We start from the raw sequence: 115,343 nt of genomic DNA, 5'->3' as shown, positions 1-115,343 counted from the left end.
CAGATTGCAGGGCACGGCGACCAGGCCCACCCGGGCCGCCAGCACGGCGACGACGGGTGCACAGACCGCCTGGGCGGCGGCCGCGGCGGCGATCACCTCGGCGAGGCGGGGCGGCACCCGGCGCCGTTGAAGTGCGGCGCTCCAACGCGGTGCGAGCAGCAGCAGCGCGCCGGTCGCCAGGACAGACAGCAGAAAGCCGTAGCTGCGGGCGAGCCAGGGATCGTAGAGAACCAGCAGCAGGACGGCGGCGGCGAGCGCGGGGAGCAGCGAGCGGCGTCGGCCGGTGCCGATCGCGAGCAACGTGATCAGACCGCAGGCGGCGGCCCGCAGCACACTCGGGTCCGGGCGGCACACCACGACGAAGGCGAGGGCGAGCGCGCCGCCGATGACCGCCGTGCCGCGCAGCGACAGCCCGAGGCGCGGCGCCAGCCCACGGCGCTCGGCACGGGACGCAAGATGCGGCGGACCGATCAGCAGCGCGAGCACAATCGTCAGATTGCTGCCGGAGACGGCGAGCAGATGCGTCAGATCGGTGGCACGAAAGGCATCATCCAAATCCGGCGGTACACGCGAGGTGTCCCCCACCACGAGCCCCGGCAACAGCGCTCGGGCATCGGGACGCAGCCCGCTGCTGGCCTCACGCAGCCCGGCACGCAGACTCCCCGCCAGCCGCTGCAGCACGTCCGGCGCACCCACCTTGACCGGCGGCGCCTCGGCGGTGACCCGCAGCACGGCAGCCACCTGATCGCCAGACGCCAGCGGCGGCGCAGCACGCGCCACCACCCGAATCCGAGTAGACGGCAGCAGCCCCCGCCACGCCGACGCGATGCCCCCACGGGCGTCGGCGCGGCCCTCTGCTCCCGACGGGGGCGGGTCGGCGACTGAGCTTTGCGGGATGGTGGTGGCGGCGATCTGCGGGACGGTGGACGAGCCGTACGGGCCGGTCACCGCGTGCGGCGGGGCGGCGGACGAGCCATACGTGCTGGTCACCGCGGTCTGCAGGACAGCGGGCGAACTGTGCGCGGCAGACACCGAAGCCACTGGAGCAGCGCCCGGAGCGGGCGGAACGCCGGTCGACCCCCGTGGAGCGGCGGCCGGAGGCGGCGGGACGCCAGGCGGCCCCGGCGGGGCTGCGGCCGGGCCCTGTGCTGGGGCGCCCGGGTTTCGAGGGAGGGCAGCCGAGATACGCGAGGCGGCGTCCACGTTCGACGGGCCGCCACGGCCCTCGGCTCGATCGTTCCCGCCCCCCGCGCCGCGCCCTCCTCCGGGCTGCTGGACAACCACCAGGCTCGGCGTGCGGACAGCGGTGACCTCGCCGTCCGGGGCCGTGACGCGTACGGCATCAGCCGTGAACACCAGGACCGGGGGCGTCCGTTGGGAGCCCCGCACCTTGGGGCGGGTCAGCCGTGGATCGCCGGTCACCTCCAGTTCCACCGTGACCCGCGCATACTGCTCCGCCAAGACCGGAAGCGGCCCACGCCGCAGGTCAGAGGCGTGCAGCACCGCGGACGCAGCCCCCGCCGCGGCACACAGCAACACTGCGGTCAGGGCCACGAACGCGCCGGCCGACCGGAGGCGGGGAGAGCGGCAGCGGGGCGACTCCGCTCCTCGCCGCCCGGTGTCGGCCCGAGGAGCGACACCGGGCTGCTCCTCCGCCCCTGGTTCACGCTCGGCCCTGCGCCGGACTACGGCCACCCGTAACGCGACGGCCCCGAGCGCCACGGCCACGCCGCAGGCCACCGCCACTCCCGCACCGGGGGCGTCCAGACCGATCGCCGCGGCCGCCCAGGCCGCCAACGCGGGTGCGACAAGGCGCAGATCGGCCGGGCCCTCCTGATGCGGGTCCGAGGCACCGTGCGGCGACGCCGCCGTGGCGTGCACGGTGGCGCGAGGGGTGGTCATGGCACCACCAGGGGGCGCAGATCGGCGAAACGGCGGTCACCGATACCGGTCACCTGGCGGAGCTGGTCCACCGAGGTGAACCCACCGTGCTGGGTACGGAATTCGACGATGTGCCGGGCCAGGACAGGGCCCACTCCGGGGAGGGAGTCGAGCTGCTGCTCGGTCGCCGTGCTGAGGCTGACCGGGCCACCCGGACCACCCCCGCCACTCGGCGCCCCACTCCCCGGCCCGCCGGCCTCCACGTCAGCAGGACCGCCACCGCCCCCGGCCCCGCCCCCGCCACCAGCCGCACCAGCCGCACCAGCCGCTCCGACCACGATCTGCTCACCGTCGGTCAGCAGCCGCGCCCGGTTGAGCCCTTGGACGTTCGCCCCGCGCAGCACGCCGCCCGCGGCCCGCAGGGCATCCACCACCCGCGCCCCCCGTGGCATCCGCTGAATTCCGGGGTGCCGGACCTTGCCCGTGACATCGACGACCAGCTGCCGCGCCGCAGTACCCGGCGGGCCATTCGCCACCGCGGTGGCGGCCGATGACGCGGACGGCAGTGACGGTGCTCGCGGGTCGGGGCCATGTGCCCCTCCGGCCCGTTCGACCGCCGGTGCCCGTACCGGCTCGGGACGGCCGGCCCAGAAGTGCTGCACGGCGAATCCCACAGCCACCACGAGCACCAGGACCAGGGCGGCGAGCGCTTTCGGGTCGGTGCCACACCGTAACTGCACCCATAGCGGGAGCCGTTCGCGCAGGGCACACCACATCCGCTCCCTACGGCGTGAGCCCGGCGGATCATGCCCAGGAGGAGGCGGACCGGCCTCGGCAGCGACCCTCGCGTCGCCGAAGATCGCCGCGACCCGGGCCCGCACCCTCTCGCGCTCCCACTCCCGCCGCTCCGCCCCGCCGGACGGAACAGCGGCCCCAGTGGGAACGGAGAAAGCCGAAGCGGACGAGGAGGCGACGGACGGATCCGATGCCGCCGAAGAGCCGGAGGAAAGCGATGGGGGGACCGCAGGGCCGGAGGATGCCGAGGGGACCGTAGGAGCCGCAGAAGCCAAAGGGTCCGACCGGGCCGAAGCGCCCCCAGGGGGCGGCGGAGACGGAGAAGCCGACTCAACCGGCCCCGATAACGACTCCGCCCCGGCCAACACCGCCGACGGCTCCACCCCTCCTAGCGGCGCCGAAGCCGAAGCCGGGACCGGCACCGAAGCCGACCCCACCCCCGCCCCCAAAGCCCCCGCCGAGCCCGGAAATCCCCATGATGCCGATCGAGACAAGTTCATACCGACCGACGCTAAGCACCCCGCGCAGATCTCGCCGAGCAGCCTCAAATCCGGTGGATGCAGCCCCAGTTGTGGACAACTCCGTCACCCACAGGGCACGCCCCCGCCCCTCTCACCGCGGGGAAACCACAACCCCCAACAGCCCGGGGCCCGTATGCGCGCCGATCACCGCGCCCACCTCGCTCACATGCAGCTCGTTGAGCCCGGGCACCCGCTCCCGGAGCCGCTGGGCCAGGGCCTCCGCGCGCTCCGCCGCGGCAAGATGGTGGACCGCGATATCGACCTGCCCCTCACCCGCCCGCTCCGCGGCGATCTCCTCGAGCCGCCCGATGGCCTTGGACGCCGTACGGACCTTCTCCAGCAGCTCGATCCGCCCGTCGGCCAGTTGAAGGAGCGGTTTGACGGCGAGCGCGGAGCCGAGCAGCGCCTGGGCCGCGCCGATCCGGCCACCGCGGCGCAGATAGTCGAGGGTGTCGACGTAGAAGTAGGCGGAGGTACCCGCTGCGCGCTTCTCCGCGGCGGCGACCGCTTCGTCCACGTCCCCGCCGGCTTCCGCCGTCTCCGCGGCCGCGAGGGCGCAGAACCCGAGAGCCATCGCCACCATCCCGGTGTCCACGACGCGTACGGGCACCGGAGCTTCCTTGGCGGCCAGCACCGCCGCGTCGTAGGTGCCGGAGAACTCCGAGGAGAGGTGGAGCGAGACGATGCCGCTCGCGCCGGCCGCCGCGACCTTCCGGTAGGTCTCCGCGAACGTCGAGGGGCTGGGCCGGGAGGTCGTCACGGAACGGCGCTTCTGCAGCGCCTGGGCCAGGGATCTCGCGGAGATTTCGGTGCCCTCTTCCAGGGCCTGGTCCCCCAGGACGACGGTCAGTGGCACGGCCGTGATGTGGTGACGCTCGATAGCCGCCCGCGGCAAGTAGGCCGTGGAATCGGTGACGATCGCGACATGGCGGGACATGAAAAGGAGGTTATCCGGGGATCCGGATGCCGCACAGTGCGGGCCCCTCCCCAAGATCTTCCAGGTTTACCCAAGGCTCTGCCAAGAGCCCGCCGAAGGGCAGAGCCCACGCCCTCGGTCCGCCGCTCCGGGCGACCGCGACAACGCCTCACGAGCGTCCCACGCGTCCTCGATGTTCCCCGGGTGGCAGGAGCACGGTCCTTCACCGCCGACTTCCCCTGGGGCCCCGCCCCGCCCCCACCCCACCCCCTCGCCCCGTCTGCTGCTCCTACGGCCTCACGTGGTGGTGTCCTCCGTCCGCGGTGCCTTCTGCCACGGGTAGGACGGCTGGGTGCGCGGGTCCCGGGCGGTGATCGCCGGCGGGTCCTCGGGCGTCGGGCCCCAGGAGCGGGCGGCAGCGTCCGAAGGACCGCCGGTGGCACCGGCCCGTACATGCCCCTCCGTCGGCCCGGCTCCCGTGGGGGTCTTCGTCTCTCCCGGTCCCGCGCTCTCCGGGCGGCCCGGTACGGGATCCCGCAGCGGGTCCGCGGCGTCCTCGACCCGGGTCCAGTGCCGCAGCGCCCCCGTCTCCACGTCGATCTGGTCGCTCAGCGAGGCCAGATCGTCGTCCGCGAACTTGCGTGCGCGGTCGCGCGCGGCCCAGCGCAGCGACTCCGCGGAGTGCGTGATCCGCTCCAGGCGTTCCCGGAGATCCGGGAGGCGGGCGCCGATGGTGGCGCGGTCCGGTTCGCGTTCGAGCCGCTTGAGCTCGTCGTCGAGTTCATGGCCATGGGCGCTCAGGCGCTCGAAGAGGCCGATCGCCTCGCTGAGGGAGGCATCGTCCGCCGAGCCCGCATAGAGCACCTCCTGGGTGGCGCGCATGGAGGTCCGCAGGGAGAGCCTGAGCTGCGCGAGTTCGCCGACCACGCCGGGCTGGGCGAGCTGCCGGGCGCGAAGGGTGGTGTCCTCGACGGTCCTGCGGGCGTGGGCGACCGTGCGGTCCACTCCGCGCTTGGCCGCCTTGACCGCCTTGACCGTCACGAAGACCCCGGCCAGTACGAACAGCACGAAGAGCAGTCCGATGATGGCGACGGCGGCTTCCATGGGCTCTCCCCAGATGTGTCGGCGGCGCCGGTTTCCGGCCCGCGCCCTGTACCTCCACGGTAAACGGCTCGGGCAGGCTGCGGGTTCCGGAAGAACCCCCAACCTGCCCGTAGGGGAAGTCACCCATGGCGCTCACGGAGCACCGGCAGGGCGGGCCGGCCTCGCGACCGGCCGGTGGGGCACCGGCGGCGTCCGTCCCCGAAGGCCCGCTGCCGGGCGCCCGGGACCGGCCCGGGCGCCCGCCGACGGTCTACGCCGGAACGATGTTCACCAGCTTCGGCGCCCGGACGATGACCTTCCGGATGCCCGCGCCGTTCAGCGCCGCGACCACGGCCGGCTCGGCCAGGGCCGCCGCCTCCAGGTCCGCGTCGGAGATCGACGGGGCGACCTCCAGGCGCGCCTTGACCTTGCCCTTGATCTGCACGACGCAGGTCACGGTCTCGTCCACGACGTACGCCGGGTCGGCCACCGGGAAGTCCGCGTGCACGACGGAGCCGGTGTGGCCCAGCTTGCGCCACAGCTCCTCGGCGATGTGCGGCGCCAGCGGGGCGATCAGCAGCACCAGCCGCTCCGCGACCGTGCGCGGGACGGGGGTGCCCGCCTTGGTCAGGTGGTTGTTCAGCTCGGTCACCTTGGCGATGGCGGTGTTGAAGCGCAGGTTCGCCATGTCCTGGGTGACACCGTCGATCGCCTTGTGCAGGGCACGCAGGGTGGCCTCGTCCGGCTCGGTGTCGACGACGGTGACCTCGCCGGTCGCCTCGTCGACGACGTTACGCCACAGGCGCTGCAGCAGCCGGTACTGGCCGACGACGGCCCGGGTGTCCCACGGGCGCGACACGTCCAGCGGGCCCATCGCCATCTCGTACAGGCGCAGGGTGTCCGCACCGTACTCGGCGCAGATCTCGTCGGGAGTGACGGCGTTCTTCAGGGACTTGCCCATCTTGCCCAGGACGCGGCTGACCTTCTCGCCCTGGTAGTAGTAGCCGCCGTCGCGCTCCTCGACCTCGGCGGCCGGGACGGCGATACCGCGGCTGTCCCGGTAGACGAAGGCCTGGATCATGCCCTGGTTGTACAGCTTGTGGAACGGCTCGGAGGACGAGACATGTCCCAGGTCGTGCAGCACCTTGGACCAGAAGCGGGCGTACAGCAGGTGCAGTACGGCGTGCTCCGCGCCGCCCACATACAGGTCGACGCCGCCGGCCGGCTGCCCCTCGCGCGGGCCCATCCAGTACTGCTCGATCTCCGGGTCGACCAGTGCCTCGCCGTTGTGGGGGTCCAGGTAGCGCATCTCGTACCAGCACGAACCCGCCCAGTTGGGCATGGTGTTGGTCTCGCGGCGGTAGCGCTTGATGCCGTCGCCCAGGTCCAGGTCGACATGGACCCAGTCCTCGTTGCGGGACAGCGGGGTCTCCGGCTGGGTGTCGGCGTCGTCCGGGTCGAAGGTCCGCGGGGAGTAGTCCTCCACCTCGGGCAGCTCCAGCGGCAGCATCGACTCGGGCAGGGCGTGCGCCACACCGTCCTCGTCGTAGACGATCGGGAACGGCTCGCCCCAGTAGCGCTGCCGGCTGAACAGCCAGTCGCGCAGCCGGAAGTTGACGGTGCCCTCGCCGATGCCCTGGTCGGCCAGCCACTCGGTGATCTTCACCTTGGCTTCCGTGACGCCCAGGCCGTCCAGCGAGACCGTCTCACCGGACGAGTTCACGATCTTGGCGTCGTACGAGGCGAAGGCGTCGTCCCAGGCCGAGGGGTCGGTGCCGCGGCCGTCCGACGGCTCGACGACGCAGCGCATCGGCAGCTCGAAGGCGCGGGCGAAGGCGAAGTCGCGGCTGTCGTGGGCGGGGACGGCCATGATCGCGCCGGTGCCGTAGCCCATCAGGACGTAGTCGGCGATGAAGACCGGGACCTGGTCGCCGCTGATCGGGTTGGTCGCGAAGGCGCCGGTGAAGACGCCGGTCTTGTCCTTGGCCTCGGCCTGCCGCTCGACGTCCGACTTGGAGGCGGCCTGCTTGCGGTAGGCGGCGACGGCGTCGCCGGGGGTGGCGTGGCCGCCGGTCCACACGTCGCGGGTGCCCTCGGGCCAGGCGTCCGGGACGATGGAACCCGTGCCGTTGCCGTTGTCGGAGCCGGCGACCAGCGGGTGCTCGGGCGCCAGCACCATGTACGTCGCGCCGAACAGGGTGTCCTGGCGGGTGGTGAAGACGGTGATCTTGTCAGCGCCCACCGGGAAGTCGACCCGGGCGCCCTCGGAGCGGCCGATCCAGTTGCGCTGCTGCAGCTTGATGGCCTCCGGCCAGTCCAGCGCGTCCAGGTCGTTCAGCAGCCGGTCGGCGTAGGCGGTGATGCGCATGTTCCACTGGCGCAGCTTGGCCTTGAAGACCGGGTAGTTGCCGCGCTCGGAGCGGCCGTCGGCGGTGACCTCCTCGTTGGCCAGCACCGTGCCCAGGCCGGGACACCAGTTGACCGGTGCGTCCGAGGCGTACGCCAGGCGGTACTCGCCCAGGATGTTGGCCCGCTCGATGGGGCTCAGCACGCTCCAGGCCCGGCCGTCGGGGGTCGGGCGGATGCCGGCCTCGAACTGGGCGGCCAGGGTGTCGATCGGCCGGGCGGCGTCCGCCTCGGGGTCGTACCAGGAGTTGAAGATCTGCAGGAAGATCCACTGGGTCCACTTGTAGTACGCCGGGTCGATCGTCTCGACCGAGCGGCGCTGGTCGTGGCCCAGGCCCAGGCGGCGCAGCTGGCGCCGCATGTTCACGATGTTGGCCTCGGTGGAGACCCGCGGGTGGGTGCCGGTCTGCACCGCGTACTGCTCGGCGGGCAGGCCGAAGGCGTCGAAGCCCAGGGTGTGCAGGACGTTGTGGCCCGTCATGCGCTGGTGGCGGGCGTAGACGTCGGTGGCGATGAAGCCCAGCGGGTGTCCGACGTGCAGGCCGGCACCCGACGGGTAGGGGAACATGTCCATGATGAACTTCTTGGGGCGGGCCACCGGCTCGGCGTCGCCGGCCAGGTCCCCCTTCGGGTTCGGGGCCTCGTAGGTCCCGTTCGCCTCCCAGAAGTCCTGCCAGCGTGCCTCGATGTCGGCGGCCAGCGCGGCCGTATAGCGGTGCGGCGCCGCCGTCTCGGCGGAGGCGCCTCCCGCGCTCTCGACAACGGGGGAGTTGGTCGTCTCGCTCATGCTCAAAGCTCCATCGATCGTCTCTGCCAGCGGAAACGCGCCAGATCCCCGGCACGCCGGAAACAAAAAGACCCCTCGCACAGGAGGGGAAGCCGCGCCGATTCCGACGGGGTCTGTCATCCGTCGGTACTGATCAGCGCGGCCCGCTAAGCAGAAGGCGTACGGCACGCATGGCGTCAGGGTACCGCAGGGCGTACGGGGCCCGCGCTGAGGATTACCCCAACGCGGGCCCCGTCCTCTGTCACCCCGCCCTCCTCCCGCCGCGTCGCCGGGGCACGGCCGGTACGGGGAGGCGGTGCCGCGCCCTGGCGTCAGGGGCGGTAGGAGCTCACATAGCCGGTGCCCGGCGTGCCCACGCCCGTGACGTCGTCATAGCCGACGACCGCGCGCAGGGAGCTGTCCTGGCCGAGGCTGCGCAGCGAGGTCGTGGTGCCCTTGCTCGCGTCGGTGCCGTTGACGTAGTCGACGCGGACGACCGCCAGGTCACGGCCGGCACCCAGCGGGTGATCGGTGACGTCGTGGTAGGCGGCGGTGCCGTAGCGCTGGTAGATGCCGGGGTTGGCGAAGCCGAGGGCGACGCCGTGCCGGGCCTGCTGGGCGAGCGCCTGGACGCCCGCGATCACCGGCGCGGCCAGTGAGGTGCCGCCGATGCGGTACTCGTCATAGCCGAGCGATCCGTCCGGCAGGGTCTGGGTCTGGCCGACCAGGAAGCCGGTATTGGGGTCGGCGACCGCGGCGATGTCCGGGACGGTGCGCATCGCACCGCCGCCGTTCGCCTTCGCGAGCCCGTCCGGAACGACTCCGCGCTGGTAGAAGGGCTGCGCGACGGTCTTGCTGGTGCCGCCGCCGGCGCCGCCGCTGAAGGTGCCGGGGAAGCCGGTCCAGTCGTGGCCGTCCTTGGAGAGCACCGCCTTCCGGGTGCCCCAGCCGGTCTCCCACTGGTACGCGTCGTGTTTGCCGACGGCCAGAGAGGTGCCGCCGACCGCGGTCACCCAGGCGGAGTTCGCCGGGGTGTCGACCTGCTTGGTGCCCGTGTTGGCGGCCTCGTCACCGTTGTCGCCGGAGGAGAAGTAGAAGCCGATGCCCTGCACCGCGCCCTGCTGGAAGAGCTGGTCGTAGGCGGCGGCCACGTCCGGGGTCTCGTTCGCCTCGATGTCGCCCCAGGAGTTGGAGACGAGGTCGGCGAGGTGACCGTCGACGATCTTGCCGAGCGAGTCGAGCAGATCGTCGTCCATGCAGGAGGCGCCGCCGACGTAGACGAGGTCGGCGTCGGGGGCGACGGCGTGGACGGCCTCGACGTCGAGGGTCTTCTCGCCGTACCAGCCGGCCGCACCGCACTCCTCGATGTGCGTGTAGTCCTCCGGAAGGACCTGGGAGAGCTGGCCCCGGCGGTATCGGGGGTCGCCGTGGCGGGCGGCGTACGTGTCCGCGTCCCGGGCGATGGTCGGCGAGGCGTAGGCCTCGGTGATCGCGACGGTGACGTTCTTGCCGGTCCACTTCTTCGCCCGTAGGCGGCGCGGAGCTGCTTGCCGGTGTAGCCCTTGATCGCGTACGGCGCCTTGCTCCCGTAGGCGGACGGCAGCATCTCGTCGGCCCTGGAGCCGTAGTACGAGGAGAACGGGCCGGAGTTACGGAAGACGCCTTCGGCGGCGGCAGTTCGCCGGAGTGGCGCTTGGCCGGCCGCGGCGCGTCGTTCAGGCCGGTGACCGTCAGCACCTCGGCGGCCAGGGAGGCGGGCGCGGAGGCGGTGGCCGACGGGGCATGGTAAATATGCCCGCTTTTGCGGTAGTTGTGGAGGTTAGCGGCGAAAGCGCGCTCAGCGGCGGCCACGTCGCCCTTGACCGTCAGATAGCGGTTGGTGACGCGGAGGCGGAGGTGGCGCCCTGGTCGGCCTGCCGGGTGGCCCACAGGGGCTTGGTGCCCCGCAGCGCATGGCGACCGTCGTCGTGGCCCGCGGCGTCGGCGGCGGGCGCGCCGAGCGCGAGCGCACCGGCGACCAGCGGCAGCGTCGCCACCCAGGCCAGACCGGCGCGGGCGCGCAGTGATCTGGTGCGGCTTGATCTCATGGAACCCCCTGTGTGGCGCTGCGGGGTGCCGCACTGCGCCGGTGTGCCGGTGTGCGGCACCGCACGAGCGGTGAAGGCGTGAGGGGTGACGCTCACGCGATGCGCCACTCTTTCGGTGAACCGTTCATGTCAGGGACATGCGATCGCCAAGATGAGCCCAAGGAACGACAAGGGCCGGTCAGGAAGGAACAGGGAGCGAACGGTCAACTCGCCCTGGCGGACACGTCACTGACCGGACAGCGGCGCAACCACGGAGGAACTCCTGCCGGTTACGGCCGCGGGGCGGCGCCCGGTCCGCATACGCACGAAGAAGCAGGCCGTCCATATCGGACGACCTGCTTCGTACATTGTGGAGCTAAGGAGAATTGAACTCCTGACCTCCTGCATGCCATGCAGGCGCTCTACCAACTGAGCTATAGCCCCGTATTCTGTTTCCGCCCGGTTCCCCGCTGCGGCATCGCCTACATTACACGGACCTCCCCGGCTTCTGCCAAATCGTTCTGCCAGGGGTCCTTCGGTGCGACGCGCGGTACTGTCGGCGATCTGTGCCCGATACGTCCTGGGGAGCCGTACGCCGTGACCGCGCTGGAGCTGGAGCAGTCCACCGACGCCGGCGGCACCCACCCCGGAAGCGGCCTCGTCCGCCGGCACCCGATCCTCGCGGCGGCCCTCGGCTGCCTGGTCTCCTTCGCCGTCTTCTGGACCGTGCAGCGCCTGCTGCACGTGACGATGATCGACCTGATGGTCTACCGGGCCGAGGGCTTCACCGTCCGCAACGGCGAGTCCCTCTACGACATGGTGGCGACCTCGGCGCACCTGCCCAACACCTACCCGCCCTTCGCGGCCCTGCTGTTCACCCCGCTCACCCTGCTCGGCGTTCCGGAGATGCGCGCCTGCGCCACCGCCGGGAACCTGCTGCTGCTCGTCGGCGTCGTCCACCTCTCGCTACGGCTGGCCGGCCTGCCCCGGCGGCTCCCCCGGCCCGCCGCGGCGTTCGCCGTCTCCGCGCTGCTGGTGTGGTGCGAGCCGGTCTGGACGACGCTGCGCTACGGCCAGATCAATCTGCTGATCGCCGTGCTGGTGCTGTGGGACCTGACCCGCAGGGACAACCAGCGGCTCGCGGGCATCGGCATCGGCATCGCGGCCGGCCTCAAACTGACCCCGGCGCTGTTCGCGGTCTTCCTCGCGCTGGCCGGCGCCGTCCGTGCCGGGCAGCTGCTCCGCTCCGGTGCGGGGGCCCGCGCCGCCTGGAACCCCTGGCTGCGGCAGGCCGTCGTCGCCACCGCCACCTTCCTGGCCACGGCACTCCTGTCCGCGCTCGCGCTGCCACGCGACTCGTACCGCTTCTGGACGGAGATCGTCTACGCCACCGACCGGGTCGGTGAGGTGGAGATCACCGCGAACCAGTCGCTGCGCGGCGCTCTCGCCCGGCTGCTGCACACCCACGACCCGGGCGCCGCCTGGCTCGTGGTCGCGGGTCTGACCGCGGCCCTCGGTCTGGCACTGGCGGTCGGGTCGCTGCTGCGCGGGCAGCGCGCCTGGGCGGCCGCCGCCTGCGCGGCGACCGCACTCCTGGTCAGCCCGATCTCCTGGTCCCACCACTGGGTGTGGTGCGTACCGATGCTGATCCTGCTCGGCTCCGAGGCGCTGCGCCGGACGGGCACCGCGGCCCGCCGCTGGTGGGCGATGACCGGCGCACTGGGGCTGCTCTTCTGCTCGTTCGCCCTGTGGTGGGTGCCGCACCGCTGGCACCACCACGAGGAACTGCACCAGAACGGCGTGCAGATGCTGCTCTCCGGCAGCTATCCGCTCGCCGGTCTCGCCCTGTTGGCACTGGCCGGGGCCCGGCTGTGGCGGCTCAGGGGGCGGGCGGGGCAAGGCGACGCACGCCCGTCCGCCGAGGCCGGCAGCAGCTGAACCGTGCGCCCGCACTGCGGAATTGCGCGGTGACCGTCTCATATCCGCCACAACGCCCCCGCCCCCGGCGGCATTTCCGCCTGACCGGAACCGTCCGGAACTGCCCGGAAGTGCCTGAGACGGCGTCAAGGAGGGGGCGCACTCGCTCAGCGGCCCCTTGGGGCCGGCGGCCCGCTCAGGCCGTGGCGAACGAGTAGAAACGCTTCAGCGTGCAGTGCTCGTCCAGCAGCCGTCCGTAGATCGGCTCCCCGTCGAGCTCCCGGTAGGTCTCGATGGGGTCGCCTTTTATGACCAGGGCGCGGGCGCATTCCTCGCACCAGTACTGGTAGTCCGCGTTGACGGGTTCCATGTCCCGGACGATCGGCGTACCGCTGCCGCACCAGTCACATTTCCTGCTGTGGGCGCCCATCCATCAGCTCCAACTGTGGCCGCAGGCCGTACAAACGAAGGAAATGCCCCCGTTGTCGCCCAGCACCTGTGCGACATGGGAGGAGCCGCACGACGGGCACTGCAGGGCAGTGTCGTCGCTGCTGCACACGGAGGCGGGGCCGTCAACGGGGCAGGTGAAACGGAGCGCGTATTCCGGCAGCCAGTCATAGCCCTGCGCCTCGGCCACTTCGAGCAGGTCATTGACCTCCTCGAGGATGCTCGTGGGCATCGCGATCTCTCCTCCCCTGCCGGCGCCGTCCGATTCTGCCACGGACCGCGGACCGGGTCAGGCCCGCCTTCGCGCCACCCTGGCCGGCGGCACCGCCGGTCACCTGGACTGGCCACGCCCCAAACGGCGAGCCGGAGGCGGGTGGCGGCACCGCGCACGGGACACGTCCCGACCGCACAGTGCCCCGCACAACGCAGAGATCCCGCCTCCGTGAGGAGACGGGATCATCCGGGTTGTGGAGCTAAGGAGAATTGAACTCCTGACCTCCTGCATGCCATGCAGGCGCTCTACCAACTGAGCTATAGCCCCGGGTCTTGTTCCGCTCCCCCGGGTTTCCCCCGGCGGCGCCGCGAACAAGAAGAACTTTAGCCTGCGACCTGCCCGGATGTGAAATCCGGTCGGCCGGGGCCGCCCTGCGGGCTCAGTCGTCGTCGCCGAGCACCGGCTCCGGCAGGGTGCCGGCGTTGTGTTCCATCAGGCGCCAGCCGCGCGCGCCCTCGCCCAGCACGGACCAGCAGCAGTTCGACAGACCGCCCAGGCCCTCCCAGTGGTGGGCCTCCAGGCCGAGCAGCCGCCCGATGGTGGTGCGGATCGTGCCGCCGTGGCTGACCACGACCAGGGTGCCGTTCCCGGGGAGCTTGTCGGCGTGGTTGAGGACGATGGGGGCGGCCCGGTCGGCCACCTCGGTCTCCAGCTCGCCGCCGCCGCGGCGCACCGGCTCACCGCGCTTCCAGGCGGTGTACTGCTCGCCGTACTGCGCGAGGATCTCGTCGTGCGTCAGCCCCTGCCAGGAGCCCGCGTAGGTCTCCCGCAGAGCCGCGTCATGCGTCACGTCGAGCCGGGTCAGCTCGGCCAGCTCGCGCGCCGTCGCTGAGGCCCGCTGCAGGTCGGAGGCGATGATGGCGTCCGGCCCGAGGGCGGCGAGCAGCCGGGCGGCGCGCCGCGCCTGGCCGACGCCCGCCTCGGTCAGCTCGATGTCCGTCGACCCCTGGAAGCGGCGCTCCAGATTCCAGGCGGTCTGGCCGTGGCGCCAGAGGACGATGCGGCGGCCCTGGCCGCTCTTGGTGCCGTTCAGAGCAGCTCACCGTCCTGTTCGCCCGCCGTGGCGTCGGCGTGCGCCGCGGCCTTGCCGCGGGTGGCCCTGGCCTCCTCGGGGAGGTCGATCTCGGGGCAGTCCTTCCACAGGCGCTCGAGCGCGTAGAAGACACGCTCCTCGCTGTGCTGGATGTGCACCACGATGTCGACGTAGTCGAGCAGCACCCAGCGGGCCTCGCGGTCGCCCTCGCGGCGGACCGGCTTGGCACCGAGGTCCTTGTTGAGCCGTTCCTCGATCTCGTCGACGATCGACTTGACCTGGCGGTCGCTGGGCGCCGAGGCCAGCAGGAAGGCGTCGGTGATCGAGAGGACGTCACTGACGTCGTACGCGATGATGTCGTGCGCGAGCTTGTCGGCCGCGGCCTGGGCGGCGGCGTTGATGAGCTCGATGGAGCGGTCCGTGGCGGTCACAAGCGGCTTTCCGGTTCGAGGGCAGCCTCTCCGGCCGGGCAGGGGCGCTGGCTCGCCGCGGAGCCGCGGCGCGCGCCGCAGTCCCCATGGGCAACCGGATCGGCGGTCAGGTACCCCTCAAGGGTCTCACGGACCACCGACACTCCCGGCTGTGTTTTCGAACCCACCAGTCGGTTCCGGCGTCCGGGCTGGTCAGCGCCGGGTCCGGGGCTGCCGGGCCCCGCCGGTCACCACCGGAGGGGCCGGGCGCGTCCGGCCCGTCAGCCCTTGTAGTCCCGCCCCAGCACCACGGTGATGTCGGCGTTCGAGGCGCCCTTGCCCTGCCTGACCGCTCCCGCCGGCAGCCCCAGTGTCTTGGCGACCTCCGCGGCCTTGGCCTTCTGGGCGGCGTCCACGTAGGTGATCCGGGACGCGGATGCGGCCGCGCCCGCGGTGCCGTCGTCGACGAAGCTGTAGCCGCCGTTGAGCAGCGCGACCTTCGCCTTGTTGGTGGCGGCCGCGGTTCCGGTGGCATTACGGACCGCGACCCGGGCGGCCGCGTCGGGGGCGGTCTTCTTGACCGTGCCGCCGAGCACGTCCTTGACCACGCTCGCCGAGGTGGTCTGGCTGAGCGTCCCGTTGGCCTGCACGGGCAGCAGGGTGGTGCGGTACGCGCCGGTCTTCGCCAGCTCGGCCCGCTGCGCCAGCGAGCTGCCCAGCTGCGCCTCGGTGAGCGGCGGGTCGAGGACCTGGAGCAGTGTCTTCACGGTGGTGGTGGCGCCGTCGGCGTCGCTGGAGACCTTCTTCAGGGTCGCCTGCATGACCTGGCCGAACCGCTGCAGCTGCTTGGTCTGGGGCTCGCCCGGCGCCAGGTGGGTGGCGTAGGCGACGGCGGCCTGGCCATTGAGGTCCTGGGCGCTGCCCCGCTTGACGACCGGGGAGGCGCCCTTCTTGGCGCCGGGGACGGTGGCGTCGGTGTCGAGAGTGATCCCGCCGACCGTCTCGACGAGGTTCTCCAGGTAGGGGGTGTCCAGCCGCCAGCTGGCCTTGAGGTCGGCGCCCAGGAGGCTGTTGAGGGAGTCCCGGGTCGGCTCGGTGCCCTCGTCCTTGACGGACTTGCCGAGCGTCGTGGTGGTGCCGTCGTCCTTGGAGACGAGGAGGCTGTTGGGCAGGAGGACGGTGGTGCCCTTGTGGGTGGTCTCGTTGTCCACCAGCAGCGCCGTCGAGCTGTCGCCCGTCTTGGTGTCCCGCAGATGCACGACGAGGACATCGCGCTTCTGCCCGGCGCCCGCGGCCGCCGCCCCGGCGTCCGGCCCGGCCACTCCCGGCAGCTTGCCCGCCCACCACAGATAGCCGACACCGCCGGCGACCAGCAGGGCCAGCACGACGGACAGCGCGACGATCCGGCTGCGGCCGCGCCGCTTGGCCTCCTCGCGCCGCTCGGTGCGGCTCTCGGTGAACTTCAGCCAGTCGATGACGTCTTCGGAGTCCTCGTCCGGCTCCTCGATGAAGGAGAACTGCTCGGTGCGGTACTCGGGGTCGTCGGCAAAGGGCCCGGCGGGGCCGCTCGCGGTGTCCGGCCCGGCGGTGTCGTCCGCCGGGGCGCGGCGCTGCGCCGGCGGACGGGGCGGGCCGTCCTGGCCCTGCGGGGCGGGCTCGTCGTAGCGGGGCTGCTCCCCGTAGGGGACCTGCTCGTACGGGGACTGCTGGGCCTGCTGCGGGATCCATTCCTGCTGCTGGTGCGATGGCTGCTCGGGGCTGCCGTACGGGTCGTACTGCTGCGGATAGCCGGGCTGAGCCTGCACCTGCTGACGGCCGTAGGCGTCGTAGCCGTACTCCGGCTGCGCCTGGTACGGCTGGTGGCCGCCCTGGTAGCCCTGTGCGGCCTGGCCGCCGCCCTGTTGGCCGCCGTACGGGTCATAGCCCTCGTAGGCGGACGGGGCGGTCTGCTGCCCGTATGCGTCGTAGTGCTGCTCGTACGGCGGCTGTGCGGCGTCGTGGTACACCGGCTGCCCGTAGGCGTCATAGGTGTAGCCCGGCTGCCCCGGCTGCTCCTGGGCATACGGGTCGTGGGCATACGGGTCCTGCGGCCCGTACGGATCCTGTCGGTCGCTCACCGGTGCCCCTTTCCGTCAGCCCCGTCAGCGGTCGTTGCGGTACAGCTCTTTTTTGTCGATGTAGCGCACCACACCGTCCGGCACCAGGTACCAGACCGGATCCCCCTGGGCGACACGCGCCCGGCAGTCGGACGAGGAGATGGCCAGCGCCGGCACCTCGACCAAGGACACCGCCCCCTCGGGCAGCCCGGGGTCCGCGAGGACATGTCCGGGCCTGGTCACCCCGATGAAGTGGGCGAGCGAAACCAGCTCCGCGGCATCGTGCCAGGTCAGAATCTGGCTGAGCGCGTCGGCGCCGGTGATGAAGAACAGATCCGCGTCACGGTGCTCCTCGCGCAGATCACGCAGCGTGTCTATCGTGTACGTCTTGCCGCCGCGGTCGATGTCGATACGGCTGACGGAGAACTGCGGGTTCGACGCGGTCGCGATGACCGTCATCAGATACCGGTCCTCGGCCGGGGACACCTTCTTGTGGCTCTTCTGCCACGGCTGTCCCGTCGGCACGAAGATGACCTCGTCGAGGTGGAACTGGCTGGCCACCTCGCTGGCGGCGACCAGGTGTCCGTGGTGGATCGGGTCGAACGTCCCGCCCATCACTCCGAGTCGCCGCTTCACGGGCCCTGTGTGCTCTCCCATGCGTGCAGACCCTACTGGGCGGCGCGCGATGCCGGGGGCCGGGTGCCGGGGCTCAGCGGTCCCGGTTGAAACGGGTGGTGATCCAGAGCAGGAGGAGCAGGATAAAAAGGGCGCCGCCGCCGGTCACGTAGGGGCTGAGGCTGGCGTGACCGCCCTCGTGCCCGGGTTCGGCGGCGAGGGTGGCCAGGGACTGTGCGGTGGTGTGCAGGCTCATCGTCGGCAGGACCAATCCGGGCTGGGGTCGGGCAGAGACTTCCACCACATCGTAAGCGTCGGCTCACGGCGGGCCCACGGCGACTCCGCCCGGACGCGCCCCGGGACGCCGGCGGAGGTCAGTCCTGGCCGTAGCCGCGCAGCAGGAACCAGGCGAGCAGGACGGCGCCCACGACGCCGCCGATGATCACGGTGCGCAGGATCCAACCGGGCCCGGCGTCCCTGGCGGTCTCCTGGGCTGCGGCGAGCAGCACGCTCTGATACGGCACGACGGTGCACTCCCTCAGGTACGGGCGGCCCGTGCGGTCATGTGTACGAGCCTGTGCGGGTATTGGTGCGATCGCCAGCGTACGCCCGAGCATCCATTCGTCTGTCGGTGGCGTCCTCTAGTCTGAGACACACGCAGTCGAACAGGGGGAGGCCCCAATGACGGAGAGCCCAGACGGCAGCGCGAACGTACCGAGCCGGGACCGGCGGCGATTCCCCGGAATCTCGTCGCGGTCGTACGAGCACCCGGCGGACCGCTCGGCGCTGGTGGCGTTGCGCAAGCTGAGCGGGTTCGACACCGTCTTCAAGACGCTCAGCGGCTTGTTGCCGGAGCGCAGCCTGCGGCTGCTGTTCCTGTCGGACTCGGTGCGGGTGAGCGACCAGCAGTTCGCGCACCTCAACGCCATGCTGCGCGATGCCTGCTACATCCTGGACCTGGAGAAGGTCCCGCCGATGTATGTGAACCAGGACCCGCAGCCCAATGCCATGTGTATCGGTCTCGACGAGCCGATCATCGTGGTGACGACCGGTCTGGTCGAGCTGCTGGACGAGGAGGAGATGCGGGCGGTCGTCGGCCACGAGGTCGGGCATGCGCTGTCCGGGCACGCCGTTTACCGCACGATTCTGCTGTTCCTGACGAATCTGGCGATGAAGGTCGCCTGGATCCCGCTGGGCAATGTCGCAATCATGGCGATCGTGACGGCACTGCGCGAGTGGTTCCGCAAGTCGGAGCTGTCGGCCGACCGTGCCGGGCTGCTGGTCGGACAGGATCTGCAGGCCTCGATGCGCGGTCTGATGAAGCTGGCCGGCGGCAATCACCTGCACGAGATGAATGTCGACGCCTTCCTCAAGCAGGCGGACGAGTACGAGTCCGGCGGCGATCTGCGCGACTCCGTGCTGAAGATCCTCAACCTGCTGCCGCGCAGCCACCCGTTCACCACCGTGCGGGCGGCCGAGCTCAAGAAGTGGGCGGCCAGCCGCGACTACCAGCGGATCATGGACGGCCACTACCCGCGCCGTGACGAGGACAAGGACACCTCGGTCTCCGACTCGTTCCGGGACTCCGCCGCCCACTACGCCGACTCGATGCGCAACAGCAAGGACCCGCTGATGGGTCTGGTGCGCGATATCGCGGGCGGTGCGGGCGACTTGGGCGGCAAGCTGCGCGACACGGTCTTCCGTGGCGGGCCGCGCCCCGACGGCCCGGGCGGTGCCAACGGAAGTGGTGGAGCCGGCGGCTCGGACGACAGGTCCTAGCGCATCGGATGGCTCGGCTTCGGCTGGGCGGAGGGCGCCAGCTCACCACAGAGGGAGGGGTTGGCGCGGTCCCTGGCGTAGGGGTCGGTGCCCGTGGGCCGGTCGTTGCCGGCGTGCTGTCCCGCGAACAGCGGGCGCAGCGCGTCGGCCGGCTTCGAGGAGCAGGACAGCGGCCCTGCCTGCAGACTGCTCTGCAGCACCTCCAGGCGGTGGTCGCTGAGGTTGTCGCGGGTCAGCCGGAAGTGCACCTCACGGCGGACGGTGACCAGCGAGGCGGCGCCCGGCGTGGGCTTGCCGGTGTCCTGGGCCGATGCTCCGCCCGCGGCGCCGGGGGCGGGCCGGACGGCGTAGACGAAGGTGTAGTCGGCGGTCACATCGAGCGCGTCCGGGCTCAACTCCGAGGCGGACAGCGTGCCGTTCACCCGTACGTCCCGGTCGGCGAGGCGGGTCTGCCGCGGGTCGAAGCGGACCAGCCAGCCGGTCGCGGCGTCGTGGCCGTTGTCGTCGGGGTGCGCCAGGCTCCGGTCGAACTGGTCGAGTTGGCGGGTGTCGAGCAGCAGCCGCACCGGCCGTACGGATCCGCCGGTGAGGGTGTCCGGGTCCAGCGAGGAGCGGACGATGTAGTCCTTCGCCACGGTCAGCGCGGAGACGATCTGGCCGTCGGAGAAGTGCTCGGTGCGGGCGACGGCGGGCAGATTGACGCCCGCGGCGCCGATCCGGTAATGCGCCGCGGGGCTGTGCGCGAAGAGGTCCTCAGGGGTCGCGCCGGGCACCGTCCCGGTCGGCGCCAGCGGCACCACCGCGGAGCGCAGCGGCTGCGCACGGACCGTCTCCGGGGACTTGTAGGGGTGCCGTACGCCCATGTAGACGGCGGTGCCGAAGGCGATCACGATCAGCAGCACCAGCAGGATGGCCTGCCGGGAGCCGCCCATCCGCATCCACGCGTGCCGGGTCTTGACGGCCGGCGAGTGGTGCTCGCCGAGCCGCTCGTCCGCGGAGAATTCCTGCAGCCGCGCAGCCCGAACGAACGATTCGTCGAAGACGACGGATCGGTATTCGTCCTCACCGCCTCCCGGGGCGCCGTTGGGCGTCCCTTCCGGAGGGTCACCAGGCCCGGTCATACAACAAGAGTAGGTCGGCCGGGGCGATCGTAAACGCGGGGACGCCGAGCAACTTCGCCGGACGATGCGGTTTCGGGCGCCCGATTTGCGGGAAGTGTGCCACGCCGTCAGTGCGGCCTGGGCACCGCCGAGAACGACGGGCGCAGGGGTTCGGCCGAGGGCGGCGACGGCAGGCCGGGGCGGGCCGTGCGGACGCTGTCCGTACCGCCCGTGACCGGGGAATCCACCCCGCTGGAGGTGGGCGCCGGAGCCGGGGTCTGGGTCCGCCCGGCGGAGCCCCGGTAGACGGCGCTGAAGGCCAGCGCGACCAGCCCGATCCCCATCACCACGGCCAGCACCCAGGCGACCGGCCGGTGCCAGCGGGTGCTGCCGCGGTAGGGACGCAGCGCACCGCCGTAGGGGCCGTACGGGTCATGTGGCGGATAGTCGCCGTACTCCCCGTCGTCGTACTCTCCGTAATCGGCGTAGCCGTCGTAGTCGTCGGTTTCCCGGCCGCGCCGGCGTCTGCGGGGGCCGGTCTCGTCCGGGTCGTCGCCGTCGGGTCCGAAACCGGGCCCGGAGCGGGCCGCCTCGGCCTCGGCGCGCGCCTCGGCGGCGGCCAGCATCCGCTCGACCGCCGAGGGTTCATGAATCCGGGCCGACCGGACGAATTCCTCGTCGAAGACCACGGAGGCGAATTCTTCGTCCGCTTTTCCGTGGCTCCCGTGGTGGTGCTCGTCGGGCTCTTCACCGTCCGGGAACGGCTTGCCCCCCACGTCGTCCGGCACCCGTCCAGGTTAGCCCCGGCCGGTCATTTTGGGCAGGGAGAACGGGGAATCCGGGGGACGTTCAGCGGGTGTGGCCGTCGCCCGTGACGATGTACTTCGTGGAGGTCAGTTCCGGCAGTCCCATGGGGCCGCGGGCGTGCAGCTTCTGCGTCGAGATGCCGATCTCCGCACCGAAGCCGAACTCCCCGCCGTCGGTGAAACGGGTGGAGGCGTTGACCGCGACGGTGGTGGAGTCCACCAACTGGGTGAAGCGGCGGGCGGCGGCCTGCGAGGTGGTGACGATGGCCTCGGTGTGACCGGAGGTCCAGCGCCGGATGTGCGCCACCGCCGCGTCCAGGTCGGGCACCACGGCGGCCGCGATGTCGTACGAGAGGTACTCCGTCGCCCAGTCCTCGTCGGTGGCGGGGGCCACCAGTCCGGGGCCCGCCTGCTGCCAGGCGGCGTCACCGTGCACGATGACCCCGGCCTGGGTCAGTGCCTCCAGGGCGCGCGGCAGGAACTTCTCGGCGATCCCGGCGTGCACCAGCACCGTCTCCGCGGCGTTGCAGACACTGGGCCGCTGGGCCTTGGAATTGATCAGGATGTCGACGGCCATGTCGAGGTCGGCGGCCTCGTCGACGTAGACGTGGCAGTTGCCGGTGCCGGTCTCGATCACCGGGACGGTGGACTCCTCGACGACCGTGCGGATCAGGGACGCGCCGCCGCGCGGGATCAGCACATCGACCAGGCCGCGGGCGCGCATCAGCTCCCGCACCGAGTCACGGCTCTCGCCGGGCACCAGCTGCACCGCGTCGGCGGGCAGTCCGGCGCTCTGGACGGCGTCGCGCAGCACCTCCACCAGGGCGCTGTTGGAGGCGTACGCGGAGGACGAGCCACGCAGCAGCACGGCGTTGCCGGACTTCAGGCACAGGGCCGCGGCGTCCACCGTCACATTGGGCCGGGCCTCGTAGATGATCCCGATCACGCCGAGCGGGACCCGGACCTGCCGCAGGTCGAGACCGTTGGGCAGGGTCGAGCCGCGCACCACCTCGCCCACCGGGTCGGGCAGCGCCACGACCTGGCGGACATCGGCGGCGATGGCCGCGATCCGCTCGGGGGTGAGGGTGAGCCGGTCCACGATCGACTCGGCGGTGCCCGCCGCCCGCGCCTTGGCGATGTCCTGGGCGTTGGCGGTGACGATCGCGTCGGTCCGCTCCACCAGGGCGTCGGCGATGGCGAGCAGCGCTGCGTCACGGGCCGTACGCGGCAGTGGCGCCAGGACGGCGGCTGCCTCCCGCGCGCGGCGGGCGGTCTCGAGGACGGGCGAGGAGTGCGATGCGCTGCTGGTCATGGCCGCAGCCTAGCGGGGCGGCAGGCCGCGGCCACGCCGTATCTCACAGCGCGGGACGCGGACGGCCGAGGATCAGAACGGGTGGACGCCGACCGGGGAGGCCGGCGGCGGGCCGTACCCCTCCGCGAGGCGCTGGTGGTAGGTCTCGCGGTCGATGACTTCCAGGCCGACGATCTCCCACGGCGGCAGCTTGGCCGTCGAGCGGTGCTCGCCCCACAGCCGCAGGGCGACCGCCGCGGCGTCGTGCAGGTCCCGCGCCTCCTCCCAGTAGCGGATCTCGGCGTGATCGTTGGCGTAGCGGCTGGTCAGCAGGAACGGATGGTCGTGGGCGAGCTGCTCCAGCGCCCGCCGGACCTCCTTCAGCGGGGCCTCGGCGCCCGAGACGCTGAGCGTGATGTGCCACAGCCGGGACGCCTCCCGGCGCCCGCCCTCCGGTGCGTGCTGCGCCGCCGCGTCACGCTCCGTACCGGGGTCGTCCGGGCGGGCGGCGTCCTCGCCGGTCCCGACGCTGGTCAGGGTGCGCTCCGCCGTCCCTCGGGGCGGTGCCCCTGGGCGCCCTCGTCTCACCGGCGGCCTCCTGTGATGCGAATCGCTCCGCCCTCGGGGGTGCGGAGCCGTCGTACGTCGGCGGGTGCGCGTGCGCGCTGCGGGCGCCGCTCCCCTACGGCGCCCCCGCAACAAAGTTGACCAGCCCGCGGCCCGTCGCGGAGGCGTTTTCCCCAAGGTCTCCATGGAAAGGCCGGTCTTCACACCAGGCCGGAGGGGCGGTTTTCGGCCGCCCAGGGACGTCGGCCCCCCGGGACGGCCCTCAGTGGTGCAGCAGCACCAGATCGTCGCGGTGCACGACCTCCCGCTCATAGGCGGGGCCCAGCTCGCGGGCGAGATCGCGGGTCGAACGGCCAATCAAACGGGGGATTTCCCGGGCATCGAAATTGACGACGCCGCGGGCGACCGCGCGGCCCTCGCCGTCCCTCAGCTCGACCGGGTCGCCGGCGGAGAATTCGCCCTCCACGGAGGCGATGCCGGCCGGCAGCAGCGAGGAGCGGCGCTCGACGACGGCCCGCACCGCCCCGTCGTCCAGGACGAGCGCCCCGCACGGGGTGGAGGCGTGCGCGAGCCACAGCAGCCGGTTGGCGGAGCGGCGGCCGGTGCGCAGGAAGTGGGTGCCGGTCGAGCCGCCGGCCAGGGCCTCCGCGGCGTGCACGGCGGAGGTCAGGACGACCGGGATACCGGCCGCGGCCGCGATCCGGGCCGCCTCGACCTTGGTGACCATGCCGCCGGTGCCGACGCCGGCCTTGCCCGCGCTGCCGATGGAGATGCCCTCCAGGTCCTTGGGCCCGTGGACCTCGGCTATCCGGGAGGTGCCGGGGGTGGCCGGATCGCCGTCGTAGAGGCCGTCCACGTCCGAGAGCAGGATCAGCAGGTCGGCGCGGACGAGATGGGCGACCAGGGCCGCCAGCCGGTCGTTGTCGCCGAACCGGATCTCGTCGGTGGCGACGGTGTCGTTCTCGTTGACGATCGGGACGGCGCCCATGGCCAGCAGCTGGTCGAGGGTCCGGTAGGCGTTGCGGTAGTGGGCCCGGCGGCTGGTGTCGTCGGAGGTCAGCAGGACCTGGCCGACGCGGCGGCCGTAGCGGGCGAAGGAGGCGGTGTAGCGGGCGACCAGCAGGCCCTGGCCGACGCTGGCGGCGGCCTGCTGCCGGGCCAGGTCACGGGGCCGCTTGGCGAGCCCCAGGGGCGCCAGACCGGCCGCGATGGCGCCGGAGGAGACCAGCACGATCTCCTTGTCCTGGTGCTTGGCCAGCACATCCACCAGCGCGTCGACGCGGTCCGCGTCCAGTCCCCCCGCGGCCGTGGTCAGCGACGACGAGCCGACCTTCACCACGATCCGGCGGGCGTCCTTCACGTCCTGCCTTGCGCCTGCCACCTGCGTACCCCTGTGCTCGCCGATCCCACCGCCGTACGGGGATCACTGCTCGACCCGCACCACGGCCCTACGGGCGCAATCTACGGCAGGGCGGGCCACGGGCGCTTCGTGATATCGCCTGGCGGACGCCGTGTGAGATACGTCCGGCCGGTCACGGCGCGCGGAGGAAACGCGCAGAATAGGGGCCGCACATCCCGTTGGCCCCATACGCCACGAGGTTTTCCTTAAGAGGGAAACCGAGGCCAACGGGTTGCGTTCGATTGGTCCGCTTTCGCGGTGATGAGAGCCACAGCAGATTGTCACCAAGGCCAACAAGGTCATACGGTCGGGTGTCCATCGGTCCCGTTTCGCCGCTCCGGCGGCGTCGCAGCGCGGGACCCGGCCGCCCCCCTCGGCCTCCCCCTGACCTTTCGTGCTGCCAGGAGCCCTCCCCCGTGCCTTCCGCCGGAATCGTCCCCCGCCGAGCCGTACAGCTCGCGGCCCTCTTCGCGATGATGGTCGCCTTCACCGCGCAGCTCCTCGGAGCGCTGCTGCCCGTCATCCCGCTGTTCATCGCCGCATCCGTGGTCAACCTGGGTCTCGACCTGGTCCTCCAGCACAAGCAGCCCGGCCTGCTCGCGGTGCTCGGCCGGATCCGGTTCGATGTCACGGTGCGCCAGTTGCTGCGCGACATGCTGATACTGGTCGGCCTGCTGCACATCGACGGCATCAACCCGCTTGAGGAGCAGGCGCCGCTCACCATCACGCTGCTCCTCTTCTACGGCACCCACTTCGTGTGCCAGGCGGTCGCGGTGCTGGTCCGCCGGACCCGCAGCATGCCGTTCGTCACCCGCAACATCGACGCGAGCGCGCTGCGGCTGTGCGACGCCCCGCCGCGCATCCTCTCCCGCCAGACGGGCCGGCGCCTGCTGCGCTTCTCGGTGCCCACCACGACCGGCATGATGCTCACCGCAATCACCACCGACGCGTACTGGGGCGGCATCGGCCTGGCCGTCTCCCTGGCCCTGTCCGCCGGCGGCACGCTGTACCTGGGCACCTGGCTGCTGCCCAAGCACCGGGTGGCCAGCGAGAAGCAGGCGCTGGAGTGGCTGGACAACTGGCTGGCGGAGTACCGGCCGACGGTCGGTATGTACTTCTCCGGCGGCTCCTCCTCCGCCTACCAGGCCAACATGTGGCTGAGCACCCTCGCCGCCCTGGACGGCAACCCGATCATCGTGCTCCGTGAGCGCTTCATGGTGCAGAAGATCGAGGCCACGGACGTGCCGATCGTCTGCATCCCCAAGGTCGCCAACCTGATGCGGCTGGAGCACTCCACGCTCAAGGTGCTGCTGCACCCGGCGAACTCCGGCAAGACCTCGCAGATCCTGCGCATCCCGTCCATCAAGCACGCCTTCACCAACCACGGCGAGAGCGACAAGCTGTCCTCCTGCAACCCGTACGCGAAGGCGTACGACGAGGTCTGGGTGGCGGGCCCGGCGGCCCGTGACCGCTACCAGCTCGCCGACATCGGCGTCGAGGACAAGGACGTCATCGAGGTCGGCCGCCCCCAGCTGGCGCCGATCCAGCCGTACGCGGGCGCCCCGGCCGGCCGTCTGACGACCGTGCTCTACGCCCCGACCTGGGAGGGCTGGGACGGCAACCCGGGCAACACCTCGGTGATCCTGGCGGGCGAGAACATCGTCCGCGAGCTGCTCGCCGACGAGAACGTGCGGCTGCTGTACAAGCCGCACCCGATGACCGGTTCCGTGGACCCGCGTGCGGGCGCCGCCAACACCCGCATCCAGGCGATGATCACGGAGGCGAACGCCCGGCGCAGCGGGGCGCAGCCCGGTCCGGAGGCCGCCGCCGAGCTGGCCCGGTGCACCGACGCGCTCAACGCGCTGACCACCTCCGCGTTCCGCAAGAGCGCGGACGAGCTGGAGCGGATGCGGCTGCAGGGCACCCCGGAGGAGGGCCGCGCCGCCGCCGTCGCGGCGGCCGTCACCGCCTGGGAGGAGGCGTACTGGAACTCCTTCCCCGAGTGGGAGCACCGCATCATCACCACCGCCCGCCCCGGCATCTTCAGCTGCTTCAACCAGGCCGACGTGCTGATCAGCGATGTTTCCAGCGTCGTCTCCGACTACCTGACCAGCGAGAAGCCGTACGCCGTCGCCAACACCTCGGGCATGAGCGAGGACGACTTCCGGGTGAACTTCCCGACCGTGCGGGCGGCGACGATCCTCACGCCGGAGGCGGAGGGTGTGACCGGTCTCCTCGACGCGGTCCGCAACCCGGAGAAGGACACCCTGGCCGGGGAGCGGGCCGAGCTCAAGGAGCATCTGCTGGGCCCGTCGGACCCGCCGTCCTCGGTCCGCTTCAACCAGGCCGCGCTGGCACTGGCCGCCAAGGCAGACGAGCGGCGCGTCCGGATGGAGAACCGGCTGTCCGGTATCCCCGGCCAGCGCTCGCAGGAGGACGTGGACGCCTCCGAGACGGCCGAGGACAAGGCCAACGGCGCCTCGGACGCCACGGCCGCCGTCTAGCCCGCAGCGGGCCGTTCACGGCCTTGGTGCAGAAGAACGGGGAAGGCCCCCGGGAGGAGAACTCCCGGGGGCCTTCCCCGTCTTCGGTGCCGCGGTCCGCCGGGCGGACCGTCAGAAGGGCTTGAAGCCCTCGTACTCCTGGTCGGCCTCGTCCCGCGCCACGTCCCGGTCCCTGCGGCGCTGCGCAGCCGGACGGGGCGCCTCCATGCGGTGGTCCTCGCCACGCCGGCCCAGCATCTCCGCGCCGGCCGCCATCATCGGCTCCCAGTCGAAGACGACGGCGTTGTCCTCGGGGCCGATGGCGATGCCGTCGCCCGCGTGCGCGCCCGCCTTGCGCAGCGCGTCCTCGACACCGAGACGGTTGAGGCGGTCGGCGAGGTAGCCGACAGCCTCGTCGTTGTTGAAGTCGGTCTGACGGACCCAGCGCTCGGGCTTCTCGCCGCGCACACGGAAGAAGTTCTCGCCCTCCTCCGTGATCGTGAAGCCGGTATCGTCCACGGCCTTGGGCCGGATGACGATACGGGTGGCTTCCTGCACGGGCTTGGCGGCGCGGGCCTTGGAGACGACGTCGGCGAGCGCGAAGGACAGCTCCTTCAGGCCCATGTGGGCGACCGCGGAGACCTCGAACACCCGGTAGCCGCGCTCTTCCAGGTCGGGGCGGATGATGTCGGCGAGGTCCTTGCCGTCCGGGACGTCGATCTTGTTGAGGACGACCATCCGGGGCCGGTTGTCCAGGCCGCCGTACTGCTTGAGCTCCTCCTCGATCATGTCGAGGTCGGAGACCGGGTCACGGTCGGCCTCCAGGGTCGCGGTGTCCAGGACGTGGACGAGCACCTCGCAGCGCTCGACATGCCGCAGGAACTCCAGGCCCAGGCCCTTGCCCTGGCTCGCGCCGGGGATCAGACCGGGGACGTCCGCGATCGTGTAGACCGTCGAACCGGCCGTCACCACACCGAGGTTGGGCACCAGGGTGGTGAAGGGGTAGTCGGCGATCTTGGGCTTGGCGGCGGAGAGCACCGAGATCAGCGAGGACTTGCCGGCGCTCGGGTAGCCGACCAGCGCGACGTCCGCGACGGTCTTGAGCTCCAGCACGATGTCGCGGGCCTCGCCGGGCTCGCCGAGCAGCGCGAAGCCGGGGGCCTTGCGGCGGGCGGAGGCCAGCGCGGCGTTGCCGAGGCCGCCGCGGCCGCCCTGGCCGGCGACGAAGGTGGTGCCCTGGCCGACGAGGTCGGCGAGCACATTGCCCTCGCTGTCCAGGATGACGGTGCCGTCGGGGACCGGCAGGACCAGGTCCTGGCCGTTCTTGCCGGAGCGGTTGTCGCCCGCGCCCGGCTGGCCGTTGGTGGCCTTGCGGTGCGGGTGGTGGTGGTATTCGAGGAGCGTGGTGACGTCCTGGTCGACGACCAGGATCACATCGCCGCCGCGGCCGCCGTTGCCGCCGTCCGGGCCGCCCAGCGGCTTGAACTTCTCCCGCATCACGGAGGCCACGCCGTGGCCTCCGTTACCCGCGGCGACGTGCAGCTCGACGCGGTCCACGAAGGTGGTCATGGTGGGGGTGCCTCCAGATAACTACGGGTATGTCGCTGTACTGCGAATGTCTCTGTACTAACACGCAAGGGCGGACCGGCCTTCCCGCTCTCGCGGGAAAAGGCGGTCCGCCCCTGAGTGATGCTGATGCTGAGCTATCGCTCGGTCAGGCCGTGATTACTCGGCGACCGGAACGATGTTCACGACCTTGCGGCCACGGTGGGTGCCGAACTGCACCGCACCGGCAGCAAGGGCGAACAGGGTGTCGTCGCCGCCGCGGCCGACGCCCGTGCCCGGGTGGAAGTGGGTGCCACGCTGGCGGACCAGGATCTCACCGGCGAGGACGGCCTGACCGCCGAAGCGCTTCACGCCGAGCCGCTGAGCATTGGAATCGCGACCGTTCCGAGTGGACGATGCGCCCTTCTTGTGTGCCATGTCTCCTCAGTCCCTTACTTCGCCGGAGCGTCGATGCCGGTGATCTTCAGCGCCGTGTGGAGCTGGCGGTGGCCGATCCGCTTCTTGTAACCGGTCTTGTTCTTGTACTTCTGGATCCGGATCTTGTCGCCCTTGTGGTGGTCGACGACCTCGCCCTGGACCTTCACGCCGGCCAGGACCCACGGGTCGCTGGTGACCGAGTCGCCGTCGACAACCAGCAGCGTCGAGAGCTCGACGGTGTCGCCGACCTTGCTGGTGGAAATGCGGTCAACCTCGATGACGTCGCCAACAGCAACCTTCTGCTGGCGTCCGCCGGTGCGCACGATCGCGTACACGCGGAACTCTCTTTCGCTAGGAACGGATCCTCTGATGCCAGCCGCTCACACGGGCTCGGGATAGGGCCCGTGGAATCCGAGTGGACGAGCGGCCTCCCTCGGCGGACCGAGAGGTGTTTGCTCAGGGGTTTGGTGTCACAGACACCGACGGTCAAGATTACGGGGCCTTGACCAGGGGGTCAAACCGGCCCCGGACCACCTGCGGTCCGGGGCGCGGCCGTACCGTGCTCAGTCCTCCGCGGAGGAGGACACCGACGCCACCGAGGGCTGCTCGGCGGCAGCGGTCTTCTTGGCCGCCGCCTTCTTCGTCGTCGTCTTCTTCGCGGTGGTCTTCTTCGCCGTGGCCTTCTTGGCGGTGGTGGTCTTCTTCGCCGCCGTCTTCTTGGCCGTGGTCTTCTTCGCGGTGGTCTTCTTGGCCGCCGCCTTCTTCGCCGTCGCCTTCTTCGCGGTCTTCTTGGCCGCGGGCTCCGCCTCCGCCTCGGCGCCCTCGACGGGCTCCGCGGACTCGGCCGGCGCCGGCTCGCTGACCGTCTCCGCCGGGGCGGCGATCACAACGGTCGCCGCGGAGTCGTCGGAGACCTGCGGGGCGGTCACCTTACGGGTGACCCGACGGCGCGGACGGCTCGGCGCGGGCTCGGCGGCCGGCGCGTCGGCGACCGGCTCCGGAGCGGGCTCCGGCTCGGGCGCCGCGACCGGCTCGGCCGGCACGACGATCTCGGTGGCCTCCGTGGCCGCCTTGGGGGCGCCCGCCGGAGCGGACACCTTCCGGCTCACCCGGCGGCGGCCACGGCCACGCCCGGCGGCCGCCTCGGCCTCGGCCGGGCTGCTGAACCACTCGTCGGCCTCGGCAACCGCGGGCTGCAGCTCGGCCTCCGTCACGGGGACGGGCTCCAGCTCCGGCTCGGCACCGTCCGGGGTCGGCTCGACGACCTCGGCCTCGTGGACATGCGGCTCGGGCTGGGCGCCCTTGCCCTTCTTCTTGCGCTTGCCACCGCCGCCGACCGCCGCCGGCTGGTCCATGTGGACGATGACGCCACGGCCGTTGCAGTGCACACACGACTCGGAGAAGGACTCCAGCAGGCCCTGGCCGACCCGCTTACGGGTCATCTGGACCAGGCCGAGCGAGGTGACCTCGGCGACCTGGTGCTTGGTCCGGTCCCGGCCCAGGCACTCCAGCAGGCGCCGCAGCACCAGGTCCCGGTTGGACTCCAGCACCATGTCGATGAAGTCGATCACGATGATGCCGCCGAGGTCGCGCAGCCGCAGCTGGCGCACGATCTCCTCGGCCGCCTCCAGGTTGTTCCTGGTGACCGTCTCCTCCAGGTTGCCGCCCTGGCCGGTGAACTTTCCGGTGTTGACGTCGACCACGACCATCGCCTCGGTCCGGTCGATCACCAGCGAACCGCCGCTGGGCAGCCAGACCTTGCGGTCCAGCGCCTTCATCAGCTGCTCGTCGATGCGGTACGTCGCGAAGACGTCGACGTCCGAGGTCCACTTCTGGAGCCGGTCGACGAGGTCCGGGGCGACATGCGCGACATAGCCGTGGATGGTCTCCCAGGCGTCGTCACCGCTGACGATGACCTTGGAGAAGTCCTCGTTGAAGATGTCGCGGACGACCCGGACGGTCATGTCCGGCTCGCCGTAGAGCAGGGTCGGCGCGCTGGAGCTGCTGCTCTTGGCCTTCTTCTGGATCTCTTCCCACTGGGCCTGCAGCCGCTGGACGTCGCGCGCCAGCTCCTCCTCGCTCGCGCCCTCCGCCGCGGTACGCACGATGACGCCCGCGTCCTCGGGAACGATCTTCTTGAGGATCTGCTTCAGCCGCGCCCGCTCGGTGTCGGGGAGCTTGCGGCTGATACCGGTCATCGAGCCCTCGGGCACGTACACCAGGTAGCGGCCGGGGAGCGAGACCTGGCTGGTGAGCCGGGCGCCCTTGTGACCGATCGGGTCCTTGGTGACCTGCACCAGCACGGACTGGCCGGACTTCAGCGCGGTCTCGATCCGGCGCGGGCCGTTGGCCATGCCCAGCGCCTCGAAGTTGACCTCACCGGCGTACAGCACGGCGTTACGGCCCTTGCCGATGTCGACGAACGCGGCCTCCATCGACGGCAGGACGTTCTGCACCTTGCCGAGGTAGACATTGCCGACGTACGAGGTCGCCTGCTCCTTGTTGACGAAGTGCTCGACGAGCACGTCGTCCTCAAGGACGCCGATCTGGGTGCGCTCGCCGCTCTGGCGGACGACCATCACCCGCTCGACGGCCTCGCGGCGGGCCAGGAACTCCGCCTCGGTGATGATCGGCACCCGGCGGCGGCCCTGCTCGCGGCCCTCACGGCGGCGCTGCTTCTTGGCCTCCAGACGCGTCGACCCCTTGATCGACTGCACCTCGTCGGCGCTGGTGCCCTCGTCCTTCTTGCGGGGCTCACGGACCTTGACGACCGTGCGCTCCGGGTCGTCGGCGCTGCCGGCCTCGACCTCGGCGGCCTCACCGGTACGACGGCGGCGGCGACGGCGACGGCGGCTGCTGCTGGACCCGCCGCCCGACGGCTCCTCGTCCTCCTGCTCCTCCGGCTGCCCCTGCTCCTCGGTCTCCTCGGCCTCCGCCTCCGGGGCCTCCCGCTCGTCGGCGGCCTGCTCGTCGGCACCCTCGGCGGACTCACCGCGACGACGGCGGCGGCCACCACGGCGGCGGCGGCGCGAGGGGCGGTCGGCCGACTCGTCCTCACCGTTGCCGCTCTCGGCCTGCTCGGCCTCCGGCTCGGCCGCCGCGGCGGCTTCTTCGGCCGCCGGCTCCTCGGCCGGGGCGGCGGTGACCTGCTCGGGCTCGGCCGGGGCGCCACGGCGGCGACGGCGGCGCGAACCCGCGGCGGGCTGCTCCTCCGCGACCGGCTCGGCGGTGGTCTCCTCCTGGCGGGCCGCGGCAGCGGCGGCGGCCGCGGTCTCCGGCGTCTGGAACATCGGCTCGGTGAAGACCGGCGCCTGGAAGACGGCGGTCGGGGGCCGCTGCGCACGGCGACGGCCGCGCTGCGGCGCCTCCGTGGCGGGCTCCTCCTCGGTGCGGGGCGCCTCGGCGGCCGGCTCCGCGGCACGCTCACCGCGGCGGCGCGCCCGGCGGCGGGGCGCCTCGGCGGTCTGGGCCTCGGCGGCCGGTGCCTGCTGGGGCTCCGCTGCCGCGGGCTCCTCGGCCTCCTGGGCGGCCTGCGGCGCGTCCGAGGGGGCGGTGGTCTTACGGGTGGCGCGGCGACGCGTCCGGGCGGGCTTGGCGTCCTCGGCGGGCGCGGGGGCCGCTTCCTCGGCGACGGGGGCGGCCGGGGCGCTCTCGGCCGGGGCGGCCTCGTCGGCGGCGCTCGCCTGCGGGGCGCCGGCCGGAGCGGTGACCTTACGGGTGGCCCGGCGGCGGGTGCGGCGCGGTGCCGCCTCCTCGCTCTCCTCGGCGGCGGCCGGAGCGACGTCCGCGGCGGCCTCGACGGGCTGCGCAACAGGCGCAGGCGCCTCGGCGACCACCGGCTCCGGGGCGGCCTCGGTCTGCGGGGTGCCGGCGGGGGCGGTCACCTTGCGGGTCGCCCGGCGGCGGGTGCGGCGCGGTGCCGCCTCCTCGTCCTGCGACGCCTCGGCGGGCGTCTCAACGGCGGCGGCCGGGGCCTGCTCGGTCTCGGCCTCGGCGGTCTCGGCCTCGGCGGTCTCGGCCTCGGCGGCCGGTGCCGCGTCCGGCTCGTCGGCAGCCGACTGCGGGGCGCCCGCCGGGGAGGTGACCTTGCGGGTCGCACGGCGGCGGGTACGGGCCGGCTTGGCCTCGTCACCGGTGGTCACCGCGGATGCGGTGGTCTCCTCGTCGAGGGCCGGATCGGCCGCGGAAGAGGCGGTGGCCTCGGTGCTCACCACCGCGGCTTCGGCGGCGGCACCGGCCGCCGGCGGACCGGCCGGCCGGGATGCCGCGCGGCGCCGTCGGCGCGGCGGCAGCGTGTCACTGGGTGAGTGGTTGTCGTCAGCACCGCGATCCTGGGAATTCGTGGATCGGGTGGGCTCAATGGGCTCGAGCATGCGGGCGGTTCTCCCGTCACGCTCCCGGGCGCCGCGCCTGATTCCGGTCGCGGTCCGCGTGATGAGCGCGGTCCCGCTGTCCGGGGCGTGGGCGCCGCACGGGAGCTGTCGTCTCGCTCGTCGGCCCCCGTAGGGCGGGACCGGCGAAAGTCTCCTGGTCAGTGCGTCTGCCGGACCGGGGTGGCTCCCTGGTTGATCGGCGACGCGACGACGGCGCTCCTACGCAGTACCTTCCCCGGCTGCCGGGGAGGCCCCACTCGTCGCCTTCGCGGCACTCAGCCCGGCGGCCGTGGGTGGGGCGGCCGTGGCAGCGTCGCGGTCGGGCGCTAGCGGGTCAGTCACCGCGCCGGTCTCCTCATCGAGCAGCCCCTGCGCCAGCCTGGTCACCGCAGCGGGGACCGGCGGCGCCAGGTCGGCCGTAGCTCGGAGGCCGGACAGGACGTCGTCGGGTCGAACGGCAGGTGTCAGATGCCGAACAACCAGCCGCAGTATCGCACAGGCATTGCCGTCGGGCCTATCGCCCTCGCGACCGGCGGCCTCCAGACGCGCCACCGCGGCCCGTGCGTCAAAGGCCCGCATGCCGTTTTTCGTCCGGCGCTCGACCTGCACCTCTTCCGCGGCGAGGAACGCCTCGACGGCGCGCCCGGCCGCCTCCGGCTCGACACCGTCGAGCCGCATCTCCCACACCGAGGCCTGGAGACGGTCGGCCAGGCCGCTGGTGCGCGCCTCGACGGCGTCGATCACATCGAGCCCGTCCGGCAGCGACTCGTCGAGGAGTTCGCGAAGCTTGTCCGGATCGCGGTGCTCGGCGAGCTGGATCTCCAGATACTCGGCCTCACTGCCCGTACCGGTCGGGGCGGCGTTGGCGTACGACACCTTGGGGTGCGGGGTGAAGCCCGCCGAATAGGCCATGGGGACCTCGGCGCGGCGCAGCGCCCGCTCGAAAGCGCGCTGGAAGTCGCGGTGGCTGGTGAACCGGAGGCGGCCGCGCTTGGTGTAGCGCAGTCGGATGCGCTGCACCGCCGGTGCGGGCGGCGGGCCTTCGGGCTGTCGCTTGCCCAGTGTCGTTCAGTCCTTCGTGAGTGCGGTCGTACTGCTACCAAGAGTACGTGTCCCGGGGGCTCCCGGTTCCCGTCGGGGCGGAACGGCGGCCGCACGCCGGGGCTCCCTGGGGGCACCGAACAGGGCACGCCGGAGCTCCTGGCGGGTCTGCCGCACGGTCGCGCGGGCGGTGCGCAGCGCCTGCCGGACCGGCTTCCAGATGCCGTCGCGGATGCCGTGGCCGAGCGGGGTGAGCACGGTGCGGTACACCCAGCGCACCGGCTCGACGAAGAGCCACCGCAGCACTGTGCCGAGGAACCGGCCGATGGCCCGGGAGATGATCCCGGCGACCCGCCAGCAGTGCCCGAAGGCCGCCCCGACCTCGCGGACGACCACCGTCACCACGGCGGCCAGCGCCCGTCCGGCCGGCAGCAGCACATACCGCCACAGGGCGACCAGCGGCACGACCACGATCCACCGGACGAGGGTGGCGAGAACGGCGCCGAGGCCGCGCACCAGCCAGGCGGTACCGCGCCCGAGGGGCGTCAGTACGGACGCGTACAGCCACCGGGCAGGCACCACCACCAGATACCGCACCCACCACGCCACCACCACGGCGATCCCCCGACCCACCGGCGCCAGCACATACCGCCACAACGCCACCCACGGCCACACGAACAACGCCTTGCCCAACCACAGCAACCCCACGCCCAGTCCCCGCACCAGCCAGGCGATCCCCCGCCCGAGGGGCGTCAGTACGGACGCGTACAGCCACCGGGCAGGCACCACCACCAGATACCGCACCCACCACGCCACCACCACGGCGATCCCCCGACCCACCGGCACCAGCACATACCGCCACAACGCCACCCACGGCCACACGAACAACGCCTTGCCCAACCACAGCAACCCCACGCCCAGTCCACGCACCAGCCAGGCGATCCCCCGCCCAAGGGGGGTGAGCGCGTACCGCCACAGCCAGACCGCCGGAGCGACGGCCAGCGTGCGCCAGAGCCACCCCAGCGGGGCCACCACGAGGGTGCGCCAGGTCCATGTCACGGGTATCACGACGAGGGTGCGCCACAGCCAGGCGAGACCGCGGCCGAAGGGGCGCAGTGCGGTCCGGTGGACGGCCCGGCCGAGGGCGGCCAGCGCGTCCCACACCAGGCGCACCGGCACCACGAGCACCAGCACCACGATCCGTACCGGAAGGCGGACCGCGGTGGTTAGACAGCCCTCGCCCGGTTCGTAACGGGCGGGCACCCGCCGGTCGTTGTCGGTGGGCTCCATGCGGCCCTCCCCCTTGTGCTTCGGTACGTCAGATGCGCCGCTACGGCTGCCTGCCGGCGGTGGCCGCGGCCGCGGGGATCCAGTAGCGCAGCTTGTCGTCCCGCTGGTCCTCGAAGATCCCGCCGCAGGCCTCGATGACCTTACGCGAGGCGGTGTTGGTGTCGTCGCAGGTGACCAGCACCGGGTCGATGCCCAGTTCGTGATGGGCGACCGGCAGTGCGGCGCGCAGCATGGCGGTGGCGTGGCCGCGGCGGCGGGCACCGGGGCGCACGCCGTAACCGATGTGGCCGCCCCAGGTGAGGAGGGACGGGGTGAGACGGTGGCGGAAGGCGACGCGCCCCAGGTAGGTGTCGCCGTCCACCCACCAGCGGGTGCTCAGGGGGACCACGCCGTCGGGGCGTTCGTGGTCCATGAGCCCGCCGACCGTGCCGACGTACTCCGCGAAGCCGTCCACCGTCCCCCAGCGGCCGCGCCAGGTCCGCAGCTCGTGGGCCATGCTGGAGCCCTGGACGGAGTCCGCGCCCTCGGCCAGGAACTCGTCCATCGCGGCGAGGAAGGAAGCGTGGACGGCGACGGTGGGAGCGATGAGTTGTGCTGACATCGCCTCATTGTGCGGGAGTACGCCACGGCCCGGCCCCCCGCACCGTGCGGGGGGCCGGGCCGAAGAGGCGTACGGAGGGCGCTACTTGACGACGGTCCGCAGAAGCAGCGGATCACCCCCGCGTCCGCGGGGAACGACCGTCCCGCTCAGCTAGGTCACTTCACCATCAGCGGAAGCAGCTTCTTGCCCGTCGGGCCGATCTGGATCTCGGTGTCCATCTGGGGGCAGACGCCGCAGTCGAAGCACGGGGTCCAGCGGCAGTCCTCGACCTCGGTCTCGTCGAGCGCGTCCTGCCAGTCCTCCCAGAGCCAGTCCTTGTCGAGGCCGGAGTCCAGGTGGTCCCAGGGCAGGACCTCCTCGTACTCCCGCTCACGGGTGGTGTACCAGGCGACGTCGACGCCGAAGTCGGGCAGCGTCTCCTCGGCGGCCTTCATCCAGCGGTCGTAGGAGAAGTGCTCACGCCAGCCGTCGAAGCGGCCGCCGCCCTCGTAGACGGCGCGGATGACCGAGCCGACGCGGCGGTCGCCGCGCGAGAGCAGGCCCTCGACGATGCCGGGCTTGCCGTCGTGGTAGCGGAAGCCGATGGAGCGGCCGTACTTCTTGTCACCGCGGATCTTGTCCCGGAGCTTTTCGAGACGGGCGTCCGTCTCCTCCGCCGACAGCTGCGGCGCCCACTGGAAGGGCGTGTGCGGCTTGGGGACGAAGCCGCCGATAGAGACCGTGCAGCGGATGTCGTTCTGCCCGGAGACCTTGCGGCCCTCGGCGATGACCCTGACGGCCATGTCGCCGATCTGGAGCACGTCCTCGTCGGTCTCGGTCGGCAGGCCGCACATGAAGTAGAGCTTCACCTGCCGCCAGCCGTTGCCGTAGGCCGTGGAGACGGTCCTGATCAGGTCTTCTTCGGAGACCATCTTGTTGATGACCTTGCGCATCCGCTCCGAGCCGCCCTCGGGCGCGAAGGTCAGACCCGAGCGACGGCCGTTGCGCGTCAGCTCGTTGGCAAGATCGACGTTGAACGCGTCGACCCGGGTCGACGGGAGCGACAGGCCGATCTTGTCTTCCTCGTACCGGTCGGCGAGCCCCTTCGCGATATCGCCGATCTCGGTGTGGTCCGCGGAGGACAGCGACAGCAGGCCGACCTCCTCGAATCCCGTGGCCTTCAGGCCCTTGTCCACCATGTCGCCGATGCCGGTGATGCTTCGCTCCCGTACGGGGCGCGTGATCATGCCGGCCTGGCAGAAACGGCAGCCGCGGGTGCAGCCACGGAAGATCTCGACCGACATCCGCTCATGGACGGTCTCGGCCAGGGGGACGAGCGGCTGCTTGGGGTAGGGCCACTCGTCGAGGTCCATGACGGTGTGCTTGGACACCCGCCACGGGACGCCGGAGCGGTTCGGCACGACGCGCGAGATCCGCCCGTCGGCCAGGTACTCCACGTCGTAGAACTTGGGGACGTAGACGCTGCCGGTCTTCGCGAGGCGGAACAGCAGCTCGTCGCGGCCGCCGGGCCGGTCCTCGGCCTTCCAGGCGCGGATGATCTCGGTGATCTCCAGCACCGCCTGCTCACCGTCACCCACGACCGCGCAGTCCAGGAAGTCCGCGATCGGCTCGGGGTTGAACGCCGCATGGCCGCCGGCCAGGACGATCGGGTGGTCCTCCGTACGGTCCTTGGCCTCCATGGGGATACCGGCCAGGTCCAGGGCCGTGAGGAGGTTGGTGTACCCCAGCTCGGTCGAGAAGGAGACACCGAGCACGTCGAAGGCGCCGACGGGGCGGTGCGCGTCGACCGTGAACTGCGGGACGCGGTGCTCACGCATCAGCGCTTCGAGGTCCGGCCACACGCTGTACGTGCGCTCGGCCAGCACGCCCTCGCGCTCGTTGAGGACCTCGTAGAGGATCATGACGCCCTGGTTGGGCAGACCGACCTCGTAGGCATCGGGGTACATGAGCGCCCACCGCACATCACAGGAGTCCCAGTCCTTGACGGTGGAGTTCAGCTCACCGCCGACGTACTGAATGGGCTTCTGCACATGCGGGAGCAGGGCCTCGAGCTGCGGGAAGACCGACTCGGCAGACATCTCGAACCTTCGTGAGCTGGCGGGGGGCGACTCTCAAGCGTAACTGCTCGCAGCCACCCCCTCGCACGGCGGCCGGAGACCCCCCGGTGGCGGGCAGCACAGGGGCCGGCGCGCTCGTACGCGCCCCACGGCCGGTCGTCTTCGCGCCGTGGGGCTGTCGTGCACCGATCAACCCCCGTGGCGGGCAGGTCACGGCCGGAGCGCGGCCCGGTGCTTGCGGCGGGAGACCTTCCGCCACAGGCCCGGCAGCGCCCGCTCCCGGTCCGCGGCCAGGGCCTCCTCGCGCCCGTACATCAGGCCGAAGGTGAAACCGCCCTCACCGGCCTGCTGCGCCTGGGTCGCCAGCTCGCGCAGGGTGGCACGCGCCACCACGCTGTCCTGGTGGTCCCCCAGCAGCTGCTGCACCCGCTTGGTCCGCTTGGCGAACTTCTTCGCCGGCCGGCCGAGCGCCGGGCGGGCCGCCTCCGCCGCGTACCGGGTGCGCTTGGCCGCCTTACGGGCGCCGTGCAGCGCCTCGTCCCGCTCCCGCCCGGCCGGTGCCGCCAGCGCGGCCTCCGTACGGCGGGCCAGCCGCCGGTAGTCCTTCAGCACCGCCCCGGCCACCACCTCGGACGCCGGGCGGCCGGCGGCCTTGCGCAGCGGCGGCTCCTCCAGGAAGGCGTGCAGGCTCTCCAGCAGCGACAGATGGCGCGGTCCGTCCAGGACGGCGAGCAGCTGGTCGCGTGCGCCGGCCCGGCGCCGTTCGGACCAGATGCGCAGCCGGGCGTCGACCGGGCCGAGCCGTAGCGTCCCGGGCACCCCGGCCAGCGCCTCCTGGAGCCGCTCGGTCAGTACCTCACGATCCCGCTCCACCCCCAACTCCGCTGCCAGCCACTTGAGTTCGACGCCGATGGGCCGGGTGGCGGCGCGGTCGAGCACCTTGGTGTACGAGCGGAAGGCGCTGCGCAGCCGGCGGGTGGCGACCCGCATCTGGTGCACCGCGTCGGGCAGGTCCCGCCGCACCGCGGGTTCCAGCTCGATGATCGCCCGCACCTGCTCATGGGCATAGCGCAGCACGACGTCTCCGGCGGTCTGCCCCTTCTTCCCGGCGCCCGCGCCCTTGCCCTTGGCCGCGGCTTTGCCCTTGTTGCCCTGGGACTTCGCCTGGGGCTTCGCCTTGGCCGCGGCCTTGCCGGAGCCGTCGGTGGGCCGCCCGTCCGGCCCGGCGGTGTGCGGTGCGGCGGCCCCGTCGCGGCCCTGGCCCGTCTCGGCCAGCGCCCGCTCCAGCTTCGACGCCGCGGAGGCGGGACGCACCCCGGCCGCGGCCAGCGCCCGGCCGATCTCGTCCAGCAGCCCGGTATCGCCCTCACCGAGCAGCTCCACCTCGATCTCGCGCCAGCGGGCCCCGGCCCGCCCCGCTCCGGCCTCCCCGGCGCCGACGGCCCCGGCCGCCGGCCAGGCGCGGACCGCGTCCTCCGCCACCTCCGCGAGCGGAGTGCCCGCGGCGTCCCGCAGCACCCGGACCGTGCGCCGCGTCCGCAGCCGTACGACGGGGACCAGCTCCTGGTCCAGCGCCCGCGACCGGACGAGCGCGGTCAGCTCCGGGGGCGGCACATCGGACAGCGGCGCCCGCACCTCGTCCCGCACCCCCGGCGCGACCGGCAGTTTCAGATGCCAGCCGGCGTCCCGGCCGCCGGTGCGCCGGCGCAGCGTGATGCCGTCGGCGACGAGGCGCAGGCCGGTGGTGTCGTAGTAGAGGGCGTCAAGATCCTCGGTGCCCGCCTCCGCCACGGCGGCGACCGGACCGATCCCGGCCAGGTCGGGCAGCTGGGTGTCGTTGTCGGCTTCGTACTTCCGCTCGATTTCCCGCACGGTGTCCGCCATGCATCGAATCTAGTCACCCACTCCGGCCGGGACCACCCACCGGAGCGGGGAGCGGCCACGGGGCCGGAATCCGCCGGAGCGGGTGGCACTCGCCGCACAGCGTGACTTACGGTACGTAACGAGCCCGCCACGCAGAGTGGCAATGGGCGCACACTCGACCCCTTCGGGGAGGGAGACACCCGTGCACCCCCAGACCGCACCCGTCACCCGGCCGTCCATCCGCGTCCCGGCAGGCGCCCGCCCGCACCTCCTGACCGCACCGAGCACCCCCCACGCCCCGAAGACCGCCCGCGACTTCGTCCGCGCGGTACTGCGCCGCGGCCCCCTCGCCCCGCTTCTCGACACCGCGGTGCTGCTCACCTCGGAGGCGGTGACCAGCTCCCATCTGCGCACACCGCGGTCCGCGGACATCCTGCTGCGGATGCTGACCACCGGGCACGGACTGCGGATCAGCGTGCACGACGAGGCGCCGGTGCGGATTCCGCGGCCGGCCGCGGTGGCCGGTGAGCAGGAGGCCGATCACGGGCTGCTGCTGACCGGCCATCTCGCCGACGACTGGGGCACGACCCCGTTCGCGGGGCTGCCGCGGTCCACCTCGTTCTGGTTCGAGCTGCACCTCAAGCGCTGACCCGGCGTCAGCGGGACGCCGACAGCGGGCGTTGCACCCGGATCGACTGGAGCAGCCCGATCGCGATCCAGACCGCGAACATGGAGGTGCCGCCGTAGGAGACGAACGGCAGCGGGAGGCCGGTGACGGGCATGATCCCGAGGGTCATCCCGATGTTCTCGAAGGACTGGAAGGCGAACCACGCGATGATGCCGGCGGCCACGACCGTGCCGTAGAGCTCGGTGGACTCGCGGGCGATCCGGCAGGCGCGCCACAGGACCACACCGAGCAGGACGATGATCAGGCCCGCGCCCAGGAAGCCGAGCTCCTCACCGGCGACGGTGAAGATGAAGTCCGTCTGCTGTTCGGGGACGAACTGGCCGGTGGTCTGGCTGCCGTGGAAGAGACCGGATCCGGTCAGTCCGCCGCCGCCGATCGCGATCCGGGCCTGGTTGGTGTTGTAGCCGACACCGGCCGGGTCGAGGCTCGGGTTGGCGAAGGCGGCGAAGCGGGCGATCTGGTAGTCGTCGAGCAGTCCGAGCTGCCAGACCGCGACACAGCCGACGACACCGGTGCCGACCAGTCCGAGGATCCAGCGGTTGGAGGCGCCGGAGGCGAGCAGTACGCCGAGGATGACGGCGCCGAGCACCATCACCGAGCCGAGGTCGGGCATCAGCATGATGACGACCACGGGGACGGCGGCCAGCCCGAGGGCCTGGACGACGGTGCGGTGGTCGGGGTGCGGGCGGTCCCCCGCGTCGACCCGGGACGCCAGGAGCATCGCCATGCCCAGCGTGATGGTGATCTTTGCGAACTCGGCGGGCTGGAGGGAGAAGCCGCCGGGGATCGCCAGCCAGGAACGTGAGCCGTTGATGGTGGCACCCAGCGGGGTCAGCACCAGCAGCGCCAGCACGACCGAGAGGGCGTAGAGGACCGGGACGGCGCCGCGCAGCGTGCGGTGGCCGAGCCAGATCGTGCCGCCGGCCAGCGCCAGGCCGATACCGAGGTTCAGCAGATGGTGCAGGAAGTAGTAGTACTCGTCGCCGTGGTTGAGCTCGGTGCGGTTGCGGGTGGCGGAGAAGACCAGCAGCGAGCCCACCAGCGACAGCACCAGACAGGACGACAGCAGTATCCAGTCCAGCTTGCGCAGCACCGAATCACGCGCCGTCAGCTTGCCCCAGGTGCCGAGCTCGGGAGTGTAACGCCGGACCGAGAACGCCCGGGAGGTGTGGCTGGTCGTCACTGTGGGCTCTCCGATGCGGACGGCGACGGCGACGGCGGGACATACGGCTTGATGGGCTGGGACCGGATGCTGCCATCAGTTTCGATCTTGGGCAGCTTGGCCTCCGGCTTGGGGAGCAGCGCGGCCTTCGGGTCGATGCCGCCCTTTTCGTCGACTCCGTACAGGGCGTTGTAGATGTTGCGCACGGCGGGGCCGGAGGCGCCGGAGCCCGTACCACCCTGGGAGATGGTCATGACGATCGTGTAGTCCTTGGTGTACGTCGCGAACCACGAGGTCGTCTGCTTGCCGTAGACCTCGGCCGTACCGGTCTTGGCGTGCATCGGGATCTTGTCCTGCGGCCAGCCGCCGAACCGCCAGGCGGCGGTACCGCGGGTGGCGACACCGGCGAGGGCGCCGTCCATCTGCCCGAGGGTCTTCCGGGACACCGGCAGCCTGCCGTGCGACCGGGGCTTGATCCGCTGGATGTGCTTGCCGTCGGGGCTGACGACGGCCTTGCCCACGGTCGGGTTGTAGAGCGTGCCGCCGTTGCTGATCGCGCCGTAGATGGTCGCCATCTGCATCGGGGTGACGAGGGTGTCGCCCTGCCCGATGGCGTAGTTGATCGAGTCGTAGGCGTGCAGCTTCATGCCCTCCAGGCAGCCTTCCCGGGCGAGCTTGGTGCCGAAGTCCTTCTTCTTCGGCCAGGCCTTGGCCTGTTCGCACCAGCCGGCCTTGTTGGCCTTCCAGAAGTCGTTCTTCCACTTGCGGTCGGGGACCCGGCCGGTGACCTCGTTGGGGAGGTCGATACCGGTCTCCTTGCCGAGGCCGAACTGGTGGGCCGTCTTGTAGAACCAGTTCTTGGCGCCCTTCTTCGGCTTGTCCCCGCCGTCCCTCCTCCACTCGTCGTGCGAGAGCTTGTAGAAGACGGTGTCGCAGGAGACCTCCAGCGCCCGGCCGAGGCTGATCGCGCCATGGCTCTGCGACTCGAAGTTCTTGAAGACCTGGCCGCCGATGCTGTACGAGCTGGTGCAGGGGTAGTGGCCGTTGAAGTCATAGCCCGCGTTGACCGCGGCCGCGGTCGAGATGACCTTGAAGATCGAGCCGGGGGCGGCCTGTCCCTGGATGGCGCGGTTCAGCAGCGGGTAGTTGGAGTCCTTGCCGGTGAGGCGGGCGTAGTCCTTGCCCGAGATTCCGCCGACCCAGGAGTTGGGGTCGTAGGTGGGGTTGGAGGCCATCGCCACCACCCGGCCGGTCTTCGCCTCCATGACGACGACGGCGCCCGAGTCGGCCTTGTAGTTGGTGCCCGTGTTCTTGTCGTGCTGCTTACGGGCATCCTTCATGGCCTGGTCCAGCTGCTTCTCCGCCAGACCCTGCACCCGGGCGTCGATGCTGGTGACGACGCTGGCACCGGCCTTGCCCTTCTCGCTCTTCGCCTGGCCGATGACCCGGCCGAGGTTGTCGACCTCGTAGCGGGTGACGGCGGCCTTGCCGCGCAGCGCGTCGTTGTACGTCCGCTCCAGACCGGACCGGCCGATCTGGTCGGAGCGCAGCAGCGGCGAACGGCTGTGCTCGGCCTTCTTGATCTCCTCGTCGGTGACCGGCGAGAGATAGCCGAGGACCTGGGCGGTGTTGGCGTTGCCCGGGGCGGCGTAGCGGCGGACGGCGGTCGGTTCGGCGCTGATACCGGGGAAGTCCTCGGAGCGCTCGCGGATCTGGAGGGCCTGCTGGGTGGTGGCCTCGTCGGTGATCGGGATCGGCTGGTAGGGCGAGCCGTTCCAGCAGGGCTGCGGCGTCTTGGAGTCGCAGAGCCGGACCTTGTTGCGGATCTCCTTCTCGGACATGCCGAGCACCTTGGCCAGCCGGCCGAGCACGCCCTTGCCGTCGTCCTTCATCTTCAGCAGCTCGGTGCGGCTGGCCGACACCACCAGACGGGTCTGGTTGTCGGCCAGCGGCACCCCGCGCGCGTCGAGGATGGAGCCGCGGGTGGCGGGCTCGATGACCTGCTGGACGTGGTTGTTTCTCGCCTCGGTGGCGTACTCCGTGCCGTTGCGGATCTGCAGATACCAGAGCCGGCCGCCGAGAGTGAGCAGCAGCGAGAAGACCAGGATCTGGATCGCGATGAGCCGGACGCTGACCCGGGAGGTCCGGGTTTCCGGGAGATTACTCATGGCGCGCCGCGCCTCCATGAGGGGTCGTGGTCGAAGAACGGGAGAGCGTCACAGCCGCTTGACCCCCTTGATACGGCCCACCTTGTCGCGGGCCGACTTGCCGAGCAGACCGCCGCGCTGGCTGCCGATCCGGGCGCCCGAGCGCACGGACTTCATGGCGCCGCGGCTGGCCTTGAGACCGGTGCCGGTGGTGAGCCAGCCGTACCCGGAGGTGCCGGCGGAGCCGCTCGGGCTGCCGGAGCCGTCGCCGGTCAGTGGATCACCCTCGGTTCTGCGCGCCGCCGCCATCACCAGCGGGACCACGAACGGGGCCAGCAGCAGGTCGTAGAGGGTGGCGCTGAGCAGCAGTCCGACGATGCCGACGTGCCGGGCGGCGGTGTCGCCGACCAGCGCGCCGACGCCCGCGTACATCAGCGTCGAGCCGATCGCGGCGCCGATGACGACGATCAGCGGCACGGTCGCCGAGCGGTGCCGGCCGGACTCCGGCTTGGTCAGGCCCGCGGCGTAGCCGATGACGCAGAGCACCAGCGCATAGCGGCCGATGGCGTGGTCGGACGGCGGGGCGAGGTCGGCCAGCAGCCCGGCGAAGAAGCCGAGGAGGGCGCCGCCGACATGGCCGTAGACCAGCGCCAGGCCGACCACCACGAGCAGCAGCAGGTCCGGTACGGCGCCGGGCAGTTGGAGTCTGGCGAGGATGGTGACCTGGATGACGAGGGCGACGACCACCAGCGGGGCCGAGAGCAGAATCCGGTTGATGCGCATCGGTCAGCTCCTGGGAGGAACGCTCGCGGAGGGGGTGGCCGTGACGGTGACCGTCGGCGTCGGCTTGGGCTTGGCCGGCTGGGGCGGCAGCACGGTGTCGCGCGGGTCCTCACGGGGCGGCTGGACGACGACGCCGACGATGTCGAGCTGGGAGAAGGAGACGAAGGGCCGGACCTGGAGGTTGCGGGTCAGATCGCCGTTGAACGGCTCGACCCTGACGACCTTGCCGACGGGCACCCCGGGCACGAACGGCTTGTCCTTGCTGGAGCCGAAGGTGACCAGGCGGTCGCCCTTCTTGATGTTGGCCCGGCCGTTGAGGAGCTGGACGCGCAGCGAGCGGACGCCCTGCCCGTTGGCGAAGCCGATCTCGTTGGTCTTCTCCATGCGGGTGCCGACGGTGAAGTCGGGGTCGGCGGCCAGCAGGACGGTGGCGGTGCCGGTGCCGACGGTGGTGACCCGGCCGACCAGCCCGTCGCCGTTGAGCACGGTCATGTCGCGGCGGATGCCGTCGCGGCTGCCGGCGTCGATGGTGACGGTCCAGGAGAAGCCCTGGGCCGAGCCGATGGCGATGACCTGGGCGCCCTTGATGGCGTACTGGCCGGTGCCGGCGGTCTTGAGGATCTTGTCGAGCTCGGCGGCGCGGCTGCGGTTCCGGTCGGAGGAGCCGAGCTTGGCCTTCAGGGCCTCGTTCTCGTGCTCCAGCTTGCTGATCCGGTCGTGCCGCCGGCCGGAGTCCCGTACGGCACCGACCGCGTTGCCGACCGGGTCGACGACGCGGGCGACGCCGCTTTCGACCGGGCCGAAGGCGGAGGCGGCGGCTTGCCGGGCACCATCGAGCGGGGACTGTTCGCCGCCGCGGATATCGACCGTGATCAGCGCGAACGCGATCGCGACCAGCAGCACCAGCAGCAGCCGGCTCTCTCGTGTGTCCCTCACGTGCGGCGGCCGTGTCCTTCCTCGTAGGACCGGCCGGCTGCGGGCCCCGCCGGTCTCGTTCGGGAGTTGAGCGTTGTGCCTGTGTGACGGTGCCGGACGGTGAAGCGTCAGTGCACCGTGTCTGTCGGGAGGTTGTGCCCGTATGTCGGCCGGTCCGGCGGACGGACCGGCCGCTGTCGCCGGGGTGCCCGACCGCCGCGGCCGCCGCTCGGCGGCGCGGCGCGGTCGGTTCCCCGGCCCTTGCTACCTGCGCGGCTGGGAGTCGAGGACCTGCTGGAGCGCCTCGAACTCCTCGACGCACTTGCCGGAACCGAGCGCGACGGAGTCGAGCGGGTCCTCGGCGATGTGGATGGGCATACCGGTCTCGCGGCGCAGCCGCTCGTCGAGGCCGCGGAGCAGGGCGCCGCCTCCGGTGAGCACGATGCCGCGGTCCATGACGTCACCGGACAGCTCCGGCGGGCACTTGTCGAGGGTCGTCTTGACCGCGTCGACGATGGAGTTGACCGGCTCCTCGATGGCCTTGCGCACCTCGGCGGCCGAGATGACGACGGTCTTCGGGAGGCCGGAGACCAGGTCACGGCCGCGGATCTCGGTGTGCTCGTCCTGCTCGAGGTCGTACGCCGAACCGATGGTGATCTTGATGCTCTCGGCGGTGCGCTCGCCCAGCAGAAGGCTGTACTCCTTTTTGATGTGCTGGATGATCGCGTTGTCGAGCTCGTCGCCGGCCACCCGGATGGACTGGGCGGTGACGATGCCGCCGAGCGAGATGACCGCGACCTCGGTCGTGCCGCCGCCGATGTCCACGACCATGTTGCCGGTGGCCTCGTGGACCGGCAGACCGGACCCGATCGCCGCGGCCATCGGCTCCTCGATGATGTGGACCTGGCGCGCGCCGGCCTGGGTCGAGGCCTCGATCACCGCACGGCGCTCCACTCCGGTGATACCGGAGGGGACGCACACGACGACCCGCGGACGGGCCAGGTAGCGGCGCTTGTGGATCTTCAGGATGAAGTAGCGGAGCATCCGCTCGGTGATCTCGAAATCGGCGATCACGCCGTCTTTCAGGGGCCGTACGGCGACGATGTTGCCGGGCGTGCGCCCGATCATCTTCTTCGCCTCAGCACCCACCGCGAGGATCCCGCCGGTGTTGGTGTTGATGGCCACGACCGACGGCTCGTTGAGGACGATTCCGCGGCCCCTGACGTACACCAGCGTGTTGGCGGTCCCGAGGTCGACAGCCATGTCACGGCCGATGAACGACATGTTGTTCCCCATGAGGATACGTCTGGCCTTCCCAACTGGAGCGAATGCTTACTGGAGGTCGGCAGGAGGTGATGCGCTGTGAGGCGCGGAAGCCTCCATCGTAGTTCGTAGTGCGCCCACTCGAACACGTCGGGAGGCTGTTCCGCCATTGTCAGCCGTACACGCACCCGCCCCCCTCAATGGTGACGTCGTGTCGCGGAGATGCGTTCCCCCGATCGTGTCGTATACACCAAGGGGCGACCGATGATTTCGTCGGTCGCCCCAGGTCACGGGGGGTGTGCAGCTGATGAAGTGTCAGGAAATGCCGGGGAAGAAAATCTTGATCTCACGCTCTGCGGACTCTTCGGAATCCGAGGCATGGATCAGATTCTCCCGGGTGATCGTTCCGAAGTCCCCACGAATGGACCCACTCGGCGCGGCAATCGGGTCAGTCGGACCGGCCAGCGCCCGTACGCCCTCGATCACCCGCTCGCCCTCGACGACCATCGAGACGACCGGACCGGAGGACATGAACGCGACCAGAGGCTCGTAGAACGGCTTGCCGACATGCTCCGCGTAGTGCTGCTCCAGGATCCCGCGGTCCAGGCTGCGCAGCTCCAGCGCACTGATCGTCCAGCCGGCCTTCTTCTCGATACGGCCGATGATCTCGCCGATCAGACCGCGCGAGACGGCGTCAGGCTTGAGGAGGACGAGGGTGCGCTGGCTCACGGAGGGACTCCCTGGATATGAACAACGGTCAGCGGGTGCACTGAGGCTACAGGGGAGAGCCCATCGGGCCTTTACCCACCCACCCACAGGAGGGGACGGGCCGGAGGGGCCGGTGCCCAGGACGTCAAGCGAAGCGGTCCTGGACACCGGCCCCGGAGGTCCGTCACCGCACCCGACAGCCCCGCGCAGCGGATCACGCCCGCCGCGGGCGCGACGGCGCCGCACCCGAGAACGTGGAAATCAACCCGCCGTAGGCGATTCCGCCCAACGGGCCTTCGCCTCATCGATCTTGCGGCCGAAATGGACCGACGCCCACCACAGGGCGGCGAAGACCGCACCCAGGAAGAACATCGTCGGGACCACGAAGCCGCTGGCGATCAGGGCGATCTGCAGCGCCCAGCCGAGCTGGACGCCCCCCGGACGGGTCAGCATCCCGCACAGCAGCAGGCTCAGCAGCATCGCGATCCCGCTGACCGTCCAGACCGTGGCCGTGGACAGCTCGGTCATCTGCATCGCGACCAGGCCGGCGAAACCGATCACGAAGAATTCGCCTATCAGAGTGCCGGCACACAGCGTGCGCATGGTCAGCTCCTCCCCATGAGCAGCCGGGCCTCGCCGACCGTGATCACCGAGCCGGTCACCAGCACACCGGCGCCGGAGAACTCGCCCTCTTCCTCGGCGAGGGTGATCGCCGCCTCCAGGGCGTCGTCGAGCCGCGGCTCCACCTGGACCCGCTCGGCGCCGAAGACCTCGACGGCGATGGCCGCCAGCTCATCCGGATCCATCGCACGATGGCTGGAATTACGCGTCACCACGATCTCGGCGAAGATCGGCTCGAAGGCCTCCAGGAAGCCCCGTACGTCCTTGTCCCCGCTGGCGCCGACCACGCCGACCAGCCGGCTGAACCCGAATGCCTCGGTGACGGCCTCGGCCGCCGCCCGCGCACCCGCCGGGTTGTGGGCCGCGTCCAGCACGACCGTCGGGCTGCGGCGCACGACCTCCATCCGGCCGGGCGAGGTGACCGCGGCGAACGCGGAGCGGAGGGTGTCGATGTCCAGCGTGCGGGCGTGCTCCGAGCCGACGCCGAAGAACGCCTCGACCGCGGCAAGGGCCACCGCGGCGTTGTGCGCCTGATGGGCGCCGTACAGCGGAAGGAAGATCTCCGGGTACTCGCCGCCCAGCCCGCGCAGCGTCAGCATCTGCCCGCCGACGGCCACCTCCCGGGAGAGCACCCCGAACTCCATGCCCTCACGGGCGACCGTGGCGTCCACCTCGACCGCGCGCTTGAGCATCACCGACGCCGCGTCCACCGGCTGCTGGGCCAGCACGACCGTGGCGTCCTTCTTGATGATCCCGGACTTCTCACCGGCGATCTGCTCGGGCGTCTCCCCCAGCCGGTCGGTGTGGTCCAGCGAGATCGGGGTGATCACGGCGACATCGCCGTCGATGACGTTCGTCGCGTCCCAGGTGCCGCCCATGCCGACCTCGACGACCGCGACGTCCACGGGGCTGTCCGCGAAGGCGGCGTACGCCATCGCCGTCAGCACCTCGAAGAACGACAGGCGGTACTCCTGCTGGCCGTCGATCATCTCCACATACGGGGCGATGTCGCGGTATGTCTCGATGAAGCGCTCGGCGGAGATCGGCGCGGCGTCCAGGCTGATCCGCTCGGTGATGGACTGGACGTGCGGGCTCGTGTAGCGGCCGGTGCGCAGGTCGAAGGCGGCCAGCAGGGCCTCGATCATGCGGGCGGTGCTGGTCTTGCCGTTGGTGCCGGTGATGTGGATGGACGGGTAGGCCCGCTGCGGCGAGCCGAGAATGTCCAGCAGCGCCGCGATGCGCTGCACCGACGGGTCGAGCTTGGTCTCACCCCAGCGGCCCGCCAGCTCCTCCTCGACGGCGCGCAGCGCACGGTCGACCTCGGGATCGGCCGGCCGGGCGGGGATCCCGTCCCCCTGCGGCGGGCCGGCCTGGGCGCGCAAGGTGCGGCTGCCGGCCTCGATCACCGCAAGATCCGGGTCACGGTCGGTCTCCGCCTCGACCATTTCGTCGAAGGCGTCGGTCGGGTCGGGGTCGTCGTTCTGGGGGCGCTCGCTCACGCCGACCAGTCTACGAGGCACGTGTGACAGCGGTGCGCTGCGTTGCCCTCCGCCGGTACCGCGCCGCGGCCGGGGGCGGCCGGCCCGGTCCGCGCCCCGGCGTGCGCCCCTACGCCGGGGGCCGACCGGCGCCTACGGCAGCGCCGCCCTCATCATGGCCCGCGCGATCGGGGCCGCCAGCCCGTTGCCGGAGACCTCGTTGCGGGCGGCGTGCCCGTCCTCGACCATCACGGCCACCGCCACCCGGTGCCCCTTGCCGTCCTCGGCGTTCGAGACGAACCAGGCGTAGGGCGTACCGCTGTTGTCGACACCGTGCTGGGCGGTGCCGGTCTTGCCGCCGACAGTCAGTCCGCCGATCTTCGCGCCGGAGCCGGTGCCCTTGTCCACGACCGTCTGCATCGCCGACTGCAGCTGCCGGGCCGAGCGCGCCGACATGGCCTTGCCGTCGCCGTACGTCTTCGGGCCGTTCTCCTCGACGGTGTTGCCGCCGCCGTCGGTCAGCTTGTCGACCAGCTGCGGGGTCTTCAGCTCGCCGCCGTTCGCGAGGGCCGAGGTGACCATCGCCATCTGCAGCGGGGTTGCCTGGTCGTCGAACTGGCCGATCCCGGACAGCGCGGTCTGCGCCTCGTCCATGTTCTTGGGGTAGACGCTCTTGCCGGCCCGCACCGGGGTGTCCACCTCGCCGTCGTTGAAGCCGAACTTCTCGGCCTGCGCCTTCACCTTGTCCTTGCCCAGGTCGACGGCCATCTTCGCGAAGACGGTGTTGCAGGAGTACTGGAGCGCGGTGCGGATGTCCGCGTTCTTGCAGGGCGCGGCCTTGTTCTCGTTGGTGAGCTCGGTGCGGGTGTGCGGGAGGGTGTACGGGTCGGGGCTGGTGGTGGGCTCGTCCACCGAGGGGTACAGACCGTTCTCCAGCGCGGCCGCGGCGACCACCAGCTTGAAGGTGGAGCCGGGCGGCAGCGGCTGCCGCAGCGCCCGGTTGACCTCCGGGTGGTCCGCGTCACCGGACATCTTCCGCCACGCCTTCTGGTCGGTGCCGGCGGACCCGGCGAACGTCCCCGGGTCGTACGAGGGGGTGCTCACCATGCCCAGGATCCGGCCGGTGGCCGGGTCCATGGCGACCGCGGCGCCCTTCTTGCCGCCCAGCGCCCGGTAGCCGGCCTTCTGCACCGCGGCGTCGATGGTGGTGGCCACATCGCCGCCCTTGGCCCGCTTACGGGTCAGCGCGTCGGCAGGGCTCTGCAGCCGGCTGTCGGAGCCGTCCAGGAGATCGCCGTTCAGGCTCTCCAGCTGGTTGCTGCCGAAGATCTGCGAGGTGAAGCCGGTGACCGGCGCGTACAGCGGGCCGTCCTTGTAGGTCCGCTTGTACTTCAGCGAGGAGGAGGTGGCGGCGGAGCCGGTGACCGGCTGCCCGTCGACGAGGATGTTGCCCAGCGGCGCCGCGTACTTGCCGATCGTCACCCGCGGATTGTGCGGGTCCTCCCTGTAGTCGCCGGCCTTCGCACCCTGGAGCCAGGTGGCCCAGCCCATCAGCGCGACGATCAGGGCCAGACAGAAGACCGCGGCCCGTCGCAGGGGTTTGTTCATGGGGCGCGGCTCCTCGGTACGGGACGTGCGGTGCTGCCGCAACTACGGCATTCCGGTCCACCGTGCCTCGGCCAGATGAGAGGGCGATGAGAACGGCCGGACCGCCGCCGGGGCCCCGCCCGCCGGGGCCCGGACAGGCGCGGCGGCCCCCGGACGGCACCCGCCCGCACGCGGACCGGGAACAGCGCAGGCCCTCCGCCCGTGAGGACGAGGGGCCTGCGGTGTCTGCCGCCGTTACGCCTGGGGCAGGGAAGCCAGCTGCGCGGTGATCCGGACGATGTCGGCCTCCGCGGCCTCCAGCCGGCCGCGGATCTTGTCCACGACCTTCTCCGGCGCCTTGGCCAGGAACGCCTCGTTGCCGAGCTTGGCGGTGGCCTGCGCCTTCTCCTTCTCGGCCGCGCCCAGGTCCTTCGTCAGGCGCTTGCGCTCCGCCTCGACGTCGATGGTGCCGGACAGGTCCAGGGCCACCGTGGCACCCGCGACGGGCAGCGAGGCGGTGGCGCTGAAGCCGTCGCCGGCCGGCTGCAGCCGCAGCAGCGAGCGCATCGCGGCCTCGTGCGCGGCCAGCGCCGTACCGGACAGGTCCAGCTGGGCGGGGACCTTCTGGCCCGGCTGCAGCCCCTGGTCGGAGCGGAACCGGCGGACCTCGGTCACGACCTGCTGAACGGTCTCGATCTCCCGCTCCGCCGCCGTGTCCCGGAAGCCGGAGTCCTTCGGCCACTCGGCGATCACGACCGACTCACCGCCGGTCAGCGTCGTCCACAGGGTCTCGGTGACGAACGGCACGATCGGGTGCAGCAGCCGCAGGGTGACGTCCAGGACCTCGCCCAGCACCCGGCGCGAGGCGTCGGCGGCCGGGCCGCCCGCCATGAAGGTGGTCTTGGACAGCTCGACGTACCAGTCGAAGACCTCGTCCCAGGCGAAGTGGAAGAGGGTGTCCGACAGCTTCGCGAACTGGTAGTCGTCGTAGTACGCGTCGACCTCGGCGACAACCGAGTTCAGCCGGGACAGGATCCACCGGTCGGTCGCCGACAGCTGCTCGGCGGGCGGGAGTTCGCCCTCCACCGTCGCACCGTTCATCAGCGCGAACCGGGTGGCGTTCCAGATCTTGTTGGCGAAGTTGCGGGAGCCCTGGACCCAGTCCTCGCCGATCGGGACGTCGACGCCGGGGTTGGCGCCCCGGGCGAGCGTGAACCGGACGGCGTCCGAGCCGTAGGAGTCCATCCAGTCCAGCGGATTGACCGCGTTCCCGAAGGACTTGGACATCTTCTTGCCGATCTGGTCGCGGACCATGCCGTGCAGCGCGATGGTGTGGAACGGCGGGGTGCCGTCCATCGCGTACAGCCCGAACATCATCATCCGGGCGACCCAGAAGAAGAGGATGTCGTAGCCGGTGACCAGGACCGAGTTCGGATAGAACTTCTCGACGCTCGGGGTCTGCTCGGGCCAGCCGAGCGTGGAGAACGGCCACAGCCCGGAGGAGAACCAGGTGTCGAGGACGTCCGTGTCCTGGTGCCACCCCTCGCCGCTCGGCGGCTCCTCGTCCGGTCCGACGCAGACGACCTCGCCCTCCGGCCCGTACCAGACCGGAATCCGGTGGCCCCACCACAGCTGCCGCGAGATGCACCAGTCGTGGAGGTTGTCGACCCAGCCGAAGTAGCGGGACTCCATCTCCTTGGGGTGGATCTTGACCTTGCCGTCGCGGACCGCGTCCCCCGCGGCCTTCGCCAGCGGGCCGACCCTGACCCACCACTGCATCGACAGCCGCGGCTCGACGGTGGTCTTGCAGCGCGAGCAGTGCCCGACGGAGTGCGTGTACGGACGCTTCTCGGCGACGATCCGGCCGTCGGCGCGCAGCGCACCGACGATCGCGGAACGGGCCTCGAAGCGGTCCAGGCCCTGGAAGGGGCCGTGCGCCGTGATGACACCGCGCTCGTCGAGCACGGCGAGGTTGGGCAGCCCGTGCCGGCGGCCGATCTCGAAGTCGTTCGGGTCGTGGGCCGGGGTGACCTTGACCGCACCCGTGCCGAACTCCGGGTCGACATGCTCATCGGCGACGACCGGGATCCGGCGGCCGGTCAGCGGCAACTCGATCTCGGTGCCGACGAGATGGGCGTACCGCTCGTCCTCCGGGTGGACGGCGACCGCGGTGTCACCGAGCATCGTCTCGGCACGCGTGGTGGCGACGACGATCGAGGCGCCCGCCCGTCGCCCGCCACCGCCCTCAGTGGAGTCGCTTCGCTCCGCCCCTTCCACGTCCCCGTACCGGATGGAGACGAGCTCACCGTCGTCGTCCTGGTACTCCACCTCGATGTCCGAGATGGCGGTCAGACAGCGCGGGCACCAGTTGATGATGCGCTCGGCGCGGTAGATCAGTTCGTCGTCGTGCAGCCGCTTGAAGATCGTCTGGACGGCCTTGGAGAGGCCCTCGTCCATCGTGAACCGCTCACGCGACCAGGCGACACCGTCGCCCAGCCGTCGCATCTGGCCCGAGATCTGGCCACCGGACTCGTTCTTCCACTGCCAGACCCGCTCGACGAACGCCTCGCGGCCCAGGTCGTGCCGGGAGACGCCCTCCTTGGCGAGCTCGCGCTCGACGACGTTCTGGGTGGCGATACCAGCGTGGTCCATGCCGGGCTGCCAGAGGGTCTCGTAGCCCTGCATGCGCTTCCGGCGGGTGAGCGCGTCGATGAGGGTGTGCTCGAAGGCGTGCCCCAGGTGCAGGGAGCCGGTGACGTTCGGCGGCGGAATGACGACGGTGTACGGCGGCTTGTCGCTCTTCTCGTCCGCCTCGAAGTAGCCCCGCTCTACCCAGCGCTCGTACAGCGGCCCCTCTACATCGGCCGGCGTGTACTGAGTCGGCAGTTCGGGGGCGCTGTGGTTGCTCTGCTGAGTGTTCTCGGTCACGACGGACAGTGTACGGGCGCGGATGTAGCAGCTTCGAATCGGTTTCGCCCCCGGGGCAACGGTTGTCAGCGGCGTCGTACAGGATGTCGGCAGCGCATAAACATCGCAGAACTTCACACGCAGAACTTCAACTGAATTCAGTTGTCACGAGGGGAACCGCTCCATGAGCTTCAACCAGCCGCCTCCCGGCCCGTACGGACAGCAGCCCCCGCAGCCGGGCCCGTACGGCCAGCCGCAGCAGCCACCGGCCCCCCAGCCCGGTTACGGCTATCCGCAGCAAGGCGGCCAGGTGCCTCCGCAGCAGGGCTACGGCTACCCCCAGCAGGCCGGCCAGGCGCCCCCGCAGCAGGGCTACGGCTACCCCCAGCAGCCCGCCCAGCCCGGCTACGGCCAGCAGGCCCCGTACGGCGGCCAGCAGACCCCCTACGGCATGATCCCGCAGGGCCCGGAGGAGAGCGGCGGCAACGGCAAGAAGGTCGGCCTGATCATCGGCGCGGTCGCGGTCGTCGCGGCGATCGGCGTGGGCGCGTACTTCGCCTTCGGCTCGGGCGGGGAGGTGAAGCCGTACACGATCTCGTTGCCGGAGAAGCTGCTGAACGCGCAGTTCTCCAAGATGAAGAGCCCCACGGGAGGCGGGGCCGAGGACTTCTCGAACGACAAGGAGGCCAAGGCCCTCGGCATCACCAACAGCAAGGGCGTCCAGGGCAAGTACACGGCTGACGGCGGGCTGACGGCGACCGTGACCGGTCTCTACGGAAACGTCGCCGACCCCGAGGGCGCCGTGAGCCAGATGCTCGCGAAGGCCGACGAGAACCAGAAGAAGACCATGCGCAGCGCCAAGATCGAGGACGTCACTCCGACGACCGAGTACTCGCCGAGTGACTTCGACGGCACGGTGATGAAGTGCCGGACGCAGAAGATCACGGTCTCCCAGGGCGGCGTGACCGTGCCCATCACCGCCTCCACCTGCATCTGGGGCGACAACAGCGCCCTCGGCCTCGTCCAGATGGTGGCGGCCCCCACCCCCTCCGGGCCCGCCACCGCCTCGACGCCCAGCGCCGAGGAGCTCTCCGAGAAGACCGCCAAGATCCGCAACGAGGTCCGCAAGGAGAAGTAGCGGCCCCACGTCGCCCCGGAACCACGAGAGCCGCCCGGCAGCTTGGACGCTGCCGGGCGGCTCTCGTACAACCGATGGGCGCGCCTTACGCGCTCTTCTCCTGCGGCTCCCCCGAGTCGCCGCGGTTGCGCGGGACCAGGGTCGGGTTCACGTTCGAGTGGACGACGTCCTCGGTGATGACGACGCGGGCGACGTCCTTGCGGGACGGGATCTCGTACATCACCGCCTGGAGGACCTCCTCCATGATGGCGCGCAGACCACGGGCACCGGTGCCGCGGAGGATGGCCTGGTCGGCGATGGCCTCCAGGGCCGGGCGGTCGAAGTCGAGCTCTACACCGTCGAGTTCGAAGAGGCGCTTGTACTGCTTGACGAGCGCGTTGCGCGGCTCGACCAGGATCTGCAGCAGGGCCTCGCGGTCGAGGTTGTGGACCGAGGTGAGGACGGGGAGACGGCCGATGAACTCCGGGATCATCCCGAACTTCACCAGGTCCTCCGGCATGACGTCCTGGAGCTGGTCCTTGGACTCGATCTCCCGCTTGGAGCGGATCGTGGCGCCGAAGCCGATGCCCTTGGCGCCGGACCGGGCCTCGATGATCTTCTCCAGGCCGGCGAAGGCACCGCCGACGATGAAGAGGACGTTCGTGGTGTCGATCTGGATGAATTCCTGGTGCGGGTGCTTGCGGCCGCCCTGGGGCGGGACGGAAGCGGTGGTGCCCTCCAGGATCTTCAGCAGCGCCTGCTGGACGCCCTCACCGGAGACGTCCCGCGTGATCGACGGGTTTTCGCTCTTCCGGGCGACCTTGTCGATCTCGTCGATGTAGATGATGCCGGTCTCGGCCTTCTTGATGTCGAAGTCCGCGGCCTGGATCAGCTTGAGGAGGATGTTCTCGACGTCCTCGCCGACATAGCCGGCCTCCGTCAGCGCCGTGGCGTCGGCGAACGCGAAGGGGACGTTCAGCATCCGGGCGAGGGTCTGCGCGAGCAGGGTCTTGCCGGAGCCGGTGGGGCCGAGCAGCAGGATGTTGGACTTGGCGAGCTCGATGCCCTCATCGCCGCGGCCGGGGCCGTTCTCGCCCGCCTGCACCCGCTTGTAGTGGTTGTAGACGGCCACCGAGAGCGCCTTCTTGGCGGGATCCTGGCCGACGACATAGCCGTTCAGGAACTCGTAGATCTCCCGCGGTTTGGGGAGCTCCTCCCACCGCACCTCGGAGGTCTCGGCGAGCTCCTCCTCGATGATTTCGTTGCAGAGGTCGATGCACTCGTCGCAGATGTACACACCAGGTCCCGCGATGAGCTTCTTCACCTGCTTCTGGCTCTTCCCGCAGAATGAGCACTTGAGCAGGTCGCCGCCGTCACCGATGCGTGCCACGAGGTGCTTCCCCTTCGCCTGGGATCCGTATTGCTCCACGGACCCGGGTGCTTGCCTATCGACGGTACCTTGCCGGGCCCCCCGTACGGGCCCCCCTTGGACGGACTCGGTTCACTCGGTCCCGACCCGGTCCAAGGGGGCAACGCTCCGGCTCATTGTGCGAAGACCGCTAGCCGATCGAGACCGACGACTTCCGCGTCGACACGATCTGGTCGACCAGACCGTACGCCAGGGACTCCTCGGCCGTCAGGATCTTGTCACGCTCGATATCGTCCCGGATCTTCTCGATCGGGGTGGTGGAGTGCTTGGCCAGCAACTCCTCCAGCTGCGAACGCATCCGCAGGATCTCGTTGGCGGCGATCTCCAGGTCGGAGACCTGACCGCGGCCGGTCTCGCTGTACGGCTGGTGGATCAGGACCCGGGCGTTCGGCAGCGCCATCCGCTTGCCGGGGGTACCGGCGGCGAGCAGCACGGCCGCGGCGGAGGCCGCCTGGCCCATGCAGACCGTCTGGATGTCGGGCTTCACGAACTGCATCGTGTCGTAGATGGCGGTGAGCGCCGTGAAGGAACCGCCCGGGGAGTTGATGTAGATCGAGATGTCCCGGTCGGGGTCCATCGACTCCAGGCACAGAAGCTGCGCCATGACGTCGTTGGCCGAGGCGTCGTCGATCTGCACGCCGAGGAAGATCACGCGCTCCTCGAACAGCTTCGCGTACGGGTCGTACTCGCGCACACCCTGCGACGTGCGCTCGACGAAGCGCGGGACGATGTAGCGAGCCTCGGCCGTCGGGCCGGAGAACTGGGAGCGCGGGCCGGAAAACTCGGACTCGGCGCCCTGCGAGAGGCCGCTGCCGGGGAAGTTGTTCATCGTGGTGTTCACCGTCCTGGTGGCGATCAAGTGGGCTGGGGGCTGAAGGGCGAGTGGTACGGGGCCTCAGGCGCCCGTGCCGCCCCCGCCCGGAACGCCGGCGGCGGAGGTCATGACATCGTCGATCAGGCCGTATTCCTTGGCCTCATCGGCGGAGAACCAGCGGTCGCGGTCGGAGTCCTGGGTGATCCGCTCGACGGTCTGACCGGTGTGGAAGGCGGTCAGCTCCGCCATCCGCTTCTTGGTGTGCAGCAGCCGCTCGGCGTGGATCTTGATGTCGGACGCGGAGCCGGCAAGACCAGCGGAGGGCTGGTGGATGAGGATCTCGGCATTCGGCAGCGCGAAGCGCTTGCCCGGGGTGCCGGCGCTCAGCAGGAACTGTCCCATGGAGGCGGCGAGGCCCATCGCGATCGTCACCACGTCGTTCTTGATGTACTGCATGGTGTCGTAGATCGCCAAGCCGGCCGAGATCGAGCCGCCCGGGGAGTTGATGTAGAGGAAGATGTCCTTGTCCGGGTCCGCGGCGAGGAGAAGCAGCTGCGCGGTGATCTTGTTGGCGATGTCGTCGTCGACCGGCTGGCCGAGGAAGATGATCCGCTCGCCGAGCAGCCGGTTGTAGACCTGGTCGCCGAGGCCACCGAAGGTCGGCTCAGCGGCGGCGGAAGGCATCGGGATCGTCACGTGTCCACCTGCTCGTTGTCGGACGGCTCCAGGCCGTCTCAGCGTCGTCTTCTGGGGCGCGGGGATCGGCGCCGTGTGTCGCCCCGGCGCGGTTTCAGGGACTCCCCTGCCCTCGTATCTACGGACCCTAACGCGCAGGTCGGACAACGCCATCCCGCATCGATAACTGTTCGCTGTGAGCGCAGGCTCACCGGTCCGGTACGAGTACGGGCCCGAACACGCGGACGTGCGTGTTCGGGCCCGTAATCAGCGGTCTTCGTGACGCCGCGAGGCGACCGGGGCTCAGGCCTCGGGCTTCTCGTCGGCGGCCTCGGCGTCGGTGCCCTCGGCCTCGGCCTCGACCGTCTCGGCGGTCTCGTCCTCGTCGTCGAGGTCGATGACCTCGCCGTTGCTGTCCTTGACCGTGGCGGCCTCGACGACGACCGCGAGGGCCTTGCCGCGGGCGACCTCACCGACGAGCATCGGCACCTGGCCGCCCTCGACGACGGCCTGGGCGAACTGGTCGGGGGACATACCGGAGGACTGCGCGCGGCGCATGAGGTGCTCGGTGAGCTCCTCCTGGCTGACGTTCAGCTTCTCCTTGTTGACCAGCTCGTCCAGGATGAACTGGGTCTTGATGCCCTTCTCGGCCTGCTCCTTGGTCTCGGCGTCGAACTCTTCCTCGGTCTTGCCCTGGATCTCCAGGTACTTCGCGAGGTCGAGGCCCATCTGGCCGAGCTGGTGGTTGACCAGGTTGTGCTTGCGGGTCTCGATCTCGTCCGCGAGCAGCTTCTCGGGGATCGGCACCTCGACGAGCTTCAGCAGCTCGTCCAGGACCTTCTCCTGCGCCTGGGTGGCCTGGTCGTACTTCTTCATCTGCTCAAGGCGCTTGCGGCTGTCCGCGCGCAGCTCCTCGAAGGTGTCGAACTCGCTCGCCAGCTGCGCGAAGTCGTCGTCCAGCTCGGGAAGTTCGCGGGACTTGACCTCGGTGACCTCGACCTTGACCTCGGCCTCCTTGCCCTCGGCGGAACCGCCCTTGAGCTCGGAGGTGAAGGTGGCGGAGTTGCCGGCCTCGACGCCCTTGACGGCCTCGTCGATGCCGTCGAGGAGCTCACCGGAGCCGACGGTGTAGGTGACGCCCTCGGCGACACCGTCCTCCAGGACCTCGCCGTCGACCTTGGCCTCGAGGTTCAGCGTCAGGACGTCGCCGTCCTGGGCGGCCCGCTCGACCGGGGCGGTCGTGGCGAAACGCTCACGCAGCTGCTCGACGGACTTGTCGATGTCCTCGTCCGACACCTCGACGGCGTCGACCTCGACCTCGATGCCGGAGTAGTCCGGGATCTCGAGGGCGGGACGGATGTCGACCTCGGCGGTGAAGGCCAGCAGCTCGCCGTCCTTCAGCTCGGTGATGTCGACCTCGGGCTGGCCGAGGACGTTGAGCTCACCCTCGTTGACCGCCTCGGTGTAGAACTTCGGGAGCGCGTCGTTGACGGCCTCCTCCAGCACGGCACCGCGGCCGAACCGCTGGTCGATGACGCGCGCCGGGATCTTGCCCTGGCGGAAGCCCTTCACCGTGACCTGCTGGTTGATCTTCTTGTACGCCGCGTCGAGGCTGGGCTTGAGCTCCTCGAAGGGCACCTCGACAGTGAGCCGAACCCGAGTCGGGTTCAGGGTCTCCACGGCGCTCTTCACGGTTCGGTCTCCTTGGGGCTGACTTCTGGGGTTCTGCTTGAGATCTTCCCGTATCCGGCTGTTCCGGTACCGGCCGATCACGCCCGGTACACAGACACACGGGCACGCAGCTTGCATAGTAACCGCAAGGAGGATGACGCCCACAACGCGATCTTGAACAGCGGCCGGTCATACGGTGCCGCCACGGTGGGCTGAGGTTGTGCCCGACTGGTGTCGTCGGGCTGACCTGCTACTGGTCGGGGTGGCCGGATTCGAACCGACGACCTTCCGCTCCCAAAGCGGACGCGCTACCAAGCTGCGCCACACCCCGTCGGTGCGACACGTAGGGTACATGGCTGTCGACGCTACGGCTGCCAGTTATCGGGGCGCCCGGTGGCGGGAGATGGGGGCGTACGCGGCGACGCGCACCGTCCTCGGGAAGGGATGTGCGGTGCACCGCCGCGACCCGCTAGGATGCACTGCGTGCCGAGGTCCGTGCGACCTGTGGCGCTCGCGGGCGTAGCTCAATGGTAGAGCCCCAGTCTTCCAAACTGGCTACGCGGGTTCGATTCCCGTCGCCCGCTCGCAGGAGGAAGCCCCAGGCCGGTCGGCCTGGGGTTTTCCGCTGTACGGACCGGGTAGCCGGGTTCCTGCACCCCTCTTCGCTCCGCGGTCGCGGATCAATAAGGTGGCCTGCATGGAGATCTGGCTCAATCCCGCGTGTTCCAAGTGCCGTTCCGCCGTGGAGATCCTCGACGAGGAAGGCGCCCGGTACACCGTGCGCAAGTACCTCGAGGACCCGCCGAGCGCCGATGACCTGCGGGGCGTGCTGACGCGACTGGGTCTGGAGCCCTGGGACATCACCCGGACCCAGGAGGCCGAGGCCAAGGAGCTGGGGCTCGGGAGCTGGGAGCGCACCGACGCCGCGCGCGAGCGGTGGATCGCGGCGCTGGCGGCGCACCCCCGGCTGATCCAGCGGCCGATCATCACCGCCGACGACGGCTCGGCGCTGGTGGGACGCAGCGAGGAAGCCGTACGCGAGGCAGTGGCGCGGACCGGGGGCGAGACCTCGTAGGGCGGGACCTTGTGCGGCGCCTGGCGGAGGGCCGGCGGACCACCTAGAAGGTGATGTGGTTGATGGTGTCCGCCAGGGAGTTGAGGAATTTGTTGATGGACGGCGCCACGCCCGTGGAGGCGAGGAAGAAGCCGAACAGTATGGCGACGAGCGCCGGTCCCCCCTTGAGCGACTTCCCTCTGATCAGCACGATCATGATGATCCCCAACAGCAGCACAACTGACAGCGAAAGAGCCACAACTGATCACACCCTCGGTCGGAACGCCTCACCGGCCCGGGGGCATGCCGCGCACACCCCCCTGCACCCATCGTGCCACCAACTCCATGCCCACTGCAGGCCGGTGACGAATCATCGGCCAACGCTTTGCCCGATTCCGGCCGCCCGCGGCCGAGGGGCCATGGCGGGGTGGCGTACGGACGGCGAACGGACGGCGAACGGGCCACGACACGGGGGGCCGCGCGGGGCCGGGACGAGGCGGGCTCAGGGCGGGGAAAATTCCCCGCCTGACGCCGCGTCGGCAATTCGCGGCGATCATTTTCCCGCCGCATTCTGATCATTAACCGGCCACGGGGAATTTCAAATTCGTGGCATCCGTCACTGCCTTACAGGGCGCTTGAAGGGCTTATTAGCATTCGGACATAAGACTAAGGAATGGGACATTCCCCCAGAGTCGTTTGCGGGGGATACGGTCCGATTTGGGGGGATAATAGGGGGTGAATCGGGCAGCCTTGAAGGGCCCGACCCCCGGCGATTGCGGATTTTATCCGGGCACTCTCCCGAGCGGCACCCAAAGAAATAACGAAGGGCCCGCAGACGGTTTTACGCGCCTGCCGACCGCCGCTATCGTGCCTCAAATGTTTCCCGCTGCCTCGACACCCCGACGCGCGATGCCCCCTGCCCGGAAGGCGGCGGGTACGGACCGGACCGGGCCCACGGCTCAGCCGTCCGGCGCTGCGGAGGGCGCGGCGGCGCCCGCGCCGAAGACCGGTGGCCGTAACCCGTTCTTCGACAATGCGAAGTACCTGGCCATCGTGCTGGTGGCGATGGGGCACGCATGGGAGCCGCTGACCGACGGCAGCCGGGCGGCCGAGGCGTTCTACATGACCGTCTACACCTTCCACATGCCGGCCTTCATCATCATTTCCGGTTACTTCTCGCGCAGCTTCGACATGCGCAAGGACCGGCTGCAGCGGCTGGTCACCGGGGTCGCGGTCCCCTACGTCCTCTTCGAGACCGCCTATGCGTTCTTCAAGCGCTGGGCGGACGACGATCCCGGGCACCCCATCAGCCTGCTCGACCCGTGGTTCCTGACGTGGTTCCTGGTGGCCCTGTTCATCTGGCGGCTGACCACCCCGCTGTGGCAGGTCGTGCGCTGGCCGATTCCGCTCGCGGTGGCCATCGCCGTACTCGCCTCCGTCTCACCGGACATCGGGGACGATCTGGACCTCCAGCGGGTGCTGCAGTTCCTGCCGTTCTTCGTCCTGGGGCTGATGCTGCGGCCGGAGCACTTCAAGCTGGTGCAGCGGCGGGCGGTGCGGATCGCATCGCTGCCGATCTTCGCCGCGGCGCTGGTGATGGCCTACTGGGCGGCGCCCCGGATGTCCTCGGCGTGGTTCTACCACCGGGACAGCGCCCAGGAACTGGGCACCACCTGGTGGGTCGGCGCGGTGATGACCCCGGCGCTCTTCGGCTGCTCGATCGTGCTGGTGGCCTGCTTCTTCGCCTGGGTGCCGACGCGGCAGACATGGTTCACGGTGCTCGGCGCGGGAACTCTCTACGGCTATCTGCTGCACGGCTTCCTGGCCAAGGGCTCGCGGTTCTGGGGCTGGTTCGACGACTACGCCTGGCTGCACACCCCGCTCGGTGAGATCGCGGTCACGCTGCTCGCCGGCGGCATCGTGACGGCGCTGTGCACACCTCCGGTCCGCAGGGTGTTCCGCTTCGCCATGGAGCCGACCATGGCCTGGGCGTTCCGCAAGGACCCGGCCGATACGGCGCGGGCGCGCGTCAGCGCCTGAGGGGCCGTGCGCCCGGCCGGACGGATGGTGTGGTCGGTTCACGCCATGTCGTGGCCGGTGTCCCGGGCCCGCTTCGCCCCTGGGAACGGCCGCGGAAAAGGCCGAAGAACGTCCCCCTCGCGTCCCTCTGGTGAGGGCATCCGGCGGGACGCGTCCGACCCCGGCGTTGCCGTCCGGCCCCGTTACGCGTCCCGGCAGATCAGCAGCAGCGCCCGGTCGTCGTTGACGTCCTTGGCGACGGCCTCGATCAGATGCCAGGCGGCACCGGCGAAGCCGCCGGCGACATAGCGGTCGGCCTCACCGGTCAGCCGGTCGATGCCCTCGGCGATATCGCGGTCGGCGGCCTCGACCAGGCCGTCGGTGAACAGCATCAGCACGTCGCCCGTCCGCAGCGTGCCCTTGACCGGGTCGAACTGGGCGCCGTCATAGACGCCGAGCAGCGGCCCGTCCCCCGACTTCTCCTCCCAGCGGCCGGTGCCGGCGCTGAGCTGCAGCGCCGGCAGATGGCCCGCGGAGAAGAGTTCGTAGTCGCCGGATTCCAGGTCGAGGACGAGGTGGATGGAGGTCGCGAACCCCTCGTCCCAGTCCTGGCGCAGCAGATAGCCGTTGGCGGCGGGCAGGAAGGCGTGCGGCGGCAGCGAGCCGAGCAGCCCGCCGAAGGCGCCGGAGAGCAGCAGTGCGCGGGAGGCCGCGTCCATGCCCTTGCCGGAGACATCGGTCAGCACCACTTCGAGGATGGTGCCGCCGTGGGTGCGGGAGGCCACCACGAAGTCGCCGGAGAAGGACTGTCCGCCGGCCGGGCGAAGCGCCATCTCGTGGTGCCAGGCCTGGGGCAGCTTGGGGAGCGTGCTCTGGACGCGGATACGTTCGCGCAGGTCGAAGAGCATGGTGCCGCCGCGCCGCCAGGGCACCCCGACCCGGCTGCGGAACTGGGCGATCAGCAGCCCGAAGAGCCCGACCGCTGCGACGACCAGGACCGTGCCCGGAGTGATCCGTTCCGGTCCTTCGTCGTACGGGCCGAACAGTGCGGACTCGACGACCAGCGCGGTCGCGGAAGCGCCGTACAGGACGAGGAGGTTGGCGGGCCGCAACAGCAGTCCGCCGGCGATGACCGGGAGGACCAGCGCCGTCGGGGCGATCCATTCCGGCCACCAGAGTGTGCCCGCGGCGATGGCGGGTATGGCGATGAGCAGGGCGGCCAGCGCGAACCGGTCGGAGCCCTCGCCGCGGAAGTAGTCGACACCGGCCTTGCGCACGCCGATGCGGGCCCGGTGCAGACCTTTGTGCATCCGGGCCGTCAGGGTTTCCGTTCCCTGGCCGCTTGTCATTGCTCTGGGACCTTATCCACCCGTTCGGCGGTGCGTCGATTCGCCGCACGTCAGGCCGGAAAATTCCCGGGAAACCCCGTTCGAAATGCGGTCGCGCCGCCGTGGAGCGTGCTGCTAGGGATGAGGCATGGCGACGGAATTACGGATGCTGCGGGACGTCGAATGGGACTCCTGGTCGGACACGCTGAACCGGGCGTTCGGCGAGCCGCCCCCGGGCCCCGAGCAGCGGGCCGTCCGGCGTGAGGTCACCGAGACCGGCCGCTCGTTCGGCGTCTGGGACGGCGCGGACTGTGTCGCCACGGCGGGGGCGTTCTCCTTCGGGCTCACCGTGCCGGGCGGCGCCGAGGTGCCGGCGGCCGGGGTCACGCTGGTCAGCGTGCAGCCGACGCACCGCCGCCGCGGGCTGCTGCGGGCGATGATGCGGCACCAGTTGACGGACGTCCGGGAGCGCGGGGAGCCGCTGGCGGTGCTGACCGCTTCGGAGCCGGCGATCTACGGCCGGTTCGGCTACGGCGCGGCGGCCCAGGATCTGCAGCTGACCGTGGACACCGTGCGGCTGGCCGCCCCCGAGCTGCCCGGTGTGGACGAGGTACGGCTGCGGCTGGTGGAACCGGCGGCCGCGCTGGACGACTGCGAGCGGGTCTACGCCCAACTGGTGCCCGCCCGGCCCGGGATGCTGGCGCGGCGGCCCGGCTGGGCGCGGATGGCGGTGCTGGACCCTCCGGGCGAGCGGGAGGGGGCCGGGGAACTGCGGTGCGTGGTGGCCGAGGTGGACGGCGAGGTCCGGGGCTATGTGCGCTATGCGGTCAAACCGGTCTGGAACGACGCCGGGCCGGCGGGGGTGGTGCGGGTGCGGAACATCGAGGCACTGGACCCGGTGGTGTACGCGGCGCTGTGGCGCTTCCTGTTCGGGATCGATCTGACGTCGTCGGTGTCGGTGCGCAGCCGGCCGGTGGACGATCCGCTGCCGCATCTCGTCGGGGACATGCGGCGCTGCGGACCCGTGCTGCGGGAGTCGCTGTTCGTACGGCCGGTGGAGGTGGGCGCGGCGCTGGCGGCGCGGACGTACCGGACACCGGTGGATGTGGTGCTGGAAGTCACCGACCCGTTCTGCCCGTGGAACGAGGGGCGCTGGTGGCTGACCGGTGACGGGACGGGTGCGTCCTGTGCGCGGACCACGGACCCGGCCGGGCTGGCGCTGTCCGTGCGGGAACTGGGGGCGGCGTATCTGGGCGGGTTCTCCCTGACGGCGCTGGCGGCGGCGGGACGGGTGCGGGAGCTGCGGCCCGGTGCGCTGGCCGCGGCTTCGGTGGCGTTCGGGTCGGATGTGGCGCCCTGGCTGCCGCACGGGTTCTGAGGGCCTCCCCCACTCCCGGGTCCGCGGAACGGCGTGGCGGTCCCGGGCAGAATCCCGCCCGTCAGCCGCCGCCCGTGACCGGCTGGCAGCCCGGGCACCAGAAGAGGTTGCGGGCGGCGAGACCGGCGGTGCGGATCTTGCTGCCGCAGATGTGGCAGCCCATGTGAGCGCGGCGGTAGACGTAGACCTCGCCGCCGTGGTCGTCGACCCGGGGCGGGCGGCCCATGGCCTCCGGCAGATGCTCCGGGCGGACGGTGTCGATCCGGTTGTGCCGGACGCCCTCGGCCATCAGGAAGACCAGATCGGCCCAGAGGGCGTCCCATTCGGCGCGGGTGAGGTCGCGGCCCGCGCGGTAGGGGTCGATGTGGTGGCGGAAGAGGACCTCGGCGCGGTAGACGTTGCCGACGCCGGCGATGACCTTCTGGTCGAGCAGCAGCGCCGCGATGGTCGTACGGCTGCGGGAGATCCGCTGCCAGGCGCGAGTGCCGTCGTCCCCCGGGCGCAGCGGATCGGGGCCGAGCCGGTCGTGTATCGCGCCCTTCTCGGCGTCGGTGATCAGTGCGCAGGTGGTGGGGCCGCGGAGATCGGCGTACGCGGAGGGGTTCGCGAGACGGAGGCGCACCGTGTCGGTGGGCGGCGGGGCGGGGGCCGCGCCGAAGCCGAGCTTGCCGAACAGGCCGAGGTGCACATGGACCCAGCGGTCCCGGCCGAAGCCCAGGAAGAGGTGTTTGCCGTGCGCCTCGGCGCCGGTCATCACCTGACCGTCGATGAGCGCCGCACCGCCGGTGAACTTGCCCTGCGGACTGCTCACCCGGACCCGTTCGCCCTCGAAGCGGGAGCGGTGGTCCAGGGCGAGGCGGTGGATCGTATGCCCCTCGGGCACGGAGGTCCTCCAGTGGGCGCGCCCGCCCGCCCCGGAGGCCGGGGCGGGCGGGCGACGGGATGAACGGTGGTCAGCCCTGCGGGTGGTGCGCGGGGATGGCGGGCAGCTCGCCAGTGGTCTCGTAGGCCGAGAGCATCTCGATGCGTCGGGTGTGACGCTCCTCACCCGAGTAGGGGGTGCTGAGGAAGACCTCGATGAACTTGGTCGCCTCTTCCTCGGTGTGCATCCGGCCGCCGACGGAGATGACGTTGGCGTTGTTGTGCTCGCGGCCGAGCTTGGCGGTCTCCTCGCTCCAGGCCAGCGCGGCCCGTACGCCCTTGACCTTGTTGGCGGCGATCTGCTCGCCGTTGCCGGAGCCGCCGATCACGATGCCGAGGCTGTCCGGGTCGGCGGCGGTCTTCTCCGCGGCGCGCAGGCAGAACGGCGGGTAGTCGTCCTGGGCGTCGTAGATGTGGGGTCCGCAGTCGACGGGCTCGTGGCCATGGGCCTTGAGCCACTCGACGAGGTGGTTCTTGAGGTCAAAACCGGCATGGTCGGAACCGAGGTACACGCGCATGCGATGAGTGTGACACGGGCGCCGCCGGGTAGGCGCGGCTGGGTCTGCCCAGGGGCCGTGTACGGAACGCCACCTCCCGCCTTCCGTCCGCAAGCGCATCGCGTAACCATCCAGGGTTTCGCACAACAATCCGGCTGCAGACCTTCCAATCCACGGTTAACGAAGATCTAATGCGAGAGATCCCATCCGCGAACCACGAAGGACGGTGCTCATGGGCGCGCACCCGCCTACTACCACCAAAACGGTCCCTATCACCGGCGAACCCGGCAGCGGATCCACCGGGGGACCGTCGCAGGACGGGCTGCAAGCAGGACTCAAGAACCGCCACCTGTCGATGATCGCCATCGGCGGGGTGATCGGCGCCGGCCTGTTCGTTGGTTCAGGCGCCGGGATCGCGGCCGCCGGACCGGGCATCCTGCTCTCGTACGCGCTGACCGGCCTGCTGGTCGTGCTCGTGATGCGGATGCTGGGCGAGATGGCCGCGGCCTCTCCCACCTCGGGGTCGTTCTCCGCCTACGCGGACCGGGCGCTGGGCCGCTGGGCCGGTTTCACGATCGGCTGGCTGTACTGGTTCTTCTGGTCGGTCGTACTGGCCGTCGAGGCGACCGCGGCCGCCGCGATCCTCACCGGGTGGGTCCCGGCCGTCCCGCAGTGGGCCTGGGCGCTGCTGGTGATGATCGTGCTGACCGGTACGAACCTGGTCTCGGTCGGGTCGTTCGGCGAGTTCGAGTTCTGGTTCGCCGGGATCAAGGTCGTCGCGATCGTCATCTTCATCGTGGTCGGCGCGCTGGCGATATTCGGGCTGCCGCCGGGCGGTGACCCGGTCGGGGTGTCGCATCTGACCGGGGACGGCGGGTTCCTGCCGAACGGTCCCGGCGCGATCCTCTCCGGCATGCTGCTGGTGGTCTTCTCCTTCATGGGCAGCGAGATCGTCACGCTGGCGGCGAGCGAGTCGCCCAACCCGGTGCAGGCCGTCCGCAAGGCCGTCAACAGCGTCATCTGGCGGATCGCGCTCTTCTACATCGGCTCGATCACGGTGATCGTGACGCTGCTGCCGTGGGACGACCCGGAGGTGGCGAAGAGCCCGTACGTGGCCGTGCTGAAGTCGCTGGAGATCCCGTACGCGGGCACCGTGATGGACGTCGTGGTGCTGACCGCGGTGCTGTCCTGTCTGAACTCCGGGCTCTACACCGCCTCCCGGATGGCGTTCTCGCTCGGTCAGCGCGGCGATGCGCCGAAGTCGTTCGCCACCGTCAACAAGGGCGGCGTCCCGGCGGTCGCGATTTACGCTTCGGTCGCCTTCGGCTTCATCGCGACGATCTTCAGCTACACCTCGAAGGACACCATCTTCCAGTTCCTGCTGAACTCGTCGGGCGCGGTGGCGCTGTTCGTCTGGCTGGTCATCTGTGTCTCGCAGCTGCGGATGCGCCGGATCATCGAGCGGGAGACTCCGGAGCGGCTGACGGTGCGGATGTGGCTGTACCCGTGGCTGACGTACGCGACGATCGGGCTGATCGTCTTCGTCATCGGCTACATGTTCTACGACCCGGACGGGCGCGAGCAGATGGTGCTGTCGGTGGTCGCCGCCGTGGTGGTGCTGGCGGTCGGGCTGATCCTGGACCGGCGCCGGCCGCGGGAGCGGGACGCGGCCCCGGCCGAGCGCGCGTAGCGCCGTACGGCGGCAAGGAAGAGGGCGGGGCCCGCACCGGATCGGTGCGGGCCCCGCCCTCTTCGGGTCGGGCGGCTTCAGCGGCGCCCCGCCAGCTTCCAGGCCGTGGGCAGCGCGCCCATCGCGAGCGCGGCCTTGAGGGCGTCGCCGATGAGGAACGGGACCATGCCGACGGCGACCGCCTCGCCGAGGGACATCCCGGTGCTCAGCGCCAGGTAGGGGACGCCGACGGCGTAGATCAGGGCCATGCCGGCGGCCATGGTGGCGGCGGTGCGCAGCACTCCGCGGTCGCCGCCGCGGCGGGCCAGCGCGCCCACGGCGGTGGCGGCCAGCAGCATGCCCACGATGTAGCCGAAGGTGGCCCCGCCGGCGCCCGAGGCACCGCCGGCGAACCACGGCATGCCCGCGAGCCCCGCCAGGGCGTACAGCGCCAGCGACAGCAGACCGCGGCCCGCCCCGAGCGAGGCGCCGACCAGCAGGGCGGCGAAGGTCTGGCCGGTGACCGGGACCGGGGAGCCCGGGACCGGGACGGCGATCTGGGCCGCGATACCGGTGAGCGCGGCCCCGCCGAGCACCAGCGCGGCGTCACGGACGCGGGCGCGGGAGGCGGTGGCGGCCGGCAGCAGATCGGCGAGGACCGTGCCGGGACGGACGAGAGCGGCAGTACTCATCGGGACTCCGCGAGGTGTGAGGACGGATATGGGACGGGACGCGACGACGTTAGTCCAGTGGGCCGCCGGCGATCATCGTGTGGCGGTGACAAAGCCGTACCGGCCCGCTTGGAGAGTTCATAACAACTGCCACCCTGCCCGGCCCTGAGGGGGCACGTGGCGTCTTTGCAGGTCACGTGATGCTCATCACGGCCGGGGCCGCCTTCCGGCGCCGGTTTTGTGGTAGCGCACGAGGTGCGGCGACACTGGGTCCGCCCCGCGGTGACCTGTGGAGTTCCCCCAAACCCGCCGGCGGCCCCCGCCGCCTCGGCCCTTGCGAGAGTACGAGTCCATGCACGACGCAACGACCCAAGCCGGTGAGCCCGCCCTCGGCGCGGGGACCGGTGAGAAAGAGCCGCTGTCCGCGGGGCTCAAGCAGCGCCATCTGACGATGCTGGGCCTGGGCGGGGTGATCGGCGCGGGTCTGTTCGTGGGCTCCGGCGCGGGGATCGCGGTGGCCGGCCCGGGGATCGTGCTGTCGTATCTGATCGCGGGCGCGCTGGCGATGCTGGTCATGCGGATGCTCGGCGAGATGTCGGCGGCGATGCCGGCGTCCGGTGCGTTCTCGGTGCACGCCGAGCGGGCGCTGGGCCGCTGGGCCGGGTTCAGCGTGGGCTGGCTGTACTGGTTCCTGCTGGTCGTGGTGCTCGCCGTGGAGGCCACCGGTGCGGCGCAGATCGCCAACGGCTGGGTGCCGGCGGTGCCGCAGTGGGGCTGGGTGCTGATCTTCATGGTCGTCTTCACCGTCGCCAACCTGGCCGCGGTGAAGAACTTCGGCGAGTTCGAGTTCTGGTTCGCGGCGCTGAAGGTCACCGCGATCGTGCTGTTCCTCGCGCTGAGCCTGCTCGCGGTCTTCGGGGTGCTGCCGGACACCGAACCGGTGGGACTGGCGAACCTCACCGGGCACGGCGGCTTCCTTCCCCACGGCTGGGCCGGGGTGATCTCCGGTGTCCTCGCGGTGGTGTTCGCGTTCGGCGGCCTGGAGGTCGTCACCATCGCCGCGGCCGAGTCGGACGATCCGGCGCGTGCGGTGGGCCGGGCGGTGCGCAGCGCGGTGTGGCGGATCCTGTTCTTCTACGTCGGCTCGATGCTGGTGATCGTGACGCTGCTGCCCTGGTCGTCGATGCAGCCGGGCAAGAGTCCGTACGTCGCGGTGCTGGACAGCATCGGGGTGCCGGGCGCCGGCCAGATCATGAACATCGTGGTGTTCGTGGCGCTGCTCTCCGCGCTGAACGCCAACCTCTACGGCTCCTCGCGGATGGTGTTCTCGCTCGCCGAGCGCGGTGAGGCGCCGCGGGCGCTGCTGAAGGTTTCCGGCGGGGTGCCGCGCCGGGCCGTGCTCGCCTCGGTGGCCTTCGGGTTCGTCTCCGTGCTGCTGAATCTGAAATGGCCGGATTCGGTCTTCCTGTACATGCTCAACGCGGTCGGCGCGGTGCTGTTGTTCGTGTGGGGGCTGATCGCCGTCTCCCAACTGCGGCTGCGTCCGCGGATCGAACGCGAGACGCCCGGGAAGCTGACCCTGCGGATGTGGGCGTTCCCGTATCTGACCTGGGCGGCGCTGGTGGCCATGGGCGGCGTGCTGGTGCTGATGCTGACCGATGACACGGCCCGGCCGCAGCTGTTGTGGTCGGCCGGGGCGACCGGCGCTGTGCTGCTCGTCGCGGGCCTCCGCGAACTCCGCGAACTCCGCGGACGGCGCGCCGGGCGCTGACCCACCCTGCGCCGAGGGTCACACCGCGTCGTATTCGACGAGGAATCAGGCACACATAGTGACGATCACGTCTGAATACCGAACATTCGCTGCACAAGTGTTGCCCTGAGCGGACACCGGCACTCAAACTGAGCCCGCTTTGCCGAGGACCCCGGAGTTGTGCCGTCGGCAGGCCCTTCGCGACCTGCTGCCCCGGCGGGGGTCCAGGGGGCCCGGCAGCACCGTCGCACCGGTCGCGGCCCCGGGAGAACGCAGTAACGCCTTGCTCCGCTCTCACCTACTGGGACAGGTACGACATGAATCGGACACCCTCGTCCGCCGCCGCCGCGCGCGAGCAGAGCGACGCGGTTCAGGGCGCGGGCCCCGACAGCGGCTCCACGCTGTCCAACGGCCTCAAGCAGCGCCACCTCTCGATGATCGCCCTGGGCGGGGTGATCGGCGCGGGCCTGTTCGTCGGCTCGCGCGAGGGAATCGCGGCGGCCGGCCCCTCGATCGTGCTGGCCTACGCCGTGTCCGGCGCCCTGGTCATGCTGATCATGCGGATGCTCGGCGAGATGGCCGCGGCCAATCCGGCCTCCGGCTCCTTCTCCGTGCACGCCGAGCGCTCCATAGGCTCCTGGGCCGGATTCACGGTCGGCTGGATGTTCACCGCGCTGCTGTGTGTGGCGGTGGCCGCCGAGGCGATGGGCGCCGCGGACATCATGGTCCAGTGGTTCCCGGGCTCCGAGCCCTGGATGTGGGTCCTGCTGTTCATGGTGATCTTCACCGGCACCAATCTGGCCGCGGTCAGCAACTTCGGTGAGTTCGAGTTCTGGTTCGCCGCCCTGAAGGTCGCGGCGATCGCCATCTTCCTGGTCCTGGGACTGCTGGCCATCTTCGGCCTGCTGCCCGGCACCTCCGCACCGGGCACCACGCACCTCACCGGTGACGGCGGCTTCCTCCCCAAGGGTGTCGACGGCCTGATGGTCGGCCTGCTGGCCTCGGTGTTCGCCTACGGCGGCCTGGAGACGGTGACCATCGCGGCCGCCGAGTCCAAGGACCCGGTCCGCGGCGTCGCCCGCGCGGTGCGTACCGCGATGTGGCGGATCGCCCTCTTCTACGTCGGCTCGATGGCCGTCATCGTCACGATCATCCCCTGGAGCGCCCCCTCCATCGCCAAGAGCGGTCCGTACGTGGCGGTCCTGGACTACCTGGAGATCCCTGCGGCCGGCCAGGTCATGAACGTCGTCATCCTGGTCGCCCTGCTCTCCGCGGTGAACGCCAACCTCTACGGCTCCTCACGGATGGCGTACTCGCTCATCTCCCGCGGCCAGGGACCGGCCTTCCTCGGCAAGGTCAGCGGCGGCGTCCCGCGCCGCGCCGTCCTGCTGTGCGCCGCCTTCGGCTTCTTCGCGGTCGTGCTGAGCTTCCTGTGGCCCGACACGCTCTTCCAGTGGCTGCTGAACATGGTCGGCGCGGCCGTCCTGGTGGTGTGGGGCTTCATCGCCGTCGCCCAGCTGCGGATGCGCCGGATGCTGGAGCGCGAGGCGCCCGAGAAGCTCGTGGTGAAGATGTGGGCCTTCCCGGTGCTGACCTGGGTGGCGCTGGCGGGTATCGCCGCCGTGCTGCTGCTGATGCTGCGCGATGAGAACCAGCGCATCCAGCTGCTGTTCACCGGCGGCTTCGGGGTGGCGCTGACGGTGATCGGACTGCTCCGGCAGCGGGCGCTGGGCCGGGGCGCGGGCCTGTCCAAGCAGTAGCGCTCCCCCACTCCCCATCAGGCGGGGCGGGACCTCATTCCGAGGTCCCGCCCCGCCTCCGTCTTTGGGACCAGGCCGGTCACCGCAACCGGCCGGTGATCACTGCTGCTGATAGCGTGCTCTTGCACATCATTTGCAACTACTGCATGTAAGCAGCTTGGAGGCGGGATCGGCATGGCGACCTACACACTTCCGGAACTCCCCTACGACTACGCGGCGCTGGCACCGGTCATCAGCCCCGAGATCATCGAGCTGCACCACGACAAGCACCACGCGGCGTATGTGAAGGGTGCGAACGACACCCTGGAGCAGCTCGCCGAGGCGCGCGACAAGGACCAGTGGGGCAGCATCAACGGCCTCGAGAAGAACCTCGCGTTCCACCTTTCCGGCCACATCCTGCACAGCATCTACTGGCACAACATGACCGGTGACGGCGGCGGCGAGCCGCTGGAGAAGGACGGTGTGGGCGAGCTGGCCGACGCGATCGCCGAGTCCTTCGGCTCGTTCGCGAAGTTCAAGGCCCAGCTGACCAAGGCCTCCGCCACCACCCAGGGCTCCGGCTGGGGCGTCCTCGCCTACGAGCCGGTCACCGGCCGGCTGATCGTCGAGCAGATCTACGACCACCAGGGCAACGTCGGCCAGGGCTCGGTCCCGATCCTGGTCTTCGACGCCTGGGAGCACGCCTTCTACCTGCAGTACAAGAACCAGAAGGTGGACTTCATCGAGGCCATGTGGCAGGTCGTGAACTGGCAGGACGTCGCCAAGCGGTATCGCTCCGCTCAGGAGCGCGCGAACAACTTGCTGCTGGCGCCGTGACACAGGGTCCGCCGCACAGTCGTCCTGCCTCGTGATCGTCTTCTCACCGCTCACCCGGCAGGCGGAATGAGGAAGGGCCCCCGTGAGGACGTGACTCGCGGGGGCCCTTCTGCGTTGGACAGGGTGCTTTCCCCGCCGCAGCGGGGGTGACCCGATCGGTCCCTGAGTGCGGGTCCGATTGATTTCTTGCTCCCCGCCAACGCGGGGGTTCACTCGAAGCTCGGCCCTGCCGTCCGCGTCCGCTTGATCTCGTAGAAGCCCGGGATGGACGCGACCATCAGCGTGCCGTCCCACAGCTTGGCGGCCTCCTCGCCCTTGGGGGCGGGGGTGACGACCGGGCCGAAGAAGGCGATCTGGTCGCCGTCGTGACCCGGGACGGCGATGACGGGAGTGCCGACCTCCTGGCCGACCAGGTCGATGCCTTCCTTGTGGGAGGCGCGCAGCTCCGCGTCGTAGGCGTCGGAGTCCGCAGCGTCGGCCAGCTCGGCGGGCAGGCCGGCCTCCGCGAGGGCGTCCACGATCGTCTCGCGGGTGCGCTCCAGGCCGCGGTTGTGGAAGCGGGTGCCGAGCGCGGTGTAGAGCGGGCCGAGCACCTCGCTGCCGTGCTGCTGCTCGGCGGCGATGCACACCCGCACCGGGCCCCAGGCGGTCTTGAGCAGTTCGCGGTACTCCTCGGGCAGCTCGTCGAGCCGGTCCTCGTTCAGCACCGCCAGGCTCATCACATGCCAGCGCACCTCGACCGGGCGGACCTTCTCCACCTCCAGCATCCAGCGGGAGGTCATCCAGGCCCAGGGGCACAGCGGGTCGAACCAGAAGTCTGCGGGGGTCTTCGCGGTCTCGGACACAAGGTCTCCTCTTCACGGCTGTGCGCGTCGGTCAACGGTGCAGTTCCTGGAAGGTTCAACCGCCGGCGGGCGTGCCATGATTCCCCGTGTTCGATATTCGAGACGAGGACGAGGGAGTCACGGCGTGCCAGGTGAGAATCTTTCCCGGGACGAAGCACGTGAGCGGGGCCGGCTGCTGCGCGTCGACGCCTACGACGTGGCGCTGGACGTCCGCTCAGCGGTCGCCCGTGACGCGTCGGCCGAGACCTTCCGCTCCCTGACCACCCTCCGCTTCCGCTGCGCCGAGCCCGGCGCCTCGACCTTCGTGGACCTGCTGGCACCGTCGGTCACCTCGGTCACCCTCAACGGCCGGGAGCTGGACCCCGGGACGGTGTTCGACGGCACCCGGATCACGCTGGACGGGCTGGCCGCCGAGAACACCCTCGTCGTCGACGCGCAGTGCGCCTACAGCCGGACCGGTGAGGGCCTGCACCGCTTCGTGGACCCCGAGGACGGCGAGGTCTACCTCTACACGCAGTACGAACCGGCCGACTCCCGCCGGGTCTTCGCGGACTTCGAACAGCCCGATCTGAAGGCGCCGTTCACCTTCGAGGTGACCGCCCCCGAGGGCTGGCTGGTGGTCAGCAACGGTGCGCAGGAGGGCGGGGCCGAGGGCGGCCGGCACCGTTTCGCGACGACGAAGCCGATCTCGACATACATCACGGCCGTGGTCGCCGGCCCGTACCACTTCGTCTCGGACACCTACCGCCGGACCTTCGAGGACGGGACGGAGCTGGAGATCCCGCTGGGCGCGCTGTGCCGCAAGGGCCTGGCGAAGCACTTCGACGCGGACGACGTCTTCACCGTCACCAAGCAGGGTCTGGACTTCTTCCACGACCACTTCGACTTCCCGTACCCGTTCGGGAAGTACGACACCGCCTTCGTCCCGGAGTACAACCTCGGGGCGATGGAGAACCCCGGCTGTGTCACCTTCCGTGAGGAGTTCATCTTCCGCGGGAAGGTGACCGAGGCGTCCTACGAGCGCCGGGCCAACGTCATCCTGCACGAGATGGCGCACATGTGGTTCGGTGATCTGGTCACCATGCAGTGGTGGGACGATCTGTGGCTCAAGGAGTCCTACGCGGACTTCATGGGGGCCTTCGCGCTGGTGGAGGCGACGCGCTTCCGGGACGGCTGGATCACCTTCGCCAACCGCCGCAAGTCCTGGGCCTACCGCGCCGACCAGCTGCCCTCCACCCACCCGGTCACCGCCGACATCCGTGACCTGGAGGACGCCAAGCTCAACTTCGACGGCATCACCTACGCCAAGGGCGCCGCGGTCCTCAAGCAGCTGGTGGCGTATGTGGGGCAGGAGGCGTTCCTGGAGGGCGCCCGGCGCTACTTCAAGCGGCATGCCTACGGCAACACCCGGCTGACGGATCTGCTGACGGTGCTGGAGGAGACGTCCGGCCGGGACCTGGCGAGCTGGTCGCGTGCCTGGCTGGAGACCGCGGGCGTCAACTCCCTGACCCCGCAGGTGACCTATGACGCCAAGGACCGGATCACCGAGCTGAGCATCCTCCAGGAGGCGGCACCCGAGCAGCCGGAGCTGCGGCCGCACCGGGTCGCGGTGGGCCTCTACCGGCGCCAGGGCGCGGACCCGGCGCTGGTGCGCTACGCCCGTGCGGAGGTGGACGTCTCCGGGCCGCGGACGGTCGTGCCGGAGCTGGCCGGTGCCGAGCGGCCCGAGCTGGTGCTGGTCAACGACGACGATCTGACGTACTGCAAGGTCCGTTTCGACGAGGGGTCGCTGGCCACGCTGCGGGCCCGGCTCGGCGATCTGGCCGACCCGATGGCGCGGGCGCTGTGCTGGGCCGCGCTGTGGGGTCTGACCCGGGACGGACTGATGCCGGCCCGCGACTACCTCGACCTGGTGCGGCGGTTCGCGGGCCAGGAGACCGACATCGGTGTGCTGCAGTCGCTGCACGGGCAGGCGCAGACGGCGCTGGAGTACTACTCCGCGCCGGACCGCCGGGAGCCCGCGGCGCGGGAGCTGGCCGAGGGCGCGCTGCACGAGCTGCGGCTGGCCGGGCCCGGCAGCGGCCATCAGCTCACCTGGGCCCGGCACTTCGCCGCGCTCGCCACCACGCCCGCCGATCTCCAGCTGCTCAAGGGCCTGCTGGACGGTACGGCGAAGATCGACGGCCTGGACGTGGACCAGGAGCTGCGCTGGACCCTGCTGGAGCCGCTGGCCGCCCACGGTGTCGCGGACGAGGCCCAGCTCACCGCCGAGCTGGCCCGCGACGACACCGCGTCCGGCAAGCGCCACCAGGTGCGCTGTCTGGCCGCCCGCCCCTCGGCCGGGGTGAAGGCGCAGGCGTGGGCGGACGTCGTGGAGCGTGATGCGCTCTCCAACGCGCTGGTGGAGGCGACGATCGCCGGGTTCGCGCAGCCCGGCCAGCGGGAGCTGCTGGCCCCGTACACCCCGCGCTACTTCGCGGAGATCGAGCGGGTGTGGCGGGAGCGTTCCATCGAGATCGCGATGGACGTGGTGCGCGGGCTGTTCCCGTCCTGGCAGGTGGAGCAGGCCACGCTGGACGCCGCGGACCGCTGGCTGGCCGAGCACGAGCAGGCGGCGCCGGCGCTGCGCCGGATGGTGCTGGAGGAGCGGGACGATCTGGCCCGGGCGCTGCGGGCACAGGCTTGTGACGAGGCGGCCGGGGCGCGGCCGTAACCCCCGTGACGACCAGCCTTTTTCGGCAGTCGAACGCCCGTACTTTAGTACAGGGTTGTCCGGTTTGTGGTACGGGCGTGTAACAGCGGTTAGGGGGCGGAGCGGGGGCGGGAATCGACCCGGCATGAACCACGACACCCCGCTCTCTCCCCTCCCCCTCCAGCACCTGACCACCTCCCGGTGCCGGGTGATGACCACCCGTCAGCTGCGTGAGCACGGCATCGCGGCGGCGGAGACCACCGAACGCTGCCGCCCCGGCGGCAGCTGGCAACAAGTGCTCCCGGGCATCTACCTGCTCCATCCGGGGCCGCCCACCAGCGAGGAGCGGCTGCATGCGGTCCTGCTGTACGCCAGTCACCGGGGGCCGACCGTCCCCCGGCAGGGCAGTCCGTCGGGGGACGCCCCGGAGGCGATGATCACGGGCCTGGCGGCGCTCGCCCTGCACGGCTTCACCGAGGCGCCCCCGCTGCTCGCCCTGGACCGTATCGAGGTGCTGGTCTCCCGCACCCGGCGGCTGCGCTCCACCGGCTTCGCGCGGATCCTGCGGGCGGTCGAGCTGCCCGTCCCGCAGGACGTCACGGGGGTGCCGGCCGCGCCGGTGCCGCGTGCGCTGGCGGACGCGATCGGCACGCTCACCGACGCCTCGGCGGTGCGCCGGCTGCTGACCGAGGCGGTCCGCGGCGGCCACTGCGAGGCGAGTGCGGTGGTACGGGAGCTGAGCCGGGCCCGGCTGCTGACCCGGCCGCACGTGGTGGACGCGGTGGACACCCTGCTGGCCGAGGGTCGGGCACTGGCCGAGCAGCAGCTGTACGCGCTGGTGCGGGAGCACGGACTGCCGGACCCGCTGTGGAACGTCGATCTGCGGCTGCCGGGCGGGCCGCACCTGGGCGGTGTGGACGCCTTCTGGCCGGAGCACTCGGTGGCCCTGGAGATCGACACCCGGGCACCGCGCGCCGAGGAGGACCCGCTGCACTCGCCGTTCTTCCACAAGCGCGAGCATCTGGAGCGGCTGGGCATCACCGTCGTCCGCTGTCTGCCCCGCACCCTGCGCCAGTCCCCGGAGCAGCAGGCCGCGGTGGTCCGTACGGCCCTGATGGCCGCCGGGGACCGGGAGCCGGGTGCGTATGTGGTGGTCCTGCCGCGCTAGCGCGGCGCCGGGCCCGTCAGCGCTTGAGCAGCAGCTCGACGTTGCGGTCCCGGGCCGTGCCCGCGAGGTCCGAGCGGGCCTCGGGGGCGTTGAAGGACAGCTCGCGGTAGAGGGCGGCCAGCCCGGTCTGCGAGAGGTCGGTGAAGTCCGTGCGGTGCGGGGCGGCCGACTCGACCAAGGTGGTGAACAGCGACAGCGTGCCGTCGTGGTTGTCCACCAGCTCGATGACCCGGGCCAGTTGCGGGAAGTCGATGTGCGAGGCGGTGGAGATCTCCCAGAAGCTGCCGTGCGCCATGATCTCGTTCTTGTGGCTGTGGCCGTTGATCCAGCCGACGACCGCGGGGTGCGCGGCCAGCACCTCGACCAGCTCCGGGCCGCCGTGCCGCTTCTCGTGCGGCCGGGCCGGGTCGGGGCGGGTGTTGTTCATCGTCTTGCTGGTGTGGTGGCTGAAGACCAGCACATGGGCCTTCTCGCCCTTCTCGTTCTCCTTCAGGGTCCGCTCCAGCCAGCGCAGTTGGGCGTCGCCGACCGAGCCGGTGTAGTGGCCGCCGGGGTCGGTGGTGTCCAGGCTGATGCCGAGGACGTCGTCGGAGATCCGGAAGCTGTAGTAGAGGCGGGTCCCGTCGAGGTGCGCGGCGGTGTAGCCGTGGCCGTGCGGGCCGGGGCCGGTGTGCGCCGGGTCCAGGTGGGCGCGCAGATACTCGGCCCGGGTGAAGGGAGCGCGCCGCTCGTCCGGGGTGACCCTCCGGGACTGCTTGGCGTGCGACTTCAGCAGCCGCTTGAAGTCCTCCCCCTTGGGGTCGAGGCCGTCCTTGACCGCCTGCCACACCTTCGCGGCCTCGGCGGCGGGCAGCGTCTCCAGCTTGCGCTCGCCGGTGGCGACCTCGGTCCAGAACGGGTCACCGGGCGCATAGCAGCCGCCGGGCAGCGAGTCGTGGTTGCCGACCGTCGAGTACCAGGGCATCCGCAGGCCGGGGCTGTGGACGGTCCGGATCGCCGCGTCCAGGAACCCGTCCAGCCGGGGGAATCCCAGCGCCTTGTCGGCGTCGCGCACCGCGCTGTCCGGCTGCCAGTACAGCTTCAGCCCGCTGTCCTGGACGCCTTCGTAGCGGCGCGGGTCGCCGGAGTTCGGGGTGATCCGGCCGCCGCTCATCGCGGTCAGGTACCACTCCAGCTCCAGCTTGGAGTTGTTGTCGGTGTTGTCGCCGGTGGTCATCACGAAGGACAGCGGGGCGCCGGTGGCGGGCCCGCCGGGCAGCGCGTTGACCCGCTCGATCAGCGAGACGACCCCGGCCACGGACAGCGCCTCCTGCGGCCGCCAGGCGCTGGCGGTCTCGGCGCGCAGGTACTCGTAGCGCAGCGGGCTCTGCACATCGACCAGGTGCAGGTCGGTGAACTGCACGAACGAGGCCAGCGCGGTACGCCGCCGGTCCCGTCCGCCGTGTGCGGTGCCCAGCTCGGTCCGTACCACCCGGTCCCAGGCGGGGCCGTCGCCGAGCCGGCGGAAGCCTCCGCTGCCGCGCGGGGCGGACACACCGCCGAGGGTGGTGCCCCGGGTGTAGGGGACACGGGGGACGGCGGGGGCCTCGACCGGTACGGGCGCGGCCGGGGCCGGGCCGGGGCTCACGGTGGCGGCCTGCGCCGTCCGGTCCTGGCCGAAGGCGAGCCCGAGCCCGGTGGCCGCGCCGACGGCTCCGGTGGCGGCGAGGAACGTACGGCGGTCGAGAGTGGCGGCGGCGGACCGTATACGGGACATACGCGGGCTCCCCGGGTGCGAACGCAAAGGCGGCCGGGCAGCACAACTGCCCTGTCACCTTGGATGGTTGGCACCGGGGGTGACCTGGACGTGAACGCCACCGCAACGCGGAGAACCCATCACCGCACAGGGACCTCCGCGTCATCGGCCGGTCACCGGCCTCTGTTGTCGGCGGCGAACGCCGGTCACCGGCCGTTCACCCTGCGGGGCAGCGGGGGCGGCACGGCCGTCCGGTCAGCCGCACTCCGCCCCCGCCCGGCCCGCTATGCCCCACCGGCCTCCCCGCCGCGCGGCCACACCGCAATGGCGACCAGTACGGCGGCCCAGACGCCCAGCGGCAGCAGCGGCCAGTAGAACTCCAGCTCGCCCTTGTGGAAGCAGTGCACACCCCAGACCGCCGACATGATCACGGCGCCGCCGAGCCAGTAGCGCCACTCCTCGATCCACGCCCGCAGGTCCCTGCGGTCCCGCTCCCGGTCCGAGATCCGCTCGGCAGGATCACGTCGCTCCGCCATCACTGTCCCCCTTCGCGTCAGCCTTCGCGTCAGCACGCCTTCGGGGCCGCACCCCATCTTGAGAATACGACCGTATCTCAAAAAGAATACACCCGTATCCTGACGGCGGACCCGCCGGCGGAAACCGCCCGACGGCGGGAGTGAGGAGGAGCACACCGTGCCCAGAACCGTGGACCGTGCGCAGCAGCGCCGGCAGATCGGTGCCGCCGTGTTGCGCCTCGCCGCAGAGCAGGGCCTGGACGAGGTCAGCGTGCGCACCGTGGCCGCCGCGGCCGGCCGCTCACCGGGTGCCGTACAGAAGTACTTCCGCACCAAGGACGAGCTGCTGGCCTTCGCCGCCGAGCTGGCCGGTGAACGCATCGAGAAGCGGATGGCCGCCGTCGAGCGCGGTCTGCCGCCGCGCGAGGCGCTGCGGGCACTCGTCCTCGCCACCCTCCCCCTGGACTCCGAACGCCGGGCCGAGGCCGCGGCCCAGCTGGCCTTCGCCACCCGTGCGGCCCACCATCCCGGGCTCGGCGCGATCCGCCGGCGGGTCGACCAGGAGGTCCGGGAGGCCCTCGGTGGCTGGCTGGCGTCCGCCGGGCACGGCCGCGGCCCGGATCCGGCCGCCGACTGCCTGGCCCTCGCGGATGCCGTGCTCGCGCTGTCCGACGGGCTGGCGCTGCGGCTGCTGTACGCGCCCGGCGACCGGGACGCGCTGCTGCGCGCCCTCGACCGCGCGCTGGAGGCGCTGCTTCCGCCGCCGGTGCCGCATCCTTGAAACGTGGATTCCGGCGCCGTCCACGCTCCACGGAATGGAACGGATTGGACAACGCGACGGGTATCACACACATGATGGAGGCACTACTGAGCAGGTGTTCCGAGCAGACACCCTTGTCAGGCCAGAAAGAAGGAGTCCCATGAGGATCGGAATCGTCGGAGCCACCGGACAGGTCGGCGGCGTGGTGCGGGGCATCCTCGCCGAGCGGAACTTCCCGGTCGAGCAGCTGCGGCTGTTCGCTTCGGCCCGGTCCGCCGGACGCACCCTTCCGTGGCAGGACACCGAGATCACCGTCGAGGACGCGGCCACCGCCGACTACTCGGCGCTGGACATCGTGATCTTCTCGGCGGGCGGCGCCACGTCCAAGGCGCTGGCCGAGAAGGTCGCCGACGCCGGCCCGGTCGTGATCGACAACTCCTCGGCCTGGCGCCGTGACCCCCAGGTCCCGCTGGTCGTCTCCGAGGTCAACCCGCAGGCCATCACGGACCGGCCCAAGGGCATCATCGCCAACCCGAACTGCACGACCATGGCCGCGATGCCGGTGCTGCGTCCGCTGCACGACGAGGCCGGTCTGGTCTCGCTGGTCGTCGCCACCTACCAGGCGGTCTCCGGCAGCGGTCTGGCCGGTGTGGAGGAGCTGGAGGGCCAGGTCCGCAAGGTCATCGAGCAGGACGCCACCAAGCTGACGCACGACGGTGGCGCGGTGGAGTTCCCGGAGCCGGACAAGTACGTCGCCCCGATCGCCTTCAATGTGCTGCCGATGGCCGGCTCGATCGTCGACGACGGGCTGAACGAGACCGACGAGGAGCAGAAGCTCCGCAACGAGAGCCGCAAGATCCTGGAGATCCCGGACCTGAAGGTGTCCGGCACCTGTGTCCGCGTCCCGGTCTTCACCGGTCACTCGCTGCAGGTCAACGCCCGCTTCGCGCGTCCCCTCAGCCCCGCCCGGGCCCAGGAGCTGCTGGCCGGCGCCCCCGGCGTCACCCTCTCCGACGTGCCCACCCCGCTCCAGGCCGCCGGGCAGGACGCGTCCTTCGTGGGCCGCATCCGTGAGGACGAGACCGCCGAGAACGGCCTGGCGCTGTTCGTCTCCAACGACAACCTCCGCAAGGGCGCGGCGCTGAACGCCGTCCAGATCGCGGAGCTGGTCGCCGCGGAGCTGCGCGGCTGACCGCCCCCGGCGCACGACGGCGGGTGCCCGTACGGAGTCTCCGTACGGGCACCCGCCGTTTTCACGGTCAGGGCCGCCGGACCTCGAAGTGGAAGCAGCCGTACTCCACGGCCCGGACGTGCACCAGCGCCACCTCCGGGTCCGCGAACGCCTCCCCGAGGGCCGCGTCGAACGCCGCCGGGGCGTCCTTTGGGACCTCCAGGAACCGGCCGCCGACGATCTCGCCCCGGGCGTTGTAGCGGCGCAGCACCCGCAGGGCGCCCGCCCGCACGGCCGGATAGCGGCCGGCCGCGGCGTCCGGCCCGCCGCACGGCTCGGCGTGCACGAACACCGGGCCCTGCTCGTCGTAGGCCCCGGGCCGCGCCCCGGTCGCGTCCGCCCAGCGGCGCAGCGGCGCGTACGAGACCAGTGCGACCCGCTCACCGGCGCGCACGTCGCGCAGACAGCAGCGCAGCGGACTGCCGACGGCGTTCAGCGGCACCCCGTCCTCGCGGGCGGTGAACGGTGCGGCGGGCCGCCCCGCGTCATCGGTTGCGCAGAGCTCCTTGTGGGCGGTCGCCGGGAGGGGACGTGCGGTGTAGGTCGTCATGGGCCCAGCCTCGTGCGCGCGGGCCGCGCACGCTGGCGGGAATCGGACGCCGTGATCGGCGCGCGCTCCGGAGCGCCGGAGGCCGGCCGGGCGCAGCCGCTCTCCACTCCTTCGATCACCACCCCGCGGAGGCCGGACCACGTGGAAGGATGGCCGAAGAGTCCGATGTGATGACGCATGCGAAGGAGATGGCCGGGTGCCTGGCACAAATCTGACCCGCGACGAGGCGCAGGAGCGGGCGCGCCTGCTGACCGTGGACGCGTATGAGATCGATCTCGACCTCTCCGCCGCGCAGGAGGGGGGCGCCCCCGGGTCGGCCGAGGACGGGAGCGCAGGAGGCACGTACCGGTCCGTGACGACGGTGCGGTTCGACGTCGCCGAGGCGGGCGCGGACTCCTTCATCGATCTGGTCGCGCCGGCCGTGCACGAAGTGGCGCTCAACGGCGAGGCGCTGGATCCGGGCGAGGTGTTCAAGGACTCGCGGATCGCGCTGACGGGGCTGCGGGCCGGCCGCAACGAGCTGACGGTCGTGGCGGACTGCGCCTACACCAACACCGGTGAGGGGCTGCACCGCTTCGTCGACCCGGTCGACCAACAGGCCTATCTGTACACCCAGTTCGAGGTTCCGGACGCCCGTCGGGTGTTCGCTTCCTTCGAGCAGCCGGATCTCAAGGCGACCTTCCAGTTCACCGTGAAGGCCCCGGAGGGCTGGACGGTGATCTCCAATGCGCCGACGCCGGAGCCGAGCGACAACGTCTGGCGCTTCGAGCCGACCCCGCGGATCTCGACCTACATCACCGCGCTGATCGTCGGCCCGTACCACAGCGTGCACAGCACGTACGAGAAGGACGGGCGGACGGTGCCGCTGGGCATCTACTGCCGGCCGTCGCTTGCCGAACACCTGGATGCCGACGAGATCTTCGCGGTCACCCGGCAGGGCTTCGAGTGGTTCCAGGAGAAGTTCGACTACGACTACCCGTTCGCGAAGTACGACCAGCTCTTCGTGCCGGAGTTCAACGCCGGCGCGATGGAGAACGCGGGCGCGGTGACCATCCGCGACCAGTACGTCTTCCGCTCCAAGGTGACGGACGCGGCGTACGAGGTGCGCGCGGAGACCATCCTGCACGAGCTGGCGCACATGTGGTTCGGCGACCTGGTCACCATGGAGTGGTGGAACGACCTGTGGCTGAACGAGTCGTTCGCCACCTACACCTCGATCGCCTGCCAGGCCTACGCCCCGGGCTCGAAGTGGCCGCACTCGTGGACGACGTTCGCCAACTCCATGAAGACCTGGGCCTACCGGCAGGACCAGCTGCCCTCCACGCACCCGATCATGGCCGAGATCAATGACCTCGACGATGTGCTGGTCAACTTCGACGGCATCACCTACGCCAAGGGCGCCAGCGTCCTCAAGCAGCTGGTCGCCTATGTCGGCATGGACGAGTTCTTCCAGGGCGTGCAGGCCTATTTCAAGGCGCACGCCTACGGCAACACCCGGCTGTCGGATCTGCTCGGCGCGCTGGAGGAGACCAGCGGGCGGGATCTGAAGACCTGGTCGAAGAAGTGGCTGGAGACCGCCGGGATCAACATCCTGCGGCCGGAGATCGAGGTGGACGGCGCCGGCGTCATCACCTCCTTCGCGGTGAAGCAGGAGGCTCCGGCGCTGCCGGCCGGCGCCAAGGGCGAGCCGGTGCTGCGGCCGCACCGGATCGCGGTCGGCGCCTACGAACTGCAGGACGGCAAGCTGGTGCGGACCGAGCGCATCGAGCTGGACGTGGACGGTGAACTGACCGCCGTGCCCCAGCTGGTGGGCAAGGCGCGGCCGGCCGTCATCCTCCTCAACGACGACGATCTGTCGTACGCCAAGGTCCGGCTGGACGAGGAGTCGCTGAAGGCCGTCACCGAACACCTCGGCGACTTCACCGAGTCGCTGCCGCGCGCCCTGTCGTGGGCGTCGGCCTGGGACATGACGCGGGACGCCGAACTCCCCGCCCGTGACTATCTGTCGCTGGTGCTGTCGGGCATCGGCAAGGAGTCGGACATCGGCGTCGTCCAGTCGCTGCACCGCCAGGTGAAGCTGGCGCTGGACCTGTACGCGGCTCCGGAGTGGCGCGAGACGGGTCTGGCGACGTGGACCGCGGCGGCCCTGGAGCAGCTGCGGGCGGCCGAGCCGGGCAGCGACCACCAGCTGGCGTGGGCCCGCGCGTTCGCCGCCTCGGCCCGTACGGACACGCAACTGGACCTGCTGCAGGGCCTGTTGGACGGTACGGAGGAGATCTCCGGGCTGGCCGTGGACACCGAGCTGCGCTGGGCGCTGCTGCAGCGGCTGGCGGCCACCGGCCGGGCGGACGAGAAGGCCGTCGCGGCGGAGCTGGAGCGGGACAAGACCTCCGCGGGCGAGCGGCATGCCGCGACGGCGCGCGCGGCGCGTCCCACGGCGGAGGCGAAGGCCGAGGCCTGGGCCTCGGTCGTGGAGTCGGACAAGCTCCCCAACTCCCTGCAGGAGGCCGTCATCGGCGGCTTCGTCCAGCCGGACCAGCGGGAGCTGCTGGCGCCGTACACCGCGAAGTACTTCGCCGCGGTGAAGGACATCTGGAACTCCCGCAGCCATGAGATGGCGCAGCAGATCGTGGTGGGTCTCTACCCGGCGCTGCAGGTCTCGCAGGAGACCCTGGACGCCACGGACGCCTGGCTGGCCTCGGCCGGGCCGAGCCCGGCGCTGCGCCGGCTGATGACCGAGTCGCGGGCGGGGATCGAGCGGGCGCTGAAGGCGCAGCGGGCCGACGCGGCGGGCTGACCGGCCCACGTTCCGGTTCCGCCGTCGCGGATTCCGCCGGACCCTCGTCATGGGGGTTGTTCGCCGTGGCGGCGGGAACTTCTCCTGCCGCCACGGCTGGTGACGCCGCCCGGCGGACGGGCGCCTGGTGCGCTGCCGTCCGCCGGACGAGGGGCCCCGCTCCTCGATCGCTCGGGGAGGTGGCCGCCGGGCCCCGTCCCCCTCCCGCGGGGCCCGGCGGAAACAGGCGTGCGGCTCAGCCGCCCAGCGCGTCGAAGCGGCGGCCGAGTGCGGTGCGGCCGGCCTCGGTGAGGGCGCCGTGCAGCCGCATCCGGGCGAGGCCGCCGTCGGGGAAGACGTCCAGCCGTACGTGGGTGGCGGTGACGGCCGCCGGCAGGGCGAAGCGGTGCGGGGTGTCGGGCTGGAGCTTCGTCTTCGGCAGGATCTCGAACCAGGAGGCCTCGTCGGCCGGGTCGCCGTCGCACCCGGACAGGGCGGCCCAGCCCGCGGAGTTGCCCTTGAGGTAGGCGGTGTCGATCTCCACCGCCCTGATCTCGCCCTGCGCGGCGAGGCGGAAGCGCACCCAGTCGTGGGTGCCCTTGACCCGGCGGCGGCGGTTCTCCCAGCCGTCGTCCATCTTGCGGGAGAGATCGGGCCGGATGATCTGGGTGGGCGAGGAGTAGAAGCGGTCGGAGGCGTCCTCGACGGTGCCGCCGTGCAGCACGGAGGCCAAGTCGAGGGTGCCGAGCACATCGAGCCACGCCGGGTCCGGCACGACCTCGCCGTGGACCCGGAGGCGGGCTATGCCGCCGTCGGGGTGCTGCTTGAGCCGCAGATGCGTGAAGCGGCGCTCGACGGTGACCTCGAAGCCGTTGGCGGCGTGGCCGCGGACGGGGGTGCGCGGGACCAGCTCCTCCCACTTCACCTCGTCGGCGAGCAGCTCGTCGGGGCCGGGGCTGCCGGGCAGCGAGGTGGCCTCGACGGAGACCTGCTGAGGGTAGTTGCCGCGGAAGTGAGCGGTGTCGACGACGATGCCGCGGATCACGCCGGGGGCGGCGAGCCGGATGAGCGCCCAGTCGTGCGCGTCGTCGTCCGGGAAGGGATGGTCGCCGTCGGTGCCGCGGCGGCGCCGGGTCTCCCAGCCGTCCATGATCTTGCCCTTGTGGCCGAAGTGCTCGGGGTCGAAGACCGCCGGAGCCGGCTTCAGCAGATTCTCGCGCTCGGCGAAGAACTCGTCGTTCGCGGCGATCACACCGGCACCGAGACGGCGGTCGGCGAGGTCGACGAGCGAGGTGAAGGGGAAGTCCCCGCCGCGGTAGTCGGCGTAGGGGTCTCCGCCACCGTACGGGTTGGCGTCGTTGGCGTGCGGATCAGTGGTGTCGGCGGCCGGGTTGGCGGTCATCGTTGCCCTTCGATGGTGTGGAGGTGCGGACCGCTTCACGGTCGCAGTGGACCACCCCACAGGTCCATCGAAAGTTTTTGAGGAATACGTTCAGCTGGACTGAATGGTTTCCTCTCCCGGCGGCTGCGCGGCGGCCGCCTGCCGCAGCGCGGCCAGCACCCGGGCTGGCCCCGGCGCCCCTTCGGAGCCGCGCCGGGCGGCGGCGATCACATGACGGCGCGGCTGGTCCGCGTGCAGCACCCGCAGCGCGACCCCGCCGCCGTGCTCCCGCCGTACGCCGCGGCCTGCGCCGACGCCGCCCGCCATGGCCATCCGGGGCACCAGCGCCACCCCCATCCCCGCCGCGACCATCGCCCAGATCGCGCTCCAGTCGGCGGCGGCATGCGCCTGCTCGGGCACGAACCCGGCGTTCTCACAGGCGGTGGTGGTGATCTGCGACCAGGGCCCGCTGCTGCCGAAGATCCAGGGCTCGCCCGCCAGATCGGCCAGCCGCAGCCCCGGTTCGGCGGCCAGCGGATGACCGGCCGGCAGCGCCACGTCCAGCGGGTCGGCGAGCAGCGAGACCCGGCTGAACTTGGGGTCGCGCGGAGTGGGGGCGTGCGCGGCGAGCGACAGCGCCAGATCGACACTGCCCTCCGCCAGCAGCTCGTACGCGGCCTCCGCCTCCGCCTCCCGTACGGCGACCGACAGCCCCGGGTGGCTGCGGCGCAGCTCCTGTACGGCGGGGACCACCAGCGCGGGAATGGCGGTGGAGAACGCCCCGACCCGTACCTGGCCGGCCTCCCCCTGGAGGTAGCCGAGCAGTTCCGCGTCGGCGCGCTCCAGCTGGGCGAAGACCGCCTCGGTGTGCCGCAGCACCAGCTCGGCGGCGTCGGTCAGCCGCACCCGCCGGCCATGGGCCTCCAGCAGCGTCACCCCGAGGGCCTTGGCCAGCCCGGTCAGCTGCTGGGAGACCGCCGAGGGCGTCATGTGCAGCGCCTCGGCGGTCGCGGTGACCGTGCCCAGCTCGTGGAGGGTGCGCAGGATGCGCAGCTTCTTGAGGTCCCAGTCGGCCATGCGGGAAGCGTACGCACCCGCCGCCGCGGTCACCGCGGACCACGGCAGCGGGGAGCCGGCCGGGTCAGGCCCGGCGGTTGGCCTCGCGGCGGGCGAGGATGGCGGCCTGGCGCTCGTCGAACTTCCGCGCCTGACCGTCCAGGCCGTCCATGAACAGGCCCAGCTCCTCCTGCGCGGCCAGCCCGGCCGGACCCAGTCCGCCGATCTCCAGCACCTTCAGAAAGCGCAGCACCGGCTGCAGCACATCGTCGTGGTGGATCCGCAGGTTGTAGATCCCGCCGATGGCCATCCGGGCGGCGGACCGCTCGAAGCCGGGCATCCCGTGGCCGGGCATCCGGAAGCCGGTGACGACATCGCGCACCGCGCACATCGTCTGGTCGGGCGCCATCTCGAAGGCCGCACCGAGGAGGTTGCGGTAGAAGACCATGTGGAGGTTCTCGTCGGTGGCGATCCGGGCCAGCATCCGGTCGCAGACCGGGTCACCGGAGTGGTGGCCGGTGTTGCGGTGCGAGATGCGGGTGGCCAGCTCCTGGAAGGCGACGTACGCCACCGAGTGCAGCATGCTGTGCGAATTGTCGGACTCGAAGCCCTCCGACATGTGGGCCATTCGGAACCGCTCCAGCTCGTCCGGGTCGACGGCCCGGCTGGTGAGCAGGTAGTCGCGCATCACGATGCCGTGGCGGCCCTCCTCGGCGGTCCAGCGGTGCACCCAGGTGCCCCAGGCGCCGTCGCGGCCGAAGAGGGTGGCGATCTCGTGGTGGTAGCTGGGGAGGTTGTCCTCGGTGAGGAGGTTCACGACCAGGGCGATCCGGCCGATGTCGCTGACCTTGGACTGCTCGGGCTCCCAGGCCTCGCCGTCCAGCGGTCCGGGGAAGTTGCGCCCGTCGCTCCACGGTACGTACTCGTGGGGCATCCAGTCCTTGGCGATCTTCAGATGGCGGTTGAGTTCCTTCTCGACGACCTCTTCGAGCGCGTAGAGCAGCTGGGCGTCGCTCCAGGCGGCCTGGCCGAGCTCTCCGTTATGGCGGGCAGGGGCGATGGTCACGGGGGAACTCCTGGGGACGATGACCTACGGGTCCGTAGGTTTGACCTACGGCTGCGTAGGTTACGTCATCGTAGGTTAGGGCCGGTTAAACACAGCCCCCTCGCAAACCGGCCGAAAATCGCGCGATAGCCGCCTCGCAACCCCTTTTTCACCTGCGGAAATATCCGGGTACGACAAAGGGCGCCCCTCGGTTCTTGTAACCGATGGGCGCCCTTGAGGCGTCACTTGGTGCCCGGTGTCAGGCCTTGGACCCGGCCTGCTTGCGGGGCTTGTCGCCCACCATGACCAGCCCGGCGATGACCAGGAAGAGAACGATGGGCAAAGCGACGAAGAGGCCGAGCGTCTCGATCACGCTCAGACCCGGACCCGGGTCGTCACCATCGTCGCGGGTGAGCGCAAACGCGGGGGACGACATCAGCAGCATCAGCGCGGTGCCGGCGGTGATGGTTCCGGCGCGCAGGACATTCTTATTGACCTTGTTGCTCACGAAGTCAACGTATCGGACGCCTCGGCGCCCCGCGCGCCCGGGGTGGCACAACCGGCGCTCCCGCGGGCTCAGCCGCCGGCGGCCCGGCTGCGGTGCAGCGTGACCGGCGCCACCCGGTTCCGCCCGCGGGACTCCTCGACAACGACCCGTACGGCGTCCGCGGTCACCGGCCGTGGGAGCGTGAGAATCCGCCGGTGTCCGATGGTGGTGCCGTGCGCGAGCGTCGTCCAGGTGCCGCCGGTCCGCGCCCGGACGGTGAACCGCTCGACCCGCTGGCCGTGCCGGATGTCCTCGGCGACCCCGATCCGGTCGAACGTCCAGGGCCCGGGCCCGGCCGTCCGCAGATCCGTGCCGTAGGTCTCGCGTACGGCGGTCCCGAAGGCGGTGAGCGAGGCGACGTCCTCGGCGGCGATGCGGCCGTCCCTGGCGGGCGGGACGTTCAGCAGCAGCGAGGCGTTGCGGCCCACGCTCTTCTCGTAGAGGTCCATCAGCTGCGCCGGCGTCTTGGGGCGTTCGCCGGGGTGGTGGAACCAGCCGGGGCGCAACGAGACATCGGCCTCGGCCGGGTACCACTGGAGGTATTTGGTGGTGGGCGCGAGGAGCTTGGCGCGGGAGCCGATGTCGGGGTCGGTGGAGTCGTGGGGCAGCCCGCCGGCTCACGGTCCAGGGGTCGTCGGCGGAGGGGGTGACGCTCCACTCCGTCTCGCGGGCGATGCCGTTCTCGTTGCCGACCCAGCGGGCGCCCTGCGGTCCGGCGAAGACGACGGTGTCCGGGGAGAGCCGGTGGATCATCCAAAACCACTCGGCGACGTGGTACTTCTGCGTGATCCCGGCGTCCGACCAGGGGTTCGCGCCGTCCAGCCACAGTTCGTCGAGCGGACCGTAGCGGGTGAAGAGTTCATAGACCTGGTTGAGGTAGTAGGCGTCGTAGTCGTCCGCCCGGACCCGGAAGGCGGGCAGCGCGCCGCTGCGGACCGCGGCGGCGCGGTCGTCGCCGGGGACGAGGGTGGGGATGGTGCGCTCGGTGACCTTGCTGCCGTTGCCGAAGCGGCCCAGGCCGCGGGGCGCCCGGTCGCCGTCCTCCAGGGCGACCCGCTCGGGCAGGCTGAGCGGGAGGCCCTCCTGCTGCTTCTTGCGGATCTCCGCGACCCACCGTGTGTGCCAGGCGTGCGGGAGTTCGGCGCCGTCGGAGGGCGAGAGGTAGATGCCGACCTTCAGCCCGGCCCGGCGGGCGGCCTTGACGTACGCGCCCACGACATCCGGGCTGCCGGGACTGGCGGCGACGGAGTGCGGGGTGTAGCGGCTCGGGTAGAGCACGAAGCCGTCGTGGTGCTTGGCGGTCAGCATCACCTGCTCGGCGCCGGCCGCCCTGTACGCGCGCATCCACTGGTCGACGTCGATACGGGAGGGCCTGAACAGCTTCCCGTCCTCGGCGCCGGAGCCCCATTCACGGTCCGTGAAGGTGTTCATACCGAAGTGCGTGAAGGCGGTCACCTCCCGTTGCTGCCAGGCGAGTTGGCCCTTGGTGGGGACGATATGGGCGGCCTTGTCGATGATCCGGGCCGGGGTGTCACAGGGTTCGACGGCCATCTGGGAGGCGGGGCGCACGGGCCGGTCGCAGGGGCCGGCGGAGGCGGTCGACGACGACCGGGCCAGGGAGCTCTGGACGGGGGCGAGCGCGGCGGCCGCGGTGAGCGCGAGTGCGCACAGCGTCCGCCGGGTGCTGCGAAGTGCCATGGTTCCCTCCAACTCGCCGACCACGCTTGGCCAATGGTCGGATGTCTGGATGGTGTCCACGGCATGGTGCCGGACGGTGCGACGTCCCGGAAGGGGGTGTGCGGCGAGCGCTGCCGGGGGTGCGCCTAGCGACTCCCGTCCGACAACTCCCGCATCAGCGCGTGCAGTCGGGGTGAGGCGGCCAGCTCTTCCAGGGTGTGCGGACGGCCGTCGGGGCCGGCGATCGGCAGGCGCCAGTTGGGGTATTCATCCCATGTTCCGGGGAGGTTCTGCGGGCGCCGGTCCCCCACCGCGTCGGGCAGCCAGACGCCGACCATCCGCGCCGGGGTGCGCAGCAGAAAGCGGTGCACGGCCTTGACCGCCGCCTCCTCGTCGCCCTGCCCCTCGGGCAGCAGTCCGCGCCGCACCAACTCCCCCATCCACTCGGCGAGTTCATAGGTGGCCCGGGACCGCTCCCGCTCCGGCGGGCCGGCGAGCAGCCCGAGCCGTTCGCGCAGGGCGACATCCGCACCGGTCAGCCGGGCCGCGGTGGTCGGCAGATCGTGGGTGGTGACGGTGGCGAGACAGCCGCTGCGCCATTCGCCGGGCGCCAGGATGCGGGCGGCGGCTCCGGAGCCGGGGGCGGCTTCCCGGGCCTCGACGGCCTCCCGCGCCACGTTGTCCTCGCCCGCCGGACCCGCGCCGGAGCCATCGGGAACGGCCTCAGGCGCGAGGGCGGCGCCGGGGCCGTCGACCACGTCCGTCACTTCGCCCGCTTCGGCCGCCTCCGCCGCTTCCGCCGCTTCGGCCCGCGGCGCCTCATCCCGCTCCCCACCCCCGTAGTCCCGTTCGAACCACAGCACCGACGTCCCCAGCACGCCCCGGGCGGCGAGGGCACCGCGGACGCCCGGCTCGACGGTGCCCAGGTCCTCGCCGATGACCGCGGCACCGGCCCGCTGCGCCTCCAGGGCCAGCACGGAGAGCATCGCCTCACCGTCGTAGCGGACGTAGGCGCCCTCCGTCGGCGGCCGGCCCTCCGGGACCCACCACAGCCGGAACAGCCCCATCACATGGTCGATCCGCAGGGCACCGGCGTGCCGCAGCAGTCCGCGCAGCAGCTCCCGGTAGGGGGCGTAGCCCGCGGCGGCGAGCGCGTCGGGGCGCCAGGGCGGCAGGCCCCAGTCCTGGCCGCGGGCGTTGAAGGCGTCCGGTGGCGCCCCGATGGACATCCCGGCGGCGAAGGCGTCCTGCTGCGCCCAGGTGTCGGCGCCGGAGGGATGGACGCCGACGGCGAGGTCGTGCACCAGCCCGATGGCCATCCCGGCGTCCCGCGCGGCCCGTTGGGCGGCGGCCAGCTGCTGGTCGGTGAGCCAGGCCAGCCGGCAGTGGAAGTCGATCCGGTCCAGCAGCCGGTGCCGCAGCCGGGCGGTGCCCGGGGACCGTGGGTCGCGCAGCTCGGCGGGCCAGCCGCGCCAGTCCGGGCCGTGCCGCTCGGCGATCGCGCACCAGGTGGCGTGGTCCTCCAGCGCCTGGCCCTGTTCGGCGAGGAAGTCGCAGTACGCGGCCCGCCGCCCCGGGCTGAGCGGGACCGCCCACACCAGCTCCAGCGCCTCCCGCTTGAGCGCCCAGACGGCGTCCCGGTCGATCAGTGCGCCCCGTTCGAGCACTGCGGAACGGAGTGCGTGGGCGCGGGCGGCCAGCTCGTCGGCCCGTAAGCGCGCGGTGCCGGCGAGGTCGGCGTACTCCGGGATGTGTTCGATCCGCAGATGGACCGGGTCGGGGAAGCGGCGCGAGGAGGGCCGGTACGGCGACGGGTCGGTGGGCGGGCCGGGGACGGCCGCATGCAGCGGGTTGAGCTGGACGAAGCCGGTCCCCAGGGCGCGCCCGGACCAGGCCGCGAGATCGGCGAGGTCCCCGAGGTCGCCCATGCCCCAGGACCGCTGGGACAGCAGCGAGTAGAGCTGCACCAGAAAGCCGTGGCTGCGGCCGGGCGGTGCGGGCACCCGGTCGGGCGCGACGATCAAAGGGGCGCGGGCGGTCCGGCCGCCGGGGGTCCGGGCCTCCAGTACATGGATGCCCAGGGGCAGCCGGGCGAGCGCCGCCGGATCGGGCGCCCCCAGGTCCGCCGTCCCCCCGCCTTCGGTCTCGACCCGGAGGACGGTGCCTTCGGGGAGACCCGTGAGGTCGGGTGGGCGGTCAGGGCGGGCGACGACGGTGCGGGGAAGCAGGGCACGGCCCGCGCCGTCCTCGTACGCGGCCAGGGCGGTGCGTACGGCGTACGGGGTCGAGGCGTCGACCCCGAGTGCGCCGAGTACGGCGACGACGGTGTCGTCGGCGGTCTGGACGCTCTTGCCCGGCGAGGGTGCGTACGACGTGGCGATGCCGTGCAGCCGGGCGAGCCGCGCGCGGCCCATGGGTCCTCAGACCTCCATGGACTCCGTACCCATGCCCGCGGCCGTCGGCTCGCTGGTCAGCGGCAGCTCGGCGGCGATCGGGACCTCGCTGGTCAGTGGGGCGGCGTCGGCGAGCGGGGGCTCGCTGGTCAGGGGCGGCTCGACGAAGCTGTAGGAGCCGGAGCCGTCGAGGCCGGAATCGGGGTCGGACACCCCGTCGAAGAGATCGGGCTCCATCGTCGCACCTCCCGGTTTGGAGGACAGAGCGTCGAGGAGCAGTTGAGCGGATGCGGCCACGAGGGCCTCCCGTTCATCGGTAGTGGGACACGTGGGCCCTACCCACTCGACACGTTCGCAGACGTATCTGCTCACGAAACGTGACCCACGTCACATTATGCCTCACGCAGGCGATTTCACTGCGTCGAACTCCGGAAGGCGCAGAGAACGCGCAGAAAGCGGGCCCCGCGACGAAAGTTCTGCGGACCGGCGGACCCCCGCGAGCCCCTCCTGCAACACCGGACGTACCCGTCCGTACCCAGCCGTCCAGGACCCCGCCATGGCCCGGTTGACACCCTCACCGCCACAATGGTGGGCTCACGGCCGAAGGTCTGTCCGAACGGGCATCGGCGGGGAAAACGGGGCGCCGGTGCAGACCGGTAAGCGATGGACGGGGACGAGGAGCAGCCGTGCGAGGCCGGGGCGTATGGAGCGTCGGAAAAATCGGTAGGGGCGGCAGGGCGAGCGGCGCGGGTGCCCGCGCGCGGGTGGCGGGGACCACCGCACTGGCCGCCGCGGTCATCGGGGGTCTGCTCGGCGGGGCGCCGGGCGCCCAGGCCGCGCCCGCGGGCCCCGCCATCGGCACGCCCGAGCAGCCGGACCGGCCGGCCGGGGCGGGGCGGACGCCCGCCGTCTGGCCGCGCCCCCAGTCGATGCAGGAGCTCGGCACCGCCGTGCCCCTCTCCGGCGAGGCGGCCCTGGTGGCGGCGCCGGACACCGATCCGTACGCGCTGGACGTGCTGCGCGGGCTGCTGCGCGACGCCGGGGTGCACACCGTCCGGACACTGGCGCCCGGTGACCCGCTGCCCGCGGCCGGGCCGGTGATCCGGGCCGGCGGCGAGCAGGCCGCGGACGCGCTGCGGTCCCTTCGGGCACCGGCCCGCGGGGATCTGCCCTCCGGCGGCTACCGGCTGGCCGTGGGCCAGGTCGCGGGCCGGGACACGGTCGCCCTGGACGGCGTCGGCCCGGACGGCCTCTTCCACGCCGCGCAGACGCTGCGGCAGCTGGTCACCGATGGGGCCGGCAAGGGACGGCAGCTGGCCTCGGTGACCGTGCGGGACTGGCCCGGTACGGCCGTGCGCGGCACCACCGAGGGGTTCTTCGGGCAGCCGTGGAGCCGGCCGCAGCGGCTCGCCCAGCTGGACTTCATGGGGCGCACCAAGCAGAACCACTATCTGTACGCACCCGGCGACGACCCGTACCGGCAGGCCCGGTGGCGCGACCCCTACCCGGCCGCGCAGCGCGACGACTTCCGGGCGCTGGCCGAGCGGGCCCGCGCCAACCACGTCACGCTGGGCTGGGCCCTCGCCCCCGGCCAGGCGCTGTGCTACTCGTCCGACGAGGACCTGCGGGCGCTGCGGCGCAAGGTGGACGCGATGTGGGCGCTGGGGGTGCGGTCCTTCCAGCTGCAGTTCCAGGACGTCAGCTACAGCGAATGGCACTGCGACGACGACAAGGACACCTTCGGCGCCGGCCCGCAGGCCGCGGCCAGGGCGCAGGCCCGGGTCGCCAACGCCCTCGCCGCACACCTCGCGGAGCGCCATCCGCAGGCCCCGCCGCTGTCGCTGATGCCGACCGAGTACTACCAGGACGGCTCGACGACGTACCGCAGCGCGCTGTCCGATGAGCTCGGCGACGGGGTCGAGGTGGCCTGGACCGGTGTCGGTGTGGTTCCGCGGACCATCACCGGCGGGGAACTGTCCGCCGCCCGCCAGGCGTTCGGCCACCCGCTGGTGACCATGGACAACTACCCGGTCAACGACTACGCCCAGGACCGGATCTTCCTCGGTCCCTACCGGGGCCGTGAGCCGGCCGTCGCCACCGGCTCCTCGGCGCTGCTCGCCAACGCCATGGAGCAGCCGCTCGCCTCCCGTATCCCGCTGTTCACGGCCGCCGACTACGCGTGGAACCCCCGCAACTACCGCCCCGCGGAGTCCTGGGAGGCGGCCGTCGACGATCTGGCGGGCGGCGATCCGCGGGCCCGTGCCGCGCTGCGGGCGCTGGCCGGCAACGACTCCTCCTCGGTGCTGGACCGGACCGAGTCGAAGTATCTGCGGGTGCTGATCAACCGCTTCTGGGCGGCCCGCGAGGCGGCGACCAACCACGGCCGGCCCGGCCGGGACGCGGACCTCGCCAAGGCGGCGCGGGCGCTGCGGAGCGCGTTTCGGACCATGAGCAGCGCCCCTGACGACCTGAATGCGGATCTGGCCGCCGAGGTCCGCCCCTGGGCGGAGCAGCTGGCCCGCTACGGCAGCGCCGGCGTGCACGCCGTGGACACGCTGATGGCGCAGGCCCACGACGACGGCGACACCGCCTGGTCCGCCCAGCGCACGGCGCAGCGGCTGCGCAAGGAGATCGGGCGCAGCCCGGCGACGGTCGGCAAGGGGGTGCTCGCACCGTTCCTGGAGCGGGCGATGACCGAGGCCGACGCCTGGACCGGCGCCCGCCACGAGACCCCCCGGCCCGCCGGGAAGGACGCCGGCCCGACGTCGCTGACCGTGCCCTTCGAGCGGGCCCGCCGGCTGGCCGCGGTCACCGCCCTGACCGAGCCGGGCCCCGCCGCCGGCGCCGTGTCCCTGGAGGCGCATGTCCCCGGCGAGGGCTGGCGCCGCCTCGGCCGGCTCTCCGCCACCGGCTGGACGGAGTCGCAAACGCCGCGGCTGCGCGCCGACGCGGTACGGCTGACCTGGGCGAACGGCACGAAGGCGCCGTCCGTGAAGGCGCTGACCCCCTGGTTCGAGGACACCCCGCCGGCCGGGCTCGAACTCTCCCGCAAGGAGGCGGACGCCCAGAACGGCGGCAGTGCGACGGTGGACGCCCTGATCTACTCCCGCCGCCCCGGCGACATCCACGAGAAGCTGACGGTCAAGGCACCCAAGGGCTTCACCGTGCACGCCCCGAAGGAGGTCACCGCACCGCGGGGCGGCACCGCCACGGTCCGCATCACGGTCGATGTCCCCGAGGACACCCCCTCGGGGACGTACGAGATCCCGGTGGACTTCGGCGGCGCGGAGCAGACGCTGACGGTGCGGACCTACCCGCCCACCGGCGGCAAGGACCTGGCACGCGGCACCGTCGCCACCTCCTCCGGGGACGAGACGCCCGATTTCCCGGCGTCGGCGGCCACCGACGGCGATCCCGGGACCCGCTGGTCGTCCACCGCCGAGGACGGCGCCTGGCTGCAGTTCGCCCTGGCCCATCCGACCCGCCTGGGCCGGCTCGTCCTGAACTGGCAGGACGCCTACGCCGCCGGCTACCGCATCCAGGTCTCCCCGGACGGCCGCACCTGGCGTACGGCGGCCACGGTCCGGGACGGCAAGGGCGGCCGGGAGTCCGTCCGGATGGACGCCAAGGACGCCCGGTTCGTCCGCATCCAGGGCGACAAGCGGGCCACCCGCTTCGGCTACTCACTGTGGTCGGTGGAGGCCTACGCGGTGACGGAGCCAGGCGGCGAGGACAGGCCGGGCGACGAGGACAAGCGGGGCGGCAAGGACGCACCGGGCGGCAAGGCCAAGCACTGAACGACGTCCGGGGGCCGTCGGGAGCCGCGCACACAGCGCAACCCCCCACGGCCCCCGGACGGAAAAACCCGGACCTACGCCGATACGGCGTCGATCCGGGCCAGGGCGTCATCCGCGCCGTACGGCTGCAAATACGGCAGCCAGCGCGGGTCACGATGGCCCGTACCGATGATCCGCCACGCCAGTCCTGACGGCGGGGCGGGCTGATGCCGGAGCCGCCAGCCGATCTCGGCGACATGGCGGTCGGCCTTGACGTGATTGCAGCGCCGGCAGGCGGCGACGACGTTCTCCCAGGTGTGCTGACCTCCGCGGCTGCGCGGGATGACGTGGTCGACGCTGGTTGCGACGCCACCGCAGTACATACAGCGCCCGCCGTCACGGGCGAACAGCGCCCGGCGGGTCAGGGGCACGGGGCCGCGAAAGGGCACCCGCACGAACCGCTTCAAGCGGACCACGCTCGGAGCAGGGATGACATGGGTCGCGCTGTGCATCAGGGCGCCGGACTCCTCAAGGCTCACAGCCTTCTCATTGAGTACGAGGATGAGCGCACGGCGGAGCGGTACGACGCCGAGCGGCTCGTACGACGCGTTGAGGACCAGGACATGCGGCACGGGTGCCTCCTTGTACGCCGGCGGCGCGTGGCTCGCGCCGGGACGATCTCCCCACAGTGTCCCCCGCTGCCTGGTCGGAGCGCCACCATGACCGAGTAACGGGCCGGAGGTGTTTTCCACCACACCCCGCGCACCGCTGTCCGGATCCCGCTCTTTCCGGCCCGCGTAAAACCTGCCTGCTCGAACAAGAGCGCGGACCGTTCTCATTGCCCCGTTAGTGTGGTTGGTCTGCCCGGTCCCTGGGGTCCCACCGAGGCCCGGGTCTGCTGTCCCACACGGAAGGTTCGACTGTGTTCTGGTCCGCTTCGCCGGTCGCTGCCGCGCACCTGAGCGCCGCCACACCCGGCTCATCCGGCCCGGCGTCCCTCGACGACGCCACGGAGAAGGCCACCAACGCCGCCGGATGGGTGCAGGAGAACTGGGGGACGTGGCTCACGTCCGGCCTGCAGATCTTGCTGATCCTCGTGATCGCCGTGGTGCTGCGGCATGTGATCCGCCGCACCATCACCAAGCTCATCGAGCGGATGAACCGCACCGCGGCCGCCGCCCAGGGCACCGCGCTGGGCGGACTGCTCGTCAACGCCGAGAGACGCCGGCAGCGCTCCGAGGCCATCGGCTCGGTGCTGCGCAGCGTCGCCTCCTTCGTGATCATGGGCACGGCCGCCCTGACCGTGCTCTCGGTCCTGAAGATCAACCTGGCGCCGCTGCTGGCGAGCGCCGGTGTGGCCGGTGTCGCCATCGGTTTCGGCGCCCGCAACCTCGTCACCGACTTCCTCTCCGGCGTCTTCATGATCCTGGAGGACCAGTACGGCGTCGGCGACGAGATCGACGCCGGGGTCGCCACCGGTACGGTCATCGAGGTCGGCCTGCGCGTCACCAAGCTGCGCGGCCCCAACGGCGCGATCTGGTACATCCGCAACGGCGAGGTCAAGCGGATCGGCAACCTCAGCCAGGGCTGGTCCACGGCCGCCGTCGACGTGGTGATCGCCGCCGACCAGGACCTGGAGCGGGCCCGCGACACCATCACCACCGCCGGCCAGGAGATGTCCAAGGCCGAGCCCTGGAACGAGCAACTGTGGGAGCCCGTGGAGGTCCTCGGCCTGAGCGAGGTGCACCTGGAGACGGTCACCATCAGCGTCTCGGCCAAGACCATGCCCGGCAAGGCCCTCGGCGTGGAGCGCGAACTGCGCTGGCGCATCAAGCACGCCCTGGACGCCGCCGGCGTCCACCTGGCCCCCCGCCCGCTCCCCGAGGACGAGGAAGCGGAGGCCAACGACCCCGCCGCCGGTATGGCCGCCCCCTCGGCCCTCAACAACCCGCTCTCCCCGCAGTCCATGGCGACGAACCCGATCGCCTCACCGTCCAAGCTGGGGAAGTAGGCGGGTGGCGACGGCTGCCTGAGGGCTCCCGTAACCAGGGAGGGGCGCATCGACTGGGTGTCGGTGCGCCCCTCTTCCCTTTCGCGGTCCGGGGCGACCGGCTTCCGTTTCGCGGTCCGGGGGGACCGGGCGGGAGGCGGTGTTGGGGGCGTGTGCCGCCCGGGGAGGGGACTTCGCCGTGGGGCCGTCGCCCGGGGCGCGAGGGCTGAGGGCTGTCCGCCGCGGGCCTTGAGCCGCTCCCCCGCCCGGCCCATTGACGCCGCTCCGGCCCACGGCCTACCTTCCTGAGCACCGATGGGAAAGTTTCTTAACAGAAACGCGCGGTCGTCCCGGCCGCCGGTGAACGGGGTGATGGTCATGGCCGGTCAGCAGCCGGTGCGGCGCGTCCCCGGGACGCCACGGGTGCTGCGGGCCATGAACGACCGGGCCGCGCTCGATCTGCTGGTGTCGCAGGGCCCGTTGACCCGTACCCGGATCGGGGAACTGACCGGACTGTCGAAGCCCACCGCCTCGCAGCTGCTGACCCGGCTGGAGGCCGCGGGCCTGGTGCGTACCACCGGCAATGTGACCGGCCGGCCGGGGCCCAACGCGCAGCTCTACGAGATCAATCCGACGGCCGCGCACCTCACCGCACTCGCCGTCGACCAGCAGGGGGTCACCGCCGCGGTCGCCGACATCACCGGGCAGGTGCTCGGCGAGGAACGGGTCGGCACCGACACGATCGCCGAGGACGTACCGAACCGGACCGCGCAGCTGGTCGCGCAGGCCGTCGACGGAGCGCTGTCCAAGGCCGGGCTGGGACGCGGGCAGCTGCACGGGGCGGTGATCGGCACACCCGGCGCTCTGGACCCGCGGACCGGGCGGCTGCGCTACGCGCCCCATCTGCCGGACTGGCACTCGCGAGCGCTGAAGGAAGAGCTCGCCGAGGTGCTGGGCATGCCGGTCACCCTGGAGAACGATGTGAATCTGGCGGCCGTCGCCGAGCAGCACGACGGAGCCGCACAGGACGTCGACGACTTCGTACTGGTGTGGGCGGACGAAGGGGTCGGCGCCGCCCTCGTGCTGGGCGGTCGGCTGCTGCGCGGCGCCACCGGAGGCGCGGGCGAGATCGGCTATATGCCGCTGCCCGGCGCCCCGCTGTCCCGGGGCGGCGAACGCGGCGCCGCCCGGGCGGACGCCGACGGCGGCGGCTTCCAGCGGCTCGTCGGCGCACCGGGCGTCATCGAACTGGCCCGGGAGTACGGGGCCCCCGACGTCCGTACGGTCGCCGAGGCACTGGCGCACGACGCGGTGCGCGCCGAGATCGCCCGGCGGCTGACGACCGGGCTCGCCGCCGTGGTGGCGGTCGTCGACCCCCAGCTGATCGTGCTCGCCGGCGAGGTCGCCCAGGCCGGCGGGGAGGCCCTGCGCGCCCTGGTCGAGGAGGAGTTCACCGGGCTCGCACTCCCCCGCCCCGTCCTGCGCCTCAGCCGTACGGAAGGCAATCCGATTCTCCTCGGCGCACTGTGGACGGCGCTCGCCGCTACGCGCGACGCGGTGTTCCCCGCCGGCTGACGGACACCACCGGCCACGGCACCCCGGCCGCCACCACCGAGCCAACGATCACCCGCCACCCACTACCCACCAACGACCAGAGGCACCGGCCGCCGGCCGCCGACCGCCGGCCGCCTCAAGGAAGAACAGCGCCACTTCCCCAACTCCCCCTGCCGTGAAGGAAGTCCGCCATGCCGCTTGTGGGTAGAACTGTCCGGCTCTCCGTGGCCCCGGCCGGCGCCGGGCCGCTCGTCCCGAAGGCCTTCTTCGAAGGCGTCGCGCTCACCGGAGTGAAGGGCTGATCCTTTATGACGTCTCCCCAGGGGCACACCCTCCGCCCCCGCATCAAGCTCGCCGTGGTCGGCGGCGGCTCCACCTACACCCCCGAACTCATCGACGGTTTCGCCCGGCTGCGTGCTCTGCTGCCGCTGGAGGAACTCGTCCTCATCGACCCGGACACGGAGCGGCTGGAGCTGGTGGGCGGACTGGCCCGGCGTATCTTCGCCCGGCAGGGGCACCCGGGCCGGATCTCCTGGACCGGCGACCTGGACACCGGTACCGACGGTGCCGACGCCGTGCTGCTGCAACTGCGCATCGGCGGCCAGGCCGCCCGCAACCAGGACGAGACCTGGCCGCTGGAGTGCGGCTGCGTCGGCCAGGAAACCACCGGCGCCGGCGGCCTCGCCAAGGCGCTGCGCACCGTCCCCGTCGTCCTCGACATCGCCGAACGGGTACGCCGCCGCAACCCCGCGGCCTGGATCGTCGACTTCACCAACCCCGTCGGCATCGTCACCCGGGCCCTGCTCACCCACGGCCACAAGGCCGTCGGACTGTGCAATGTCGCCATCGGCTTCCAGCGCACCTTCGCCACCCTGCTGGGCGTCGCCCCCGAGCAGGTCGAGCTGGAGCACATCGGCCTCAACCACCTCACCTGGGAACGGTCCGTACGCGTCGCGGGCAAGGACGTGCTCCCCGAGCTGCTGGCGGCACACGGCGACACCCTCGCCGGCAAAGTCCGGATGCCCCGCGCCCTCCTCGACCACCTCGGCGCCATCCCCTCCTACTACCTGCGCTACTACTACCAACATGACGCCGTCGTACGGGAGTTGCGCAAAAAACCGTCCCGCGCCGCGGAGGTCGCCGCCCTTGAGCGGCAGCTGCTCACGCTCTACGGCGATCCGGCGCTCGACGAGAAGCCGGAGCTTCTGTCCCGGCGCGGCGGGGCCTTCTACTCGGAGGCCGCGGTGGCGCTGACCTCGTCGCTGCTGGGCGACACCGGCGACGTCCAGATCGTCAACGCCCGCAACGACGGCACCCTCCCCTTCCTCCCCGACGACGCGGTGATCGAGGTGCCCGCAACGGTGGACTCGATGGGCGCCGCGCCCCTGGCCGTACGCCCCCTGGAACCGCGCTACGCCGGGCTGATCGCCCATGTCACCGCCTACGAACAACTCGCCCTGGAGGCGGCACTGCTGGGCCGCGACGGCCGTACCACCGGCCGGGCCGACGGGCGCAACGCCGTCTTCTCCGCCCTCCTCGCCCACCCCCTCGTCGGCCAGCTCGACCAGGCGGACCGGCTCACCGACGCGCTGATCGCGCACAACCGGGAACACCTCACGTGGGCCTGACCCGCACGGCGCTGGCCGTCGACGCGGGCAACAGCAAGACCGATGTGGCGCTGGTGGCCGAGGACGGCAGTGTGCTCGCGACCGCCCGGGGCGGCGGCTTCCGGCCGCCGGTGGTGGGCACCGGGCGGGCGGTCGACGTCCTGGCGCCGCTGGTGGCATCCGTCCTGGCGCAGGCCGGAGCGGCCTCCGGCCCCGTCGGCCATCTCTCCGCCTTTCTCGCCAACGCCGACCTCCCCGTCGAGGAGGCGCGGCTGACCGCCGAGATCGCGGGACGGGGGTGGGCGCGCACGGTGACCGTCCGCAATGACACCTTCGCCCTGCTGCGGGCCGGGCTGCCGGACGACGGGGAGCCCGTGGGCGTCGCCGTGGTCTGCGGGGCCGGCATCAACTGCGCCGGGCTCGGACGCGACGGAGCCACCGCGCGCTTCCCGGCCCTCGGCCGGATCTCCGGTGACTGGGGCGGCGGTTCATGCCTCGCCGACGAGGCGCTGTGGTGCGCGGCCCGCGCCGAGGACGGCCGCGGCGCGGCGACCGGGCTGGCCCGCGCACTGCCCGCCCACTTCGGCCTGACCACCATGCGGGAACTGATCGAGGCACTCCATCTGCACGACATCCCCGGCCACCGGCGCCACGAACTGCCCCCGGTGCTCTTCGCCGTCGCGGCCTCCGGCGACCGGGTCGCCCGCGCCCTCGTGACCCGCCAGGCGGAGGAGGTCGTCCTGCTGGCCGGGGTCGCCCTGGAACGCCTCGGCCTCCTCGGCGAACCCACCCCCGTCATCCTGGGCGGCGGCATCCTGGCCGCCCGCCACACCCTCCTCCATGACCAGCTCACCCAGCTCCTCGCGGACCGCGCCCCCAAGGCGGTTCCGCATGTGGTGACCGCCCCGCCGGTACTGGGCGCGGCCCTCGACACCTTGGACCGGGCGGGAGCGAAAGCGGGGGCTTATGGGCGGGTGCGGGGGTTTGGGGGGTGGGGGGTGGGGTGCTGAGGGGACTGGGGGGCTGAGCCTCCGCCCTGGGTTGTGTGCCTCCCGCCTCCCCTGGGGGGCCTCCCCCTCCCCCCACCCCCCCAGCCCCCCGTTCGGCGCCCGCCCCGCCTCACCCCACCCGCACGCTGTCCCCCCGCCATGTCTCCGCGCGCTCGCCCGGGGCCAGGACGAGGTCCCGGGCGGGGGCCTCGCCTGGTACGGCGGTGGGGCGGGCCGCGGGTCTGGGTGGGGCGCAGTAGTTGCGCTCCGTAACGACGGTGATGTAGTGGTCGGTGTCGTTGACGATGAGTGTGGCGGAGCCGTCCAGGCGGTGGTCGAGGGGGTAGCTGCCCTGGGGGTCGATGTAGGTTGTGCCGCCGATGGTCAGAAAGCCTCTGGCCGAAGGGGTGTTGTCCGAGGTGGGGCCACCGCCGGCCGTGGCGGCTGCGAGGGGGCCGAGGAGTTTCCTGATCCGGCGCATGGCGTTGCCTCCGATTCGTCAGGCGCGGTGGACCCGTACTCAGCGGTTGAGGCGGGATCCGGCTTCGTTACTCAGCGTAGTCGGAGGTGGGTGGGCGGGGCAGCGGCGCGTGGGAGTGAAGTGGGGGGCGTGGGGAGGTGGGCGCGCGCGGTCGGCGGGCCCGGGTCAGTCGTCGAGCGGGAGGGCGAGGTCCCGTACGTGGCCGGCCAGGAGGAGGACGGCCGCGTCCACGGCGGCCTGGGGGTCCTGGGCGCGGATGGCGTCGGTGAGGCGGGAGTGCGGGTCGGCGGGGGCCGCGGTGGCGGTGTCCAGGCAGGCGGCGCGGCGGAGTTCCTCGCGCAGGGCGGCGCTGAGGGAGCGGTAGATGTCGGCGAGGACGGGGTTGTCGCTCGCCTCGGCGACCAGGACGTGGAACTCGGCGTCGGCGGCGGTGAACGCCTCGCTGTCGTGCGCGGCGAGGGCGGCCTTGCGGCGGGCCAGTGCGGCTTCGATGCCCGCGAGTTGGGCGTCCGTGCGGTGGGTGGCGGCCTGGCGGGCGGCGACCACGTCGAGGCCCTGGCGGACCTGGGTGACATGGCTGAGTTCGGCGCGTTCGAGGCGGCGGCGGAGGGCGACCGCGCTGTCGTCGTCGGAGATCACGAACGTGCCGTCGCCCTGCCGGGGCTCCAGGAGGCCGGAGTGCACCAGGGAGCGGACGGCTTCGCGGACGGAGGCGCGGCTGACCCCGAGGGTTTCGGAGAGTGCGCTCTCGGGCGGGATGCGGCTGCCCACCGGCCAGGTGCCGTTCACGATCTGGCCGCGGATCTCGTCGGTCGCGGTCTCCACGAGCGACACCCTGCCCTTGCGGACCGACTGCACGAGATCACTCCCCCTTCGGCGCGACATCCGCGGCCCGGTATCACCTGATGTCTGATGACTCATTGCCCACTGTAATGCGGGGCACGGCGGTGCGGCGGGCCCGTCCGTGGATCGCGATCCGAACAAGATCGGGGCATTCGCGGTGTGGGTGTCAGCGGCTGCGGACATACTGCTGCCCATGCACCGGTCCCTTTCGTGAGCGCTCCCGGGCGCTGTGCGCGGGGGCCCGGTCCCGCCGTCAGCGCCCCAGGGGGAGGTTCCGTGTCGACCAGCAGCGTGTCGCCGCCTGCCGCGGAGCGCCGGACGGCCTGGGCCGAGGGGCTGGACGAGCTGCGTGCCGCGGCGACGACCGAGCCGGGCCGGCTGCGGGTGATCGGTGCCGTACTGGCCCTGCTGGTCGTGCTGTTCGGTGCGGTCACGGCCTGGCAGGTGTCGGACCGGGCGGCGGCCGCGGACGATGTGGTGGAGCACAGCCAGCCGCTGACGGCGGACGCGGCGAGCATCTACCGTTCGCTGGCGGATGCCGATACGACCGCCGCGGCGGGCTTCCTGGCCGGTGGCGAGGAGGGCAGGGCGACGCGTGACCGGTATGCCGCCGATATCGCGACGGCGTCCTCCTTGCTGGTCAAGGCGTCGGCGAACAGCGCGGGTTCGGACGGGGCGGGCGCGCAGATCGCGAAGCTCAACGGCGGGCTGCCGCGCTATACGGGGCTGGTGGAGACGGCGCGGGCCAACAACCGGCAGGGGCTGCCGCTGGGCGGTGCGTATCTGCGCTATGCGCATGAGCAGATGCGGACGGAACTTCTCCCGGCCGCACGGGCGTTGTACGACGCGGAGACGGACCGGCTGGCCGCGGACTACTCCACGGCCAAGGCGTGGCCGTGGTGGGCGCTGGCATCCGGGGTGGTGGCGCTCGGTGCGCTGGGGTGGGCGCAGCGGCGGCACTTCCGGCGGACCAACCGGGTGTTCAACCGGGGCCTGTTGGCCGCGACGGCGGCGTCCGTGGTGGTGCTGATGTGGCTGGTGGCGGGGCATGCGGTGGCGCGTGGGGGGCTGACCGGGTCGTATGAGCACGGGGCGCGGTCGCTGCGGGTGCTCAACGAGGCGCGGATCGATGCGCTGCGGGCGCGGGGGAACGAGAATCTGACGCTGGTGGCGCGGGGTGCGGTGCTGACCGACGGGCGGCAGGATTTCTACGAGGCCGGTTTCCGCTCGGGGATGACGGATCTGGCGGGGGCGGGTGAGCGCGGTGCGGCGCCGGCGGCGAGCAGGCTGGGGGCGGCGCTGGCGCTGGCGGACGACGAGGCGGGGCGGCGTCCGGTGCGGGATGCGCTGGCGCAGGTCCGGCGGTGGCAGGCGCGGCATGCGCAGGCGCGGGCGGCGGACGACAGGGGTGATTACGACCGGGCGCTGGACGGGGTGATCGGCGCGAAGGGGTCCACCGGGGAGTCCTTCGACCGGGTGGCCTCCGGGCTGCAGCGGGCGCTGGTGCATGAGCAGGCGGAGTTCCGGTCGGCGGCGGACGGGGGGCGTGCGGCGCTGGGCGGACTGCCGGTGGGGGCCGGGGTGCTGGCGGGGCTGGCGGCGGTGGGCGCGGTGCTGGGGATCGGGCGCAGGCTGGCGGAGTACCGGTGAGGGAGCCGGGTGAGGGGGACATGAGGATGCGCGCGCGAGGGCTGTTGGATCTGCGTGCCGTCCTGGCGCCGGTCGCGGCGGGGATGTGTGTGATGGCGGCGGCCGCGGCGGTGCTGGTGCCGTCGCTGGGCGGTGGCGCCGGGGAGGACGGGCCCGGTCGTGGTGGTGCGGCCGCGCCGGCGGTGACGCACCGGGCGTACGGGCCGGGGGCCCGGCCGGCCGTCACGAAGTGCACGGCGCGCAACGCCGCGGAGAGTCTGCGGCCGTCGCCGGACGACGGTGCGGCGGTGTCACGGATCAAGGAGAAGGGGCAGTTGGTCGTCGGGGTCGACCAGAACACCTACCGGTGGGGGTACCGCAATCCGGCGACCGGCGAGCTGGAGGGCTTCGACATCGAGCTGGCGCGGGCGGTCGCCGAGGACATCCTGGGGCCGCACCCCAAGGTGGTCTTCAAGGCGGTGCCGACCAGTCAGCGGATTCCGGCGCTGCAGCGGCGCACGGTCGACATGGTGGTGCGGACGATGACGATCAACTGTGCGCGGAAGGACCAGGTGGCGTTCTCCACGGCGTATTTCCAGGCGGGGCAGCAGGTGCTGGCCCCGAAGGCGTCGAAGGTCACGGCGTTCGACGATTCGCTGCGCGGCAAGCGGGTGTGCACGGCGGCGGGTTCGACGGGCGAGAGCGAGCTGTCGGCGCGGCGGCACGGCGCGAAGGTGCTGACGGTGCCCAATCAACTCGACTGTCTGGTGCGGCTGCAGCTGGGTGAGGCGGATGCGGTGGTCACGGACAATGCGCTGGCCGCGGCGCAGGCGGCGCAGGATCCGGCGGTGGAGCTGAAGGGCAAGCCGTTCACGGACGAGCCGTACGGCGTGGCGATGAACAAGGACGACACGGATCTGGTGCGGCGGGTCAACAAGGTCCTGGACGACTACCGGGGCGACGGGGGCGCGGAAAGCCGCTGGATGCGGGCGTACCGCACGTGGCTGGAGGACGACCTGCCGGGCATATCGGGGCCGCCGTCGCCGGAGTACAGCGACTGATCGCCCCAAGGAGCGGTGTGCACGGCTGATCGCCCCATGGAAGGGCCGGATGAGGTCACTATGGAGGAGGAAGCGGGAGGAGCAGACCGCAGCGGCCACGGGGTCGCCGCAACCGCCGTGCATCGTACGCGTATTGGAGAGGTGATCGATGGGGGTCCCTGGACCCTTCCCCGGTTCTCCGGGGAGGCCCGATGCCCCGGTGCTGGACCGGGAGGAGGTGGATCGCGCCCTTGCGCGGCTCGGTGCCGAGTACGAGGCGATCGAGACATCCCTGCTCGCGTTGCAGGATCACGCGGGGCGCCGGCTGCTGGAGGGCGCCGAGCTGTCCGGCACCACCAAGGAACGCTGGGCCGCCGCGGAGCGGTCGATCACGGTGCTGTGGTCGCTGTTCGATGCGTACACGGCCGCGCTGGAGGCGGCGCGTGAGCTGCGGGAGCGGCGCCGCTGGCCGTCCGCGGAGGATCTGGCGGAGCTGACGGAGCTGCTGCACGGCGAGGGGGTGACGGTACCGGGCGCGGCCGCGGCGGACGGTGGTCCGGAGGGCGGCCCGGCCCAAAGGGGCGAGCGGTTCAGTCTGGAGGGGCTCGTCGAGCGGATGAACGGGCTGTACGCGCGGTCGCTGGATGTGATCGTGGCGGCCGATGCGGTCTGGTCGGCGCTGCCGGCCCGGATAGATCTGCTGTCGGCCGAGTTGCAGCGGACGCGTTCGCTGGCGCATTCGGTGGGGGTGCGGCCCGGGGAGCATCCGGCGGGTGACGATCTGGAGCGGATCACCAAGGAGCTGCTGCGGCTGCGGGAGCGGGTGATCGCGGATCCGCTGGCGTTCTGGGTGTCGTCGTCGACGGGGAGTTCGGCGCCGGGCGGGGGCCGGCCGGACACCGGGCGCTATGACCGTGCGGCGCGGGCGCTGGAGGAGATCCGGCGGGAGGTGGCGGCGGTGCTGGATGTGCGGCAGGACGCGGAGCGGCGGCTGATGCAGCTGCGGGACGTGCTGTCGCGGGCGGACCGCACGCTGACCGAGGCGCGGCAGGCCCGTGGCGAGGTGCTGGCGAAGATCGCCGCGTCGGAGGTGCCGGCGGTCAGCGGCCCGTCGACGGCGCTGCACGAGCAGTTGGCGGCGGCGGCCGATTACCGCAGGCGGGCGCAGTGGCACCGGCTCTCGCCGCTGCTGGACAGTCTGGAGGAGCGGGCGGAGGACGAACTCCACCGGGCCCGCGAATCGTTGACGGCGGTGACCGCGCCGCTCGCGGTGCGCGCCGAGCTGCGGGGCAGGCTGGACGCGTACCGGGCGAAGGTCGCGCGCCACGGCATGGCGGAGGATCCGCTGCTGACGGAGCGGTACGACCTGGCGCGGCGGATGCTGTGGAGCGCGCCGTGCGATCTGCGGGCGGCCGAGCAGGCGGTGTGGCGTTATCAGCAGGCGGCGGCGGAGGCGTTGGTTCCGCCGCAGCCGGAGGGGCGGGGGGAGTGGTGACGGAGCAGGCCGACGAGCGCTGCCAGCGGCGGGACTGTGCGGGCAGTTACGAGGATGTCGGCGGCGGTGAGCGGTACTGCGATCTGTGCGGTCTGGCGCCGGTGGTCTCACCGGGCGGTCTGCTGTCGTCGCCGCCCACGGGCCTGACGGGCCGGGCTTCGGCGGGTGTGACGGCCGCGCGGGAGGCGGCCGGAGCGTTGCTGACGGTACCCTCCCCCGCCCCCGGTTCGGGCGGCAGTGGGCCGTCCGGGCCCGGTTCCGGCGGCAGTGGGCCGTCGGGCCGCTCCTCGCCGTCGGGCCGCTCGTCGCCGTCGCGGCGGTCGGTGTCCGGACGGCTCTCGCGCGCGGGGTCGGGCGGGGCCCGGACGCGCGGGGTGTCGGCGGTGTCGGTGCACGGCTCGGGCAGCGGTGCGTCCTCCGGGCCGTCGCGCGGGCGGCTGGGCGCGGGCCTGGTGGCGGTGCCGGAGGTGCCGCGGCCCGATCCGCGGACGGCGGTGCTGGAGGATCCGGAGGTCCCCGAGCGCAAGCGGTTCTGCAGCCGTGCGGACTGCGGGGCGCCGGTGGGCCGGGCGCGTGGTGAACAGCCGGGCCGTACGGAAGGGTTCTGCACCAAGTGCGGCCATCCGTACAGCTTCGTTCCCAAGCTGCGGCCCGGTGACATGGTGCACGACCAGTACGAGGTCGTGGGGTGTCTGGCGCACGGCGGGCTCGGCTGGATCTATCTGGCGACCGACCGTGCGGTCTCCGACCGGTGGGTGGTGCTCAAGGGGCTGCTGGACACCGGCGACGAGGAGGCGCTGGCGGTGGCGGTGTCCGAGCGGCGCTTCCTCGCCGAGATCGAACACGCCAACATCGTGCGGATCTACAACTTCGTGGAGCATCTCGACCGGACGACGGGCAGTCTCGACGGCTACATCGTCATGGAGTACGTCGGCGGCAAATCGCTCAAGGACCTCGCCAACGACCGGCGCACCCCGCAGGGCCGGCGCGATCCGCTGCCCGTCGAGCAGGCCTGCGCGTACGGCATCGAGGCACTGGAGGCGCTCGGCCATCTGCACAGCCGCGGCTACCTCTACTGCGACTTCAAGGTCGACAACGCCATCCAGCAGCACGACCAGCTCAAGCTGATCGACATGGGCGCGGTGCGCCGGATGGACGACCACGTGAGCCCGATCTACGGCACGATCGGCTACCAGGCGCCCGAGATCGCCGCTGTGGGCCCGTCGGTCTCCTCCGACCTCTACACCGTCGCGCGCACCCTCGCCGTCCTCACCTTCGACTTCCAGGGCTATACGAACATCTTCGCGGACTCGCTGCCCGATCCGGACAACATCGAGGTGTTCCGCACCTACGAGTCGTTCTACCGGCTGCTGGTGCGGGCCACGGACCCGGACCGGGCGCGCCGGTTCGCCTCCGCGGAGGAGATGGCCGAGCAGCTGACGGGGGTGCTGCGGGAGGTGGTGGCGCTCCAGTCGGGCGAGCCGCGGCCCGCGCTGTCGACCCTCTTCGGGCCCGAACTCCGGGTGACCGACACGGAGTTGATGCCTCCGGCGGACGGCGACAGTTCGCTGCTGGGCGCCCGGGGGCCGGCCCCGGCCCGCACGGCGGAACGGGCGTCCGGCGGTCCGCTGCTGCGCCCCCTGGACGTCGCGGGCGCCGCCCTCGCGCTGCCGGTGCCGCGGGTGGACCCGGGTGACCCCAACGCCGGGCTGCTGGCCGGGCTGCCGGCCGCCGGGCCCGCCGAGCTGCTGGGTGCGCTGCGCGCCGCGCCCGCCGACTCCCTGGAGCTCCGGCTGCGGGAGCTGCGCGCCCGTCTGGAGGCGGGGGACGTCGCGGCGGCACGGGAGGTGCTGGAGGCGATCGCGGCGGAGCCCGCCGGGCCGTGGCCCGCCGCGGGGCGGGGCGGCGGCGAACCCGCCACGTGGGGCGCGGACTGGCGGGTGGTGTGGCATCGCGGCCTGGTGTCGCTGACGGCCGACGACCGCGAGAGCGCCGCGCTGGCCTTCGACGCGGTCTACGACGCCTTTCCCGGTGAACCGGCGCCGAAGCTGGCGCTGGGCATCTGCGCGGAGCTGCTGGGCCAGTGGGACAACGCGATGGAGTACTACCGCCTGGTGTGGGCGACCGACCGCAGTTATGTCGGCGCCGCGTTCGGGCTGGCCCGGGTGCGGCTGGCGACGGGCGACCGCGGCGGCGCGGTCGAGGTGCTGGAGTCCGTACCGGAGTCGTCCATCCACTACATCGCGGCGCGGAGCGCGGCGGTCCGCGCCCGGCTGCGGGAGCGGCCGCCCCGCGATCCGCTGCTGGCAGATCTGCGGGCGGCCGCCGAACAGGTCGAGGCGCTCGCGGACTTCGGTCTGGACACCGAGCGCCGGGAACAACTCGCCACCGAGGTACTGGGCAGCGCCCTGGACTGGGTACTCTCCGGTAGCCACGGTGCCGGTCCGGACGGCGCAGCGACCGCTTCCGAGCGGCCGGCGCTGCTCGGAAGCCCGCTGGACGAGCGCGGTCTGCGCTTCGGGCTGGAGCAGTCGTACCGTCTGCTGGCGCGGCTGGCACAGCGTGGTGAGAAAAGGATCGAACTGGTGGAACGGGCCAACCGCTTCCGCCCCAGGACGTGGGTGTGACATGGGTGTGACTGGGCCGTCCCGGTGTCCGGGCTGTGACGAACCGCTCGACGCGAAGGACAATTTCTGCGGGCGGTGCGGCGCCGATCTCCTGCCGCCCGCCGCACCGCCGGCGTTCGGCGCCCCGGCCGCGCCCGGCGCTTCCGCCGTGCCGCCCCCGCCGCCCGCGCCACCGATGCCTCCCGGTCCGCCGCCGGCGCCCGCACCGGCCGGGCCGGCCGGGCCGCCGCCCCCGGACCCGCAGGCCCGGCTCCCGTACGGGGACGCCGGTGCGCCGCCGATGCCGGGCCACGCCCCGCCGGTGCCCGGCCATGCGGTGGCCGACACCCCGCCGCCCGCCGACCCGCGCGTCGCCGGATACGAGGCGGTCGCCGACGCGGCCGCCGCCGGGGCCGCCGCCGGGACCGGTGTGTCCTCCGGTGTGCCCGCCGCGGAGCCCGTGGCGCCGGGCGCGGAACCCGTGGCGCCCGCCCCGGAGCCCGTCCCGGAGCCCGCCGCCGAGACCGTGGCGCCCGCCGCGGCGGAAGGCCCGTCCGGCACCGCCGTCACCGACGGCACGCCCGCCCGGGGCACCGCCGTCTGCACCGCCTGCCGGTCCGGGGCCGTGGACGCCGAGGGCTACTGCGCGCACTGCGGTCACGCCCGGCCCCGCCCCCGCGACCACATGGAGTGCGAGGTGGGGGGCATCGCGGCGGTCAGCGACCGCGGCCACCGGCACCACCGCAACGAGGACTTCTTCGCGCTGCGTGCCGCCACGCTGCCGGACGGCACCCCCGCCGTGGTCGCCGTGGTCTGCGACGGTGTCTCCTCGGCGACCCGCCCGGACGAGGCGTCCTCGGCGGCGTCCGAGGCCGCCGGGGAGGCGCTGCAGACGTCCCTGCCGCGCGGTACCCACCCCGCGCAGGCCATGCACGAGGCCATCCTGGCGGCCTCCTCGGCCGTCGACGCACTCGCCTCCGACCCGTCCCTGGTCCATGACGAGCACCGCCAGCAGAACGCCCCGGCCTGCACCTTCGTCGGTGCGGTGGTCGGCGGCGGCCTGCTGACCGTCGGCTGGGTCGGCGACAGCCGCGCCTACTGGATCCCCAACGACCGTACGGCGCCGCCCGCCCGGCTCACCGAGGACGACTCCTGGGCCGCCCAGATGGTCGCCAACAACCTGATGTCCGAGGCCGAGGCGAACGCCGACGAGCGGGCCCACGCCATCACGGGCTGGCTCGGCGCGGACGCGTACGAGGTCGAGCCGCACACCGCGACGTTCAAGCCGGACGGGCCCGGGGTCGTGGTGGTGTGCACCGACGGGCTGTGGAACTACGCCGAGAGCGCGGAGCAGATGGCCGCGGTGCTGCCGTACGACGCCCCCGCCCGGCCGCTGAACGGCGCCCGCACCCTGGTCACCCACGCCCTCGACGGCGGCGGGCACGACAACGTCACCGTGGCGCTGGTGCCGTTCCCCGCGCCGGCGGGGCAGCCGGCACCGGCCTGACGGGCTCACCGCCGAAGAGCGTGGGCGGGGGTGCGCGGCACGGCGCGCCCCCGCCCGTACGCCCCCTCATGCGCCATGCGCCATGCGCCATGCGCCATGTACGACGCACCACGTGTACCGACCGACCGGTTACGGCGTCTCAAGGAGCGGAACGGATGGCCAACTTCGCCAAGTCCCGGGTGCCGCGTTTCTCCACCGAGGTGTACCAGAACCCCTATCTCCCCGAGGGCGGGCGGGAGGTCCACGCCATCGTCACGGTCACCGCGACCGGCGGCGGAACGACCGGGGGCCGTCCGGTGCCGGGGGCGGGTACCGGCGGGCCGGACGCCGGCGTGGTGATCATGGTGGACTGCTCCGGGTCGATGGACCATCCGCCGGTGAAGCTGCGCGGCGCCCGGGAGGCGACGGCCGCCGCCCTCGACACCCTGCGCGACGGTGTCGGCTTCGCGGTGGTGGCCGGAACCCACCGGGCCGTCGAGGTCTACCCCGGAGGCGGCCGGCTGGCGGCGGCCGGGGCGGCCACCCGCGCCCAGGCGAAGGAGGCGCTGCGCACACTGACCGCGGGCGGCGGCACCGCCATCGGCAGCTGGCTGCGGCTGACCGGCCGGCTGCTGTCGTCCGCCGGGGCCGGCATCCGGCACGCCATCCTGCTCACCGACGGCCGCAACGAGCACGAGTCGCCGCGAGAGCTGCGGGACGCCCTGGACGCCTGCTCCGGGTCGTTCACCTGCGATGCCCGCGGTGTCGGCACGGACTGGGAGGTCAAGGAGGTCACCGCCATCGCCTCGGCGCTGCTGGGCACCGCCGACATCGTCGCCGATCCGGCCGGTCTGACCGCCGACTTCACGCGGATGATGGAGGCGGCGATGGGCAAGGAGGTCGCCGATGTCGGCCTGCGGCTGTGGACGCCGCTGGGCGCCGAGACCGTCTTCGTCAAGCAAGTGGCGCCCACCGTAGAGGACTTGACCGGCCGGCGCCGGGAGTCCGGTCCGCGGTCGGCGGACTATCCGACCGGGTCCTGGGGCGACGAGTCCCGCGACTACCACCTGTGCCTGCGCGTCCCGGCCGCGGAAATCGGGCAGGAAATGCTGGCCGGCCGGGTCTCGTTGATCTTTTCCGCCCCGGACGGCGATCCCGCGCAGAGCCCGCCCCGGCCCCTGCCGCAGGGCCTCGTACGGGCCTTGTGGACGGACGATGTGGCCGCTTCCACCGCGATCAACCCACAGGTGGCGCACTACACGGGCCAGGCAGAACTGGCGCAAGCCATCCAACAGGGGCTCGATGCCCGCAAGTCGGGCGATATCGACGGTGCCACGGAGAAACTGGGCCGCGCGGTACAACTGGCCGGAGCCTCGGGGAACGAGGAGACTGCGAAACTCCTTGCGAAGGTGGTGGACGTCGTCGATACGGCGACCGGTACTGTGCGACTGAAGGCGAAGGTCGCCGAGGCGGACGAGATGACTCTCGAAACGCGCTCGACGAAAACCGTTCGCGTGAAGAAATAGCCACGATCAGTACCGAGCAGCACGACCGAAAGAAATCGGTACGGAGGGGGAAGAACCGACATGCCTACCTGCCCGAGCGGCCACCAGTCGGTGGCCGAAGACTGGTGCGAGGTGTGCGGCCAGCGGATGGCGGGCGCTGTCCCCCCGCCGCCCTCCCTGCCTGCAGGATTCCTGAACGCACCGCCGCCCGGTCAGCCCACCGGCCAGCCCGGACCGCCGCCCGGACAGCCCGGACCGCCGCAGGGCCAGCCCGGTCCGCCGCC

At 71.7% G+C, this 115,343-nt stretch carries 88 protein-coding genes, 4 tRNA genes and 2 pseudogenes (2 of these 94 cut by a window edge); 30 read left to right on the top strand and 64 right to left on the bottom strand.

Annotated features, from left to right (window positions below; genetic code table 11):
- The 7 genes and pseudogenes from SLV14N_RS26850 to SLV14N_RS26820 all read right to left on the bottom strand — a co-directional run.
- Window positions 1-1,902 carry the 5' portion of a ComEC/Rec2 family competence protein gene (locus tag SLV14N_RS26850; RefSeq protein WP_263271426.1) on the bottom strand. The gene continues 1,677 nt to the left of window position 1, outside the view, so the window shows 1,902 of its 3,579 coding nt (coding positions 1-1,902); the start codon lies at window positions 1,900-1,902; the stop codon falls past the left edge of the window.
- Window positions 1,899-2,657: a ComEA family DNA-binding protein gene (locus tag SLV14N_RS26845; RefSeq protein WP_208684293.1), complete on the bottom strand. Its 759-nt coding sequence runs from the start codon at window positions 2,655-2,657 to the stop codon at window positions 1,899-1,901. The genes SLV14N_RS26850 and SLV14N_RS26845 overlap by 4 nt, the downstream gene beginning before the upstream one ends.
- Before the next feature lie 631 nt (window positions 2,658-3,288).
- On the bottom strand, window positions 3,289-4,134 hold the full coding sequence (locus SLV14N_RS26840) for a DegV family protein (protein WP_208684291.1): 846 nt from the start codon (window positions 4,132-4,134) through the stop codon (window positions 3,289-3,291).
- Between the two features lie 276 nt (window positions 4,135-4,410).
- Complete coding sequence (locus SLV14N_RS26835) at window positions 4,411-5,217, bottom strand: hypothetical protein (protein ID WP_263271425.1); 807 nt, start codon at window positions 5,215-5,217, stop codon at window positions 4,411-4,413.
- Window positions 5,218-5,467: 250 nt separating this feature from the next.
- Window positions 5,468-8,389, bottom strand: a complete 2,922-nt coding sequence (locus SLV14N_RS26830; RefSeq protein ID WP_263271424.1) for a leucine--tRNA ligase — start codon at window positions 8,387-8,389, stop codon at window positions 5,468-5,470.
- A gap of 311 nt (window positions 8,390-8,700) precedes the next feature.
- Window positions 8,701-10,455, bottom strand: a pseudogene (locus tag SLV14N_RS26825) (S8 family serine peptidase).
- Window positions 10,456-10,805: 350 nt separating this feature from the next.
- A tRNA-Ala gene (locus tag SLV14N_RS26820) sits at window positions 10,806-10,878 on the bottom strand.
- A 153-nt stretch (window positions 10,879-11,031) separates the two neighbouring features.
- On the opposite strand from SLV14N_RS26820, the gene SLV14N_RS26815 reads away from it, so the two are divergent.
- Window positions 11,032-12,372 (top strand): glycosyltransferase 87 family protein, encoded by a 1,341-nt coding sequence (locus SLV14N_RS26815; protein WP_263271423.1) that lies wholly within the window; start codon window positions 11,032-11,034, stop codon window positions 12,370-12,372.
- 175 nt (window positions 12,373-12,547) lie between these two features.
- Here the strand turns inward: SLV14N_RS26815 and SLV14N_RS26810 are convergent, their stop codons facing one another.
- The 9 genes from SLV14N_RS26810 to SLV14N_RS26770 form a co-directional block, all read right to left on the bottom strand.
- Window positions 12,548-12,781 (bottom strand): hypothetical protein, encoded by a 234-nt coding sequence (locus SLV14N_RS26810; RefSeq protein ID WP_004571982.1) that lies wholly within the window; start codon window positions 12,779-12,781, stop codon window positions 12,548-12,550.
- A gap of 3 nt (window positions 12,782-12,784) precedes the next feature.
- Window positions 12,785-13,030, bottom strand: a complete 246-nt coding sequence (locus SLV14N_RS26805; protein ID WP_208684284.1) for a hypothetical protein — start codon at window positions 13,028-13,030, stop codon at window positions 12,785-12,787.
- Between the two features lie 236 nt (window positions 13,031-13,266).
- A tRNA-Ala gene (locus SLV14N_RS26800) sits at window positions 13,267-13,339 on the bottom strand.
- Between the two features lie 112 nt (window positions 13,340-13,451).
- Window positions 13,452-14,105: a histidine phosphatase family protein gene (locus SLV14N_RS26795; protein WP_263273287.1), complete on the bottom strand. Its 654-nt coding sequence runs from the start codon at window positions 14,103-14,105 to the stop codon at window positions 13,452-13,454.
- A complete protein-coding gene (rsfS, locus tag SLV14N_RS26790) occupies window positions 14,102-14,536 on the bottom strand; it encodes a ribosome silencing factor (protein ID WP_208684281.1) in 435 nt (144 codons plus the stop codon). Before rsfS ends, SLV14N_RS26795 begins: the two co-directional genes overlap by 4 nt.
- A gap of 260 nt (window positions 14,537-14,796) precedes the next feature.
- Complete coding sequence (locus tag SLV14N_RS26785) at window positions 14,797-16,632, bottom strand: LytR C-terminal domain-containing protein (RefSeq protein ID WP_263271415.1); 1,836 nt, start codon at window positions 16,630-16,632, stop codon at window positions 14,797-14,799.
- A gap of 24 nt (window positions 16,633-16,656) precedes the next feature.
- Window positions 16,657-17,268: a nicotinate-nucleotide adenylyltransferase gene (gene nadD, locus SLV14N_RS26780; RefSeq protein ID WP_263271413.1), complete on the bottom strand. Its 612-nt coding sequence runs from the start codon at window positions 17,266-17,268 to the stop codon at window positions 16,657-16,659.
- 52 nt (window positions 17,269-17,320) lie between these two features.
- Window positions 17,321-17,482 (bottom strand): hypothetical protein, encoded by a 162-nt coding sequence (locus SLV14N_RS26775; protein ID WP_208684274.1) that lies wholly within the window; start codon window positions 17,480-17,482, stop codon window positions 17,321-17,323.
- A 118-nt stretch (window positions 17,483-17,600) separates the two neighbouring features.
- Window positions 17,601-17,750 (bottom strand): hypothetical protein, encoded by a 150-nt coding sequence (locus SLV14N_RS26770; protein ID WP_164764613.1) that lies wholly within the window; start codon window positions 17,748-17,750, stop codon window positions 17,601-17,603.
- 157 nt (window positions 17,751-17,907) lie between these two features.
- On the opposite strand from SLV14N_RS26770, the gene SLV14N_RS26765 reads away from it, so the two are divergent.
- Window positions 17,908-19,005 (top strand): M48 family metallopeptidase, encoded by a 1,098-nt coding sequence (locus tag SLV14N_RS26765; protein WP_263271410.1) that lies wholly within the window; start codon window positions 17,908-17,910, stop codon window positions 19,003-19,005.
- Here the strand turns inward: SLV14N_RS26765 and SLV14N_RS26760 are convergent.
- From SLV14N_RS26760 to proB, 5 genes are all read right to left on the bottom strand, one after another.
- Window positions 19,002-20,126, bottom strand: a complete 1,125-nt coding sequence (locus tag SLV14N_RS26760) for a hypothetical protein (RefSeq protein ID WP_263271409.1) — start codon at window positions 20,124-20,126, stop codon at window positions 19,002-19,004. The genes SLV14N_RS26765 and SLV14N_RS26760 overlap by 4 nt on opposite strands.
- Before the next feature lie 107 nt (window positions 20,127-20,233).
- The gene (locus SLV14N_RS26755) at window positions 20,234-20,893 is read right to left on the bottom strand and encodes a membrane protein (protein ID WP_018088242.1); all 660 of its coding nucleotides are present in this window, start codon (window positions 20,891-20,893) and stop codon (window positions 20,234-20,236) included.
- A 61-nt stretch (window positions 20,894-20,954) separates the two neighbouring features.
- Entirely contained in the window at window positions 20,955-22,223 is a 1,269-nt protein-coding gene (locus SLV14N_RS26750) for a glutamate-5-semialdehyde dehydrogenase (protein WP_018088243.1), read from the bottom strand.
- A 72-nt stretch (window positions 22,224-22,295) separates the two neighbouring features.
- Window positions 22,296-22,790: a hypothetical protein gene (locus SLV14N_RS26745; protein ID WP_263271406.1), complete on the bottom strand. Its 495-nt coding sequence runs from the start codon at window positions 22,788-22,790 to the stop codon at window positions 22,296-22,298.
- 241 nt (window positions 22,791-23,031) lie between these two features.
- Window positions 23,032-24,150, bottom strand: a complete 1,119-nt coding sequence (gene proB, locus SLV14N_RS26740; RefSeq protein WP_208684266.1) for a glutamate 5-kinase — start codon at window positions 24,148-24,150, stop codon at window positions 23,032-23,034.
- A gap of 434 nt (window positions 24,151-24,584) precedes the next feature.
- Between proB and SLV14N_RS26735 the strand changes: the two genes are divergently transcribed.
- Window positions 24,585-26,672, top strand: a complete 2,088-nt coding sequence (locus SLV14N_RS26735; RefSeq protein ID WP_263271404.1) for a HupE/UreJ family protein — start codon at window positions 24,585-24,587, stop codon at window positions 26,670-26,672.
- A gap of 111 nt (window positions 26,673-26,783) precedes the next feature.
- Here the strand turns inward: SLV14N_RS26735 and obgE are convergent, their stop codons facing one another.
- The 9 genes from obgE to SLV14N_RS26690 form a co-directional block, all read right to left on the bottom strand.
- A complete protein-coding gene (gene obgE / locus SLV14N_RS26730; protein WP_208684262.1) occupies window positions 26,784-28,220 on the bottom strand; it encodes a GTPase ObgE in 1,437 nt (478 codons plus the stop codon).
- A gap of 156 nt (window positions 28,221-28,376) precedes the next feature.
- Window positions 28,377-28,634, bottom strand: coding sequence for a 50S ribosomal protein L27 (gene rpmA, locus SLV14N_RS26725; RefSeq protein ID WP_018088248.1), 258 nt, complete (start codon window positions 28,632-28,634; stop codon window positions 28,377-28,379).
- 14 nt (window positions 28,635-28,648) lie between these two features.
- Entirely contained in the window at window positions 28,649-28,969 is a 321-nt protein-coding gene (gene rplU, locus SLV14N_RS26720) for a 50S ribosomal protein L21 (protein WP_006605648.1), read from the bottom strand.
- A gap of 228 nt (window positions 28,970-29,197) precedes the next feature.
- The gene (locus tag SLV14N_RS26715; protein ID WP_263271401.1) at window positions 29,198-33,007 is read right to left on the bottom strand and encodes an Rne/Rng family ribonuclease; all 3,810 of its coding nucleotides are present in this window, start codon (window positions 33,005-33,007) and stop codon (window positions 29,198-29,200) included.
- A 219-nt stretch (window positions 33,008-33,226) separates the two neighbouring features.
- Window positions 33,227-34,027, bottom strand: coding sequence for a TIGR03936 family radical SAM-associated protein (locus SLV14N_RS26710; RefSeq protein ID WP_208684258.1), 801 nt, complete (start codon window positions 34,025-34,027; stop codon window positions 33,227-33,229).
- 48 nt (window positions 34,028-34,075) lie between these two features.
- Window positions 34,076-35,338 (bottom strand): hypothetical protein, encoded by a 1,263-nt coding sequence (locus SLV14N_RS26705; RefSeq protein ID WP_263271399.1) that lies wholly within the window; start codon window positions 35,336-35,338, stop codon window positions 34,076-34,078.
- 40 nt (window positions 35,339-35,378) lie between these two features.
- A complete protein-coding gene (locus SLV14N_RS26700) occupies window positions 35,379-35,939 on the bottom strand; it encodes a GNAT family N-acetyltransferase (protein WP_208684254.1) in 561 nt (186 codons plus the stop codon).
- 155 nt (window positions 35,940-36,094) lie between these two features.
- Window positions 36,095-38,017, bottom strand: coding sequence for a TIGR03960 family B12-binding radical SAM protein (locus SLV14N_RS26695; protein ID WP_263271398.1), 1,923 nt, complete (start codon window positions 38,015-38,017; stop codon window positions 36,095-36,097).
- 189 nt (window positions 38,018-38,206) lie between these two features.
- A complete protein-coding gene (locus SLV14N_RS26690) occupies window positions 38,207-39,880 on the bottom strand; it encodes a CYTH and CHAD domain-containing protein (RefSeq protein ID WP_263271396.1) in 1,674 nt (557 codons plus the stop codon).
- 181 nt (window positions 39,881-40,061) lie between these two features.
- Between SLV14N_RS26690 and SLV14N_RS26685 the strand changes: the two genes are divergently transcribed.
- Window positions 40,062-40,508: an ATP-binding protein gene (locus SLV14N_RS26685; RefSeq protein ID WP_208684248.1), complete on the top strand. Its 447-nt coding sequence runs from the start codon at window positions 40,062-40,064 to the stop codon at window positions 40,506-40,508.
- Window positions 40,509-40,515: 7 nt separating this feature from the next.
- Here SLV14N_RS26685 and rodA read toward each other — a convergent pair whose 3' ends face one another.
- The 10 genes from rodA to SLV14N_RS26635 all read right to left on the bottom strand — a co-directional run bounded on the left by rodA (window position 40,516) and on the right by SLV14N_RS26635 (window position 54,139).
- Window positions 40,516-41,730, bottom strand: a complete 1,215-nt coding sequence (rodA, locus tag SLV14N_RS26680) for a rod shape-determining protein RodA (RefSeq protein WP_208684246.1) — start codon at window positions 41,728-41,730, stop codon at window positions 40,516-40,518.
- On the bottom strand, window positions 41,727-43,877 hold the full coding sequence (gene mrdA / locus SLV14N_RS26675) for a penicillin-binding protein 2 (protein ID WP_208684244.1): 2,151 nt from the start codon (window positions 43,875-43,877) through the stop codon (window positions 41,727-41,729). The genes rodA and mrdA overlap by 4 nt, the downstream gene beginning before the upstream one ends.
- Before the next feature lie 48 nt (window positions 43,878-43,925).
- Window positions 43,926-44,639 (bottom strand): rod shape-determining protein MreD, encoded by a 714-nt coding sequence (gene mreD, locus SLV14N_RS26670; RefSeq protein ID WP_208684242.1) that lies wholly within the window; start codon window positions 44,637-44,639, stop codon window positions 43,926-43,928.
- A gap of 3 nt (window positions 44,640-44,642) precedes the next feature.
- The gene (gene mreC, locus SLV14N_RS26665; RefSeq protein ID WP_208684240.1) at window positions 44,643-45,575 is read right to left on the bottom strand and encodes a rod shape-determining protein MreC; all 933 of its coding nucleotides are present in this window, start codon (window positions 45,573-45,575) and stop codon (window positions 44,643-44,645) included.
- Window positions 45,576-45,818: 243 nt separating this feature from the next.
- Window positions 45,819-46,838, bottom strand: a complete 1,020-nt coding sequence (locus SLV14N_RS26660) for a rod shape-determining protein (protein ID WP_003985182.1) — start codon at window positions 46,836-46,838, stop codon at window positions 45,819-45,821.
- Window positions 46,839-47,132: 294 nt separating this feature from the next.
- Window positions 47,133-47,546, bottom strand: coding sequence for a nucleoside-diphosphate kinase (gene ndk / locus SLV14N_RS26655; RefSeq protein ID WP_093644061.1), 414 nt, complete (start codon window positions 47,544-47,546; stop codon window positions 47,133-47,135).
- A 240-nt stretch (window positions 47,547-47,786) separates the two neighbouring features.
- Entirely contained in the window at window positions 47,787-48,128 is a 342-nt protein-coding gene (locus tag SLV14N_RS26650; RefSeq protein WP_018088261.1) for a DUF4233 domain-containing protein, read from the bottom strand.
- A gap of 2 nt (window positions 48,129-48,130) precedes the next feature.
- Window positions 48,131-49,645, bottom strand: a complete 1,515-nt coding sequence (locus SLV14N_RS26645; RefSeq protein ID WP_208684237.1) for a folylpolyglutamate synthase/dihydrofolate synthase family protein — start codon at window positions 49,643-49,645, stop codon at window positions 48,131-48,133.
- A 132-nt stretch (window positions 49,646-49,777) separates the two neighbouring features.
- Window positions 49,778-51,232, bottom strand: a complete 1,455-nt coding sequence (locus SLV14N_RS26640) for a penicillin-binding protein 2 (RefSeq protein WP_263271392.1) — start codon at window positions 51,230-51,232, stop codon at window positions 49,778-49,780.
- 234 nt (window positions 51,233-51,466) lie between these two features.
- The gene (locus SLV14N_RS26635) at window positions 51,467-54,139 is read right to left on the bottom strand and encodes a valine--tRNA ligase (protein ID WP_263271390.1); all 2,673 of its coding nucleotides are present in this window, start codon (window positions 54,137-54,139) and stop codon (window positions 51,467-51,469) included.
- A 163-nt stretch (window positions 54,140-54,302) separates the two neighbouring features.
- Here SLV14N_RS26635 and SLV14N_RS26630 point away from each other — a divergent pair, with 163 nt between their 5' ends.
- Window positions 54,303-55,256 carry a hypothetical protein gene (locus SLV14N_RS26630; RefSeq protein WP_208684229.1) on the top strand — a complete coding sequence of 318 codons (954 nt, stop codon included), beginning with the start codon at window positions 54,303-54,305 and terminating at the stop codon, window positions 55,254-55,256.
- Window positions 55,257-55,341: 85 nt separating this feature from the next.
- On the opposite strand, the gene clpX is transcribed toward SLV14N_RS26630, so the two are convergent.
- The 5 genes from clpX to SLV14N_RS26605 all read right to left on the bottom strand — a co-directional run bounded on the left by clpX (window position 55,342) and on the right by SLV14N_RS26605 (window position 60,155).
- Complete coding sequence (gene clpX, locus SLV14N_RS26625; RefSeq protein ID WP_208684227.1) at window positions 55,342-56,625, bottom strand: ATP-dependent Clp protease ATP-binding subunit ClpX; 1,284 nt, start codon at window positions 56,623-56,625, stop codon at window positions 55,342-55,344.
- A gap of 169 nt (window positions 56,626-56,794) precedes the next feature.
- Window positions 56,795-57,493 carry an ATP-dependent Clp protease proteolytic subunit gene (locus SLV14N_RS26620; protein ID WP_208688113.1) on the bottom strand — a complete coding sequence of 233 codons (699 nt, stop codon included), beginning with the start codon at window positions 57,491-57,493 and terminating at the stop codon, window positions 56,795-56,797.
- 66 nt (window positions 57,494-57,559) lie between these two features.
- On the bottom strand, window positions 57,560-58,162 hold the full coding sequence (locus SLV14N_RS26615; protein ID WP_030283915.1) for an ATP-dependent Clp protease proteolytic subunit: 603 nt from the start codon (window positions 58,160-58,162) through the stop codon (window positions 57,560-57,562).
- Between the two features lie 294 nt (window positions 58,163-58,456).
- Window positions 58,457-59,845 (bottom strand): trigger factor, encoded by a 1,389-nt coding sequence (gene tig / locus SLV14N_RS26610; protein ID WP_208684225.1) that lies wholly within the window; start codon window positions 59,843-59,845, stop codon window positions 58,457-58,459.
- A 233-nt stretch (window positions 59,846-60,078) separates the two neighbouring features.
- Window positions 60,079-60,155 (bottom strand) — tRNA-Pro (locus SLV14N_RS26605).
- Between the two features lie 182 nt (window positions 60,156-60,337).
- On the opposite strand from SLV14N_RS26605, the gene SLV14N_RS26600 reads away from it, so the two are divergent.
- Window positions 60,338-60,408, top strand: a tRNA-Gly gene (locus SLV14N_RS26600).
- Between the two features lie 113 nt (window positions 60,409-60,521).
- Entirely contained in the window at window positions 60,522-60,899 is a 378-nt protein-coding gene (locus tag SLV14N_RS26595) for an arsenate reductase family protein (RefSeq protein ID WP_208684224.1), read from the top strand.
- A gap of 43 nt (window positions 60,900-60,942) precedes the next feature.
- Here SLV14N_RS26595 and SLV14N_RS26590 read toward each other — a convergent pair whose 3' ends face one another.
- Complete coding sequence (locus tag SLV14N_RS26590) at window positions 60,943-61,137, bottom strand: hypothetical protein (protein ID WP_026169395.1); 195 nt, start codon at window positions 61,135-61,137, stop codon at window positions 60,943-60,945.
- A 617-nt stretch (window positions 61,138-61,754) separates the two neighbouring features.
- Here SLV14N_RS26590 and SLV14N_RS26585 point away from each other — a divergent pair.
- Window positions 61,755-62,918: an acyltransferase family protein gene (locus SLV14N_RS26585; RefSeq protein ID WP_229838194.1), complete on the top strand. Its 1,164-nt coding sequence runs from the start codon at window positions 61,755-61,757 to the stop codon at window positions 62,916-62,918.
- Between the two features lie 182 nt (window positions 62,919-63,100).
- On the opposite strand, the gene SLV14N_RS26580 is transcribed toward SLV14N_RS26585, so the two are convergent.
- A complete protein-coding gene (locus SLV14N_RS26580; protein ID WP_208684222.1) occupies window positions 63,101-64,246 on the bottom strand; it encodes a PP2C family protein-serine/threonine phosphatase in 1,146 nt (381 codons plus the stop codon).
- A 127-nt stretch (window positions 64,247-64,373) separates the two neighbouring features.
- Here SLV14N_RS26580 and SLV14N_RS26575 point away from each other — a divergent pair, with 127 nt between their 5' ends.
- Window positions 64,374-65,603 (top strand): GNAT family N-acetyltransferase, encoded by a 1,230-nt coding sequence (locus SLV14N_RS26575; protein ID WP_263271386.1) that lies wholly within the window; start codon window positions 64,374-64,376, stop codon window positions 65,601-65,603.
- 61 nt (window positions 65,604-65,664) lie between these two features.
- On the opposite strand, the gene SLV14N_RS26570 is transcribed toward SLV14N_RS26575, so the two are convergent.
- Window positions 65,665-66,486 (bottom strand): Fpg/Nei family DNA glycosylase, encoded by an 822-nt coding sequence (locus SLV14N_RS26570; protein WP_263271385.1) that lies wholly within the window; start codon window positions 66,484-66,486, stop codon window positions 65,665-65,667.
- Between the two features lie 70 nt (window positions 66,487-66,556).
- The gene (locus tag SLV14N_RS26565) at window positions 66,557-67,042 is read right to left on the bottom strand and encodes a ribose-5-phosphate isomerase (RefSeq protein ID WP_018088275.1); all 486 of its coding nucleotides are present in this window, start codon (window positions 67,040-67,042) and stop codon (window positions 66,557-66,559) included.
- A 211-nt stretch (window positions 67,043-67,253) separates the two neighbouring features.
- Between SLV14N_RS26565 and SLV14N_RS26560 the strand changes: the two genes are divergently transcribed.
- Window positions 67,254-68,711, top strand: a complete 1,458-nt coding sequence (locus tag SLV14N_RS26560) for an amino acid permease (protein WP_208684216.1) — start codon at window positions 67,254-67,256, stop codon at window positions 68,709-68,711.
- A 77-nt stretch (window positions 68,712-68,788) separates the two neighbouring features.
- Here the strand turns inward: SLV14N_RS26560 and SLV14N_RS26555 are convergent, their stop codons facing one another.
- A complete protein-coding gene (locus SLV14N_RS26555) occupies window positions 68,789-69,382 on the bottom strand; it encodes a biotin transporter BioY (RefSeq protein ID WP_208684214.1) in 594 nt (197 codons plus the stop codon).
- Window positions 69,383-69,713: 331 nt separating this feature from the next.
- Between SLV14N_RS26555 and SLV14N_RS26550 the strand changes: the two genes are divergently transcribed.
- The 3 genes from SLV14N_RS26550 to SLV14N_RS26540 all read left to right on the top strand — a co-directional run bounded on the left by SLV14N_RS26550 (window position 69,714) and on the right by SLV14N_RS26540 (window position 73,687).
- Window positions 69,714-71,132, top strand: a complete 1,419-nt coding sequence (locus SLV14N_RS26550) for an amino acid permease (RefSeq protein ID WP_263271383.1) — start codon at window positions 69,714-69,716, stop codon at window positions 71,130-71,132.
- 296 nt (window positions 71,133-71,428) lie between these two features.
- Window positions 71,429-72,871: an amino acid permease gene (locus SLV14N_RS26545; RefSeq protein WP_208684210.1), complete on the top strand. Its 1,443-nt coding sequence runs from the start codon at window positions 71,429-71,431 to the stop codon at window positions 72,869-72,871.
- Window positions 72,872-73,045: 174 nt separating this feature from the next.
- Window positions 73,046-73,687, top strand: a complete 642-nt coding sequence (locus SLV14N_RS26540; protein WP_208684208.1) for a superoxide dismutase — start codon at window positions 73,046-73,048, stop codon at window positions 73,685-73,687.
- 209 nt (window positions 73,688-73,896) lie between these two features.
- Here the strand turns inward: SLV14N_RS26540 and SLV14N_RS26535 are convergent, their stop codons facing one another.
- On the bottom strand, window positions 73,897-74,532 hold the full coding sequence (locus SLV14N_RS26535; RefSeq protein ID WP_263271380.1) for a DsbA family protein: 636 nt from the start codon (window positions 74,530-74,532) through the stop codon (window positions 73,897-73,899).
- A 124-nt stretch (window positions 74,533-74,656) separates the two neighbouring features.
- Between SLV14N_RS26535 and pepN (SLV14N_RS26530) the strand changes: the two genes are divergently transcribed.
- Together pepN (SLV14N_RS26530) and SLV14N_RS26525 are read left to right on the top strand one after the other, a co-directional pair.
- A complete protein-coding gene (pepN, locus tag SLV14N_RS26530) occupies window positions 74,657-77,245 on the top strand; it encodes an aminopeptidase N (protein ID WP_263271379.1) in 2,589 nt (862 codons plus the stop codon).
- A 124-nt stretch (window positions 77,246-77,369) separates the two neighbouring features.
- Window positions 77,370-78,392, top strand: a complete 1,023-nt coding sequence (locus SLV14N_RS26525) for a hypothetical protein (RefSeq protein ID WP_208684202.1) — start codon at window positions 77,370-77,372, stop codon at window positions 78,390-78,392.
- Window positions 78,393-78,408: 16 nt separating this feature from the next.
- Here SLV14N_RS26525 and SLV14N_RS26520 read toward each other — a convergent pair whose 3' ends face one another.
- Both SLV14N_RS26520 and SLV14N_RS26515 read right to left on the bottom strand, forming a co-directional pair.
- The gene (locus SLV14N_RS26520; protein WP_208684201.1) at window positions 78,409-80,148 is read right to left on the bottom strand and encodes a TIGR03767 family metallophosphoesterase; all 1,740 of its coding nucleotides are present in this window, start codon (window positions 80,146-80,148) and stop codon (window positions 78,409-78,411) included.
- A 263-nt stretch (window positions 80,149-80,411) separates the two neighbouring features.
- Window positions 80,412-80,663: a hypothetical protein gene (locus tag SLV14N_RS26515; RefSeq protein WP_208684200.1), complete on the bottom strand. Its 252-nt coding sequence runs from the start codon at window positions 80,661-80,663 to the stop codon at window positions 80,412-80,414.
- Window positions 80,664-80,820: 157 nt separating this feature from the next.
- Between SLV14N_RS26515 and SLV14N_RS26510 the strand changes: the two genes are divergently transcribed.
- A complete protein-coding gene (locus SLV14N_RS26510; protein ID WP_259670526.1) occupies window positions 80,821-81,423 on the top strand; it encodes a TetR/AcrR family transcriptional regulator in 603 nt (200 codons plus the stop codon).
- Window positions 81,424-81,562: 139 nt separating this feature from the next.
- Entirely contained in the window at window positions 81,563-82,594 is a 1,032-nt protein-coding gene (locus tag SLV14N_RS26505) for an aspartate-semialdehyde dehydrogenase (protein WP_208684199.1), read from the top strand.
- A gap of 67 nt (window positions 82,595-82,661) precedes the next feature.
- On the opposite strand, the gene SLV14N_RS26500 is transcribed toward SLV14N_RS26505, so the two are convergent.
- The gene (locus SLV14N_RS26500) at window positions 82,662-83,183 is read right to left on the bottom strand and encodes a DUF1203 domain-containing protein (RefSeq protein WP_208684198.1); all 522 of its coding nucleotides are present in this window, start codon (window positions 83,181-83,183) and stop codon (window positions 82,662-82,664) included.
- 196 nt (window positions 83,184-83,379) lie between these two features.
- Between SLV14N_RS26500 and pepN (SLV14N_RS26495) the strand changes: the two genes are divergently transcribed.
- The gene (gene pepN / locus SLV14N_RS26495) at window positions 83,380-85,980 is read left to right on the top strand and encodes an aminopeptidase N (protein WP_263271375.1); all 2,601 of its coding nucleotides are present in this window, start codon (window positions 83,380-83,382) and stop codon (window positions 85,978-85,980) included.
- Between the two features lie 235 nt (window positions 85,981-86,215).
- Here the strand turns inward: pepN (SLV14N_RS26495) and alc are convergent, their stop codons facing one another.
- The 7 genes and pseudogenes from alc to SLV14N_RS26460 all read right to left on the bottom strand — a co-directional run bounded on the left by alc (window position 86,216) and on the right by SLV14N_RS26460 (window position 94,355).
- Window positions 86,216-87,361 carry an allantoicase gene (gene alc / locus SLV14N_RS26490; protein ID WP_263271374.1) on the bottom strand — a complete coding sequence of 382 codons (1,146 nt, stop codon included), beginning with the start codon at window positions 87,359-87,361 and terminating at the stop codon, window positions 86,216-86,218.
- Between the two features lie 90 nt (window positions 87,362-87,451).
- Entirely contained in the window at window positions 87,452-88,417 is a 966-nt protein-coding gene (locus SLV14N_RS26485) for a LysR family transcriptional regulator (RefSeq protein WP_263271372.1), read from the bottom strand.
- A 64-nt stretch (window positions 88,418-88,481) separates the two neighbouring features.
- Window positions 88,482-89,462: an acyl-ACP desaturase gene (locus SLV14N_RS26480; RefSeq protein ID WP_208684193.1), complete on the bottom strand. Its 981-nt coding sequence runs from the start codon at window positions 89,460-89,462 to the stop codon at window positions 88,482-88,484.
- Between the two features lie 238 nt (window positions 89,463-89,700).
- Complete coding sequence (locus SLV14N_RS26475; protein ID WP_208684192.1) at window positions 89,701-89,949, bottom strand: hypothetical protein; 249 nt, start codon at window positions 89,947-89,949, stop codon at window positions 89,701-89,703.
- A 68-nt stretch (window positions 89,950-90,017) separates the two neighbouring features.
- Window positions 90,018-91,686 (bottom strand): annotated as a pseudogene (locus SLV14N_RS26470) (alpha-L-fucosidase).
- Window positions 91,687-91,811: 125 nt separating this feature from the next.
- Window positions 91,812-94,079 carry a 4-alpha-glucanotransferase gene (gene malQ / locus SLV14N_RS26465; protein ID WP_263271369.1) on the bottom strand — a complete coding sequence of 756 codons (2,268 nt, stop codon included), beginning with the start codon at window positions 94,077-94,079 and terminating at the stop codon, window positions 91,812-91,814.
- A gap of 6 nt (window positions 94,080-94,085) precedes the next feature.
- On the bottom strand, window positions 94,086-94,355 hold the full coding sequence (locus tag SLV14N_RS26460) for a hypothetical protein (protein WP_042154838.1): 270 nt from the start codon (window positions 94,353-94,355) through the stop codon (window positions 94,086-94,088).
- 467 nt (window positions 94,356-94,822) lie between these two features.
- Between SLV14N_RS26460 and SLV14N_RS26455 the strand changes: the two genes are divergently transcribed.
- A complete protein-coding gene (locus SLV14N_RS26455; protein ID WP_263271367.1) occupies window positions 94,823-97,855 on the top strand; it encodes a beta-N-acetylglucosaminidase domain-containing protein in 3,033 nt (1,010 codons plus the stop codon).
- A 74-nt stretch (window positions 97,856-97,929) separates the two neighbouring features.
- On the opposite strand, the gene SLV14N_RS26450 is transcribed toward SLV14N_RS26455, so the two are convergent.
- Complete coding sequence (locus tag SLV14N_RS26450) at window positions 97,930-98,466, bottom strand: HNH endonuclease (protein ID WP_006605595.1); 537 nt, start codon at window positions 98,464-98,466, stop codon at window positions 97,930-97,932.
- Window positions 98,467-98,756: 290 nt separating this feature from the next.
- On the opposite strand from SLV14N_RS26450, the gene SLV14N_RS26445 reads away from it, so the two are divergent.
- The 4 genes from SLV14N_RS26445 (at window position 98,757) to SLV14N_RS26430 (ending at window position 103,995) form a co-directional block, all read left to right on the top strand.
- Window positions 98,757-99,845: a mechanosensitive ion channel family protein gene (locus SLV14N_RS26445; protein WP_208684187.1), complete on the top strand. Its 1,089-nt coding sequence runs from the start codon at window positions 98,757-98,759 to the stop codon at window positions 99,843-99,845.
- Window positions 99,846-100,259: 414 nt separating this feature from the next.
- Window positions 100,260-101,399: an ROK family transcriptional regulator gene (locus tag SLV14N_RS26440; protein WP_263273278.1), complete on the top strand. Its 1,140-nt coding sequence runs from the start codon at window positions 100,260-100,262 to the stop codon at window positions 101,397-101,399.
- A 323-nt stretch (window positions 101,400-101,722) separates the two neighbouring features.
- The gene (locus SLV14N_RS26435; protein WP_263273276.1) at window positions 101,723-103,006 is read left to right on the top strand and encodes a 6-phospho-beta-glucosidase; all 1,284 of its coding nucleotides are present in this window, start codon (window positions 101,723-101,725) and stop codon (window positions 103,004-103,006) included.
- Entirely contained in the window at window positions 102,997-103,995 is a 999-nt protein-coding gene (locus SLV14N_RS26430; protein WP_263271361.1) for an N-acetylglucosamine kinase, read from the top strand. Before SLV14N_RS26435 ends, SLV14N_RS26430 begins: the two co-directional genes overlap by 10 nt.
- Window positions 103,996-104,104: 109 nt before the next feature.
- Here SLV14N_RS26430 and SLV14N_RS26425 read toward each other — a convergent pair whose 3' ends face one another.
- Both SLV14N_RS26425 and SLV14N_RS26420 read right to left on the bottom strand, forming a co-directional pair.
- Complete coding sequence (locus SLV14N_RS26425) at window positions 104,105-104,455, bottom strand: hypothetical protein (protein ID WP_263271360.1); 351 nt, start codon at window positions 104,453-104,455, stop codon at window positions 104,105-104,107.
- 165 nt (window positions 104,456-104,620) lie between these two features.
- A complete protein-coding gene (locus tag SLV14N_RS26420) occupies window positions 104,621-105,313 on the bottom strand; it encodes a FadR/GntR family transcriptional regulator (protein WP_018088303.1) in 693 nt (230 codons plus the stop codon).
- Between the two features lie 261 nt (window positions 105,314-105,574).
- Here SLV14N_RS26420 and SLV14N_RS26415 point away from each other — a divergent pair, with 261 nt between their 5' ends.
- The 7 genes from SLV14N_RS26415 to SLV14N_RS26385 all read left to right on the top strand — a co-directional run.
- A complete protein-coding gene (locus tag SLV14N_RS26415; protein ID WP_263271359.1) occupies window positions 105,575-106,948 on the top strand; it encodes a hypothetical protein in 1,374 nt (457 codons plus the stop codon).
- Window positions 106,949-106,974: 26 nt separating this feature from the next.
- Window positions 106,975-107,988, top strand: coding sequence for a glutamate ABC transporter substrate-binding protein (locus SLV14N_RS26410; RefSeq protein ID WP_263273275.1), 1,014 nt, complete (start codon window positions 106,975-106,977; stop codon window positions 107,986-107,988).
- Between the two features lie 148 nt (window positions 107,989-108,136).
- Complete coding sequence (locus SLV14N_RS26405) at window positions 108,137-109,462, top strand: hypothetical protein (protein WP_263271358.1); 1,326 nt, start codon at window positions 108,137-108,139, stop codon at window positions 109,460-109,462.
- Window positions 109,459-112,089: a serine/threonine-protein kinase gene (locus tag SLV14N_RS26400; protein WP_263273273.1), complete on the top strand. Its 2,631-nt coding sequence runs from the start codon at window positions 109,459-109,461 to the stop codon at window positions 112,087-112,089. The genes SLV14N_RS26405 and SLV14N_RS26400 overlap by 4 nt, the downstream gene beginning before the upstream one ends.
- A gap of 1 nt (window position 112,090) precedes the next feature.
- On the top strand, window positions 112,091-113,575 hold the full coding sequence (locus SLV14N_RS26395; protein WP_263271357.1) for a PP2C family serine/threonine-protein phosphatase: 1,485 nt from the start codon (window positions 112,091-112,093) through the stop codon (window positions 113,573-113,575).
- Between the two features lie 155 nt (window positions 113,576-113,730).
- On the top strand, window positions 113,731-115,080 hold the full coding sequence (locus SLV14N_RS26390) for a VWA domain-containing protein (RefSeq protein WP_263271356.1): 1,350 nt from the start codon (window positions 113,731-113,733) through the stop codon (window positions 115,078-115,080).
- 60 nt (window positions 115,081-115,140) lie between these two features.
- Window positions 115,141-115,343 carry the 5' end (the start) of an FHA domain-containing protein gene (locus SLV14N_RS26385; RefSeq protein ID WP_263271355.1) on the top strand. Its footprint extends 1,405 nt past the window's final position, so 203 of the gene's 1,608 nt are visible here — the first part of the coding sequence; it begins with the start codon at window positions 115,141-115,143; the stop codon falls past the right edge of the window.

Source organism: Streptomyces sp. Je 1-4 4N24, from assembly GCF_026239515.1.
Classification (GTDB): domain Bacteria; phylum Actinomycetota; class Actinomycetes; order Streptomycetales; family Streptomycetaceae; genus Streptomyces; species Streptomyces nigrescens.
The sequence above is the reverse complement of the archived record's forward strand: the minus strand, read 5'-3'. Positions and strand labels throughout refer to the sequence as shown.

Bases quoted from the DNA above. Each gene is read 5' to 3' on its own strand.
- SLV14N_RS26580 (WP_208684222.1), bottom strand. From the start codon at position 64,246: ATGACAAGCGGCCAGGGAACGGAAACCCTGACGGCCCGGATGCACAAA.
- SLV14N_RS26660 (WP_003985182.1), bottom strand. From the start codon at position 46,838: ATGTCGTTCATCGGCCGTGACATGGCTGTCGACCTCGGGACCGCCAAC.
- SLV14N_RS26630 (WP_208684229.1), top strand. From the start codon at position 54,303: ATGAGCTTCAACCAGCCGCCTCCCGGCCCGTACGGACAGCAGCCCCCG.
- SLV14N_RS26540 (WP_208684208.1), top strand. From the start codon at position 73,046: ATGGCGACCTACACACTTCCGGAACTCCCCTACGACTACGCGGCGCTG.
- SLV14N_RS26485 (WP_263271372.1), bottom strand. From the start codon at position 88,417: ATGGCCGACTGGGACCTCAAGAAGCTGCGCATCCTGCGCACCCTCCAC.
- malQ (WP_263271369.1), bottom strand. From the start codon at position 94,079: ATGGGCCGCGCGCGGCTCGCCCGGCTGCACGGCATCGCCACGTCGTAC.
- SLV14N_RS26750 (WP_018088243.1), bottom strand. From the start codon at position 22,223: ATGACCAGCAGCGCATCGCACTCCTCGCCCGTCCTCGAGACCGCCCGC.
- SLV14N_RS26585 (WP_229838194.1), top strand. From the start codon at position 61,755: ATGTTTCCCGCTGCCTCGACACCCCGACGCGCGATGCCCCCTGCCCGG.
- SLV14N_RS26835 (WP_263271425.1), bottom strand. From the start codon at position 5,217: ATGGAAGCCGCCGTCGCCATCATCGGACTGCTCTTCGTGCTGTTCGTA.
- SLV14N_RS26520 (WP_208684201.1), bottom strand. From the start codon at position 80,148: ATGTCCCGTATACGGTCCGCCGCCGCCACTCTCGACCGCCGTACGTTC.
- SLV14N_RS26615 (WP_030283915.1), bottom strand. From the start codon at position 58,162: ATGCCTTCCGCCGCCGCTGAGCCGACCTTCGGTGGCCTCGGCGACCAG.
- mrdA (WP_208684244.1), bottom strand. From the start codon at position 43,877: ATGAGTAATCTCCCGGAAACCCGGACCTCCCGGGTCAGCGTCCGGCTC.
- SLV14N_RS26395 (WP_263271357.1), top strand. From the start codon at position 112,091: ATGGGTGTGACTGGGCCGTCCCGGTGTCCGGGCTGTGACGAACCGCTC.
- SLV14N_RS26560 (WP_208684216.1), top strand. From the start codon at position 67,254: ATGGGCGCGCACCCGCCTACTACCACCAAAACGGTCCCTATCACCGGC.
- SLV14N_RS26575 (WP_263271386.1), top strand. From the start codon at position 64,374: ATGGCGACGGAATTACGGATGCTGCGGGACGTCGAATGGGACTCCTGG.
- alc (WP_263271374.1), bottom strand. From the start codon at position 87,361: ATGACCGCCAACCCGGCCGCCGACACCACTGATCCGCACGCCAACGAC.
- SLV14N_RS26620 (WP_208688113.1), bottom strand. From the start codon at position 57,493: ATGAACAACTTCCCCGGCAGCGGCCTCTCGCAGGGCGCCGAGTCCGAG.
- obgE (WP_208684262.1), bottom strand. From the start codon at position 28,220: ATGACCACCTTCGTGGACCGCGTCGAGCTGCACGTCGCCGCGGGTAAC.
- SLV14N_RS26565 (WP_018088275.1), bottom strand. From the start codon at position 67,042: ATGCGCGTGTACCTCGGTTCCGACCATGCCGGTTTTGACCTCAAGAAC.
- mreD (WP_208684242.1), bottom strand. From the start codon at position 44,639: ATGCGCATCAACCGGATTCTGCTCTCGGCCCCGCTGGTGGTCGTCGCC.
- SLV14N_RS26505 (WP_208684199.1), top strand. From the start codon at position 81,563: ATGAGGATCGGAATCGTCGGAGCCACCGGACAGGTCGGCGGCGTGGTG.
- SLV14N_RS26810 (WP_004571982.1), bottom strand. From the start codon at position 12,781: ATGGGCGCCCACAGCAGGAAATGTGACTGGTGCGGCAGCGGTACGCCG.
- SLV14N_RS26515 (WP_208684200.1), bottom strand. From the start codon at position 80,663: ATGGCGGAGCGACGTGATCCTGCCGAGCGGATCTCGGACCGGGAGCGG.
- SLV14N_RS26545 (WP_208684210.1), top strand. From the start codon at position 71,429: ATGAATCGGACACCCTCGTCCGCCGCCGCCGCGCGCGAGCAGAGCGAC.
- SLV14N_RS26765 (WP_263271410.1), top strand. From the start codon at position 17,908: ATGACGGAGAGCCCAGACGGCAGCGCGAACGTACCGAGCCGGGACCGG.
- nadD (WP_263271413.1), bottom strand. From the start codon at position 17,268: ATGGGAGAGCACACAGGGCCCGTGAAGCGGCGACTCGGAGTGATGGGC.
- SLV14N_RS26595 (WP_208684224.1), top strand. From the start codon at position 60,522: ATGGAGATCTGGCTCAATCCCGCGTGTTCCAAGTGCCGTTCCGCCGTG.
- SLV14N_RS26410 (WP_263273275.1), top strand. From the start codon at position 106,975: ATGCGCGCGCGAGGGCTGTTGGATCTGCGTGCCGTCCTGGCGCCGGTC.
- SLV14N_RS26695 (WP_263271398.1), bottom strand. From the start codon at position 38,017: ATGTCTGCCGAGTCGGTCTTCCCGCAGCTCGAGGCCCTGCTCCCGCAT.
- SLV14N_RS26705 (WP_263271399.1), bottom strand. From the start codon at position 35,338: ATGGAGCCCACCGACAACGACCGGCGGGTGCCCGCCCGTTACGAACCG.
- SLV14N_RS26690 (WP_263271396.1), bottom strand. From the start codon at position 39,880: ATGGCGGACACCGTGCGGGAAATCGAGCGGAAGTACGAAGCCGACAAC.
- SLV14N_RS26700 (WP_208684254.1), bottom strand. From the start codon at position 35,939: ATGTCAGCACAACTCATCGCTCCCACCGTCGCCGTCCACGCTTCCTTC.
- SLV14N_RS26500 (WP_208684198.1), bottom strand. From the start codon at position 83,183: ATGACGACCTACACCGCACGTCCCCTCCCGGCGACCGCCCACAAGGAG.
- SLV14N_RS26425 (WP_263271360.1), bottom strand. From the start codon at position 104,455: ATGCGCCGGATCAGGAAACTCCTCGGCCCCCTCGCAGCCGCCACGGCC.
- SLV14N_RS26845 (WP_208684293.1), bottom strand. From the start codon at position 2,657: ATGTGGTGTGCCCTGCGCGAACGGCTCCCGCTATGGGTGCAGTTACGG.
- SLV14N_RS26525 (WP_208684202.1), top strand. From the start codon at position 77,370: ATGAACCACGACACCCCGCTCTCTCCCCTCCCCCTCCAGCACCTGACC.
- SLV14N_RS26640 (WP_263271392.1), bottom strand. From the start codon at position 51,232: ATGAACAAACCCCTGCGACGGGCCGCGGTCTTCTGTCTGGCCCTGATC.
- SLV14N_RS26550 (WP_263271383.1), top strand. From the start codon at position 69,714: ATGCACGACGCAACGACCCAAGCCGGTGAGCCCGCCCTCGGCGCGGGG.
- SLV14N_RS26775 (WP_208684274.1), bottom strand. From the start codon at position 17,482: ATGAGCCTGCACACCACCGCACAGTCCCTGGCCACCCTCGCCGCCGAA.
- SLV14N_RS26405 (WP_263271358.1), top strand. From the start codon at position 108,137: ATGGGGGTCCCTGGACCCTTCCCCGGTTCTCCGGGGAGGCCCGATGCC.
- SLV14N_RS26650 (WP_018088261.1), bottom strand. From the start codon at position 48,128: ATGCGCACGCTGTGTGCCGGCACTCTGATAGGCGAATTCTTCGTGATC.
- SLV14N_RS26390 (WP_263271356.1), top strand. From the start codon at position 113,731: ATGGCCAACTTCGCCAAGTCCCGGGTGCCGCGTTTCTCCACCGAGGTG.
- SLV14N_RS26840 (WP_208684291.1), bottom strand. From the start codon at position 4,134: ATGTCCCGCCATGTCGCGATCGTCACCGATTCCACGGCCTACTTGCCG.
- rpmA (WP_018088248.1), bottom strand. From the start codon at position 28,634: ATGGCACACAAGAAGGGCGCATCGTCCACTCGGAACGGTCGCGATTCC.
- SLV14N_RS26760 (WP_263271409.1), bottom strand. From the start codon at position 20,126: ATGACCGGGCCTGGTGACCCTCCGGAAGGGACGCCCAACGGCGCCCCG.
- SLV14N_RS26715 (WP_263271401.1), bottom strand. From the start codon at position 33,007: ATGCTCGAGCCCATTGAGCCCACCCGATCCACGAATTCCCAGGATCGC.
- SLV14N_RS26830 (WP_263271424.1), bottom strand. From the start codon at position 8,389: ATGAGCGAGACGACCAACTCCCCCGTTGTCGAGAGCGCGGGAGGCGCC.
- SLV14N_RS26805 (WP_208684284.1), bottom strand. From the start codon at position 13,030: ATGCCCACGAGCATCCTCGAGGAGGTCAATGACCTGCTCGAAGTGGCC.
- SLV14N_RS26555 (WP_208684214.1), bottom strand. From the start codon at position 69,382: ATGAGTACTGCCGCTCTCGTCCGTCCCGGCACGGTCCTCGCCGATCTG.
- SLV14N_RS26440 (WP_263273278.1), top strand. From the start codon at position 100,260: ATGAACGACCGGGCCGCGCTCGATCTGCTGGTGTCGCAGGGCCCGTTG.